This is a genomic window from Micromonospora aurantiaca ATCC 27029 (assembly GCF_000145235.1).
In the GTDB taxonomy this organism is placed as follows: Bacteria; Actinomycetota; Actinomycetes; order Mycobacteriales; family Micromonosporaceae; genus Micromonospora; species Micromonospora aurantiaca.
Map to the genome: position 1 here is coordinate 2,157,308 of NC_014391.1, position 115,343 is coordinate 2,272,650.

The 115,343-nt window shown below is 73.5% G+C and carries 96 protein-coding genes, 1 pseudogene and 1 riboswitch (2 of these 98 running past the window's edge); of the genes and pseudogenes, 41 read left to right on the forward strand and 56 right to left on the reverse strand.

All coding sequences use genetic code 11. The features are described 5' to 3' along the window. Positions 1-1,143, reverse strand: the 5' portion of a protein-coding gene (locus MICAU_RS10195; RefSeq protein ID WP_013285218.1) for an RNA ligase RtcB family protein. It extends 12 nt beyond the left edge of the window; only the first 1,143 of its 1,155 coding nucleotides appear in the window; its start codon is at positions 1,141-1,143; the stop codon falls past the left edge of the window. 226 nt (positions 1,144-1,369) lie between these two features. On the opposite strand from MICAU_RS10195, the gene MICAU_RS10200 reads away from it, so the two are divergent. Both MICAU_RS10200 and MICAU_RS10205 read left to right on the forward strand, forming a co-directional pair. Then, positions 1,370-2,128: a peptidylprolyl isomerase gene (locus MICAU_RS10200; protein WP_013285219.1), complete on the forward strand. Its 759-nt coding sequence runs from the start codon at positions 1,370-1,372 to the stop codon at positions 2,126-2,128. Positions 2,129-2,198: 70 nt separating this feature from the next. Further along, on the forward strand, positions 2,199-3,176 hold the full coding sequence (locus MICAU_RS10205; protein WP_013285220.1) for a DUF2804 domain-containing protein: 978 nt from the start codon (positions 2,199-2,201) through the stop codon (positions 3,174-3,176). 43 nt (positions 3,177-3,219) lie between these two features. Here the strand turns inward: MICAU_RS10205 and MICAU_RS10210 are convergent, their stop codons facing one another. The 10 genes from MICAU_RS10210 to MICAU_RS10255 form a co-directional block, all read right to left on the reverse strand. Further along, complete coding sequence (locus tag MICAU_RS10210) at positions 3,220-4,590, reverse strand: glycosyl hydrolase family 18 protein (RefSeq protein ID WP_013285221.1); 1,371 nt, start codon at positions 4,588-4,590, stop codon at positions 3,220-3,222. A gap of 176 nt (positions 4,591-4,766) precedes the next feature. Beyond that, a complete protein-coding gene (locus MICAU_RS10215) occupies positions 4,767-7,028 on the reverse strand; it encodes a catalase (protein WP_013285222.1) in 2,262 nt (753 codons plus the stop codon). 92 nt (positions 7,029-7,120) lie between these two features. After that, positions 7,121-7,783 carry a 4'-phosphopantetheinyl transferase family protein gene (locus tag MICAU_RS10220; protein ID WP_013285223.1) on the reverse strand — a complete coding sequence of 221 codons (663 nt, stop codon included), beginning with the start codon at positions 7,781-7,783 and terminating at the stop codon, positions 7,121-7,123. Continuing rightward, positions 7,780-8,604, reverse strand: a complete 825-nt coding sequence (locus tag MICAU_RS10225) for a metallophosphoesterase family protein (protein ID WP_013285224.1) — start codon at positions 8,602-8,604, stop codon at positions 7,780-7,782. Before MICAU_RS10225 ends, MICAU_RS10220 begins: the two co-directional genes overlap by 4 nt. A gap of 75 nt (positions 8,605-8,679) precedes the next feature. After that, positions 8,680-9,630: a prolyl aminopeptidase gene (gene pip, locus MICAU_RS10230; protein WP_013285225.1), complete on the reverse strand. Its 951-nt coding sequence runs from the start codon at positions 9,628-9,630 to the stop codon at positions 8,680-8,682. 43 nt (positions 9,631-9,673) lie between these two features. Then, complete coding sequence (locus MICAU_RS10235; RefSeq protein ID WP_013285226.1) at positions 9,674-10,048, reverse strand: SH3 domain-containing protein; 375 nt, start codon at positions 10,046-10,048, stop codon at positions 9,674-9,676. Between the two features lie 124 nt (positions 10,049-10,172). Beyond that, on the reverse strand, positions 10,173-11,642 hold the full coding sequence (locus tag MICAU_RS10240) for a coiled-coil domain-containing protein (RefSeq protein WP_013285227.1): 1,470 nt from the start codon (positions 11,640-11,642) through the stop codon (positions 10,173-10,175). Between the two features lie 136 nt (positions 11,643-11,778). Next, complete coding sequence (locus MICAU_RS10245; RefSeq protein WP_013285228.1) at positions 11,779-12,741, reverse strand: anti-sigma factor RsbA family regulatory protein; 963 nt, start codon at positions 12,739-12,741, stop codon at positions 11,779-11,781. Further along, positions 12,738-13,565, reverse strand: a complete 828-nt coding sequence (locus MICAU_RS10250) for an MEDS domain-containing protein (protein WP_013285229.1) — start codon at positions 13,563-13,565, stop codon at positions 12,738-12,740. Before MICAU_RS10250 ends, MICAU_RS10245 begins: the two co-directional genes overlap by 4 nt. 23 nt (positions 13,566-13,588) lie before the next feature. After that, on the reverse strand, positions 13,589-14,698 hold the full coding sequence (locus tag MICAU_RS10255; protein ID WP_013285230.1) for a hypothetical protein: 1,110 nt from the start codon (positions 14,696-14,698) through the stop codon (positions 13,589-13,591). Between the two features lie 124 nt (positions 14,699-14,822). Here MICAU_RS10255 and MICAU_RS10260 point away from each other — a divergent pair, with 124 nt between their 5' ends. Then, on the forward strand, positions 14,823-15,335 hold the full coding sequence (locus MICAU_RS10260; RefSeq protein WP_013285231.1) for a GNAT family N-acetyltransferase: 513 nt from the start codon (positions 14,823-14,825) through the stop codon (positions 15,333-15,335). Between the two features lie 266 nt (positions 15,336-15,601). On the opposite strand, the gene MICAU_RS10265 is transcribed toward MICAU_RS10260, so the two are convergent. Further along, positions 15,602-16,117, reverse strand: a complete 516-nt coding sequence (locus tag MICAU_RS10265; protein WP_013285232.1) for a 2'-5' RNA ligase family protein — start codon at positions 16,115-16,117, stop codon at positions 15,602-15,604. Positions 16,118-16,214: 97 nt separating this feature from the next. Here MICAU_RS10265 and MICAU_RS10270 point away from each other — a divergent pair, with 97 nt between their 5' ends. Beyond that, a complete protein-coding gene (locus tag MICAU_RS10270) occupies positions 16,215-16,721 on the forward strand; it encodes a mycothiol transferase (protein ID WP_030274816.1) in 507 nt (168 codons plus the stop codon). Here MICAU_RS10270 and MICAU_RS10275 read toward each other — a convergent pair. Continuing rightward, positions 16,708-17,685, reverse strand: a complete 978-nt coding sequence (locus tag MICAU_RS10275) for a glycoside hydrolase family 88 protein (protein WP_013285234.1) — start codon at positions 17,683-17,685, stop codon at positions 16,708-16,710. The two genes, MICAU_RS10270 and MICAU_RS10275, sit on opposite strands and share 14 nt — an antisense overlap. Before the next feature lie 133 nt (positions 17,686-17,818). Between MICAU_RS10275 and MICAU_RS10280 the strand changes: the two genes are divergently transcribed. Next, positions 17,819-18,196 (forward strand): SCP2 sterol-binding domain-containing protein, encoded by a 378-nt coding sequence (locus tag MICAU_RS10280; protein ID WP_013285235.1) that lies wholly within the window; start codon positions 17,819-17,821, stop codon positions 18,194-18,196. After that, positions 18,193-20,271 carry an amylo-alpha-1,6-glucosidase gene (locus MICAU_RS10285; RefSeq protein WP_013285236.1) on the forward strand — a complete coding sequence of 693 codons (2,079 nt, stop codon included), beginning with the start codon at positions 18,193-18,195 and terminating at the stop codon, positions 20,269-20,271. The genes MICAU_RS10280 and MICAU_RS10285 overlap by 4 nt, the downstream gene beginning before the upstream one ends. A gap of 24 nt (positions 20,272-20,295) precedes the next feature. Here the strand turns inward: MICAU_RS10285 and MICAU_RS10290 are convergent, their stop codons facing one another. Both MICAU_RS10290 and MICAU_RS10295 read right to left on the reverse strand, forming a co-directional pair. Continuing rightward, positions 20,296-21,036 carry a Pr6Pr family membrane protein gene (locus MICAU_RS10290; RefSeq protein ID WP_013285237.1) on the reverse strand — a complete coding sequence of 247 codons (741 nt, stop codon included), beginning with the start codon at positions 21,034-21,036 and terminating at the stop codon, positions 20,296-20,298. 24 nt (positions 21,037-21,060) lie between these two features. Then, positions 21,061-21,747, reverse strand: a complete 687-nt coding sequence (locus tag MICAU_RS10295) for a hypothetical protein (RefSeq protein WP_013285238.1) — start codon at positions 21,745-21,747, stop codon at positions 21,061-21,063. Positions 21,748-21,890: 143 nt separating this feature from the next. Here MICAU_RS10295 and MICAU_RS10300 point away from each other — a divergent pair, with 143 nt between their 5' ends. Both MICAU_RS10300 and MICAU_RS10305 read left to right on the forward strand, forming a co-directional pair. Further along, positions 21,891-22,781 (forward strand): DUF72 domain-containing protein, encoded by an 891-nt coding sequence (locus MICAU_RS10300; protein ID WP_013285239.1) that lies wholly within the window; start codon positions 21,891-21,893, stop codon positions 22,779-22,781. Between the two features lie 36 nt (positions 22,782-22,817). After that, positions 22,818-23,027: a hypothetical protein gene (locus MICAU_RS10305; RefSeq protein WP_013285240.1), complete on the forward strand. Its 210-nt coding sequence runs from the start codon at positions 22,818-22,820 to the stop codon at positions 23,025-23,027. A 4-nt stretch (positions 23,028-23,031) separates the two neighbouring features. Here the strand turns inward: MICAU_RS10305 and MICAU_RS10310 are convergent, their stop codons facing one another. From MICAU_RS10310 to MICAU_RS10325, 4 genes are all read right to left on the reverse strand, one after another. Next, positions 23,032-23,415, reverse strand: a complete 384-nt coding sequence (locus MICAU_RS10310; RefSeq protein ID WP_013285241.1) for a hypothetical protein — start codon at positions 23,413-23,415, stop codon at positions 23,032-23,034. Positions 23,416-23,527: 112 nt separating this feature from the next. After that, positions 23,528-24,157, reverse strand: a complete 630-nt coding sequence (locus tag MICAU_RS10315) for a hypothetical protein (RefSeq protein ID WP_013285242.1) — start codon at positions 24,155-24,157, stop codon at positions 23,528-23,530. Between the two features lie 84 nt (positions 24,158-24,241). Continuing rightward, positions 24,242-25,099 carry an alpha/beta hydrolase family protein gene (locus tag MICAU_RS10320; RefSeq protein WP_013285243.1) on the reverse strand — a complete coding sequence of 286 codons (858 nt, stop codon included), beginning with the start codon at positions 25,097-25,099 and terminating at the stop codon, positions 24,242-24,244. Positions 25,100-25,312: 213 nt separating this feature from the next. Beyond that, positions 25,313-26,524: a globin domain-containing protein gene (locus MICAU_RS10325; protein WP_013285244.1), complete on the reverse strand. Its 1,212-nt coding sequence runs from the start codon at positions 26,522-26,524 to the stop codon at positions 25,313-25,315. Between the two features lie 155 nt (positions 26,525-26,679). Here MICAU_RS10325 and MICAU_RS10330 point away from each other — a divergent pair, with 155 nt between their 5' ends. Together MICAU_RS10330 and MICAU_RS10335 are read left to right on the forward strand one after the other, a co-directional pair. Next, the gene (locus tag MICAU_RS10330) at positions 26,680-27,117 is read left to right on the forward strand and encodes an RrF2 family transcriptional regulator (RefSeq protein ID WP_013285245.1); all 438 of its coding nucleotides are present in this window, start codon (positions 26,680-26,682) and stop codon (positions 27,115-27,117) included. Further along, positions 27,117-27,749 (forward strand): class I SAM-dependent methyltransferase, encoded by a 633-nt coding sequence (locus tag MICAU_RS10335; RefSeq protein WP_013285246.1) that lies wholly within the window; start codon positions 27,117-27,119, stop codon positions 27,747-27,749. Before MICAU_RS10330 ends, MICAU_RS10335 begins: the two co-directional genes overlap by 1 nt. 41 nt (positions 27,750-27,790) lie before the next feature. Here the strand turns inward: MICAU_RS10335 and MICAU_RS10340 are convergent, their stop codons facing one another. Beyond that, positions 27,791-29,047, reverse strand: a complete 1,257-nt coding sequence (locus MICAU_RS10340; protein ID WP_013285247.1) for an SGNH/GDSL hydrolase family protein — start codon at positions 29,045-29,047, stop codon at positions 27,791-27,793. Positions 29,048-29,394: 347 nt separating this feature from the next. On the opposite strand from MICAU_RS10340, the gene MICAU_RS10345 reads away from it, so the two are divergent. Further along, a complete protein-coding gene (locus MICAU_RS10345) occupies positions 29,395-31,452 on the forward strand; it encodes a DNA gyrase/topoisomerase IV subunit B (RefSeq protein ID WP_041799232.1) in 2,058 nt (685 codons plus the stop codon). A 32-nt stretch (positions 31,453-31,484) separates the two neighbouring features. After that, entirely contained in the window at positions 31,485-33,974 is a 2,490-nt protein-coding gene (locus tag MICAU_RS10350) for a DNA gyrase/topoisomerase IV subunit A (RefSeq protein ID WP_013285249.1), read from the forward strand. A gap of 383 nt (positions 33,975-34,357) precedes the next feature. Here the strand turns inward: MICAU_RS10350 and MICAU_RS10355 are convergent, their stop codons facing one another. The 3 genes from MICAU_RS10355 to MICAU_RS10365 form a co-directional block, all read right to left on the reverse strand. Further along, a complete protein-coding gene (locus MICAU_RS10355) occupies positions 34,358-35,695 on the reverse strand; it encodes a uracil-xanthine permease family protein (protein ID WP_013285250.1) in 1,338 nt (445 codons plus the stop codon). Between the two features lie 94 nt (positions 35,696-35,789). Then, positions 35,790-36,425 carry an alpha-ketoglutarate-dependent dioxygenase AlkB gene (locus MICAU_RS10360; RefSeq protein WP_013285251.1) on the reverse strand — a complete coding sequence of 212 codons (636 nt, stop codon included), beginning with the start codon at positions 36,423-36,425 and terminating at the stop codon, positions 35,790-35,792. Positions 36,426-36,465: 40 nt separating this feature from the next. Then, positions 36,466-37,791, reverse strand: coding sequence for a polysaccharide pyruvyl transferase family protein (locus MICAU_RS10365; RefSeq protein WP_013285252.1), 1,326 nt, complete (start codon positions 37,789-37,791; stop codon positions 36,466-36,468). Between the two features lie 155 nt (positions 37,792-37,946). On the opposite strand from MICAU_RS10365, the gene MICAU_RS10370 reads away from it, so the two are divergent. The 5 genes and pseudogenes from MICAU_RS10370 to MICAU_RS10390 form a co-directional block, all read left to right on the forward strand. Continuing rightward, the gene (locus MICAU_RS10370; RefSeq protein WP_013285253.1) at positions 37,947-39,164 is read left to right on the forward strand and encodes an acyltransferase family protein; all 1,218 of its coding nucleotides are present in this window, start codon (positions 37,947-37,949) and stop codon (positions 39,162-39,164) included. Positions 39,165-39,244: 80 nt separating this feature from the next. Then, positions 39,245-39,589 (forward strand): hypothetical protein, encoded by a 345-nt coding sequence (locus MICAU_RS10375; protein WP_013285254.1) that lies wholly within the window; start codon positions 39,245-39,247, stop codon positions 39,587-39,589. A gap of 135 nt (positions 39,590-39,724) precedes the next feature. Then, positions 39,725-40,489 carry a hypothetical protein gene (locus MICAU_RS10380; protein WP_013285255.1) on the forward strand — a complete coding sequence of 255 codons (765 nt, stop codon included), beginning with the start codon at positions 39,725-39,727 and terminating at the stop codon, positions 40,487-40,489. A 308-nt stretch (positions 40,490-40,797) separates the two neighbouring features. Next, positions 40,798-40,940, forward strand: a riboswitch (cyclic di-AMP (ydaO/yuaA leader). A gap of 203 nt (positions 40,941-41,143) precedes the next feature. After that, positions 41,144-41,986 (forward strand): C39 family peptidase, encoded by an 843-nt coding sequence (locus tag MICAU_RS10385; RefSeq protein WP_013285256.1) that lies wholly within the window; start codon positions 41,144-41,146, stop codon positions 41,984-41,986. A 450-nt stretch (positions 41,987-42,436) separates the two neighbouring features. Beyond that, positions 42,437-42,973, forward strand: a pseudogene (locus MICAU_RS10390) (alpha/beta fold hydrolase); the annotation flags it as partial. Positions 42,974-43,178: 205 nt separating this feature from the next. Here the strand turns inward: MICAU_RS10390 and MICAU_RS10395 are convergent. The 4 genes from MICAU_RS10395 to MICAU_RS10410 form a co-directional block, all read right to left on the reverse strand. Then, positions 43,179-44,855, reverse strand: a complete 1,677-nt coding sequence (locus MICAU_RS10395; RefSeq protein WP_013285257.1) for a CDP-glycerol glycerophosphotransferase family protein — start codon at positions 44,853-44,855, stop codon at positions 43,179-43,181. Between the two features lie 19 nt (positions 44,856-44,874). Further along, a complete protein-coding gene (locus MICAU_RS10400) occupies positions 44,875-46,377 on the reverse strand; it encodes a bifunctional cytidylyltransferase/SDR family oxidoreductase (RefSeq protein WP_013285258.1) in 1,503 nt (500 codons plus the stop codon). A gap of 104 nt (positions 46,378-46,481) precedes the next feature. After that, positions 46,482-47,282: an ABC transporter ATP-binding protein gene (locus tag MICAU_RS10405; protein WP_013285259.1), complete on the reverse strand. Its 801-nt coding sequence runs from the start codon at positions 47,280-47,282 to the stop codon at positions 46,482-46,484. Next, positions 47,275-48,177, reverse strand: coding sequence for an ABC transporter permease (locus MICAU_RS10410; protein WP_013285260.1), 903 nt, complete (start codon positions 48,175-48,177; stop codon positions 47,275-47,277). The genes MICAU_RS10405 and MICAU_RS10410 overlap by 8 nt, the downstream gene beginning before the upstream one ends. Positions 48,178-48,332: 155 nt before the next feature. Between MICAU_RS10410 and MICAU_RS10415 the strand changes: the two genes are divergently transcribed. From MICAU_RS10415 to MICAU_RS10435, 5 genes are all read left to right on the forward strand, one after another. Beyond that, entirely contained in the window at positions 48,333-48,965 is a 633-nt protein-coding gene (locus MICAU_RS10415; protein ID WP_013285261.1) for a TetR/AcrR family transcriptional regulator, read from the forward strand. A 151-nt stretch (positions 48,966-49,116) separates the two neighbouring features. Beyond that, complete coding sequence (locus MICAU_RS10420; protein ID WP_013285262.1) at positions 49,117-50,226, forward strand: DegT/DnrJ/EryC1/StrS family aminotransferase; 1,110 nt, start codon at positions 49,117-49,119, stop codon at positions 50,224-50,226. Then, positions 50,223-51,248, forward strand: coding sequence for a Gfo/Idh/MocA family protein (locus tag MICAU_RS10425; protein WP_013285263.1), 1,026 nt, complete (start codon positions 50,223-50,225; stop codon positions 51,246-51,248). Before MICAU_RS10420 ends, MICAU_RS10425 begins: the two co-directional genes overlap by 4 nt. Then, positions 51,245-52,927 carry a glycosyltransferase family protein gene (locus MICAU_RS10430; RefSeq protein WP_013285264.1) on the forward strand — a complete coding sequence of 561 codons (1,683 nt, stop codon included), beginning with the start codon at positions 51,245-51,247 and terminating at the stop codon, positions 52,925-52,927. Before MICAU_RS10425 ends, MICAU_RS10430 begins: the two co-directional genes overlap by 4 nt. A gap of 50 nt (positions 52,928-52,977) precedes the next feature. After that, positions 52,978-54,597, forward strand: coding sequence for a glycosyltransferase family 4 protein (locus MICAU_RS10435; RefSeq protein WP_174361781.1), 1,620 nt, complete (start codon positions 52,978-52,980; stop codon positions 54,595-54,597). 66 nt (positions 54,598-54,663) lie between these two features. On the opposite strand, the gene MICAU_RS10440 is transcribed toward MICAU_RS10435, so the two are convergent. Both MICAU_RS10440 and MICAU_RS10445 read right to left on the reverse strand, forming a co-directional pair. Then, entirely contained in the window at positions 54,664-56,814 is a 2,151-nt protein-coding gene (locus MICAU_RS10440; protein ID WP_041798948.1) for a glycosyltransferase family protein, read from the reverse strand. After that, positions 56,811-58,253, reverse strand: coding sequence for a glycosyltransferase (locus MICAU_RS10445; protein WP_013285267.1), 1,443 nt, complete (start codon positions 58,251-58,253; stop codon positions 56,811-56,813). The genes MICAU_RS10440 and MICAU_RS10445 overlap by 4 nt, the downstream gene beginning before the upstream one ends. A 280-nt stretch (positions 58,254-58,533) precedes the next feature. Here MICAU_RS10445 and MICAU_RS10450 point away from each other — a divergent pair, with 280 nt between their 5' ends. Beyond that, positions 58,534-60,435, forward strand: coding sequence for a DUF6311 domain-containing protein (locus MICAU_RS10450; RefSeq protein ID WP_151011441.1), 1,902 nt, complete (start codon positions 58,534-58,536; stop codon positions 60,433-60,435). 4 nt (positions 60,436-60,439) lie between these two features. On the opposite strand, the gene MICAU_RS10455 is transcribed toward MICAU_RS10450, so the two are convergent. Beyond that, the gene (locus MICAU_RS10455; protein ID WP_013285269.1) at positions 60,440-61,630 is read right to left on the reverse strand and encodes a glycosyltransferase family protein; all 1,191 of its coding nucleotides are present in this window, start codon (positions 61,628-61,630) and stop codon (positions 60,440-60,442) included. Positions 61,631-61,859: 229 nt separating this feature from the next. Here MICAU_RS10455 and MICAU_RS10460 point away from each other — a divergent pair, with 229 nt between their 5' ends. The 4 genes from MICAU_RS10460 to MICAU_RS10475 all read left to right on the forward strand — a co-directional run bounded on the left by MICAU_RS10460 (position 61,860) and on the right by MICAU_RS10475 (position 68,281). Next, entirely contained in the window at positions 61,860-63,479 is a 1,620-nt protein-coding gene (locus MICAU_RS10460; protein WP_369752120.1) for a glycosyltransferase family 4 protein, read from the forward strand. After that, on the forward strand, positions 63,476-65,044 hold the full coding sequence (locus MICAU_RS10465) for a glycosyltransferase family 2 protein (protein ID WP_013285271.1): 1,569 nt from the start codon (positions 63,476-63,478) through the stop codon (positions 65,042-65,044). Before MICAU_RS10460 ends, MICAU_RS10465 begins: the two co-directional genes overlap by 4 nt. A 3-nt stretch (positions 65,045-65,047) precedes the next feature. Further along, positions 65,048-66,331, forward strand: a complete 1,284-nt coding sequence (locus MICAU_RS10470; protein WP_013285272.1) for a nucleotide sugar dehydrogenase — start codon at positions 65,048-65,050, stop codon at positions 66,329-66,331. Between the two features lie 201 nt (positions 66,332-66,532). After that, a complete protein-coding gene (locus tag MICAU_RS10475; RefSeq protein WP_013285273.1) occupies positions 66,533-68,281 on the forward strand; it encodes a CDP-glycerol glycerophosphotransferase family protein in 1,749 nt (582 codons plus the stop codon). Between the two features lie 58 nt (positions 68,282-68,339). Here the strand turns inward: MICAU_RS10475 and MICAU_RS10480 are convergent, their stop codons facing one another. Together MICAU_RS10480 and MICAU_RS10485 are read right to left on the reverse strand one after the other, a co-directional pair. Continuing rightward, complete coding sequence (locus tag MICAU_RS10480) at positions 68,340-68,882, reverse strand: acyltransferase (RefSeq protein ID WP_013285274.1); 543 nt, start codon at positions 68,880-68,882, stop codon at positions 68,340-68,342. A 67-nt stretch (positions 68,883-68,949) separates the two neighbouring features. Next, positions 68,950-69,288, reverse strand: coding sequence for a DUF952 domain-containing protein (locus tag MICAU_RS10485; protein WP_013285275.1), 339 nt, complete (start codon positions 69,286-69,288; stop codon positions 68,950-68,952). A gap of 84 nt (positions 69,289-69,372) precedes the next feature. Between MICAU_RS10485 and MICAU_RS10490 the strand changes: the two genes are divergently transcribed. After that, complete coding sequence (locus tag MICAU_RS10490; RefSeq protein WP_013285276.1) at positions 69,373-70,029, forward strand: response regulator transcription factor; 657 nt, start codon at positions 69,373-69,375, stop codon at positions 70,027-70,029. Between the two features lie 10 nt (positions 70,030-70,039). Next, entirely contained in the window at positions 70,040-71,428 is a 1,389-nt protein-coding gene (locus tag MICAU_RS10495) for a sensor histidine kinase (RefSeq protein WP_013285277.1), read from the forward strand. A gap of 6 nt (positions 71,429-71,434) precedes the next feature. Here MICAU_RS10495 and MICAU_RS10500 read toward each other — a convergent pair whose 3' ends face one another. The 4 genes from MICAU_RS10500 to MICAU_RS10515 all read right to left on the reverse strand — a co-directional run bounded on the left by MICAU_RS10500 (position 71,435) and on the right by MICAU_RS10515 (position 75,651). Then, entirely contained in the window at positions 71,435-72,376 is a 942-nt protein-coding gene (locus tag MICAU_RS10500; RefSeq protein WP_013474739.1) for a TAXI family TRAP transporter solute-binding subunit, read from the reverse strand. Positions 72,377-72,472: 96 nt separating this feature from the next. Then, a complete protein-coding gene (locus MICAU_RS10505) occupies positions 72,473-73,120 on the reverse strand; it encodes a hypothetical protein (protein ID WP_013285279.1) in 648 nt (215 codons plus the stop codon). Positions 73,121-73,226: 106 nt separating this feature from the next. After that, positions 73,227-74,030, reverse strand: coding sequence for a peroxide stress protein YaaA (yaaA, locus tag MICAU_RS10510; protein WP_013285280.1), 804 nt, complete (start codon positions 74,028-74,030; stop codon positions 73,227-73,229). A gap of 16 nt (positions 74,031-74,046) precedes the next feature. After that, entirely contained in the window at positions 74,047-75,651 is a 1,605-nt protein-coding gene (locus MICAU_RS10515) for a hypothetical protein (RefSeq protein ID WP_013285281.1), read from the reverse strand. Between the two features lie 82 nt (positions 75,652-75,733). Between MICAU_RS10515 and MICAU_RS10520 the strand changes: the two genes are divergently transcribed. After that, positions 75,734-76,810, forward strand: a complete 1,077-nt coding sequence (locus MICAU_RS10520; protein ID WP_013285282.1) for an App1 family protein phosphatidate phosphatase — start codon at positions 75,734-75,736, stop codon at positions 76,808-76,810. Positions 76,811-77,184: 374 nt separating this feature from the next. Here the strand turns inward: MICAU_RS10520 and glgB are convergent, their stop codons facing one another. The 4 genes from glgB to glgA all read right to left on the reverse strand — a co-directional run bounded on the left by glgB (position 77,185) and on the right by glgA (position 83,707). Continuing rightward, positions 77,185-79,287: a 1,4-alpha-glucan branching protein GlgB gene (gene glgB / locus MICAU_RS10525; protein WP_013285283.1), complete on the reverse strand. Its 2,103-nt coding sequence runs from the start codon at positions 79,285-79,287 to the stop codon at positions 77,185-77,187. Further along, entirely contained in the window at positions 79,275-81,395 is a 2,121-nt protein-coding gene (locus MICAU_RS10530; protein ID WP_013285284.1) for an alpha-1,4-glucan--maltose-1-phosphate maltosyltransferase, read from the reverse strand. The genes glgB and MICAU_RS10530 overlap by 13 nt, the downstream gene beginning before the upstream one ends. Positions 81,396-81,694: 299 nt before the next feature. Continuing rightward, a complete protein-coding gene (locus MICAU_RS10535; protein WP_013285285.1) occupies positions 81,695-82,423 on the reverse strand; it encodes a class I SAM-dependent methyltransferase in 729 nt (242 codons plus the stop codon). A gap of 90 nt (positions 82,424-82,513) precedes the next feature. Further along, positions 82,514-83,707 carry a glycogen synthase gene (gene glgA, locus MICAU_RS10540; protein ID WP_013285286.1) on the reverse strand — a complete coding sequence of 398 codons (1,194 nt, stop codon included), beginning with the start codon at positions 83,705-83,707 and terminating at the stop codon, positions 82,514-82,516. 94 nt (positions 83,708-83,801) lie between these two features. Here glgA and glgC point away from each other — a divergent pair, with 94 nt between their 5' ends. Continuing rightward, positions 83,802-85,034: a glucose-1-phosphate adenylyltransferase gene (gene glgC / locus MICAU_RS10545; RefSeq protein WP_013285287.1), complete on the forward strand. Its 1,233-nt coding sequence runs from the start codon at positions 83,802-83,804 to the stop codon at positions 85,032-85,034. Positions 85,035-85,068: 34 nt separating this feature from the next. Further along, a complete protein-coding gene (gene pgm / locus MICAU_RS10550; protein WP_013285288.1) occupies positions 85,069-86,712 on the forward strand; it encodes a phosphoglucomutase (alpha-D-glucose-1,6-bisphosphate-dependent) in 1,644 nt (547 codons plus the stop codon). Between the two features lie 6 nt (positions 86,713-86,718). On the opposite strand, the gene MICAU_RS10555 is transcribed toward pgm, so the two are convergent. Continuing rightward, on the reverse strand, positions 86,719-87,648 hold the full coding sequence (locus tag MICAU_RS10555) for an NAD(+)/NADH kinase (protein WP_030270460.1): 930 nt from the start codon (positions 87,646-87,648) through the stop codon (positions 86,719-86,721). A gap of 121 nt (positions 87,649-87,769) precedes the next feature. On the opposite strand from MICAU_RS10555, the gene MICAU_RS10560 reads away from it, so the two are divergent. Both MICAU_RS10560 and MICAU_RS10565 read left to right on the forward strand, forming a co-directional pair. Next, positions 87,770-88,636 carry a GNAT family N-acetyltransferase gene (locus tag MICAU_RS10560; RefSeq protein WP_013285290.1) on the forward strand — a complete coding sequence of 289 codons (867 nt, stop codon included), beginning with the start codon at positions 87,770-87,772 and terminating at the stop codon, positions 88,634-88,636. After that, complete coding sequence (locus tag MICAU_RS10565; protein ID WP_013285291.1) at positions 88,633-89,691, forward strand: DegT/DnrJ/EryC1/StrS family aminotransferase; 1,059 nt, start codon at positions 88,633-88,635, stop codon at positions 89,689-89,691. The genes MICAU_RS10560 and MICAU_RS10565 overlap by 4 nt, the downstream gene beginning before the upstream one ends. Positions 89,692-89,735: 44 nt before the next feature. Here MICAU_RS10565 and MICAU_RS10570 read toward each other — a convergent pair whose 3' ends face one another. Together MICAU_RS10570 and MICAU_RS10575 are read right to left on the reverse strand one after the other, a co-directional pair. After that, on the reverse strand, positions 89,736-90,377 hold the full coding sequence (locus MICAU_RS10570; protein WP_013285292.1) for a sugar transferase: 642 nt from the start codon (positions 90,375-90,377) through the stop codon (positions 89,736-89,738). Next, positions 90,374-91,660 carry a glycosyltransferase gene (locus MICAU_RS10575; RefSeq protein WP_013285293.1) on the reverse strand — a complete coding sequence of 429 codons (1,287 nt, stop codon included), beginning with the start codon at positions 91,658-91,660 and terminating at the stop codon, positions 90,374-90,376. Before MICAU_RS10575 ends, MICAU_RS10570 begins: the two co-directional genes overlap by 4 nt. Before the next feature lie 136 nt (positions 91,661-91,796). Between MICAU_RS10575 and MICAU_RS10580 the strand changes: the two genes are divergently transcribed. Further along, on the forward strand, positions 91,797-92,762 hold the full coding sequence (locus tag MICAU_RS10580; RefSeq protein ID WP_013285294.1) for an NAD-dependent epimerase/dehydratase family protein: 966 nt from the start codon (positions 91,797-91,799) through the stop codon (positions 92,760-92,762). A 21-nt stretch (positions 92,763-92,783) separates the two neighbouring features. Beyond that, a complete protein-coding gene (locus tag MICAU_RS10585) occupies positions 92,784-93,752 on the forward strand; it encodes an NAD-dependent epimerase/dehydratase family protein (protein ID WP_013285295.1) in 969 nt (322 codons plus the stop codon). Here MICAU_RS10585 and MICAU_RS10590 read toward each other — a convergent pair. From MICAU_RS10590 to MICAU_RS10620, 7 genes are all read right to left on the reverse strand, one after another. Next, positions 93,706-94,998, reverse strand: a complete 1,293-nt coding sequence (locus MICAU_RS10590; protein ID WP_013285296.1) for a lipopolysaccharide biosynthesis protein — start codon at positions 94,996-94,998, stop codon at positions 93,706-93,708. The two genes, MICAU_RS10585 and MICAU_RS10590, sit on opposite strands and share 47 nt — an antisense overlap. Next, positions 94,995-96,224 (reverse strand): glycosyltransferase, encoded by a 1,230-nt coding sequence (locus MICAU_RS10595; protein ID WP_013285297.1) that lies wholly within the window; start codon positions 96,222-96,224, stop codon positions 94,995-94,997. Before MICAU_RS10595 ends, MICAU_RS10590 begins: the two co-directional genes overlap by 4 nt. 29 nt (positions 96,225-96,253) lie before the next feature. Then, on the reverse strand, positions 96,254-97,498 hold the full coding sequence (locus MICAU_RS10600) for a glycosyltransferase family 4 protein (protein WP_013285298.1): 1,245 nt from the start codon (positions 97,496-97,498) through the stop codon (positions 96,254-96,256). A gap of 10 nt (positions 97,499-97,508) precedes the next feature. Beyond that, positions 97,509-98,756: an O-antigen polysaccharide polymerase Wzy gene (wzy, locus tag MICAU_RS10605; RefSeq protein ID WP_013285299.1), complete on the reverse strand. Its 1,248-nt coding sequence runs from the start codon at positions 98,754-98,756 to the stop codon at positions 97,509-97,511. A gap of 226 nt (positions 98,757-98,982) precedes the next feature. After that, the gene (locus MICAU_RS10610) at positions 98,983-100,149 is read right to left on the reverse strand and encodes a DegT/DnrJ/EryC1/StrS family aminotransferase (protein WP_049794825.1); all 1,167 of its coding nucleotides are present in this window, start codon (positions 100,147-100,149) and stop codon (positions 98,983-98,985) included. Positions 100,150-100,346: 197 nt separating this feature from the next. Continuing rightward, positions 100,347-101,435, reverse strand: coding sequence for a GNAT family N-acetyltransferase (locus tag MICAU_RS31500; RefSeq protein ID WP_013285301.1), 1,089 nt, complete (start codon positions 101,433-101,435; stop codon positions 100,347-100,349). 111 nt (positions 101,436-101,546) lie between these two features. Next, positions 101,547-101,981, reverse strand: coding sequence for a hypothetical protein (locus MICAU_RS10620; RefSeq protein WP_013285302.1), 435 nt, complete (start codon positions 101,979-101,981; stop codon positions 101,547-101,549). A gap of 152 nt (positions 101,982-102,133) precedes the next feature. Here MICAU_RS10620 and MICAU_RS10625 point away from each other — a divergent pair, with 152 nt between their 5' ends. Then, on the forward strand, positions 102,134-103,147 hold the full coding sequence (locus MICAU_RS10625; protein WP_013285303.1) for a DUF389 domain-containing protein: 1,014 nt from the start codon (positions 102,134-102,136) through the stop codon (positions 103,145-103,147). Positions 103,148-103,186: 39 nt separating this feature from the next. Here MICAU_RS10625 and MICAU_RS10630 read toward each other — a convergent pair whose 3' ends face one another. Beyond that, a complete protein-coding gene (locus tag MICAU_RS10630) occupies positions 103,187-105,634 on the reverse strand; it encodes a Tex family protein (protein WP_013285304.1) in 2,448 nt (815 codons plus the stop codon). 58 nt (positions 105,635-105,692) lie between these two features. Between MICAU_RS10630 and MICAU_RS10635 the strand changes: the two genes are divergently transcribed. Then, the gene (locus MICAU_RS10635; protein WP_342341505.1) at positions 105,693-107,069 is read left to right on the forward strand and encodes a nucleotide sugar dehydrogenase; all 1,377 of its coding nucleotides are present in this window, start codon (positions 105,693-105,695) and stop codon (positions 107,067-107,069) included. A gap of 45 nt (positions 107,070-107,114) precedes the next feature. Beyond that, positions 107,115-108,626, forward strand: a complete 1,512-nt coding sequence (locus MICAU_RS10640; protein ID WP_013285306.1) for a deoxyguanosinetriphosphate triphosphohydrolase family protein — start codon at positions 107,115-107,117, stop codon at positions 108,624-108,626. A gap of 49 nt (positions 108,627-108,675) precedes the next feature. Here the strand turns inward: MICAU_RS10640 and MICAU_RS10645 are convergent, their stop codons facing one another. The 5 genes from MICAU_RS10645 to MICAU_RS10665 form a co-directional block, all read right to left on the reverse strand. Further along, on the reverse strand, positions 108,676-109,821 hold the full coding sequence (locus MICAU_RS10645) for an MBL fold metallo-hydrolase (RefSeq protein WP_013285307.1): 1,146 nt from the start codon (positions 109,819-109,821) through the stop codon (positions 108,676-108,678). 113 nt (positions 109,822-109,934) lie between these two features. Beyond that, positions 109,935-110,879 (reverse strand): SDR family NAD(P)-dependent oxidoreductase, encoded by a 945-nt coding sequence (locus tag MICAU_RS10650; protein ID WP_013285308.1) that lies wholly within the window; start codon positions 110,877-110,879, stop codon positions 109,935-109,937. After that, positions 110,876-112,060, reverse strand: coding sequence for a zinc-dependent alcohol dehydrogenase (locus tag MICAU_RS10655; protein ID WP_013285309.1), 1,185 nt, complete (start codon positions 112,058-112,060; stop codon positions 110,876-110,878). The genes MICAU_RS10650 and MICAU_RS10655 overlap by 4 nt, the downstream gene beginning before the upstream one ends. A gap of 74 nt (positions 112,061-112,134) precedes the next feature. Further along, a complete protein-coding gene (locus MICAU_RS10660; RefSeq protein ID WP_013285310.1) occupies positions 112,135-112,710 on the reverse strand; it encodes a hypothetical protein in 576 nt (191 codons plus the stop codon). Positions 112,711-112,775: 65 nt separating this feature from the next. After that, positions 112,776-113,975 carry an oxygenase MpaB family protein gene (locus MICAU_RS10665; RefSeq protein WP_222947144.1) on the reverse strand — a complete coding sequence of 400 codons (1,200 nt, stop codon included), beginning with the start codon at positions 113,973-113,975 and terminating at the stop codon, positions 112,776-112,778. Positions 113,976-114,136: 161 nt separating this feature from the next. Here MICAU_RS10665 and MICAU_RS10670 point away from each other — a divergent pair, with 161 nt between their 5' ends. Both MICAU_RS10670 and MICAU_RS10675 read left to right on the forward strand, forming a co-directional pair. After that, positions 114,137-114,904 (forward strand): SDR family NAD(P)-dependent oxidoreductase, encoded by a 768-nt coding sequence (locus MICAU_RS10670; protein ID WP_013285312.1) that lies wholly within the window; start codon positions 114,137-114,139, stop codon positions 114,902-114,904. Between the two features lie 204 nt (positions 114,905-115,108). Beyond that, on the forward strand, positions 115,109-115,343 hold the start of the coding sequence (locus MICAU_RS10675) for an AMP-dependent synthetase/ligase (protein WP_013285313.1). Its footprint extends 1,628 nt past the window's final position; 235 of the gene's 1,863 nt are visible here — the first part of the coding sequence; its start codon is at positions 115,109-115,111; its stop codon lies off the right edge, out of view.

Consider the following 115,343-nt stretch of genomic DNA (forward strand, 5'->3'; position numbering starts at 1 on the left):
CTTCCGGCGCTCGTCGCGGCGGCCCATGTCCGGCGTCTTGTAGGTGACCAGCGGAACCGTTGTGGTGACCGGTGTGGCGAGGTCGTGCGCCACCAGGTCGCCGATGACCTGCTCGATGCGCTTGTACGCGGTGGGCGCCTCCTCGAACAGCAGTTGCCGGTCGCCGCACACCACGATCGAGCCGACCGGCGTGCGCCGCAGTTCCTCGACGGTGTGCTTGGCCCGGCCCCGGCGCAGCGCGTCGGCGCGGGACATCTTGCGCCCGGCGCCGTGGGCCACCGAGTAGCCGGCGTCCGGCCCGGCGTGCGCCGCCACCAGGTACGAGGGCGTGCCGCGGGTGCCGGCGATCAGCACGTCCCGGCCGTCGCCCGGCGCCGCGCCCTTGCGGTGCAGGTAGCGTCCGTCGCGGATCTCGACCAGGTTGTGACACTGGTCGACGACCGGTTCGGTGGGTTCGGCGCCGAGCGCGTACGCGACCCGCGCGGCCAGCAGCCGCCGGTTGAGCGACCCCCACCGCACTGCCGCGTCGTGCCGGGCCAGGTAGGCGTCCGGGTCGGGCGCGGGACCGGCGCCGTGCGTCTCGGTGTGCTCGCGCAGGATCCGTTCGCCCAGCCCGCGCGACCCGGAGTGCACCACGAGCACCAGGTCACCGGCGTCCAGTTCGAGCCGCGCGGCGTGCTCCGCCGCGAGGATCGGCCCGACGCGGGCCAGTTCGACGAAGTGGTTGCCGCGCCCGACGGTGCCGAGACTGTCGAGGTGACCGGCCGGCACGTCGCCGTCGAGCACCGACCAGGCCGGGTCGTCGGCGTCCCGGTCGGGGTCGAGCGCCCGGTCCAGGTCGGGGAACCGGGCCGCGAGCCGCTCGGGTACGACCCGGCGCAGTGCGATCGGGAAGACCGCGATGCCGCACCCGATGTCGGAGCCGACGAGGAACGGGTAGAGCACGGTCGAGGACATCGCGGCGCCGATCGGCGCGCCCTTGCCGGGGTGCAGGTCGGGCATGGCGGCGACGTGCGCCATGCCGTCCAGGGCGGCGACCTGACGGCACTGGTCGAGCGCGGCGGACTCGATCCAGCTGCCGGGGGAGGAGAAGACGGAGACGGTGGCGGGCACGACGGCCCGCCCGGAGGGGTACGCGGACACAGACGCTCGTTTCTGGAGGAGAACGCGGAGGACGGCGGACGGCAGGCGGCGCGGAGGGCCTGCGGGCGGGGATGCGATCCGTCAGAACGTCATGCCGCTCAGCCTCGCGGAGGCGGCCCCGGGGCGGCAACCGACTTTCGACCCGCCGGAGCGCCCGCGTCGACATCGGGTGACCCGATCCATAGACTCCGGTCGTTCTGGTACCACGAGTCCAGGGAGGACCACCGTGTCGAGCGAAACCCGAACGCACGGCGCATTACCCCTGCTGGCCCGCCTCGCCGGGGTGAGCGTGGCCGCCGCGACGATCGTCGCCGCCGCAGGTGTCGCCGCGACCGCGGCACCCGCCGCCGACCCGGCGCCCACGAAGGGGCCGTGCGCGTACACGCCGACGCCGGACGAGCCGGCCGCCCGTCCGGTGCCGCTGCCGCCGGACCCGCGCCGTACGCCGGACCGGGGCACCGTGCGGGTCACGCTGCGCACCAACCAGGGGCCGATCGGGCTGACGCTGGACCGCGAGCAGGCGCCGTGCACCGTGCAGAGCTTCCTGCACCTGGCCCGGAAGCGCTTCTACGACCGGACGCCCTGCCACCGGCTCACCGCGTACCCGACGCTCACGGTCCTCCAGTGCGGCGACCCGTCCGGGACGGGCGAGGGCGGCCCGGGCTACCGCTACCGCGACGAGCTGCCCACCGACCTGCCGCCCGCACCGACCGACCCGACGGGCGTACGCCGCCTGTACGCGCGCGGCACGCTCGCCATGGCCAACGCCGGCCCGGACACCAACGGCAGCCAGTTCTTCCTGGTGCAGGCCGACTCGGCGCTGCGTCCCAACTACACCGTGTTCGGCCAGGTCGACGCGGCCGGGCTGGCCACGCTGGACCGGATCTCGGCCGGCGGCATCGCGCCCACCCCCGAGGACCCGGCTCCGGTCGACGGCGCCCCGGCGGTGCCGGTGGAGATCTGCCGCGCCAAGCAGGGCCGCTGACGCGACGGCCCGGCGGGACGGCCGTCCAGGCCGCCCGCCGGGCCCGTGCCGCCGTCGGTAGCCTGCGGCGATGACGCATGAGCGGGAGATCACCGAGCCGGTCGACCTGTGCCGGCCGGACGGGCGGCTGAACCCGGACGCGGTCGGCTGGAGCCGCCGGCCGCTGCACCGGGCGAACCTGCGCGGCTGGGGCCGGGCCAAGCGGTGGGAGCACTGGGGCGTGATCACGCCGACGCACATCCTCGGCCTGGTCGCGTCGTCGCTCGACTACGCCGGGGTGCAGAGCCTCTACCTGCTCGACCGGCGCACCGGGCGGGAGACGACGGCGGAGGCGGTGGTGCCGCTGGCCCGGGGCACGGTCCTGCCGCCGGTCAGCGGCACCGGTGCGGTCCGCGCCCGGGGCGGGAAGCTGACCATCGCTGTGGAGCAGGGCCCGGACGGCAGTACGGTGCGGGCGAGCGCGCCAGGTGTCGAGGTGGACCTGACCGTGCCGCTGCCGCCCGACCACGAGTCTCTCGGCGTGGTGGTGCCGTGGAGCACCCGCCGGTTCCAGTACACGGTCAAGGACATCGGCCGGCCGGTGCACGGCACGATCACAGTGGACGGCACGGCGTACCCGGTGGGGGAGGGGTCGTACGCGGCGCTCGACCACGGCCGCGGCAAGTGGCGGTACGCGGTGCGGTGGAACTGGGCGGCCGGCAGCGGACCGGGCCGGGCGATCCAGCTCGGCGGCAAGTGGACCGACGGCACCGGCTCGACCGAGAACGCGGTCTTCGTCGACGGGCGGCTGCACAAGATCGGCGCCGACCTGACCTGGGCGTACGACCGCACCGACTGGCTGCGGCCGTGGCGGATCACCGGCGACCGGGTGGACGTCACGTTCCACCCGTTTCACGAGCGGGTGGCGCGGACCAACCTGCTCGTGCTGGCCGGGGAGACGCACCAGTGCTTCGGGAACTTCACCGGCTGGGCCGCGACCGACGACGGCGGGCGCGTGGATCTGGACGGCCTGGTCGGCTGGGCCGAGGAGGCCCGTAACCGCTGGTGAGGCCGGTCCCCGCCGGGCCGGGCCGCCCGGCGGGGAAGCCCGATCAGGCCGGCAGCCGCCAGACCTGGTTGGCGCCGCCGAAGCAGTCCCAGATCTGCAGCCGAGTGCCGTTGGCGGAGCTGTTGCCGGTGGCGTCCAGGCACCGGCCCGACGCCGGGTTGCGCAGCGTGCCGTTGCTCTGGGCCTGCCAGGTCTGAGCGCCGGTGCCGTTGCAGTCCCAGAGCTGGATCCTGGTGCCGTTCGCGGTGCCGGCGCTCGTCACGTCCAGGCACTTGCCCAGCGCCCGCAGCGTGCCGTCACCGGCGACGGTCCAGCTCTGCGCGGCGGTGCCGTTGCAGCCGTACAGCTGGATCGCGGTGCCGTTCGCGGTGCTCGCGGCCGCCACGTCCACGCAGGCGCCGCCGATGCCGGTGATCGGCCCGGTACGCCCGGACGGCGGCGTGCCACCGCCGGTGACGGTGTCGTAGATCGCGCTGACCAGCGAGGTCGAACCGGTGGTGTCCTGCGACAGCTCCCAGTTCATCATCCCGCCGGCGTTCGCCAGGGCCCACTGCGTCTTGCGCTTCACTGTCGGTACGCCGTTGTAGCACTGCTGGGCGCCGCCGACAGTGGTGCAGTCCCGGTTGGCGTTGGCCGGGTCCATGCCGACCAGCGCCGAGTAGGTGTAGTAGCCGGGCCGGCTGTAGAAGGGCACGCCGAGCACCGCCTTGGCGGCGGGCAGGCCGCGCGACTTCCACCTGTTGACGCTGGCGATCGACCAGTCGTAGCCGGCGTGCGGGCTGCCGCCGTCGTACGCCATGATGTTCAGCCAGTCCACCGAGCCGAAGACGGCTGTGGGCACCCCGTCGACGTAGTAGCCCTCGGAGACCACGGCGGCGGTGAGCAGCTTGCCCCGGCTGTGCAGGGCGCTGCCGAGCTGCTGCATGAGCAGCGTGTAGTTGTTCGCCGAGGCGCCCGGGTCGGGGTACTCCCAGTCCATGTCGACGCCGTCGAGGTTGTACTGGTTGACGAAGGCGATCAGGTTGTTGACGAACGCGGTGCGCGTGCCGGAGTTGGCGGCGAGCGCCTCGAACGCGGAGTCGTCGCCGTCGTTCCAGCCGCCGACGGCGATGGAGACCTTGACGTTGCTGGCGTGCCCGAGCGACACGAGTGAGGACAGCTTGCCCGGGTTCTCCACCGGGCGCAGGCTGCCGTCGCCGTTGGGGAGCACGAACGCGTAGTTGATGTGGGTGAGCTTGCCGTACTGGATGGTGTTGACGTTGCCGCTCCAGGACGGCATGTAGCCGACGCTCTTGAAGTTGTTCGGGAGGACCACCGCCTCGGCGGCGGTCGGGGCGAGGGTGAGCGCCGCGGCGGTGGTGGCCAGCGCGAGCGCACCGGCGGCGAGGCGCCGCCGGAGGTGAGGTCTGGGCATCGAGGGCCTTCCCGGGGGACGGGGGCGGATGGGGGTCTTCCTCGAGGTGGCCCAAATATTAAAGAGTATTAACTAAGGCGTCAACGACGACCGTCGATGAGTGACGGCCGGTGAGCGGTGGCGTACGCACAGCGTGGGGCGGCCCCGTCCGGGACCGCCCCACGCGCGACTCGGGATCAGGCGACCGAGGCCGGGAACCTCTCCCAGACCCGGTGCGCCGCCATCAGCCGCTGCACCTCGCCGAGCACCTCGGTGCCGGAACCACCGGTCACCACGCCCGGCGTGCCTGTGACACCGGCCTGGTGCAGCACCTCGGCGCCCGCGCCCCAGGCGCCGATCACCTTGGCGTGCCGCCACGCCTCCTCGACCAGCAGCAGCACCCGCGGGTCGACGGTCGGGGAGCCCGGCGCGCCGGCCTTGGCGTCGCGGGCCGGCAGCGCGTCCGGCGCCGGGGCCGGGGCGCCGGCCAGCAGCACCGCGTCGAGCTCGACCGAGCGGCCGGTGGCGAACGTGCGCTGCACCGGCAGCCCGTCGACGGTGCCGCCGTGCGCGGCGATCAGCAGCGGCACCATGCCGGCGGCGAACACCTCCCGGCGTACCTCGTGCACGTCGCCCAGGTCGGCCTGGGCGTCGACCACGATGCCGACCATCCGGCCGTCGGCCGGCCACTCCCGGCCCACCTGGGACAGCGCCGGGCTGGGCTGCACCTCCGCCGGCGGCACCGTGGGCTGCGGCACGGGCAGGCCCAGACCGATCGCCACCTGCTCGCACAGCACCGGGTCGACGTTCGCCAGGCACTGGAGCTGCCGCTCCTTGATCGCCTGGTGGTAGCACTTGCCCAGCTCGAACGTGTACGCCCGGATGATGTGCTCCTTCTCCACCGGCGACATGCTCTGCCAGAACAGGCGTACCTGGCTGTAGTGGTCGTCGAAGGAGGCCGGCGCGGCCCGTACCTTCGGCGCCTCGGCCACAGTCACCGGCGTGTCCACGAACGCGTGCTCGCGGTCGCCGGCCGGGAACGGGTTGCCGCCGTCGAGCGAGTTCGGCCGGTACGGCGCCACGCCCGCGTGCACCGCGTGCTGGTGGAAGCCGTCACGCAGCATGTCGTTGACGTCGGCGTGCGGCCGGTTGATCGGGATCTGGGTGAAGTTCGGCCCGCCGAGGCGGGTGAGCTGCGTGTCCACGTACGAGAAGAGGCGGCCCTGCAACAGCGGGTCGTTCGTCACGTCGATGCCGGGCGGCAGGTGCCCGACGTGGAACGCCACCTGCTCGGTCTCGGCGAAGAAGTTGCGCGGCGTCTTGTTCAGGGTGAGCTTGCCGATCGGCTGCACCGGCGCCAGCTCCTCCGGCACGATCTTCGTCGGGTCGAGCAGGTCGATCCCGGCGAACGTCTCCTCGGGCGTGTCCGGGAAGACCTGGATGCCCAGCTCCCACTCCGGGTACGCGCCGGCCTCGATCGCGTCGTACAGGTCGCGGCGGTGGTAGTCCGGGTCGATACCACCGATGAGCTGCGCCTCCTCCCAGGTCAGCGAGTGCACGCCCAGCTTCGGCTTCCAGTGGAACTTGACCAGCACCGTCGCACCGGCCTCGTCGACCATGCGGAACGTGTGCACGCCGAAGCCCTCCATGGTCCGGTAGGACCGCGGGATGCCCCGGTCGGACATGTTCCAGATGGTGTGGTGCTGCGCCTCGGTGTGCAGCGAGACGAAGTCCCAGAACGTGTCGTGTGCGCTCTGCGCCTGCGGGATCTCCCGGTCCGGGTGCGGCTTGCCGGCGTGGATGACGTCCGGGAACTTGATCGCGTCCTGGATGAAGAACACCGGGATGTTGTTGGCGACCAGGTCGAACGTGCCCTCGTCGGTGTAGAACTTGGTGGCGAAACCGCGGGTGTCGCGGACCGTGTCGGCCGACCCGCGCGAGCCCAGCACCGTGGAGAAGCGGACGAAGACCGGCGTCTCGCGACCCTTCTTCAGGAACCCGGCCCGGGTCACCTCCTCGGCCGTGCCGTACGCGACGAACGTGCCGTGCGCGCCCGCGCCCCGGGCGTGCACCACCCGCTCCGGGATCCGCTCGTGGTCGAAGTGGGTGATCTTCTCCCGCAGGTGGTGGTCCTGGAGCAGGACCGGGCCGCGCGGACCGGCCTTCAGCGAGTGGTCGGTGTCGCGCAGCCGGGCGCCGTTGGCGGTGGTGAGGTACGCGCCCTGCTGCCCCTTGGCGATCTTCGGCACGCCGGTCTCGGCGCCGGTCGGGGTCCGGGTGTCCGGCGCGCCCTGCTCGTCCTTGGGCGGCAGCGGCCCGTGCGGCGTGGTCGGCTCCTCCAGCGGTGGCGGCGCGCTGCCGGGAGCGCCCGGCACGTCCGGAGTCAGCGCGTCGCCGACCTTCTCGACGGCGGCTTCGACGACACCCTTGACGATCTGGGTGGGCTTGCTGGATTCCATCAGGACCTGTCCTCCTACAGCGAAATGTCCAGGCCCCTTCGGCCGTACCCCAGGTCAGGGCGGGCAAACCGGAACAATCGCGGTAACGCCGGTCAGGACCGGCGCGGCACGGCCACGGCGGTGAGCAGCAGCCCGCCGCCGACCAGCCAGCGGCCGTCCAGGACGTCCAGCGGCGGGCCGCCGTCGGTGCGGGTGCCGTCGACCAGGATCCGGGCGGTGAACCGGCCGGCCCGGTCGAACGTCAGCTCCGCCTCCTCGAACCCGAGCCAGCGCCCGGTCAGCGGGTACCACGCCTTGTAGACCGACTCCTTGGCGCTGAACAGCAGCCGGTCCCAGTGCGTCGCCGGGTCGGCGTCACGCAGCGCGGCCAGCCGCTCCGGCTCACCCGCGGTGAGGACGATCCCCGCCACGCCGTCGGGCAGCGGCTCGTGCGGCTCCGCGTCGATGCCGAGCCCGGCCAGCGCCCCGGCCGGGGCCACCGCCGCCGCCCGGTAGCCGGTGCAGTGCGTGATGCTGCCCACCACGCCGTCCGGCCAGACCGGCTCCCGGCGGGGGCCGGGACGGATCGGCGCCGGGGCGTACCCGAGGCGGGCCAGCGCCTCCCGCGCGCAGCGGCGGGCGGTGACGAACTCCTGGCGGCGCGCGGCCACCGCGCGCGCCACCAGGTCCTCCTCGCCCGGGTACGGCGTCTCGTCCGGCACGTCGGCGAACGCCTCGACGGCCAGCGCCCCGGCCGGCAGCAGCGTTCCGATCATCCGAGGATCCGTTTCATGGGCGCCGGCTCGCCGCCGCGGCGCCGCCACTCGCGCGGGTAGCCCAGCGACACCTCCTCGAAGCGCACCCCGTCGTAGTGCGTGGTGCGGGGGATGTGCAGGTGGCCGTAGACCGCGACGGCGGCGCGGTGGCGCACGTGCCAGTCGGCCGTCCGGTCGGTGCCGCACCACTGGGCGAACTCCGGGAACCAGAGCACCTCGGTGGGCTGCCGCACCAGCGGCCAGTGGGTGACCAGCACTGTCGGCAGCGCCGGGTCGGTGGCCTCCAGCCGCCGACGCGTCACCTCCAGCCGCGCCGCGCACCAGGACTCCCGGTCCGGGTACGGGTCGGGGTGCAGCATCATCTCGTCGGTGCACACCACACCGGCGTCGTACGCCGCGCGCAGCGACTCCTCCTTGGTGGTGGTGCCGGGCGCGCGGAACGAGTAGTCGTAGAGCAGGAACAGCGGCGCCACGGTGACCGGCCCGCCTTCGCCCCGCCACACCGGGTAGTCGTCCTCCGGGGTCAGCACGCCCAGCTCGCGGCACATCGCGACCAGCGCGTCGTAACGGGCCACCCCGCGCAGCGTCACCGGGTCGTTGGGGTGGGTCCACAGCTCGTGGTTGCCGGGCGCCCACACCACCCGCGCGAACCGGTCGCGCAGCAGCCGCAGCGTCCGCTCCACGTCGGCGAAGACCTCGCCGACGTCACCGGCCACGATCAGCCAGTCGTCCGCCGTCTCCGGCCGCAGGCCGTCCACCACGGCGCGGTTCTCCGCGTACGACACGTGGAGGTCACTGACCGCGTACAGCGCACCCGTCACCCGGCCGATCTTGCCAGCGGCGCCCCCGGATGACCAGGCTCGCCCGCCGGGCTGTCGGGGGTCCGACCGGCCCGGTCAGCCGACCCTCGCGGTCACCTCGTCGAGCGCGCGCAGCACCTCCCGGGTCACACCCGGCTCGGCGGCGGAGTGCCCGGCGTCCGGCACGATCCGCAGCGTCGCCTCCGGCCACCGGCGGGCCAGGTCGTACGCGGACACCGGCGGGCAGCACAGGTCGTAGCGGCCGTTGACGATCACGGCGGGCAGGTGCCGGATCCGGTCCACGCCGTCGAGCAACTGGCCCTCGGCGAGGAAGCCGCCGTGCACCGCGTAGTGCGACAGGATCCGGGCCACGGGCAGCGCCTGGTCGTCGGCGGTGAAGTGGGCGAGCAGCTCCGGGTCGGGCCGCAGCGACGAGTTGACCGCCTCCCACCGCCCCCAGGCCCGCGCGTACTCCCGGGCCCGCGCCTCGTCCGGGCCGTGCAACCGCCTGTGGTACGCGGCCAGCACGTCGTCGCGTTCGCCGGGCGGGATCGGCGCGACGAACCGCTCCCACTCCTCGGGCTGGAGGTGGCGCAGCCCGCCCTGGTAGAACCAGTCCCGCTCGCTGCGCCGCAGCAGCAGCACGCCGCGCAGGACCAGCCCGGTCACCCGATCCGGGTGCGCCTGCGCGTACGCCAGGCCGAGCGTGGTGCCCCACGACCCGCCGAACACCAGCCACGAGTCGATGCCCAGCCGCTGCCGGATGGTCTCCAGGTCGGCCACCAGATGCCAGGTGGTGTTGGCGCGCACCTCGCCGTGCGGGGTGCTGCGGCCGGCGCCGCGCTGGTCGAACAGCACGGCCCGGTGACGGTCGGGGTCGAAGAACCGGCGGGCCACCGGCACCAGGCCGCCGCCGGGCCCACCGTGCAGGAACACCACGGGTACGCCGTCCGGCCGCCCGACCTCCTCCACGTGCAGGACGTGGCCGTCACCGACCGGGATCCGGTGGGTGGCGTACGGCTCGACGGGCGGGTGCAGGCCGGTCATGCCCTGTCATTCTGCCCGGCGTGGGCGTGCCGGGTGGTCCCGCTCAGCAGGCGACGTTGCCGCCGAGGTTGTCCAGCAGCGCGTCGGCGACCCAGCCGGAGACACCTGTGGTGACGTCCCGCAGGTACGTCCACGTGTAGGTGGTCTTGCCGTTCGCGGTGACCCGGTCACCGCTGGCGAAGCAGTGGAAGTCGACCGTGTGACTGAGCTGCCCGTAGCCCAGGGAGGCGCAGGTGGTGTGCGGGCCGGTGCGGATGTTGACGTTCGTGGCGTTGAACAGCTGGCCGAACTTGCCGTCCACGTTGGAGTGCGAGTGGCTGCACCCGGCGCTCGCCGGTCCGGCCGTACCGGCCACCACGGCGCCCGCCGAGGCGACGGTCAGGACGACGGCGGCACCGATCGAGGAAATCTTCCGCATACCCGTCAACCCCCGAATAAAGATCGAGATGCACCAGCAGATCGATCCAAATATTTGCATATAGCAAGGTCGATGGGCAAGATGCGGCGCCGCCGGCCCGGCCCGGACCGGCGGCGCCGAACGCTCAGGCGGTAGCCGGTACGCCGTTGTCCGTACCCGTGGTCTCCGCCTCGGGCACACCCCGCGGAGCCGGCGTGCGGACCGCGAACGCGTCGAAGCTCGGCCCGTCCAGCCGCTCGACGAACGGCTCCACGACCGGCGGCTCCGACCGGTCCGGCTCGATCGCGTCCGGCTCGATCCGAGCGTCCACGGCCCGGGGCGTCACCTCGGCCGGCACGGTGATCGGCGGGCGCGCCGCCACCTGCGGGTACTCGGCTGTCTCCCCGCCGCCCGCGGCGGCCGCCATGACCGCCGCCGCGGCCAGGTCGGCGACCCGCTTGGCCTCCCGCTGCACCCGGGCCCGGGTCTCCTTGGCGTGCTGCTCGGCCAGGTCCGCGGCGCGCCGCGCCTCGTCCAGCCGCTTGGTCTCCGCGGCCAGCTCCCGGCGTACGCCGACCAGCCGCTCCTCCACCTCCGCGCCGGTCCGCTCGATGGTGGCGATCTCCCGGCGGGTGTCCTCCAGCTGCCGGGAGACGCTCTCCAGCTCCGCCTTGAGCCCGGTCAGCGTCTCCTGCCGCTGCTGGATCTCCCGCTGCACGCCGGCGAGCTGCTCCTGGTGCGCCGCCGTCTCCTCGTCGGCCCGCTCCCGGACCTCGGTGGCGTACTGCTGCGCCTCGGCGACCAGCGAGGCGATGTCCTTCTCCGCGGCGGCGGCCCGGTCGGCCAGCTCCTGCTCGGCGGCGGCCCGCCGCTCGTCCAGTTCCTTGGCCATCGTGGCCTGCCACTGGGCCAGCTCCTGCTGGGCCTTGCTGCGGTTGGCCTGGACCTCCTGCTGGATCTGCGTCCGCGCGGCCTTCACCAGCGCCTCGGACGCCGAGCGCGCCTGCTCGACCTGCTGCACGCTCTGCTCGGTGATCCGCTTCGCCTCCTGCTGGGCCCGGTCGTGCGCGGCCTGACCCTCGACGCGCAGCTTCTCCGCCAGCTCCCGCACCGCGGTCAGCTCCGCCTGCGCGGCGGCCCGCCGCTCCTCGTCCACCCGCTCCTGCTCGGCCCGGCGGGCGGACAGCTCCTCGTCCAGCTCCCGCCGCTCCCGGGCGGCCTGCTCCTGCGCGGCGGCGAGCAGCTTCTCCGCCTGCCCCTGGACCTCCTCCGCGCGCCGGGTGGCCACGTCGGTGATCTGGCCGGCCTGCTTCTCGGCCAGGTCCAGGATCTGGTCGACCATCGGGCCGAGGTCGCGGAAGGACGCCCGGTCCACAGCCGTCGGACGGTCGCGCAGCTCCACCGCCTCGGCCTGCACCCGCTGCACCTGCGCGGTCAGGTCGCGCACCTGCGCGTACGCCCGGTCCCGCGCGGCGGTCAGCGCGCTCACCTCGGCGTCGATCTGCTCGACGTACCGGTCCACCTGACGTTTGTCGTAGCCGCGCAACGCGGGATCGAACCGGGGCCGCCCGGACAGGTCGTCGTGGGGTGCGAACGGCTCGGCACCGTTGGACATTCGCCATCCTCCGTCGGTTCGCCAGCGCCAGGCCGGCGGATGACCGCCCCGCAGGGCACGATGAGGCGCTACGGTACCGCGTCCGCGCGCGAGGCTCGCCCCGCCCCGCCCTCCTGCCCGCCGACCGGCGGCACGGTCAGACCGGGAAGTGCGGGTTCCCCGCCGTCAGGCGGATGGTGAAGCCGGTCGCGTCCCTGTGGTACGTCACGTGGTCGCAACTCTGGTGGCTGATCCACAGGCCCAGACCACCGTCGGAACCGTCGCCCGCCGGCAGCAGCCCGGCGAACGGGTCCTTCGGGCCGGTCCCCCGATCGTGGACGGTCACCACGATCCGGTCCGGCGCGCGCCACAACCGCAGGCACACCGGCGGCTCACCGTGGCGCAGCGCATTGCTCACCACCTCGCTGACCGCGATCACCAGGCCGTCCAGGCCGTCGGGCGGCAGCAGGCCACGGTCGGCGGCGCGCACCTCCGCGCGGGCGCGGGCCGGCGTCGGGTCGACCAGCTCGACCAGCGGCGCGGTCCGCTGCACCGGGTCCGCCGGTGCCGGACGGAACTCGGTCAGGTAACTCGTCGGGTCGGTGTAGAGACCGGCCGTCTCGTGCCCGCCGTCCGTCCGTGCCACCAGCGGGTGGGTACGCGCCACGTCGGCGAGCACGTGCGCGGGCGTGCCCCGCCGGTCGTAGGCGCAGATGCCCCAGAGCGGGAAGTCGTCGTAGGCGTGGTTGATCGCCGACTCGTAGCGCGCCCACCAGTCCCAGGTCGCGCCGAGCAGCACCGGCGGCAGCTCGCCGACCATCCGGATCTGCGCCGCCCCCGCCGCCACGTACGACGCGAGCAGCTCCCGGTAGGAACGCAGCGCGACGCTGGGCCGGGCGTAGACGTCACCGACCGGCAGGAACGTGACCTCGGCGCCGGTGGGCAGCGCCCGGCGCACCAGCTCGGCGTTGCGCTCGTCCAGGTTCACCGCCGTCGGCTCGCCGGCCGCGATCCCGTCCAGCAGGAACGGCAGCGCCACCGCCAGCAGCTCCTCGTCGGAGTCGTAGACGAACGCCTCGTGGAAGTAGCCCACGTGGTCGGAGGCCGCGCCGCTCCTCATCGGACGACCTCCACCCGTACCTCGGACAGGCCGAGCAGGTCGACGAGCCGGGCCGGGGCGCGGCTCGGGGTGCGCAGCACCGCGACGGCGTCGTGCCGGCGGGCGTGGTCGCGCAGGTGCAGCAGGCTGCGGTGGTCGACGAAACGCAGCTCGGCGGCGTCGAACACGACCCGGCCCGCCACCGGCCGAGGGTCGGCCCGCTCCAGCGCGGCGGCGAAGTCCCGGTGGTTGGACGGGTCCAGCTCGCCGGCCAGCGCCACCACCGAGTCGCCGTCGCCGGCGTGCAGCCGGAACAGCACGTCCGCGTTCGTCACCGAGTGCAGGCAGGCCAGCTCGGCGATCGCCGCGTCGTCCAGCCGCCGGCGGTCGTAGGCGCAGACCGCCGACATCGGCCGGTGCCGCATCCAGTGGTCGATCCGGTGCTCGTAGCGGGCGAACGCGTCCCGCTGGGCGGGGGTGCGGACCAGGCTCGTCGCCTCGGCCAGCACCCGCAGGCCGGTGTGCCCGGCGGTCAGCGCCTCGGTGGTGGCCCGCACGTACGCCCGGACCTGCCGGTCGGGGTCGACGATCTCGTCGTGCCGGTACGCCTCGCCGACGGGAACCAGCCGTAGCGCGTCCCGCCGGCGTGCGGCGTCGACCCCGGGGACCGAGGCCAGCCAGCCGGTGACTGTGGCGCGATCCTCCGGACAGACCACCCATACCTGCTCACCGGCGGCGAGACCGGCGCTTACCTGCTCGACCGCCAGCGCGCGCAGCGTGGCCGGGTCGTCGTAGGCGAGGCAGCCATGGGTGTAGCCCGGGTACGTCACGCCCCCGCTGGTCACCGACTCCGCCTCATGGACCCAGTCTATGCCCCGCCCACCTGGAGATCGCGCCAGGCCGTGGCCTCGGGCGGCGGGTCGCCCAGCTCGAACTCGGCCCAGTTGTTCCAGTACGCGATCGCGTCGACGTCGTTCTGCTGCCGCAGCCACGTGACGTGCTCGCGGATCGTCCGTGCCCGGCCCGCGCCGGTGGTGTCCGCGGCGGTACGGCTCAGCCCGTACTCGGGCACCAGCAGCCGGATACCCGGGTACGCGGCGCGCACCTTGCCGAAGGCCACGCCGAACATCCGGGAGGCGGGCCAGTACGCGGCGGTGTCCCGGGAGTAGCAGTCCACGCCGTAGTGGGTCATGCCCGGGTAACCCCAGTCGGCCGGGTTACCGCGCCCCTCGTCCAGCCAGTAGCGGGTCACGATCGGGCCGTGCCCGAGCACCCACCGCCGGTTGCGGTGCGCCGCCAGGATCTGCGTCACCCGGCTCGCCGTCGCCCGGTACGTGGCCGGGGCCACGTCGCCCATCGGCTCGTGGTACCAGGTCAGATAGATCGGGCGGTTCACGCCGTCGAGCCAGCCGGCCAGCTGCTCGACGTCGTCCTTCCAGCTGACGTGCATGACGGCCGAGGGCGCGTCGGCGAACTTGCCGGCGTTCAGCGGGGGCAGTTCCGGCAGCGCGTCCGCGTCCGGGCCGTCCGTGCCGAAGTCGCGCATGTAGCGGATGCCCGGATAGTCGGCCACCGCGCGCTGGGTCCGGGCGCCCTTCTCGGCGCTCATCCCGACCAGCAGCGGCACGGTCAGCGTGGTGGTTCCCGTGCCGGTGCGGCCGGCGCCGTCGCGCGCCGTCGCGGTCAGCGTCACCGTGCCCCGGCCGGCCAGCACGGTGACTGTGAAGCGGCCCGGTTCGGCGCCGCTCGGTGTGACGGTCACCCCCGGCGAGGCGCCGGCGAGCTGGATGGTCAGCGGGACGCTCAGGTCCACCCGGACCGGGCTGTCCCAGGTGGCGCCGGTGGGGTCGCTGACCCGGCCGGCGAGCGTCAGCAGCCGGGAGTCGGGGTGATAGGCGTCGACCCGGACGGTGGTCGACTGCCCGGGCAGCAGGACGGTCTGGTCGGCGGTGACGGAACGGACGACGGGTGCGGCCATGAGGCTCTCCTTCGACGTGCTTCGCTGCCGCTCCGGCCGCACGTCTTCGGGTGGCCAGAATGGCTCTGACCTGCGCTTTTACCAGCTTGCGTCGGTTCGGCCCCGATCGTCAGGGTGGCCGCAGATGGCGCGAAACCCGGTCGCCGCCGCGCTGTCCCGCCCGCATCCTGGTCCGATGCCGATCGTCGTGCGGGACCTGCGCGTGCCGGACTGGCCGCAGCTGTGGCCGATGCTGCGGGACATGGGCGTGGGCGACGACCCGCCGGAGGCCCACCGACTGCGGTTCGCCGCGCTGCTGGCCGACCCCTGCTGGGCGCTGCTCGGCGCCACCGACGCGGGCGGGCTGGCCGGGTACGCCGCCGCCCAGGACCACGGGCCGCACCTGCGTTCCGGTGACGCGCACCGCACCGTACGCCTGCACGACCTGTACGTCCGGGCGGACCGCCGCCGCGACGGGGTGGGCAGGTCGTTGTTCGACGCGGTCCGCCGGTGGGCCGCCGGGCGGGCGCGGCACCTGGAGTGGCAGGCCCACCACGAGCGGGCGGCGCCGTTCTACGAGCGGCTCGGCCACCGGGGCGACAGGTGCCCGCAGCCGGACTACCCGACCTTCCTCCTCGACCTCGCCCCTCGGCAGTGACCCCCCTTCCCGCCTTCCCTTGGCGTGACCGGCTCACCGCCGCTCATGATCGACACCAGGTCGGGGAGGTGGCTGCATCGGCGATGGTCTGATGCCACCACTTCCCCGACCTGGTGTTGATCATGGAGCGGGATGGCACCACTTCGGGGAGGTGGTGTGGATCACGGCTGTGGATGGATCGACACCGGTTCGGCGAGGTGGGGCTATCGGAGGGGGTCTGATGCGGCCACCTCCCCGAGGTGGGGTGGATCTTGGTGGGGGAGGACCTAGGGCAGGGGGTGGGAGATGTCGCGGGCGTGGTCGGCCACCGCCGCGCCGACCACCGTCGCGGTCAGCGGCAGCACCTCCAGGCAGCGGCGCACCGCCGCGCCCATCAGCGGGTTCGGCACCCGCATGGACAGCGTGCAGTGCGGCACCCAGCGGCCCGGCCGGTAGTGCTCGACCACCTCGACGCCGGCCCGCGCCAGCCGTTCGTGCACCGCGGCGTGGTGCGCCAGCAGCTCGGGCGTCGGCGCCGGCCCGAGCCAGAGCACCCGCCCGAGGAACTGGCCGGCGTGCTGGAACTCCAGCCGCAGCGGCGCGGCCACCACGGTTCCGGACAGCGCCTCGGCGACGCGGTGCGGGTCCAGGCGGGGCGCGACAGCCAGCGAGACGTGCGGGCGGTGCCGCTGCGCCAGCAGGGAACGCATGCTCGGCACCCCGTCGGACTCCAGCAGGTCCCACAGCACCCGGATCCGCCGGGTGGCGTCGGTGTCCAGATACAGCTCCAGCGCCGCGACCACGCGATCACCCTAGAGGCGGGGCCCGCGCCGAGGTTTGCCGGGCACGCTGGGCGGTACTGCCCGAGGGTACGCACGACAGGACAGGGGAGTGAGGCGCGTGGACGTGACAGACGTGCTGACCGAGGCGTACGGGCGGTTGCCGGATCTGGTCGCCGGGGCGCTCGACGGGCTCGACGCGGCCCAGCTGCGGCAGGCGCCGGCCGACGGGGCGAACCCGGTCGGCTGGCTGGTCTGGCACCTGACGCGGATCCAGGACGACCATGTCGCCGACGTGATGGGGGAGCCGCAGCTCTGGGCCACCGGCGACTGGGCGGGGCGGTGCGGCCTGCCGCCGGACCCCGCCGACACCGGCTTCGGGCACGGCCCGGAGCAGATCGCCGCGGTACGCCCCGAGAACGGCGGCGTGCTGCTGGACTACCACCGGGCGGTGGTGGACCGGAGCCTGGCGTACCTGCGCGGGCTGAGCGCGGCCGACCTGGACCGGGTGGTGGACGAGAACTGGGATCCGCCTGTGACGCTCGGGGTGCGGCTGGTGAGCGTGCTCGACGACGACTTCCAGCACGCCGGTCAGGCCGCGTACGTGCGGGGGCTCATCCTGCGCTGAGCGACGCACCGGCCCGGCGCAGCGCGGCGTGCCCGAGCAGGTGACACGCCTGCGCCTCGGGTGAGGTGCCGGGGCGCTCGAAGTCCGGCGCCCCGCTGACGCCCGTCACCCGGCCGTACGCGTCGATCCGCCGGGCGGCGGCCGCGAGCAGGTCCGCGCCCGCCTCGAACCACGACCGGGCCAGCCACCCGTCGGCCACTCCGGTGAGGGCTGCGTACCCGAGCAGCTGGGCGGTGTTGGCCTCGCGGAACGCGTCCGGCTCGTCCAGCACGTCGGGGAACAGGCCGTCCGCGCCCCGGTACGCGAGGCAGGCGGTCAGCACCTCCTCGACGTGCCCGGCCAGCCCGTCGCGGAGGTCACCCGGCCAGTCCGGCGCGAGCCGCAGCGCGCGGGCGATTCCGGCGACCACCCAGCCGTTGCCGGTGCCCCAGGGGCCGGGCCGGTCCGGTTCGCCCCGGTCCTCGTCCCAGCGGGCGGCGTACAGGCCGGTGCGCGCGTCGTACAGCCGTCGCCGGTGCCCCGCGACCTGGGCGGCGGCCGCCTCGGTCCGGCCGGTGAGCGCCAGCAGCGGCACCACCATGTAGATCGTGTCCGCCCAGACCTGGCGGCCGTCGAGCAGGTGGAACAGCGTGCCGTCGGCGGCCCTCGGTGCCCGGCGGGTCAGCCAGTCGAGCTGGGCGTCCAGCGCCACGCCGTACCGCCGGTCGCCGGTGCGGCGCGAGGCGTGCCGGACCACCTCACCGCACGCGGCGCCGTTCACCGCGCCCACCGAGCCGGCCGGCTCCCCGAGCCGCCCGTCCGGCCGCTGGCGGGTCACCGCGGCGTCGGCGACCAGCACCGCGGCCTCGTCCAGGCCCAGGTCGAGCAGCGCCTGACCGAGGATCCCCTGCTCCCAGGACTCACGCTGCATGGTCAGCAGCGCGAGCAGCACCCGGTCGGCGGTGGCGTCATCGGTTGTCGGCATGGGCCCAGGGATACCCGCCGCTCCGCCGCACCTCACCCGGACCGGGTGAGTTCGCCTCACCCGCGACGCGGGGACGCTGCGGGACGAGCGGCGCCGGCAGGCGGGCGCCCGCGACCACCGACGAGGAGGCCCGATGAGCGTCTCGGCCGTGGAACATCTGACCCGGGGGACCGCCGGCCGGCACCCGGAGCTGCCCGAGACCACCTCCGGCACCATCCGCCTGGATCTGCGCGTCGAGGGCTGCACCGAGCACTGGTACCTGACCATCGACCGGCAGGACGTCCGGGTGGACCGCCTGGCCGAGGAGGCGGACCTGGTGGTCGGCGCGAACCGGGAGGTGTTCGACCGGATCGCGGCGGGGCGCCTGCACCCGGCCGCCGCGCTGCTGCGCAACGACCTCGCCGCGCGCGGCGAGCTGAAGCTGCTGATGACGCTGCGCCGGATCTTCCCCGGCCCGCCGGACGCCCGGGATCCCCGCGACGTGGCCGGTGAGCGGGCGGCGGCCCGATGAGGGAGGAACTGGTCCACGTCCTCGCGGGCAACGCGTTCGCGTTGAGCGACGCGCAGGGCGACATGGAACGCGACCCGTGCGCCCCGATCGGCCTGTTCTCGTTCGACACCCGGTTCCTGTCCCACTGGGTGCTCACGATCGACGGCGAGCGGCTGCACGCGCTGTCCCGCGACGACCTGACCTACTTCGAGACCCGTTTCGTGCTGGTGCCGGGCGCGGCCAGCCACTACGTGGACGCCGACGTCTCGGTGATCCGGCACCGCTCGATCGACGAGGCGTACCACGAGAGCCTCACGGTGCTGAACCACTCGGCCGAACCCGCCGAGTACACGGTGCGGATGGAGATGGCCGGCGACTTCGCCGACACCTCCGAGATCCTGCGTCCCGGCCCGCGTCACCCGACGGTCATCCCCGAACCGGAGCAGCAGCGGCTGCGGATCCGGTACGAGCGCGGGCGGTTCACCCGGGAGACGTGCGTCTCCAGCACCGTCCCGGGCGAGGTGGACGCGCGCGGGATGACCTTCCGGATCCGCGTCGAGCCGCAGGGCGAGTGGCACGTCGACCTGCACGTCGCCATGATCATCCGAGGCGCGGGCGGACGGGACCTGCGGGCCGACATCGAGTCCCACAGGCAGCACGTCCGCCAGGACATGCGGGACGGCCTCGAACGGTGGTTCGACCGGGCGCCGCAACTGGTCTCCGACCGGTCCGCGCTGACCGCCGTGTACCGGCAGGCCCTGACCGACCTGGCCGCCCTGCGGTACATGCCGCTGGCCTACACCGACCGGGTGCCGGTCGGCGGGATGCCCTGGGCGATGGCGCTGTACGGGCGGGACGCGCTGATCACCTGCCTCCAGACGCTGCCGTTCACGCCCGAGCTGACCCCGGGCACGCTGCACATGCTGGCGATGGTGCAGGGCGGCCGGCTCGACGACTACCACGAGGAGGAGCCCGGCAAGATCGTCGCTGAGTTGCGATACGGCGAGGCGGCCGCGTTCGAGGAGCAGCCCACCGCGATCTACTACGGGGCGGCCGACACCACGCCGCTGTTCGTGATCCTGCTCGACGAGTACGAGCGCTGGACCGGTGACACCGACCTGGTCAACGAGTTGCGGCACCCGGCCCGGATGGCGCTGGACTGGCTGACCCGGTACGGCGACCAGTGCGGCGACGGCTACCTGCGCTACCGGCCACGCAACACGGTGAACGGGGTGGCCAACCAGACCTGGCGGAACACACCTGCGGCGATCGTCGACCGGGACGGGGTGGAGCCGCCGTACCCGCGCGCCACGTGCGAGCTCCAGGGGTACGCGTACGACGCGCGGATCAGGGGCGCCCGCCTGGCCCGGGAGTTCTGGGACGACCCGGGCTACGCCGAGCGCCTGGAGGCCGACGCGGCGCGTCTGCGGGAGCGGTTCAACAATGACTTCTGGCTGCCGCAGCGGGGCTACTACGCGCTGGCGCTCACGCCGGACGGCGAGCCGGTCGACGCGCTCACCTCGCACCTGGGGCACCTGCTGTGGAGCGGCATCGTGGAGCCGGACCGGGCCGACGCGCTGGCCGGGCACCTGCGCGGGCCGGACCTGTTCTCCGGCTGGGGCGTGCGCACCTACGCGCAGGGGCAGATGCCGTACAACCCGGTCGGCCCGCACCTCGGCGCGGTCTGGCCCTGGGACAACGCGATCGTCGCGGCGGGCCTGCGGCGGTACGGCTTCGACGAGGAGGCGGCCGACATCGCCGCGGGCGTGTTCGCGATGGCGGAGACGCTCGGCGGCTCGGTCCCGGAGACGATCGCCGGCTACCCCCGCGCGCTGACCAAGTACCCGGTCCAGTTGCCGGAGGCCGGGCGACCGCAGTCGTGGGCCTCCGGTGGGCTGCTGATGCTGCTGGCGACGATGCTGGGGTTGCGTCCGTGCGGGGAGAACCTGCTGGTGAACCCGGCCGTCCCGAGCGGGTTCGGGCGAATCGAGCTGCTCGACGTGCCGGGCCGGTGGGGAAGAGCCGACTCGTACGGCCGGGAACGCGGCTCGGGCCGGCGGATGCGCGCCGGCCGCCCGGCCCACCGGGCCGCCTGACCGGGCCGCCTGACCGGCCGCCGCTCAGGCCGAGCCGGTGGTCTCCCGCTGGGCTGCCGTCGAGGCGCCCGGCTCGGCTGCCGTCGTCGGCTCCACCGGCCCGGCCGCGGGTGGCTCCTCCGCCGCAGCATCGGCACGCCCGGCCCGGGCGAGCAGCCGGTCCACGCCCACGAACAGCAGGCCCAGCAGCCAGAACACCGCGGCGAACCCGACCGCGCTGACCGCCACCCCGTCGTAGCCCAGCTCGCCCGCGTCGATGAACGGGTACGGGTACCTGTCCACGATCAGGCCGCGTACCAGCGCGAACCCGAGGTATCCGAGCGGGAACACCAGCCACCAGGCGGCGTACCGGGGGCGCAGCCGGCCGCGCCTGTCGAACAGCGCCCAGTCGGCGACCGCCAGCAGCGGCACCACAGTGTGCAGGAACTGGTTGCCCCACCACTCGCCCGGTTGCCGGTCCGGCTGGGTCATCGCGAACGGGCTGGCCGGGTTGGCCAGCACCAGGTGGTAGACCGTGCCGGTGATGGTGATGTAGAGGGTCACAGCCCCCTTGAGGACGCTCGGTGGCTCCGGCCGGTCGCGCAGCGCGCACCAGGCGGCGTACCCGGCGAGGACGCCGACCGCCACGTTGCTCTGGATGGTGAAGTACGGCAGCAGTCCGGTCACCGTGGCCGGGCCGAGCGCGGTGAGGACGATGCCGGCCAGCACGGCGAGCACCACTGCGAGGCGGAGGAGGATCGCCGGTAGGCGACGCCGGGGGGTCACGGGGGGCAAGTTACCAGCCGGTCGTCAGCCGGGACGCCGCCCGGGCGGGGTGCCGGACGGCCGGCCGACGTGCCCGGGCGGGAGGTCGTCCACGCCCGGCGGCCCGCCGGACGGGTGGACCGGGTGCGCGGACCTGCCGCCGCCTCGCCCGCCGGCCTTCCCCGGCGGATCGTCGCCCAGCAGCCCGGCGCAGTAGTCCGGCACGCGGTCGTGACCCCCGGCGGCGGCGACGAGGCCGCTGAAGGCGGGTGTGGCCAGGGCCCGTCCCCGCTCCGGCTCGGCGACGGCCCGGTACGCGACGCACAGGCCGGGCGGCGAGGACGGGTGTGGTGTCCGGGGCGCCGGTGAGCCGGCCGGCGGGCTCGGCCGGGCCGACGGCGCAGGGGGCGCGGTGACGACCGGCGGCGCTGCCGGACGTGCGGCGCGCGGCAGGTTCCCGGTCGCGGCGAGCGCGACGCCGCCGGTGAGGGACGCGGCCAGTGCGGCCACTGCCACCCGTACGCCGAACCGGGCACTGCGGCGACGGCGCATCCACCGGGCGGCCCGGAACGCCGCTACCGCTGCCGCCTCGCCGTCGAGCTCGCCCGTGCCGGGCGCGGCGCGGACCGCGTCCAGCACGGCGGCCAGTCCCGGCGGAGCGGTCGGCGTGTCGCCGGAGCGGCCGACGAGCAGCCGCTCGACGGTTTCCTGGTCCAGGCCGGATGCGTCCATCTCGTCACCCTCAGCGCCGCCACCCGGCCGGGCGTCACACTCCGGCGCGCCGAGGAGCCGGTGAGGTCGGTCACCCGGCGCCGGTCACGGCCCCGGGGCATCTCCGGTTGCCGATGTCCCGCACTCGCGGTGAACTGAATTACATGGGTGTCATCAAGGTGGGCACGTCCTCCTGGGCCGACCAGATGCTGGTCCGCTCCGGCTGGTATCCGCGCGGGGTCAACACCCCCGCCGGCCGGCTCGGCTGGTACGCCGAGCGGTTCGGACTGGTCGAGGTGGACACGTCGTACTACGCCGTGCCGGCGCCGGAGACGACGGCGGGCTGGGCGGCCGCCACCCCGGACGGGTTCACCTTCGACGTCAAGGCGTTCCGGCTGTTCACCGGCCACCACACGCCGGTCGACGCGCTGCCCCGCGACCTGCGTCCGGCCGGCGGCCCGAACCGGATCCGCTGGCGTGACCTGCCCGCCGGGGCGTACGACGAGTTGTGGGACCGGTTCCACGCGGCGCTGGCGCCGCTCGCGGCGGCCGACCGGCTCGGTGCCGTGCTGTTGCAGTTCCCGCCGTGGCTGGCCCGCGGCGAGGCGGCCCGGCGGCGGATCCTGGACGCCGCGCGGCGCTGCCGCCCCTGGCCGGTCACCGTCGAGCTGCGGCACTCGTCCTGGTTCGACGGGGACGCGATGGCCGACACCGTCACGTTCCTGCGTGAACACGACCTCGGGTACGCCTGTGTGGACATGCCGCAGGGGCACGTCTCCTCGGTGCCGCCGATCCTGGTCGCCACCACCGACCTGGCCGTGATCAGGTTCCACGGGCACAGCACCGCCTGGGAGAGCGGCGACAAGCAGGAGCGGTTCCGCTACGCCTACGGCGAGCGGGAACTGCGGCACTGGTCGGTGCTGCTGCGCGAACTGGCCGACCAGTGCGCCGAACTGCACGTGCTGATGAACAACTGCTGCGGCGACCAGGCCCAGCGCGACGCCGCCCGCCTGGCCGGCCTGCTCGGCGTCGCGCCCGCCGCCGCGCGCGCCTGACGTTTCCTCAGCCGTCGTCCGGGTACCGCCGGGGGCATGGACGACAGCGAAGGGGGATCGGTGGAGAAGCGGCGCGGCGAGGACGAGCGAGACCCGCGAGCGACCCGGGAGGCAGAGGAGGCGCACGGCGGCAGCATGGCGCCGGGCCTGGTCGACGACACCGGGCACCCGGTGGCCGAGTCACCGGTGCCGGACAACGAGCCGTCGGCGCCGGGTGGTCCGGGCGAGGACGGCACCGGCTCCTGACGGCCTAGGGACGCGTCTCCGGGCGCATCCCGGTCGCCTCCTCCAGCGCGTTGTCGCCGAGGTCGCCGTCCGCCCTGTCGTCCGGGAACGTCCGTCCCGACGGCGCCGGGTCCGGCGGCGCGCCCGGCCCGGCCTCGGGCGTCCGGGTCGGCTCGACGGATCCGAACCCGTGCCGGCCCGCCTTCGGTCCGCCCGGCCCGGCGCCGGCCGCCCGGCGCTCGCCGAGCCGCCCCTCGGGTACGGCGGTCTCCTCGCTGCCCTCGTCCATCGGGTCGCTGTCACCGGCGCCCCACGGCGGGTCGGCGTCGAAGCCGTCGGTGGTGCCCCACGGCGCGGCCGACTCCGGTCCGCGCCCGTCACCCGTACCCGGCCGGTCCCTGCTGGTCATGGTCACCTCGCCTGGCTGCTGATGTCCGTGCCGCCCGTCGACGGACGGTCTGGTCCCGGGGCACCGCGCGGCCGGTGACCCACCCCGATGTGGGTCGCCGGCCGCGCGGTGGTCAACGGGCCGCCCCGACCAGATGACGTCCGGCCGCGCCCACGGCGGCCACCTTGCCGATGTTCTTCGGCGCGGACATCAGCCCGCCCGCGCGGTCGAGCATGCCCCGGAACACCTGGCCCGGTTTCTGCTGCTCGCCCATGTACGCCGACACCACGACGAGCGCGCCGGTCAGCGCCGGGACCGCCCACTGGAGCAGCTTCATCTGCCGCTGGCTGGCCGCGACGTTCGCCGGGGTGTGGTGGTTGGGTTCGGTGGTCCCCTCGACCGGCGGGCCGCCGGCCTTCTCCAGCCGCATGCCGACCAGCCGGCTGTAGCCGGTCACCGCCAGCGCGCCGACTGTCAGCGCGGTCTTCACCGCGCTCATCTTCCCCACGCCTGCCTGGCGGGCCATCCGCGGGCTCTCGGTGACCAGTTCACCGACCGCGCCGGCCAGGTGCGCGCCGATCGCCGCCGCGTTGACCGGTGTCCACCGCGCCCACCCGGCCGAGGCCACCGGCAGCCGCTCGGTCGTGTCGTTGATCCGTGCCGCCGCGCCGTTGACGCCGAGCGCCCCCATCAGGGAACCGCCGAACCAGGCCGCCAGGCCCAGGTCGTGCATCGAGCGCAGCGTGGTGTGCCGTTCTGACATCAGATCCCCCTCCGCCGTGTTCGGGCGGTGCGGCATACCCACGATCGGGCGACTCACGCCCGGCGTGGCGGGGAGGAGGCGGGCTCAGCGGCGGGGGAGCGTGCCGGCGAACGCGGCGATCCGGTCGGCCAGGGGCGCCGACGCGCGTACCCAGGTGAAGTGGTCGAGCGGCGCGCCCGCCTCGGCGACCGTGTAGCGGTGCCGCGTCACCGGCGCCGCGGTCAGCTTCTCGCAGAGGTGGTCGAGCGTCTCGTGCGGCGTGTACTGGTCGTCGTCGACGCTCACCGCCAGCACAGGTGTGCGGATCCGCCGTACGGCGGCCTCCGTGTCCACCCCGTCCAGTGCGGGGAAGCGGCCGGTGCGGGCCGTGTGCGCCCAGTCCCGGATGACGCCGGCGGCCTGCCGGCCGCCGAAGCCCCAGCCCGGCCAGACGCCGAGCAGCCGGGCCGTCGCCGCGATCGCCTGGGTGTACGGCAGCACGCCCCACCCGCGCAGGCCCGGGTACCGCCGCCACCACGGCAGCCCCACCGCCACCAGGGCCAGCCCGTCGACCCGGTCGTCGTCGTGCAGCGCCTGGTGCAGCACCGCCACCTGACCGCCGAGGGAGTGCCCGAGCAGCAGCCGGGTACGGCCGTCCAGCCGGGGCTTGAGCGCGTCGAGCACGGCGCCGACGTCGGTGGCCATCTCCTGGTAGCCGTAGCGGCAGGCGCGCGACGGTGCGGGGGTGCTCTCGCCGGTGCCGCGCAGGTCGGCCACGATCACCGCGAGCCCGGCGTCGCGCAGCGCGGCGGCGAACGGCCGGTAGTAGCGGGCGCGTACGCCCATGGCCGGCCAGATCAGCACCACCGGCGCGCCGGGCGGACCGGCCGGCTCCGGGTAGACCTGCACGCCGATGCGCGCGCCGTCGACGTCCACGAACTCCTGGGTGTAGTCCCCGCTCACCCGGATCAGGGTACGGCCCGAACCTACCGGTGGGTAGCAAGGGGTGGCCGGACCCGTTCGCCCCGCGCCCCTGCCCTCGGGTTCCGCCCCCACCCAGGAGATCGCCGACTTCTCCGCGGGCCCGTCGCCTCCGCCGTGGAGGCTCCGGGCGCTGGACGGGCGCCCTCGTGCCGGAGAATCGGGTCTGCGGAGGTCCTGTCTCGCGGCGGGGCGTCAGCCCGGCAGCATCCCGGGACCGAACACCTCGTAGGCGATCCGCTCGGCCGGCACACCCCGGCGCAGCAGGTTGCCCCGGACCAGGTTCATGAACGCGATCGGACCGCACAGGTGCGCGGCCGCCCCGGCGGGCAGCGGGAGCCGGTCCGGGTCGATCAGCCCGGCGGACACCTCAGCCTTCAGGCCGGGCAGGTCGGCCCCGGCGGCGTCGAGATACCAGAGGTGGACGGCCAGGTTCGGCAGCCGCTGCTGGAGCACGGGGAGTTCCGCGCGCAGCGCGTGTGCCTCGGCGTCCCGGTCGGCGTGCGCCAGCGTCACCTGGCGTCCGGGGTTCCGGTCGGCCAGGTGGGCCAGCGCCGCCATCGCCGGGGTGAGCCCGATGCCGGCGCTGATCAGCAGCAGCGGCCCGTCGCCGCCGGTGGCGTCGACCTCGCCGAACGCGGGGCTCAGCCGTAGCGTGTCGCCGACCGCGACCCGGTCGTGCAGGTGGCCGGAGACCATGCCGTCGGGCGCGCCGCCCTCGCCGCGTACGCGCTTCACCGTGATCCGCCACGTGTCGGCGCCCGGGCGGCCGGAGAGGCTGTACTGGCGGATCTGCTGTCCCCGGCCGCCGTCCAGGTCGACGGCGACCGAGACGTACCGGCCGGGGGTGAAGCCGGGCGCGGCGCCGCCGCCGGCCGGCGCGAGGGTGAGCGAGACGACGTCGGCGCTCTCCCGGGCCCGGCCGGTCACCCGCCAGTCCTGCCACACCGGACCGCCCTCGGGCACGCCGGCGCCGGCGTACAGCCGCGCCTCGCGGGCGATCAACTCGCAGGCCAGCAGCCAGTAGACCTCGTCCCAGGCGGCGGCCACCTCCGGCGTGACCGCGTCGCCGAGCACCTCGCCGACCGCGGCGAGCAGGTGCCGGCCGACGATCGGGTACTGGGTGGCGGTGATGCCGAGCGAGGCGTGCTTGTGCGCGATCCGGTCCAGGACCGGTCCCCACGGCATGCCGGTGTCGCCGGTCAGGTGCGCCGCGTACGCGACCACCGCCGAGGCGAGCGCGGCCTTCTGCGCTCCGGTGGCCTGGTTGCCCCGGTTGAACAGGTCCAGCAGGTCCGGGTGGGCGTCGAACATCCGCTGGTAGAAGCGGCCGGTGATGGCCTCGCCGTGCGCCCGCACGACGGGCAGGGTGGCGGTCACGACCGCAGCTGAGGATTCCGAGAGCACGACCGAATCTCCTTCCGGGGTTCGAACAGGTCGATCTCCACGAAACAGGAATCAACGATTCCTCTTTCAGGGCCGAAGGTCCCGGTGCCGGGGTGGCAAGGGTCACCGTGAATCTGCTGGTGTCCCGGACGGCGCCGAGTGGCTAGGGTCGGTGCGTGAGGCTGAACCGGTCGACCGACATGGCGTTGCGGATCGCCATGCTGACCGCCGCGTCCCCGGTCCGGGCCACAGTCGACGAACTCGCCACCCGGCTCGAACTGCCCCGCAGCCACGTCGCCAAGGTGGTGCAGCGGCTGCAACGCATCGGCGTCCTGGTGACCATCCGGGGCCGCTCCGGCGGCGTGGCCTTCGCCGAACACGCCGGGGACATCACCGTCGGGGGAGTGGTCCGCGCCTTCGAGGGCGACGGCGAGGTGGTCGACTGCGCGCAACCGGTCTGCCCGCTGGTCGCGGAGTGCCGGCTGCGCGGCGAGCTGCGCCGCGCGCAGGCCGCCTTCCTCGCCGTGCTCGACGGGGTACGCCTCGGCGACCTGGTCGACGGGTCCGCCGGCCCGCTCCTGCTCAGCCTCGGCGCGCCACCGGCAGGCCGCTGATGGCCGTCTCCCATCCGATCTTCTCCCGGCTCTTCGCCCGCGCCAGCGTCGCGATGGACCAGGCCGGGATGGCCGAGCACCGCGCCCGCCTCGTCGCCGGGCTGCGCGGCCGGGTGGTCGAGGTCGGCGCGGGCAACGGGCGCAACCTCGCGCACTACCCACCGGGGGTGACCGGCGTGGTCGCCGTCGAGCCGGAGCCACGCCTGCGTGCCCTGGCCCGCGCCGCCGCACCCGGAGCCCGGGTACCTGTGACAGTCGTCGCCGGTCTCGCCGAGGCGCTGCCGGTCGCCGACGGCGCCGCCGACGCGGTGGTGCTGTCGCTCGTGCTCTGCTCGGTGCCGGACCAGGCGGTCGCGCTGGGCGAGGCACGCCGGGTGCTGCGGCCCGGCGGCGAACTGCGCTTCTACGAACACGTGGTGGCGCAGACGCCCGGCCTGCGCCGGGCCCAGCGCCTGGCCGACGCCACGCTCTGGCCGCTGTTCTGCGCCGGCTGCCACACCGCCCGGGACACGGTGGCCGCGATCCGGGCCACCGGGTTCGAGGTGACCGCGCTGGACCGCTTCCGCTTCCCGCCGACCGGGCTGCCGGCCCCGGCCTCGCCGCACGTCCTCGGCACCGCGATCCGGGCCTGACGCCGGACCGGGCCGGTTTCTTCCGGCCCGGTCCGGCGCGCTCAGCTCACGCTCACCGTGCCGTCCGGGGCGCGGACGCAGGAGACGGTACGGGCGCCGGTCGCCGCCGCCCCGGCCAGGCACCGGCCGAGCACCTTGTGTCCGGCGGCGTTCGGGTGCCACGACTCCTGGCAGGTCTGGAAGTACGTGCCGCACGCGTTGGCGATCCGCTGGATGTCGAGCTTGTCGTACCCGGAGAGGCTGGTGACGAACGTGCCGCTCGGGCCGTCCATCAGCCGGATCGGGGTGGCCAGGGCGTTGCCCGGGCTGCCGGTCGACTCGCAGAGCCGGGCGCCGTCGAACGCGCGCTGCACGTTCAGGTAGACCAGGTCGTCCTGCGGGAACTCGCCGGCGAGCGTGCCGCGTACCGAGCTGACGAGCGTGCCGAGCCCCTGCGAGAAGCGGTGGCCGGGCGCCAGGCTGGCCCGGTGGATCGGGCAGCCGGCCGCGTACCGCTCGGCGCCCAGCGCGCGGAACTTGTCCCGGGTGTCGTCGCGGCTGTCCTCGGTCCAGTAGGTCTGGTTCAGCTCGAACGGCAGCGGGTTGGTGTAGTCCTGGAACACCACCCGGTGCTGCCCGTCGGCGTCGATCTGGTCCAGCGTGGTGAGCAGTTGCCGCAGCGCCGTGGTGGTCTCCGCGGTGGCGGCGGCGAACTGCGCGGCCGTGCCCAGGTCGGCGTCGGTGCACGGCTTCTGCTCCACCGGCCCGCCCAGGTACGCCCAGAACTCCCACCAGCCGGTCCACGCGTCGGCGATGAACCGGTTGGCGCACTTCTCCGCCACGCTGCCGAAGGTGAACGAGCTGTTGTTCGAGCCGAGGCCGACGAGCACCAGATCGATGTCGTGGGTCCGCGCCACCGACCGGAGCTGGTCGAGCTGGGCGGCCACCTGCCGCCCCTTGGTCCGGGTGGCCGAGGCGCTGGCGATGTCGTACGGCTGGCCGCCCGAGCAGGCCAGGTTGAACCGCGCGGAGATGCCGGGCAGGTCGGCCTGGAACAGCGAGGCGTTCGGGGAGCGGTGGCAGAAGTAGGCGTTGGCGTTGGCGGCGGACCAGCCGGGGAAGCCCTGGGCCACCCCGTTGACGTCCACGACCGGCGCGTACGCCCCGGCGCCCTCACCGCTGATGAAGCTGTCTCCCAGCGCCACCGCGGCGGTGGGCAGTGCGGCGGCTGCGGGCCGGGCGGGCGCCGCGGCGGCGGGTAACGCCACCGTGGCGAGCGCCAACGCTGCCGCGAGCACGGAACGACGGAACACGGACATGCCCGACCTCCCAAGACATCGAAATGTGAAAGATTCTTCAGGGGGGCGATCAGATCACGCACGTGTGACGGACGTCAATGGTTCGACATCAGTGGCCCCGCATCGGGGAAGACATCCGGTGCCCGGGTCGTTGTGCCGCCTGGAGCCCCGGCCCGTCCCGCCGGCCGCCGTACGCGGCCGCGGCGCGGACCCGGCCGGCAGGCCGATCGCGCAACGCACCGCCCCGGTGCCGCCGACCTGTCGGGGCACCCGGCTAGGCTCGCTCCGGCGCGCCGCGCCCGGCGATCATCGTGGGGGGATCACACGGTGAACGGCACCACACCGCCGAGACCTGGGAGTACGACCAGTTGACCGCACAGCCTGAGACCCTCTACGGGGCCGACGACCTGACGCATCTGGAGGGCCTCGACGCCGTCCGCAAGCGCCCGGGCATGTACATCGGCTCGACCGACAGCCGTGGCGTGGGTCACCTCGTCAACGAGATCCTCGACAACTCGACCGACGAGGGTGTCGCCGGTCACGCCACCAAGGTCGACGTGATCCTGCACGCCGACGGCTCGGTCCAGGTCGACGACGACGGCCGGGGCATCCCCACCGACGTGCACGCCAAGTCCGGCATCTCCGGCGTCGAGCTGGTGCTGACCCGCCTGCACGCGGGCGGCAAGTTCGGCGGCTCCGGCTACAAGACCTCCGGCGGCCTGCACGGCGTCGGCGCGTCAGCGGTCAACGCGCTGTCCCGGCGCTTCGACGTCACCGTCCGGCGCGGCGGCAAGGTCCACGCCATGTCGTTCCGCCACGGCGTGCCGGGCGTCTTCGACGGCGACGGCCCGGACGCGCCGTTCACCCCCGGCCCCGGCCTCCAGATCGTCGGCGCGATGAAGCGCGGCCAGCGCACCGGCACCTCGATCCGCTGGTGGCACGACCCCCGCTACTTCGAGACCGGTGCCGCGCTCGACACCGAGGCGGTCCGGCTCAAGCTGCGCAACACCGCGTTCCTCGTCCCCGGCGTCGCCTACCGGCTGCGCGACGAGACCGGCGAGGAACCCGTCGAGGAGAGCTTCCACTTCCCCGACGGCCTCACCGACATGGTGGAGTTCCTCGCCCCGGCCGGCGACCGGCCGGTCTCCGGCACGCTGCTGGTCACCGGCGAGGGCACCTACCGGGAGAACGCCGCCGACGCCAACGGCGTCATGCAGTCCAACGTGCAGCGCCGCGCCGAGGTCGAGGTGGCGTTCCGCTGGGGCACCGGCTACGAGCGCACCGTCGAGTGCTTCACCAACACCATCCGCAACGCCCACGGCGGCACCCACCGCAAGGGCTTCGAGCGGGCGCTGGCCCGTACCCTCGCCGACGCCGCCCGCAACGCCCGCGGCCTGCTCAAGCCCAAGGAGGACGCGCCCACCCTGGACGACGTCCTGGAGGGCATGACCGCCGTGGTGCACGTGCGCATCCCCGAACCGCAGTTCACCTCGCAGACCAAGGACGAGCTGTCCACCGCCGGCATCACCAAGGTGCTCCAGGGCCTGGTCGAGGCGCACCTCAAGAGCTGGCTGGAGGACCGCCGGACCAAGGCCGAGGCCCGTACGGTGCTTCAGAAGATCGTCGACGCGGCCCGCGTCCGGCTCACCCAGAAGCAGCAGAAGGACGCCGCCCGCCGCAAGACCGCGCTGGAGGGCGCGGCCATGCCGGCCAAGCTCGTCGACTGCCGCGCCACCGGCGTGGAGCGCAGCGAACTGTTCATCGTGGAGGGCGACAGCGCGCTCGGGACGAGCCGCATGGCCCGCTCCTCCGAATACCAGGCGCTGCTGCCGATCCGCGGCAAGATCCTCAACGTGCAGAAGGCCAACCTCCAGCAGGTGCTGGACAACGCCGAGTGCGCCGCGATCGTGCAGGTGCTCGGCGCCGGCTCCGGCCGCACGTTCGACCTGTCCGCCCTGCGGTACGGCCGGGTGCTCATCATGGCCGACGCGGACGTCGACGGCGCGCACATCCGTACCCTGCTGATCACGCTGTTCGCCCGCTACATGCGGCCGCTGATCGAGGCCGGGCGGCTCTACGCGGCGATGCCGCCCCTGCACAAGATCACCACGAAGGGGCGCAACCCGCAGACCGTCTACACCTACACCCAGGCCGAGATGGAGGCGACGGTCCGCAAGCTGGAGAAGACCGGCAAGCAGATCGTCACGCCCATCCCGCGCTTCAAGGGCCTCGGTGAGATGGACGCCGACGAGCTGTGGGAGACAACCATGAACCCGGCCACCCGGGCGGTCCGCCGGATCACGCTCGACGACGTCGAGGCCGCCGAGCGGATCCTCGAACTGCTCATGGGGGAGAAGGTCGAGCCCCGCCGCAACTGGCTGATCGACTCCGCCGACCGGGTCGACCGCGACGCCATCGACGCCTGACCAACGGGTTCGTCTCGGAAGGAAACCGCACCATGGCACGCCGCAAGGACGACCGCGCGAAGGCGGACCTGGCCGCCTTCGACCAGGCCGGCGCCCGCGTCTTCGACAACCCGCTGGTCACCGAGGTCTCGGACTCCTACCTGGAGTACGCGTTCTCGGTCATCCACTCCCGCGCCCTGCCCGACGCGCGCGACGGGCTCAAGCCGGTGCACCGGCGCATCCTCTGGTCGATGCACGAGCAGGGCCACCGGCCGGACCGCGGCCACGTCAAGAGCGCCCGGATCGTCGGCGACGTGATGGGTAAGTACCACCCGCACGGCGACACCGCGATCTACGACGCGATGGTGCGGCTGGCGCAGGACTTCTCCCTCAACGTCCCGCTCATCGACGGGCACGGCAACTTCGGCAGCCCGGACGACGGCCCGGCCGCGGCCCGTTACACCGAGGCCCGGATGTCCCGGGAGGCGATGCTGCTCACCGGCGAGCTGGGTGAGGACACCGTCGACGTCGAGCCGAACTACGACGGCTCGCTGACCCAGCCCACGGTGCTGCCGGCGGCGTTCCCGAACCTGCTGGTCAACGGCGCGTCCGGCATCGCGGTCGGCATGGCGACGAACATGATCCCGCACAACCTCGGCGAGGTGGTCCAGGCCGCCCGGTGGCTGATCAACCACCCGGACGCCACACTCGACAAGCTCATGGAGTTCGTGCCCGGCCCCGACCTGCCGACCGGCGGGCTGCTGCTCGGCCTTGACGAGGTACGCCGCGCGTACGAGACCGGGCGCGGCGTGGTGCGCATGCGCGGCCGGGTGGAGATCGGCCCGCTGGAGGGCAGCCGCGGCCGGCAGGCCATCACCGTGACCGAGCTGCCGTACGGCGTGGGCGCCGAGAAGGTCATCGCGGCCATCACCAACGAGGTGAACAAGACCAAGCGGCTGACCGGGATCGCCGACGTCAAGGACCTCACCGACCGGGAGAACGGCACCCGCCTGGTGGTGGAGTGCAAGGTCGGCGTCAACCCGCAGGCGCTGCTGGCCGACCTCTACCGGCTCACCCCGCTGGAGCAGTCCTTCGGCGTGAACAACCTGGTGCTCGTCGACGGCCAGCCCCGCACGCTCGGGCTCAAGGAACTGCTCGACGTGTTCCTGGCGCACCGCTACGAGGTGGTGACCCGGCGCAGCTCGTACCGCAAGCGCAAGCGGGAGGAGCGCCTGCACCTGGTCGACGGCCTGCTGATCGCCCTGCTCGACATCGACCGGGTGGTCAAGCTGATCCGTGCCAGCGAGGACGCCCAGGCCGCCAAGGACGGCCTGATGCAGCGGTTCAAGCTCTCCGAGATCCAGGCGACCTACATCCTGGACACTCCGCTGCGCCGGCTGACCAAGTACGACCGGCTGGAACTGGAGGCCGAGCAGGAGAAGCTGCGCGGCGAGATCGCCGAGCTGTCGAAGATCCTGGACGACGAGAAGGTGCTTCGGAAGGTGGTCTCCGACGAGCTGGCCGCCGTGGTCAAGCAGTTCGGCGCGCCGCGACGCACCACGCTCGTCGACGGCGACCTCAAGGAGGTGCTGGCCGCCTCGGTGCCCGCCGGTCCGCTGGAGGTCGCCGACGACCCGTGCCAGGTGATCCTCTCCGCCACCGGGCTGGTGGCGCGGACCGCGGCCGAGTCGGAGGAGGCCGCCGAGGCGCGCCGGCGCAGCGGCCGGGTCAAGCACGACGCGGTACGCGCCATCGTGCACTCCACCGCCCGCGGGCGGGTGCTGCTGGTGACCAGCGCCGGCCGCGCGTTCAAGATCGACGTGTTGCCGTTGCCGGTGTTGCCGGAGCAGTCCGGCACGGTGTCGCTGCGCGGCGGCATGTCGGCGGCGGAACTGGTGCCGCTGGAGCCGGGCGAGACGGTGGTCGGGCTCGCGCCGCTGGGCCCGTCCGCGCAGGGGTCGCCCGGCCTGGCGCTCGGCACCCGGGCGGGCGTGGTGAAGGTGTGCGCCCCGGACTGGCCGGTCCGCTCCGACGAGTTCGAGGTGATCTCGCTGCGTGACGGCGACGAGGTAATCGGCGCGACCTGGCTGACCGACGGCGCCGAGACGTTGGCGTTCGTCTCGTCGGAGGCGTCGCTGCTGCGCTTCGCCGCATCCGTCGTACGCCCGCAGGGGCTCAAGGGCGGCGGCATGGCCGGCATCAACCTGCCGGCCGGCGCGCGGGCGGTCTTCTTCGGCGCGATCCGCACCGACGACTCGAAGCACGGTGAGCCGATGGTGGTCACGTCGACCGGAGCCACGGTGAAGGTGACGCCGTTCAAGGCGTACCCGGCGAAGGGAAGGGCGACCGGCGGCGTACGCGCGCAGCGGTTCCTCAAGGGCGAGCTGGAGCTGTCGGTGGCCTGGATCGGCCCGCGGCCGGTGGGCGCGACGGCCACCGGCGACCCGGTGGACCTGCCCCCTGCGGACCCGCGCCGAGACGGCTCCGGTTTCGCCGTGATGCTCGGCCCGACCGTGGTGGGCCACCACATCGACCGCGACTGACGGGGTTGGGGCGGGCGGCCCGGCCCACCCGCCCCAACCGCTCAGTCGCCGCCGCTCGTCCCCTGCCTCCGCCCGCACTCGGCCCGGCGGCGTGCCCCAGCCCTCCGGCAACCCGACCCGTCCTCGCCGCTGCGCCCCTCCCGGCCCCACCCAACCCGGTTGATCAAGGAGTTAGCGGCCTTTTCACGCCCCGCGCCGACCACAAACTCCTTGATCACCGCAGCGGGCGCTCCTGCCGCACTGGGCGCCCTGGGCGGCTGGCGAGTTCCGGGCGTCTGGGCACTCGCCCCCACTCTGCACGGTCGATCATGAGGTTAGCGGCGACAAAACGGACACCGAGTGCCGCTAACCTCATGATCGACGGGGCGAGGGGTCGGGGCGGGTCAGAGTTCGGGTTCGGGGGACTGGCGGGACTCGGGGGTCGTGCCGCGCAGGCGGGCGATCAGGCGCATGCCGTGGTAGATGACCAGGGCGGCAGCAGTGCCCAGCGCGATGCCGTTGAACGACAGGTCGCCGGCCGTCAGCGTGTAGTTGGCGGCGCCGATGATCACCGCCACCGCGGCGGTGAACAGGTTGATCGGGTCGTGGAAGTCGACCCGGCTCTCGATCCAGATCCGGGCGCCCAGAATGGCGATCAGGCCGTACAGGGCGGTGGTGGCGCCACCCAGCACCCCGGCCGGGACGGTGAGGATCAGCGCGCCGAACTTCGGGCAGAGCCCGAGCAGGATCGCCGTGCCGCCGGCGATCCAGTACGCGGCGGTGGAGTAGACGCGGGTCGCCGCCATCACGCCGATGTTCTCCGCGTACGTGGTGGTGCCGGAACCGCCGCCGGACCCGGCCAGCACAGTGGCGACACCGTCGCCGAGCAGCGCCCGGCCCATGTCGCGGTCCAGGTTGCGGCCGGTCATCGCGGCTACCGCCTTGACGTGCCCGGCGTTCTCCGCGATCAGCACCAGGATCACCGGGATGACCAGCACGACGGCACGCGCGTCGAAGCTCGGCGTGTGGAACTCGGGGAAACCGACCCAGGCCGCCTGGCGCAGGCTGCTGACGGCCTGCTGGTCGAGGTTGCCGGTGAGCGCGGCGAGCACCCAGCCGACCACCACGCCGACGAGGATCGACAGCCGCGCCACGAAGCCGCGGAACAGCACAGTGGTGAGCAGGATCGCGACGAGCGTGACCACGGCGATCAGCGGCTGCGCCTTCACGCCGGTGCCGGAGCCGTCGCCGTCCCACGCGACCGGCGCGAGGTTGAGGCCGATCAGCATGACGATCGCGCCGGTGACCACCGGCGGCATCAGCGCGTCGATCCAGCGGGAGCCGGCCACCTGCACCACCACGCCGACGATCGCCAGCGCGACGCCCGCGACCACGATGCCGCCGAGGGCCGCGCCGATGCCGCCGTCGGTCTTCGCCGCCAGGACCGGCGCGATGAACGCGAACGACGACCCGAGGTACGAGGGCAGCCGGTTGCCGGTGATCAGCAGGAACAGCAGCGTGCCGAGCCCGGAGAACAGCAGCGTGGTGGCGGGCGGGAACCCGGTGATCAGCGGGACGGTGAAGGTGGCGCCGAACATGGCGACCACGTGCTGCACGCCCACGCCGATGGTGCGCGGCCAGGAGAGCCGTTCGTCGGGTGCGACCACGTCGCCGGGGCGTACCTGGCGGCCGTCGCCGTGCAGGGTCCACGGGGACCAGCGGGAGGTGGGGGACTGGGTCATCGGTCGCCCTTCGCGTCATCGGGTGACGGGGGCGTGATCGACCCTGGGAGTTGTTTCTAGCACGTGCCCTGCGGCGATGGGGGCCCGCCCCGGCTCAGGCGACGCCTGTGGGACGGAACTGGACGCTGACCCGGGGGCCGACCGGCCGGGTGGTCTTCGGCACCGCGTGTTCCCAGGTGCGCTGGCAGGAGCCGCCCATGACCACGAGGTCGCCGTGGCCGAGCGGGAACCTCAGGCTGCCGCCGCCTCCGCCGCGCGGGCGCAGCAGCAGCGCGCGCGGGGAGCCGAACGAGACGATCGCCACCATGGTGTCGGTGTGCGCGGAGCGGCCCAGGGTGTCGCCGTGCCAGGCCACGCTGTCGCGCCCGTCGCGGTAGAGGCACATGCCGGCGGTGACGAACGGCTCGCCCAGTTCGGGCGCGTAGTGCCGGGTGAGCGCGTCCCGGGCCGCGGTGAGTACCGGGTGCGGCAGCGGCCGGCCGGCGGCGTACCAGCAGAGCAGCCGGGGCACGTCGACCTCGGTGTCGTACATGGTCCGGCGTTCGGCCCGCCAGGGCACGTCGTGGCGCAGCGTGTCGAGCACCTCGTCGGAGCCGCGCACCCAGCCGGGCAGGTGATCGACCCAGGCGCCCCGGCTCAGTTCGTGCCGGCGCAGCGCCCCGGCGAGCGGGCCCAGGGTCGGGCCCTGCTCGGCCAGGTCGAGCATCGAGGGCTGGTACGCGTCGGACACGCAGCCGATCGTACCCCGCTCTCGAACAGGCGTACGACGATCAGCGCCGCAGCATCCGGCGGACCTTGCCCGGGACGGCCTGCTTGATCCGCTCCCGGAGCTGCTGCGAGCGCAGCGCGTCGATGGTGGCGGTGAGCGTGGCGTTCTCGTCGCGCAGCCGTTCGATGCGGGTCAGCAGTTCGGCCGGCGTGGTGGCGGCGGCGGGCCGGACGGCCGGCGGGAACACCGTCTCGCCGACCTGCCTGTCGAAGCGCGCGGCGCTGTCGCCGTCGGCGAACGAGGTGCCGAGGTCGTGCTTGCGTAGGAACGCGGTGATGGTCTCGAAGCGGGCCTTGTGGCCGTCGTTGAGCGCTGTGTAGTCGGCCTCCGCGTAGAGGTCGGCGGCGTCCACGTCGGCCGGCACGTCCCGCATGATCCGGTGCGGGATGCCGAAGTAGCGGGCCAGTTCCAGGGTGCGCGAGTCGTGCGCGAACAGGTAGCCGGGCGTGCCCGCCACGAGCGCGGTGATGGTGCCGTGGATGCGGGTGCCGAACGCGAAGTCGTACCCGGACAGGTGCGACATCCAGGTCCACGGGTCGACGAACATGCGCACCTTGTCCTCGGCGAACAGCGGGTGCGAGGTGTGCAGCGGGATGTCGCTGCTCTGGCCCCGGTGCTCGGGCGCGTCGCCGTAGAGCAGGGTGCCGAGCGTGCGCAGGTCCTGCGGCACGTAGCAGAGGTTCGGGTAGCGCTCCTGGTGGTGGCGGACCACCGCGGCCATCGAGCGGACGTACGGGGAGATGGTCAGTGCGACCTTCGAGTCGGCGGTCAGCTCCGGGCGGCTCTTCTCCAGCTGGAACGTGTCGCCGTGCAGGAACATCGACGGGCAGCCGATCTGCTCCACGGCGGAGAAGCCCAGCGCGTTGAGGTAGCTCTCGGTCACCTCGCCGCGTACGCCGATGCTGTGCGACCGGTCCAGCACGGCCTTGCAGAACGCGCGGACCGGCTCGTCGATCGGCCGCAGGTACTCGCGGTCGCCGTCGACGTTCGTCTGCACGCCGACGCCGAGCACCACCACCGGGATCTTCAGCCGTTCGATCAGCCGGGTCAGCGGCGTCAGGCGGTGCACGAAGCTGCGCCGGAACGCGTTCGCCAGCGGTACGACGAACACGTCGTGCCGCTCGTTGATCTCGTCGGCGAGACGCGGGTCGGCCGGGGTGCGTGTCGGTGTGATCTCGGCCGTGGAGGTGGCGAGCAGCTTGTGTGCGGCGTGGCTGAAGACCAGGTTGCCGCTGTTGTCCCCGATCCAGTTGCCGGCGAACGTCTCCTCGGGCGTGAGGACGTCGAACGGGCCCTTGCGGGCGCGGAGCAGGATCCGCTGGTGCATCCGGTTCGCTCACCTTCCGTACGGCACGGCGTGCGGGCGGGAGCCGGGTGGGTGCCCGCGCGTGCAGAACGGAAATCCTATCCGCCGCCCGAGCGGAGCCGAGCGGACGTCGGCTCGCCGGGAACGTCCCGGTTCCCCGGGGTAGGGTGCCCGGAATGACCAGCGCGCCGACCGTCACCCGTGCCCCGCGACTGCCGTCGCTGACCGGATTGCGGTGGGTGGCCGCGCTGCTGGTCTTCGGCTTCCACGCCGGGACCATGGGGATCGTCGCCGAGCCGCACCTGAAGCCCCTGGTCGACAAGGCGTTCAGCCTGGGCCTGTCCGGCGTCGAGTTCTTCTTCATCCTCAGCGGGTTCGTGCTGGTCTGGTCGTACCGGGACGGGGAGCGCGCGTGGACGTTCCTGCGCCGCCGGTTCGCCAAGATCTACCCGAACCACGTGGTGACGTTCGTCGCGGCGCTGGCCGTAGCGGCCTGGTTCGCCGACCCGGTCGTGCCGTGGGCCGCGATCGCCAACTTCTTCCTGGTCCAGGCATGGATCCCGCTGGGCGGCTACTTCTACAGCGTCAACAACGTGAGCTGGTCGCTCTCCTGCGAGCTGGCCTTCTACCTGTGCCTGCCGCTCGTGGTGCCGTGGCTGCGCCGGGCCCGTACCGGCGTGCTGCGGACCGTGCTGGTCGCGGCACCACTGCTCATCCTGGCGCTGTGGCCCGGCCAGCAGCTCGTGCCGGAGGAGCAGCGGTGGTGGTTCACCCAGATCTTCCCGGTGACCCGGTCGCTGGAGTTCTGGATGGGCGTGGCCGCCGCCGAGCTGATGCGCCGGCACCGCTGGCGCGGACCGAACCTCGCCGCCGCCACCGGGATCTTCGTCGCCACCTGGGTGATCGCCGCGCTGTGGATCCCGGCCGAGTTCTGGGCGGCGCTGCTCGCTGTCGCGTACCTGCTGGTCATCGCCGCCGCGGCGGACGCCGACGTGCGCGGCCGCCCCACCCCCTGGCGGTCCCGGGCGATGGTCTGGCTCGGTGAGGTCTCGTTCGCCTTCTACCTGGTGCACGTGCTCGTCATGGTCACAGTGCTGCGGCTGACCGGGCACTGGGGGACCGGGCTGCCCGGCTGGCGCGGCCCGGTCGCGGTGCTCGGCTTCCTGGTGGTCACGCTCGCGCTGGCCGCCGCGCTGCACCGCTGGGTGGAGACACCGATGATGCGCCTGCTCGGCCCGTCCCGCCGGGCCCGCGCGGCGTCGCGCGCACCGGCCGTGCCGGGTCCGCGCGAGCCCGCCGAGGCCGCCACCAGCCCGGCCGCCGACGGCGGCGCGAGGCCCGTCACCGGTCCGGCCGAGGACATCGAGTACGCCGGGCGGCGTCGCCCGGACTGACACGCGCACACGTCCGCCGGTCGATCCGCGACACGCCGTGCGGCGGTGCGTTCGTGGGGGATCGGCGGTAATTTGTACCCGTGCTTCCGATCGCGCTCACCTGCCCCGTGTGGTGGGTGGCGCGCTGGACCGCCCGGATGCTCGCCAGTCTCGCCGTGGTCGTCGCCTGTTCGTTCGGCGCCGCCACGCTGCCGGCCGGTGTCGCCGCTGCCGCCCCGGCTCCGGCGGTCGCCGCCTCGACGTACACGGTCACCGGCGCCTCGACCGCGACGCGGCCGGAGGCCGACCGCGTGGCCGAGCGGCAGGCCGCTCCCGCCGGGGTTCCGGCGCCCGCGCCCCGGGCGGCCGCCCCGGCCGTCGTGGAGCCGGTCCCGGCCGGACGGGCCGTCGCACCGGCCGGCCCGCGGGCACCGCCCGCCCGCTGACCCGCTCACGGGCCGCGCCCGTTCTCCGCACCCACCGCACGTCATCCCCGCACCCGCCCCGGCGGCCCTCCACCGGCCCGCCCCGGCGAGGTCGTGCGGGTCCTCCCGCCAGGTCCTTCCCGTGAGGTGCCGACCATGTCGCAGACCGCTCTGTACCACTTCCTCACCTCCGTGCCCGAGGCCGCCGCCATCTGGTCCTTCCTCCTGCTGCTCGCCTTGGGCCTGCTCGCCGCGCTCGTCGCCCGGCCCGAACGCGACCCCGCGCCGGAGACCGCCCCCGAGCCGGCCGACGCCGACGTCGCCCGCCGCGACGACCTGACCCGGTACGCCGAGGAGGTGGCGGTGGCCGCCGCCGGGGCCGCCCAGACGGCCCGTCGCCGCCGGGAGCAGTGGCTGGCCGCGCAGGACGAGGCGGACCGGGCCTGGACCGCGTACGACGAGGCGGACGCCGCCGCCCGCCGCCTCGCCGGCGCCGCCGCGCTGGCCGCGCCGCGCACGCCACGAACCCCTGCGGAGTACGCGGCCCGGGAGCGCTGGCTGCGCCACGCCGCCATGACGGCGCACTGGCGGGGCGACCTGACCGCCCGTCAGCTCGCCGACGTGCTGGCGCGCCGCAACGGGTGGGATCCGCGCCGGCACCCGGCCGAGCAGGAGATCGTGCTGGCCCGCACCGTCAGGGACGGGCGCCGGGCCGGATGGGAGAGCGCCGCCGCGCGGGAGCGGGCGGCCTGGCGGGACGCGGAACTGGCCGCCGAGGCCGCCCGGACGCTCGCCGCCGAGGCGTACGCGGCCACAGTGGCGCTGCGGCCCGCCCCGGCGTACCGGAGCGCGACGGCGAGCGCCTCGCCGGTGCCCGCGACGGTCCGGAACGCGCGGTGGCGTCCGGCCCGGGTCGGCTGAGACGGCCGTCTCGACCGAATCGTTACCCGGAACGTGGTGAGCCCGGTCACCCTGGCCGCCGAAACGGGCGCCGGGCGCAGAGCGGGTCATCGAGTATCGCGATTGCGGGCCGGGTGGTCGCCGTCTGTCCGCTTTCCGCCGCCAGGCGCCGTCGAAACTGCTTGTCCCATTGAGTGAAGTCAGTAACCGGGTGTTCCGAAATCCGTTACCACGGATCACGTTTACGCAGGTGGGAGCGCTTGGCAGGGGACATACCCACCGGTAGTGTCGGCGCGTCCGATGCGGTAATCGATCGCCGACGGCGACGCCGCACCGACCCGCCTAATCGTGTTCCACGAACCGGGGACCCATGAGCACCATCGGGGTGAATCCGCGAGCCCACGGCCCGCGGTAGGGCGTACTTCCCGCCCGAATCCGTCAGCTAACCCGGTCGGCGGCCACGGAAGGAGTACCCCGCGTGCCCACCCCTCGATCGTCTCCCGCCTCCACGGCGAAGCGGTGACCGCGCGCGCCTGACGCGCGATCGGCAACCGCCCCCTGGGCGCCCGGCATCACGGGCGTTCCCGATCCCCCGGCCATCCGGCCCCGCCAGCACGTGTGAGTTCCTCCGCGTGCCGGGCCGGCGTGTGCCGCTCACGCCCCGTGGAGGATTTCGTGAAGCACCACCTGAAGCGTCAGCTGCGACGGATCGTCACCGAACGCCCGTACCAGATCATCGCCGGATCGGCCGCCGCGCTCGTGCTGGCCGCCGGCGCCGGCACCGTCGCCACCGCCGGTGACGACGCCCCGGTCCAGGAGAACACCGCCGCGGTCGCCGACCTCGGCGCCGCCCGCCTCGGCGAGCAGCCCGCCAGCCGCAGCGAGGCCCGCATCGCCGTACCGCAGGCATCGCCCAGCGCCTCCGCCACGCCCAGCGCGTCGCCGAGCGCCTCCCCGTCCGCGAAGGCCGCTGCCGACCCGGACACCACGCCCAAGGCCAAGCCGAAGCCGCCGTCGAGCAAGTCGCTCGACTACGACTACCAGGCGCAGATCAACTACTTCTACTGCGGCCCGGCCGCCGTGCGCAACGCGCTCAGCGCCGCCGGCATCGAGCGCAGCCAGGACGCGCTCGCCGGCCCCCTCGGCACCACCGAGATGGGCACCAACTCGGCCGAGGACACCACCCGTGTGCTCAACCAGCAGGTCAAGGGCAACCCGTACCGGACCCGCATGATTCCCGGCTCGGCCACCCCGGCGCAGATGGACCGCCTCCAGGCCGACGTGGTCGAGGCGATCACCAACGGCCGCGGGGTCGTCGCGAACGTCGCCGGTACGGCCACCGACACCAACGGCGGCTGGCACTCGTTCCCGGGCGGCCACTACGTCGCGGTGGTCGGCTACAAGGACGACGGCCGGACCGTGCGGATCGCCGACTCGGCCGACCCGTCGCTGCCCTCGTACTGGATCACCACGATCGACCTGGCGCACTGGATCGCCAGCCGCGGCTACTCCGCCTGACCGTCCCGCCAGCCCCGAAGGCCGGCACCCCACCCGGGGTGCCGGCCTTCCCCGTCTCGCCCGCCCTCGCCCCCGTCCCCGCCTCGCCCCTCGCCCTCGCCCCGCCCGGCCCTGGCGCGGCCCTCACGCCGCCTTGGCGCGCCGATCTTGGACTTTTGGCGCCCAGTTTGTCCGGCTCGCCCGCTATGAAAGGTGCCACAACTCCAAGATCGACGGTGAGGGCGGAGTGTGGGCGGCCGGAGCCGGGGCGAGGGGGCGCCAGGGGCGAGGGCCGCGCGCGGGGGCGAGGACGGGGCGGGGGCGAGGGCGGACCGGGGGCGGGGTGTGGGCGAGCCGGGGCGAGGGTGGGGCGGGTCGGCGGGTTCGGTCTCGCGTGTCCGGGGCGGGCGGTGGCAGACTGCGCCAATGGGCGATGCGACGGGGAAGCGGCACCTGATTCTCCTGCACGGCATGGGTGCCACAGGCGAGGTGTGGCTGCCCTGGGCGCCGCTGCTGGAACGCCGCTGGCCCGGCCGCTGGCTCGCCCCCGACCTGGCGGGTCACGGCTGGTCGCCGCCGCTCGACGGCTACTCGTTCGAGGCCCTGGCCCAGCGCGTGGTCGACGGGCTCGGCCCGGTCCGGCTCGGCCCCGAGGACCGGCTGGTGCTGCTCGGGCACTCGCTCGGCGGGGTGGTGGCGCTGGCGCTCGCGGCCCGGCAGCGAGGGCTTCCGGTCGACACGGTGGTCGGGCTCGGCATCAAGGCGGTCTGGTCCCCGGCCGAGCTGGCGAAGTCGGCGGAACTGGCCGCCCGGCCGGTCACCTGGTTCGCCACCCGTGACGAGGCGGCCCGCCGCTACCTGCGCGTGTCCGGGCTCGCCGGGCTGTTCGCCCCGGATCATCCGGTGGTGGAGGCGGGGCTGCGGCGGGAGGACGGCCGCTGGCGGCTCGCCATGGACCCGGCGGCGTTCGCGGTCGGGGAGCCCCGGCTGCCGGTGCTGCTGGCCGCCACCGATGTGCCGGTGCTGCTGGCCCGGGGCGAGCTGGACCCGATGGTGACCGACGCGCAGCTCAAGGAACTGGGCCGTGCCGGTGGCCACGCTGCCCGGGCTGGGCCACAACGCGCACGTCGAGGACCCGGCGGCGGTGCTCGCCCTGCTCGACCCGTACCTCTGAGCGGGGGCGAGCCGGCCCGCGACGGGCCGGCTCGCGTTTCTAGCCGGCCGCGCGCGGCCCAGGGACCGCCCAGTCGGGTTCCAGCTCGCGGCGGGCGGCGGACAGGAACGCCTCGGCGTAGGCGTCGGCGGGGAAGTCGCCCAGGTAGCGGGTCCGCGCCGCCCAGCGCTGTGCCGCCTTCGGGTCGGCGTCCAGCAGGTCGGTGAGCACCTCGTCCACGTTGGACATGTCACGCCGCAGCACGTAGCCGGACGCCGCGAGCGGGAACCGCTCGACGAAGTGCTCGCCGTCGGCGCCGGTGTCGGTGACCGCGTACGGCTTGCCGGAGTAGAGCCAGTCGGAGATGACCCCTGACACGTCGGAGACCAGCGCGTCGGCGCGGTTGACGCACTCGGTGAGCGTCAGCTCGCGGGCCGCGGCGGCGCCCCACAGGTGCGGCCGGCCGGTCTTCGCCCGGTCCGCGGCGAGCAGTTCGGTGAGCCGGGCGAGCTGGCGGGCCGAGGCCGGGTTCTTGCCGGTGTACGGGTGGGCGCGCAGGATCACCGCGGCGCCCCTGTCGATCAACCGGCGGATCAGCGTCTCGGCCACCGGCAGCGAGCAGTAGTTCGCGTCGGCGTGGTGCCCGGTCCAGGTCGGGGTGTAGAGGACCGTGGGGTGCGCCGGCGAGGTGACCGGCTCCCGGCGTACCTCGATCGCCTCGACCTGGGGCCGGCCGACCACGACGAACTTGTCGGCGGGGATCTCCACGCCGGCGCGGGCGTACCTGTCGATCGCGGCCTGCCCGGCCACGAAGATCTTGTCGAAGATGGCCGAGACCGGGTTGGCGCTGGGGGCCTTGTCGCTGTCGCCGTGGTGCAGCTGCACGTGGGTGAGCTGGTTGAACCGGATCAGGTGGGCGTTCTTCGCGCCGTGGTTGACGTAGAACGCGACCCGCAGGCTGGGCACCAGCGCCTCGTCGAGCGCCTTCAGCGTGGGGCAGAGGACCACCGGCGCGCGGGTGGCGGCGGCCACCGCGGGCAGGAGCTCCGGCTCGCGCAGCACCACCACGAACGGGCGGCCGATCCGTTCCAGGTACGGCAGCCACATGGTGACCTGGTACTCCGAGCCGGGCGGCGCGGAGAAGTGCAGCACGAACTCGGGCTGGTGGCGGCGCAGTGCCCGGCCGACCGGGCCGCCTCCGGCGGGCGGCCGGAACCGGCGCCGGGCGAGGTCCAGCGCGACCGCACCGCATCCGGCGCCGACGAGCAGCGCGGCGACCAGCGCCGTCCACGCGGGCAGCGTCAGGGCGGCGGCGAGCGCCACCACGGCGAGCAGTACCAGCAGCGCGTCGCCCAGCCGGGCGGCGACGACGGGTGTCCACGTGCGGACCGGGAGGTTCGCCGCCCGGATCTCCAGTGCGCCGGCCTGCCGCAGCGGGCCGACCAGCAGCACCAGGCCGAGCAGGACCAGCGCGGTGGTGGCGAGCGCCGGGTCGAAGCCGTCGTCGAGGCGACGGGCGTAGCCGACCAGGATGCCGGCGGCGACGAGCACCGTCTCGGCGAGCCCGTCGGCGGACGGCCGGACCCGGCGCTCCCAGGCGGTGGCGGCCAGCGCCGCGACCGCCAGGGCCAGGCCCCAGCCGGTGGCGCCGGTGAGCGCCACGACGAGGAAGGCCAGCACCGCCAGCCCGGTGGTCAGCCCCCGGGCGAGCAGCTTGCGGACCAGGTCACCACGCATCTGGTACGTCCCGTCGGGTTCAGGCGTCGGCGGACAGCTCGGACCGGTGCGGGCCCGGCTGCGCCGGTACGGCGGCCACCTGCTCGCCAGGGGACCGGCGCACGTCGACCACCTGGCCGGTCAGGTCGGAGATCAGCACGTCCAGGGACGCCTGCGCGACCGCCTCGGAGGAGAGCAGCGTGTGCTCCGGCTCCTCGCCGAACGCCCGCGTCCGCATCGGGGTGGCGGTGCGTTCCGGGTTGACGCAGTTGACGCGTACGCCGAACTCGGCCCACTCGTCGGCGAGCGCCTGGGTCAGGTTGACCAGCGCGGCCTTGGTGGCCGAGTAGAGCGCGTAGCGGGCCCGGCCCCGGGTGTAGGAGCTGGACGTGTAGAGCAGCAGCTGGCCCTTGGTCTGCTGGAGGTACGGCAGGGACTGGCGCGCGATGGTGACCGGCCCGACGAAGTTGACGTGCAGGAGACGGTCCATCGTCTCGGAGTCCATCTCGGCCAGCGCGCCCTTCTCCAGGATGCCGGCGGTGACCACCACGTGGTCGATCCGGCCGGTGGCCTCGAACGCGGTCTTCAGCGCGGCGGCCACGTCCTCGGCGCGCTCGACGTGCGTGCCGGTGGTGGAGCGGCTGAACGGGAAGACCTGGGCGCCGTAGCCGCGGGCCAGTTCGGCCAGGTCGTGGCCGATGCCGTAGCTGCCGCCGAAGACCACGATGGTCCGGCCGGTCAGCTCCTCGGCGTAGCTGCGGTGGTCGGTCAGCCGGGGCGCCTGCGCGGCGGCGAGCTGGAACAGCTTGTCGGCCAGGTGCACGTCGACCGGGTGGGTGACCTTGATGTTCTCGTCCGAGCCGTCGATCACCTTGATCGGCGTGCCGGGCAGGTAGCGCAGCACCACGCCGCAGTCGTCGGTGGCGGCGAAGTCGGGGTCGCCCTCGGCGCGGCGGTACGCCTCGCGGATGGTGCCGGAGCGGAACGCCTGCGGGGTCTGGCCGCGGCGCAGCCGGGAGCGGACCGGGATGTCGGTGATGCAGTCGTCCGCGTCGACCTGGATGATCGTGTCGGCGGACGGGATGGCCACGTCGACAGCCGAGTACGTCCAGAGCGCGTTGACGCACTCGCGCACGATCCGGGCGCTGACAAGCGGGCGGACCGCGTCGTGGAAGAGGATGTTGACGTCGCCCTCGCCGACCGCGTCGAGCGCGATCCGGGTGGTGTCGTTGCGGGTCTCGCCGCCCTCGATCACCTTGGTGACCTTGCGGAAGCCGGCGTCGGCGACGATGCGCCGCGCGTCGTCGACGTGACCGGTGGCCATCAGCACGATGATCTCGTCGATCTCCGGCGCGGCCTCGAAGACGGCGAGGGTGTGCTCGATGATCGGCTTACCGGCGATCTTGAGGAGCTGCTTCGGGATGCCCAGCCCGAGGCGCGTGCCGGTCCCCCCGGCCAGGATCACGGCCACCGTACGCGCGGGGCGCCAGGGTGCCGGGCTCGCCGGCGCGGCGTCCGGTGCGGTGGTGTGGTCCTGCGTCATTGCCGTACCTCACTCTGGGTGAAAGGGGATGGATCCGAAAACCTTAACGCGTACGCCGGAGCGCACCGCTCCGGGCGGAACCCGGTGCGGTGCGCTCCAGGGCGCTACTTCTGGTTCTCGTACGCGTCGCAGACCTCCTTGGTGGGGCCGTCCATCTTCAGGACGCCGCTCTCCAGCCAGATGGTCCGCTCGCAGGTGTCCCGGATCGAGCCGATCGAGTGGCTGACCAGGAAGACGGTGCCGGCGCTGTCGCGCAGCTCGCGGACCCGCTGCTCGCTGCGGACCCGGAACTTGCGGTCGCCGGTGGCCAGCGCCTCGTCGATGAGCAGCACGTCGTGCTTCTTCGCCGAGGAGATCGCGAAGCGCAGCCGCGCGCCCATGCCGGAGGAGTAGGTGCGCATCGGCAGCGAGGCGAAGTCGCCGCGCTCGTTGATCCCGGAGAACTCGATGATCTCCGGGGCGATCCGCTTGACCTCCTCCGGCGGCATGCCCATGGCCAGGCAGCCGAGCACCACGTTGCGCTCGCCGGACAGGTCGTTCAGCAGCGCGGCGTTCACGCCGAGCAGCGACGGCTGGCCCTTGGTGTAGACGGCGCCGCGGGCCGGCGGGAGCAGCCCGGCGATGGCGCGCAGCAGCGTGGACTTGCCGGAGCCGTTGCTGCCGATCAGGCCGATCGCCTCACCCTCGTACGCGGTGAAGCTCACGCCCTTGACCGCGTGCACCTCGCGGATGTTCGGCGCCTTGGTGCGGGAGACGATCCGCTTGAGCGCGGAGACCGGGGTGGTGCCGCCGCTCGCGCCCTTGTGGATCCGGTAGATCACGTGCACGTCGTCCACCACCACCGTGGGGACGCGACCCGAGTCGGTCACCGGGCCGGCGTTCAGCGGCAGGGTCTGCTCAGCCACGGCCGTACTCCTTCTCTCCGCGCCAGAAGTAGACGAACCCGCCGATGCCCATCACGACCGCCCAGAACAGGCCCATCGCCCACAGCTTCAGCGGGGAGCTGATCAGGTTCGGCTGGTGCGAATCGAGCAGCGCGTAGCGGGCCAGCTCGATGAAGACCAGCGGCGGGTTCCACTCCAGGATGTTTGCCGCCCAGTTCGGCAGGTGCTCGCGGATGAGTGCCACCGGGTAGAGCACGCCCGAGGCGTACAGCCAGGTGCGCATCACGAACGGCATGACCTGCTTGAGGTCGGTGGCCTTGGAGCCGAGTCGGGCCATCACCATGCTCAGCCCGACGTTGAAGATCGTCTGGAGCAGCAGCATGGGGACGATCAGCACCCAGCGGAAGGTGATCGGCTCGCCGGTCAGCAGCACGATCGCGGCCAGCACCACCATCGACATGAGCAGCTGCTGGAGCTGGACCAGCGTCACGGTGATCGGCAGCGCGGCCCGCGGGAACTGGAGCGCCCGGATCAGGCCCAGGTTTCCGGTGATCGCGCTGGTGCCGTTGGACGCCGCGGTCTGGGTGAAGATGAAGATGAAGATGCCAGTGCACAGGTACGCGATGAAGTTCGGCACGTTCCGGTGCTGGGCCAGGATCACGCCGAAGATCAGGAAGTAGACCGCCGCGTTGGTGAGCGGTGTCAGCACCTGCCAGAGCTGACCGAGCTGGGTGTTGCTCAGCGAGGAGGCGACCTTCGCCCGCGAGTACGCGGTCATGAAGTGCCGGTACGCCCACAACCTGCGGGCGTACTCGCCCAGGGCGGGTCGTTCCCCGGCCACCCGTAGCCCGTACCGCTGGGCCAGCTGGGCCCGGGTCAGTCCGGATTCGGGGTCGGCCACCGCGGTGTTGGCCATGTTCAGGCGCTCCGATCTTTCGTGCTGATGGGGAGCAGTGCGGTGAATGAGATCCAGCGTGGCCGGGCGGGGAGGAGCCGCCTCGCTGCTGCATGGAAGGTAGTCCACCGAACGTCGGGACGCAACCGTACCGTCGTTGCGCTACATTGTTCCACGTGACGACCGAGAAGAGGCGTGCCCCGGCCGGCGCGGCGGTGCTGCGCGGGGAGATCACCAGTGCCATCCGCGCCGCCGTGATGCAGGAGTTGGCCGAGGTGGGCTACGGTCGCCTCTCCATCGAGGCGGTGGCCCGCCGGGCCGGTGTGAGCAAGACCGCCATCTACCGCCGCTGGCGTTCCAAGCTCGACCTGGTGCTGGACATGGTCTCGGCGGTGGCGGGGCGGAACATCCCGCTGCTGGACACCGGCAGCCTCCTCGGTGACCTGGAGATCCTGCTGCACGTGATGGCGCGTGCGTTGCGTCACCGGCTGGCCGCGCAGATCATCCCGGACCTGCTGGCCGAGGCGGCCCGCAACCCGCAGATCGCGGAGAAGCTGCAGGCCGCCCTGGACGACTACCAGCAGGCCATCGGCCGGATCCTGATCGGCCGGGCGGTCGAGCGCGGTGAGCTGTCCGCGGACACCGACCGGCGCGCCGCCGTCGATCTCATCGTCGGCCCGGTCTACTGGCGGATGGCGATCTCCCGGGCCCCGCTGGAGCCCACCGAGGTGCCCCGGATGGCGGCCGCGATCGTCGCCGCTCTGCGGGTAGCATGCGTGGGGCCTGTACGCGACGAGGTGGAAGTCTGAACCCCGGGCCGCCCCCGGAGGGCCGTCGTCGATCATGAACAGAAGGTCACATCCGGTCGGACAATCAGTGCAACCCGCTGGTTTTCCCGACAGACCGGTACCATCCCCCGAAATGTCTCTCATGAACCACGCGTCGACAGGAGGAAGCCCCATGGTCGGGCCGCATCCAGAGTTCATTCCCCCCGCACGGCCGATCATCGGCGAAGCCGAGATCGAGGCGGCCGTCCGGGTGCTGCGGAGCGGCCGGGTCGTGCAGGGCCCCGAGGTCGCCGCGTTCGAGGAGGAGTTCGGCGACCTGGTCGGCGGCCGGCACTGCGTCGCCGTCAACTCCGGCACCTCCGCGCTCCAGCTGTCGCTGATGGCGCTCGGCTTCGGCCCGGGTGACGAGATCATCGTCCCGTCCTTCTCCTTCGCCGCCAGCGGCAACGCGGTCCGGCTGGTCGGCGCCGAGCCGGTCTTCGTGGACATCGAGCCGGGCAGCTTCTGCGTCGACCCGGAGGCGGTCGCCGCGGCGATCACGCCGAAGACGGTCGCGATCATGCCGGTGCACCTCTACGGCCACCCGGCCGCGATGGACCGGATCATGGCGATCGCGCAGCAGCACGGCCTCGCAGTGGTCGAGGACGCCGCGCAGGCGCACGGCGCCGAGCTGAACGGCACCCCGGTCGGCGCGTTCGGCACCGCCGGCTGCTTCAGCTTCTACCCGACGAAGAACATGCACTCCCTTGAGGGCGGCATGATCACCACCGCCGACGCGGACCTCGCCCGGACCCTGCGGCTGCTGCGCAACCAGGGCATGGAGCAGCGGTACGCCAACGAGATCGTCGGCGCCAACATGCGGATGACCGACGTGGCCGCCGCCATCGGCCGGGTGCAGCTCACCCAGCTCGCCGAGTGGACCGAGCAGCGCCGCGCCAACGCCAAGTTCCTCGACTCGGCGATCACCGGCATGGTCACCCCGCCCGTCGCCGACGGCGCCAAGCACGTCTACCACCAGTACACCGTGCGGGTGCGGGCCGACCGGGACGCCGCCCAGGCCCGCCTCACCGAGCTGGGCATCGGCAACGCGGTCTACTACCCGACCCCGATCCACCGGCTCAAGCCGTACCTCAACGCCGACGGCAAGCCGGGCGCGTGGGACCTGCCGGAGACCGAGCGGGCCGCCGCCGAGGTGGTCTCGCTGCCGGTGCACCCGTCGCTGAGCCCCGCCGACCTGGAGCGGATCGCCGAGGGCGCGAACCTGGCCGGGGGTGCCCGATGAGCGGACGGAAGCTGCGGGCCGGCCTGATCGGCCTCGGCGCGATGGGCCGCAACCACGCCCGCGTGCTGTCCAACCTGGACGGCGTCGAGCTGGTCGGCGTGGTCGACCCGGCCGGCGACGTGACCGGCACGCTGCGCGCGCCCGTCGTACCCGAGCTGAGCGACCTGCTCGCCCTCGGCGTCGACTACGCGGTGGTGGCCTGCCCGACGGCGCTGCACGAGCCGATCGGCATGGAACTGGCCGCCAACGGCGTCTGCGCGCTCATCGAGAAGCCGCTCGCCCAGTCCGTCGACGCCGCCACCCGGCTGGTCGAGGCGTTCGAGAACGCCGGCCTGGTCGCCGGCGTCGGGCACATCGAGCGCTACAACCCGGCGCTGCAGAGCCTGCGCACCCGCCTGGAGGCGGGCGAGCTGGGCGAGGTGTTCCAGGTCGTGACCCGGCGCCAGGGCCCGTTCCCGCACCGGATCGCCGACGTCGGCGTGGTGATGGACCTGGCCACCCACGACATCGACCTGACCGCCTGGGTGACCGGCCAGCAGTACAGCTCGGTCGCCGCCCGCACCGTCTCGCGCAGCGGCCGGCTGCACGAGGACATGGTCGCCGTGGTCGGCCAGCTCGCCGACGGCACGATGGTCAACCACCTGGTGAACTGGCTCAGCCCGCTCAAGGAGCGGTCGACTGTGGTCACCGGTGACAAGGGCTGCTTCGTGGCCGACACGCTCACCGCCGACCTGACCTTCTACGCCAACGCCGCCATCGACACCGAGTGGGAGGCGCTGCGGGCGTTCCGCGGCGTGGCCGAGGGCGACATGGTCCGCTACGCGATCCCGAAGCGGGAGCCGCTGCTGGTCGAGCACGAGCGCTTCCGGGACGCGGTCGAGGGCAAGCAGAGCGACATCGTCACGCTGCGGCAGGGTCTGCGTACCGTGCAGGTCGCGGCCGCCCTGCTGGAGTCGTCCGCCGACGGCAAGGTCGTGTCCGTCGCGGCCAGCGGCAGCGACGCGGAGCCGGCACTGCGATGAGCCCGGCGCCGGTGCGGCGGACGGTCTCCGCGGTACGGCGGCGGATTCCCCGGCGGTGGCGCATCGCGCTCCGCCGGGCCGCCGCCGGCGCGCGGCCCTGGCAGACCCCTTCGGTACGCGAACTGTGTGAACTCCCCGCCGGCACGCCGCTGCTGGTGCACGCCGGCGGGATCACCGGCGACCGGGCGCTGGACGGCGTGCTGCGCGCGCTCGTCCGGCTGCCCGAGTTCCACCTGGCGCTGGTCTGCGACGAGGCGGAGCGGGCGTCGGCCCAGGACCTGACCCGCCGCGCCGGCAAGGCGTGCCGCCGGGTCCACGTGGTGCCGCGCCCGCGTACGGTGACGGCCGCGTTCCTCGCCCCGGCGGACGTGGCGGTGTTCGGATTCGATCCGGACGCCGGTCTCGACCTGCTGGACACCTTCCTCGCCTCCGGGCTGCGGGTGGTCGCCGCCGACAGCCGGGTGACGCGCGAGCACCTGGCCCGGCACGGCGGCGGCGAATTCTTCGCGCCCGGCTCGCTGCCCTCGTTCACCAAGGCGGTGGAACGGGCCCGGCAGCGCGGCGGCGACGAGGCATCTCCCGCGCAGGAGCCGCCGGTCGCGCCGATCGAGGCCGGCACGCCCGGCCCGTGGCGTCCGCTCGGCGCCGGGCCGATCCGGCTGGGGCTGGGCACGGCGAACTACGCCGGGCAGCTCTCCGCCCTGGCGGTGGCGATCACCACCGCCCGCGCCGACGTCGGCGTGGAACTGGTGATGGCCAAGCCACCGGCCACCTACCGCTACCCGGCCGACCGCTACCTGAACTACCCCGGCGAGCACCGGCTCGACGTGCAGATCGCGCGGGCCGAGCGGGTGCTCGGCTGGTACACCCACCTGATCGTGGACGCGTTCCGTCCGGTGCTCGGCCGGGCCAACGGCGACGACATCGCCGCGGACCTGCCCGCGTTGCGCCGGGCCCGGCTCAAGGTCGCGCTGCTGGCGCACGGCAGCGAGATCCGCCATCCGGGCGCGCACCTGGAGCGGCACGCCGAGTCCGCGTTCCGGGACGCCCCGGAGGACCTGATCGGGCAGCTCACCACAGTCGCCGAGCGGAACCGGCGCACCGCCGAGGAGAGCGGCCTGCCGTTCTTCGTGACCACCCCCGACCTGCTGGACGACGTGCCGTCCGCCACGTGGGCGCCGCTGATCGTCGACGTGGACGCCTGGGCCTGCGACCGCCCGGTGCTGGAACGCGCCCGGCCGGTGGTGCTGCACGCGCCGTCGAAGCGGTGGACCAAGGGCACCGACCGGCTCCTGCCCCGGTTGCAGGAGCTGCACGATCGACGGATCATCGAACTGCGCCTGGTGGAAGGGCTGCCGCACCACGAGATGCGGCGCCAGGTGCAGGAGTGCGACATCGTGGTCGACCAGCTGGTGATGGGCAGCTACGGCACCTTCTCCTGCGAGGGGATGGCCGCCGGCCGGGTCGTGGTGGCGTACCTCAGCGAGGGGCCGCACCGGGCCGCCGGGATCCAGCCGCCGATCGCCAACGCCACCCCCGGCACCCTCGTCAAGACCATCGAGTCGCTGCTCGACGACCGGCCCGCCGCGGTCGCCCTGGCCGCGGAGGGCACCCGTTACGTCCGTGACCACCACGACGGGCGGCGCACCGCCGAGGTCTTCGACGCCTTCCTCCGGTGACCCGCCCGACCACCACCCACGCCCGCACCGTCAACGAGGAGAAGCACCCGATGCAAGCTGGCGCTAACAGCGATGCCCGACCGACCCGGGGCCGGGTGGTGATGCTGGTCGACAACGGCGTCCACGGCGACTCCCGGGTACAGAAGGCAGCGCGCTCGGCCGCCGACGCCGGCTGGGAGGTCTTCCTCCTCGGCATCCGCAACGCCCGCTCCGACGTGGACACCTGGCGCATCGGCGGCGCCGAGGTGCGGCTGCTGCGGGTGCCCAAGCCGCTGCACCGGCTGCCCCGGGAGTACAGCCGGTCGCTGCGCCGGCCGCTGGCGTACGCGTCCACCACCAAGGCCGCGTACCGGGTCCAGGAGATCAAGGCATGGCAGGCCGATCTGTACGAGCGCCGCGTCCGCGCCCAGGCGCTGGGCGGCGGGCTTCCGGCCGCCGTGGGACGGGCGGCCCAGCTGCCGACCCGCGCCGCCGCCACCGCGCTCGCCCGCTGGGTGCGCTTCCGCAGCGGCGAGACCCGTCGGCTGCGCAAGGCGCAGACCGATCCGGAGGCGCTGTTCAGCCGCCTGCCCGTGCGGTTCTGGCAGGGGCTGCTGGGCGACCGCGCCTGGCGCCGGCTGGACCCGGGCCTGTGGGACTTCGAACTGGCCTTCCGCAAGACGCTCGACGAACTCAAGCCGGACATCATCCACGCCAACGACTTCCGGATGCTCGGCATCGGCGCGCGGGCGACGCTGCGGGCCCGGGCCGCCGGCCGGCGGACCAAGCTGGTCTGGGACGCCCACGAGTTCGTCGGCGGCATCACCGGCCGGGCCGACAACCCGCGCTGGCTGCCGGCCCAGATCGCCTACACGGCTGAGTACGCCGCCTATCCGGACGCGGTGGTGACCGTCTCCGACACGCTCGCCGACCTGCTCCAGGAGACCCACAACCTGCCCGACCGGCCGGCCGTGGTGCTCAACGCGCCGATGGCGCCGCCTGCCGAGGCCGACGGCGACGTGCCGGACCTGCGGGCGCTGTGCGGCGTGGACAGCCGTACGCCGGTACTCGTCTACTCCGGCGCGGTGAACCCGAGCCGGGGCTGCCAGATCATGGTGGAGGCGCTGCCGGAGCTGCCCGACGTGCACGTCGCGTTCGTGACCATGAACCCGAACGGCGACAACCAGTTCTCCGAGGCGCTGCGGGAGCGGGCCGCCGAACTCGGCGTCGCGGACCGTGTGCACCTGCTGCCGTACGTGGCGCACTGGCAGGTGGTGCCGTTCCTGTCCGGCGCGGACGCCGGGGTCATCCCGATCCACCACAAGCCCAACCACGAGCTGGCGCTGATCACGAAGTTCCTGGAGTACTCGCACGCTCGGCTGCCGATCGTGGTCAGCGACGTGAAGACCATGGCGCAGACCGCGCGGGCGACCGGGCAGGGTGAGGTGTTCACCGCCGAGGACCGGGCCGACTACGTCCGGGCCGTCCGGGCCGTGCTCGCCGACCCGGAGCGCTACCGGGCCGCCTACGACAAGCCCGGCCTGCTGGAGGGCTGGACCTGGGAGGCCCAGGCCCGGATCCTCGACGAGGTGTACGGCTCGCTGCTGGGCACGCCCGCCGCGAGCGGGGCGCGTCCTCCGGCGTCCCGGCGTCCCGGCGACGAGCGGGAGTACGCGGCCACCTCGCGCTGACCCCCGGCACAGAACGATTCGGCCGGCTCCCCGTGACGGGGAGCCGGCCGATCACGTGTACGCCGGTCAGCCGGACGTGGCCGGCGGCTCCAGCAGCAGCCGGTCGAAGTCCTTCTGCGTCACCGACCAGTCCCAGGTGCTCAGCACGTGCGACGCCGCGGCCCGGCCCGCCTCACGCCAGGTCTCCTCGGTGGCGGTGAGGGCCAGGATCCGCTCGGCGGCCTCCTGCGGCGTACCCACCACCCAGTCGCTCGGGAACAGGCTCCGGGCGCTGTGCGGGCGGCCGGCGAAGAACGGCCAGTCGCGCACCACGGGCACCGCGCCGCTGGCCGCGCCCTCGACGAGCGCACAGTGGAAGCTCTCCCGCAGCGAGGTGCTGAGGATGACCCCGACGTCGGTGAGCGCACCGGGGACGTCCTCGGTACGGCCGGTCCGCACCACCGCGCCGGACGGCTCCAGCTCGGCCAGCTCGGCGTCGAGTTCCCGGACGTAGGCCGTGATCGCCGGGCTGAGCTCCGGGTTGAGGTCGTCGCCGACCAGCTTGAGACGGTACCGCTCGTCGTGCCGGCGCAGCTCCCGCAGCACCGCCAGGGCCCAGCGCGGGTCCTTCGCCAGGGAACTCAACCCGACCAGCCCGAGCGTGAACCGGCTGTCGGCGGAGACCTTCGGCGCCACGTACCGGTGCAGGTCCATCGCGTTGCTGATCATGTGGGTTCGCGGGCCCTGCGGCGCGCGCAGCCGCGGCACCGCGGCCAGCGCCAGGTCGCGCAGGTGCTCGGAGACGAAGACCACGTCGTCCACACGCGACCAGTCGGTCAGGTGCGGCCACCAGCTGAACGCCTCGAAGCTGTGCAGGCGGACGATCACCCGCGTGGTGCCCGGGTCGATCATCGTCAGCATCGCGGCGCCGAGGTTGCACCAGTCCACGAAGACCGTGTCCGCCCACTCCAGGTGGGGGCCCCACGCCTCCTGGACCTCCCCGGCCCGCTTGGAGGCGCCGGCGAGCATGTGGAGCGTCACGTTGGTGCGGCCGTTGCTGAGCACCGGGAGGATCGACTCCTCCATCAGGTTCAGCCGGCGGACCTCCACCCCGGGCATCGCCTCGTAGCGCTCCAGGATCGGCCCGAGGAAGTTGTCGTTCAGCCCGGTGAAGAAGAGCATCCGGTGCGGCCGGCCGGCGGGCGGGAACGCCGCCGGGCTCTGCCGCCCTCGCGGCGTCGCCATCGCCCGGCCGGCCTCGCTGTTGTGCAGCGGCGCGAGGAACTTCTCTGGGTCCTCGGCCAGCGGCGAGGTGGTGCCGTCGAACTGCACGATCCGGTGGAACATCAGGTTGAACGCGCGCAGCACGTGCGGCGCGGCCTTGCCCGGGTTGCGCTTCTTGAGGAAGCCGTCGGCGAGCTTGAGCTGACCTCGCACCACTGTCATCAGGTGCTCGGGCACCTTGCCCTGGCTCAGTTCCGCGTCCACGATCGGGCCGAGGAGCTGCCCCTTGGTCGCCGGGCTCTTCAGCCGGCCCTGCGCCGCCAGCGCCAGCCGCTTCGCGCTGGCGCCGTGCCCGGTCTTGAGCATGTTGCCGGTGACCCGCCGGGCGATCTTGCCGCGGTGCCGCTCCGGCAGGCCGGGCGCCGTGACGGCGCCCTGCCAGAACCAGCGCACCGGGCTGAGCTTCATGGCCCGCTTGCCGGTGCTCATCTCGAACACCCGCTTCGCCAGGTCGACGGTCTGGTTGCGGGTGGCGCTCGCCAGCACGGTCGGGGCCGGGCCGACGGTGTTCAGCCGGGGTCGGCGGTAGCGCGCCGGGTCGGCGGACCGCTTCTCCACCGCCCGCAGCGCCGGGGCGATGCCGTAGACGGCGTCGGCCCGCCGGTAGCGCTGCGCGAGCTGCCAGACGGTGTGCAGGGCCTGCGCGTCGAGCGCGACCAGGACGTCGGCCCGCTTGGCGTGCCGGCGTACCCACGGGTCGCGCTGGGCGCGCAGCCACGGGCGCCGGGCCGGGGCCGCCCGCTTGACCGCCCGGCCGAAGCGGGGGCCCAGCTCGGTGGCGGTGGGCAGCAGGTGCACCTCGGCCAGCTCGGTCGCCGCCGGGATCTTCTCCACCGGGTCGAAGGTGGTGGCCACCCGTACGGTGACGCCCCTGTCACGGAACTGCTGAAGCGCGTCGGTCAGGACCGCCACCCGTCCGGGGACGGTGCCCATAACCATCAGGACCTCGATCATGACCTACCTTCTCGGGCCAGGACGCGCGCGCCGGCGGGGGAGGGCTGTGGGGTGCCGGCCGGACCGCCGGTGCCCAGCACCAGCTCGGTCACCTCCCGGACGGCGGGGATGAGCTGCTCCTCGCGGGCGTACTGCCGCGCCTCGGCGCGGGCCTTCTCCCGCTCGGCCGTGTCGGCGGTACGGGCCATCGCGGCGGCCCGCCGGAAGGCGCCGGCCAGCTCGGCCGGGTCCAGCCCGACCGCGCCGGTCCAGAGTGGATAGGTGGACAGCACCGTGGAGGCGTCGTGGTCGGCCTCGTGGGCGGAGACCACCGGCAGGCCGGTCGCCATGTACTCGTACACCTTGCCGGAGGTCATGTACCGGCCGCCGGTCACCATCAGCACCACCGCGTCCCAGCGGGAGTAGAGGTCGACCACCTCGGCCTTGGGCACCGAGCCGCCGACCAGCACGCCGTCGACGGCGGCGGCCCTGAGCAGCTCCGCGTGCGCGTTGTCGCCGCGCGCCCAGGCGGCGCCGATGTGGCCCCGCACCTCGAAGCGGGCGTCGGCCAGCGCCGGGTCCTCGGCGCGTGCCGTGCGCCAGCCCTCGAGCACGGCGCTCAGCAGCGGGACGGGAAGGTTCAGCGCGCCGAGGTAGCCGAAGGTCAGCGGCCGGTCCGGCGGGGCGGGGCGGACCTGGGCCGGGATGCTCGCCGCGTCGTAGCCGTTGCGCACGACCCGCATCTTGTGCGCCAGTTCCGGATAGCGCTCGCGGTACCAGCGGGAGATCGGCTCGTTGACGTTCCAGATGGCGACGGCGTTGGTGAGCAGCTTGATCTCCCACTGGCCGGAGACCGACTCCCGGGTGAACGCCTCACCGTTGTTGATCACGTCGACCGACCAGCCGTCGCGGAAGTCCACCACGTACGGCACCCGGTGCGTCTCCCACAGCTTCCAGGTCGCGGACAGGTTGACGTACGGCGCGCAGGTGGTCACCAGCAGGTCGACGTGCCGCTCCCGGTGGATCCGGAGCAGGGCCTTCTCCAGCGCCGGACGCCAGCCGCCGAAGACCGGCTCGGGAAAGACCTTGAGGTTCTGCTTGCGCAGGTCGGCCAGGTAGTCCTTGTGCGCCAGGGCACGCTGCTCGGTGAACGTGCGGATGTCGGTCTCGAGGTCGTCCCGGAACAGCGGCAGCTTCACCACGCGCACGCTGGGATCCACACCCTGGGAGAGGGTGTGGTCGAGCCCGTACTCCCGTTCCCAGGCCTCGTCCGCGATGGTGACAGCGGTCACGTCCCAGCCCGCGGCGGCGAACTGGTTCGCGGTCTCCCGCATGCGGTAGGCGCAGCTCTTGGCCGCCGGTGGGAAGCCGATCGCGAGGTAGACCATGTGCGGCCGGGACCCGGACCGTCGCGGCCGGGGGAGTTTCAACGAGTCCCAGAGAGTTCGCCCGTTGTTCATCGATTCCGATCCTGGGGAGGTGGGGAGATGCCGTGTCGCGGCCTGGACGGCTCGGCCGGACGCGGTACCTGCTGTGCCGGTGGCCGCGTAACGACCGCCGGAGCGCGTGCGGACACTACAATAACGCCGTTTCGCGCGCCGGACCTGCCGCCGCCCGGCGGCCGGCGGGTGCGCCGTGCCCCGGATCACCGCGGTCCCGTCACCGGCGGTCCCGGCCGGCCGGACACGCCGTCTCGGCCGGTCCTCGACCGCGGCCTCCGCTTTCGTAGACTCCTACGCCATGACCGCGCCTGCGCCCGACACCCGCGACCGTGAGCCCGCCCCCACCGGCGGCGACGGGTCCGCGGCCGACGACTCGTCCGATCCGGGGTCGTCCACCCCGCGCCCGACGACGACCGCGGCCCCGGAGCAGCCGGAGCAGCCGGAGCCGGACACCGCGGCCGAAAAGCGGCGCGGCGGCCGGTGGCGGCGGGTCGACGCGCTGGTGGCCCTGGTCTACCTCGCCGGAGCGTTCTGGGTCACCGCCCGCGGCTGGCGCGACTACGACGGCCGGCTGCTCGGCAGCCGCCCGAACGACCAGGGCTTCAACGAGTGGATGCTGGCGTACGCGGCGCACGCGGTCACCAACCTGGAGAACCCGTTCTTCACCACGCTCCAGAACGCCCCGGCCGGCGTGAACCTGATGACGAACGTCGGGATGCAGCTGCCCGGCCTGGTGCTCACCCCGGTCACGCTGCTCTTCGGCGCGTCCTTCTCCTATCTGCTGTTCATCACGCTGAACCTGGCCGGCACCGGGTACGCCTGGTACCACGTGCTGTCCCGGCACGTGGTCGACTCCCGTGCGGCCGCGTTCGTCGGCGGACTGTTCTGCGCCTTCGCGCCGGCGCTGATCTCGCACAGCAACGGCCACCCGCACATCACCGCGCAGTGGCTGGTGCCGTTCATCGTCTGGCGGGTGATCGCGCTGTCCCGCGGCGAGCGGGTGATCCGCGACGGCCTGATCCTGGGCGGGCTGGTGGTGGCCCAGTTCTTCATCAGCCTGGAGATCCTCTTCCTGACCGCGCTCGGCTGCCTGATGCTGGTCCTGGCCTACCTCGTCTTCCGGCCCCGCGACGCGGTACGCCGGCTGCGCCCGCTGCTGTCCGGTCTGGCGATCACCGCCGTGCTCGTGTCCGCGGCGGCGGCGTACCCGCTGTGGATGCAGTTCGCCGGCCCGCAGCACCGGGTCGGCCACCCCGGCACCCCGGACATCTACGCCCTCAAGCTCGGCTCGTTCGTCGAGTTCGCCACCAAGTCGATCGCCGGTGGCCCGACCAGCGCGATCGGCTGGGCGCCGAACACCACCGAGCAGGCCAGCTTCTACGGCTGGTCCCTGGTGGTGCTCGCGGCCGGGGTGCTCTGGTGGCTGCGCCGGGAGACCACGGTCCGGGTCCTCGGGGCCGTCGGCCTGGTGTCGGCGCTGTTCTCCATCGGCACCACCTGGACCGTCGGCACCCGTCGCACCGACGTCCCCGCGCCGTTCGCCCTGGTGCAGAACCTGCCCGTGTTCGACTCCGTGGTGGTGTCCCGGTTCGCGCTGATCACCACGGTGGCGCTCGGTGTGCTGCTGGCGGTCGCCGGGGACCGGCTCGCCGCCCGCCGCACCGAACCGGCCGGCCGGCTGGCCGCCCGCGTCGGGGCCGTGGCGGTGGCCGCCGCGCTGCTGCCGATCCTGCCGATGCCGCTGGACGCGAAGGGCCGCACCCCGGTGCCGGACTTCGTCACCGCCGGCACCTGGCGCGACCACGTGGCGCCCGGCCGCACGCTCGTCCCGGTCCCGGTGAACGGCATGACGTCGCTGTACTGGAGTTCTGCCGCGGTGGCCGGCTTCGCCGTCCCCGAGGGCTACTTCCTCGCGCCGGTCTCCGCCACCGACAACACCGGCCGCTGGGGCGTCGACCCGCAGCCCACGGCGAAGCTGCTCACCGCCGTCTCGCTCGGCGAGCGGGACACCACGGTCGGCCAGGCCGACGTCGACCAGGCGCGCGCCGACGTCCGCTACTGGAAGGCCGACGCCGTGGTGCTGCCCGACCGCGGCGCCCGCCGCCACGACGACCTGAAGACCGTGCTGGACGCGCTCTACGGCCCGGGGGAGCGGGTCGAGGACGTCTGGGTGTGGGACGTCCGGCCGTTCACCCGCTGACCGGTCACGGCGACTTCGTCCAGATCAGCAGCAGATAGCCGCCGAAGTAGGCGGAGAGCGCCACGAGCGTGACCAGCACCGTGCCGGCCCGGGCCCATCCGGCCCGGGCCAGGCCCACGGCGGCCGGCAGCAGCAGCGGGAACGCCGGCAGCAGGAACCGCGCCTTGGAGTGGTAGTAACCGGCCGCGCCGAGCGTGGTGACGAGCATCAGGCCGCTGTAGAGCAGCAACTGCCACGGCTGCCGGTCGATCGCGCTCAACGCGAAGAACATGATCGACAGCAGCGCCACCACGGTGACCACCAGCAGCGGCAACGCGGCCACCTGCACCAGCGCCTGCTGGCCCCGGTCGACGGTGTAGACGCCGAAGTCGAAGGTGGTGCCCCACCCGGCGGACTGGATGTGGAACCAGCCGTCCGGCCGACCGGTCCGGGTGCCGACCCAGGCCAGGTAGCCCAGCCACCCGGCCGGGGCGAGCAGCAGCGCCGCCCAGGGCCGCCAGCCGTCGCGCCGCCTGACGACCGCCAGCAGCGCGGCCAGCCCCACCACCGGGATCAGCGACGAGGCGGTGGGCCGGGTCAGGCCGGCGAACAGGCACACCACACCGGCGGTCACCCAGTGCCGGCGCAGCAACGCGTACAGCGTCCACGCGGCCAGCGCGGTGAACAGGCTCTCGCTGTAGCCCATCGACTCCACGACGGCGTGCGGCACGGCGCCCCAGAGCGCGGCGAGCAGGATGCCGGTACGCCTGTCGTGCAGGTGCTTGCCGATGGCGTACAGGCCCCAGGCGGCGGCCAGCGCGGCCAGCCACGCCACGACCAGCGCCGACTCGCGCGGGCTGAACGGGGAGAGCCGCTCCAGGGCCGCGGTCAGACCCGGGTAGAGCGGGAAGAACGCCATGTTGCTCTGGGTCTTCTCGTACCCGTCGTAGCCGTGCTGGACGATCCCGAGGTACCAGTTGCCGTCGGCCCGGGTGAGCCGCTCGACCGGGGAGACGTCGATGTTGCGGGCCCACAGGTAGACGACGAGCACGCCGATCAGCCGGATCACCGCGTACAACGCCAGCGCGGGCGCCGCGTCCCGGGCGGCGTCGCGCAGCCGCCGGACGTAGCCGGGCCGGACGCGGTCGGCTGTGGCCGGGCCGGTCGGCGGGGCTGGTGCGGGCCGGCTGGGTTCCTCGGTGGTCACCACGTCCATTGTGCGGTCCCGTTCGCGCTGAGCTGCGATTGTCCGGAGGCCCGCGTGGCGCGGCCGGCGACCCGGCGAACGACCCGGAGCGGGCGCCGGTCGTTGAACAGGATGGAGGGTAGCAACCGTCACACCAGGTCGTGGGGCACCGGCGGCGGCGGGCGTTCGAGCCCGATCCGCTGTCGTAGACTCGCTCGGGTCCGCGGGCGCGGTGCTGGCGACGACGAAACGGGCAGGAATGGGATCTGACGGCACGACCGCAGCGGCGGGCACCCGGGGACGGGTCGTGATGCTGGTGGACAACGGGGTCATCGGTGACTCCCGGGTGCAGAAGGCGGCCCGCTCCGCCGCCGACGCCGGCTGGGACGTCGTGCTGCTCGGCCGCGCGCCGGTCGGCAGCCCGCAGAGCTGGCGCCTCGGCGCCGCCGAGGTACGCCTCGTGCCGATGCCCGAGCCGCTGGCCCGCCGCCGGCACGAGTTCCGCCGGGCCTGGCTGCGGCATCCGCTCGCCTATCCGCCCAGCGGCATCGCGGCGCAGCGTACCCAGGCGGTGAAGGCCTGGCGCGCGGACCTGGCGGTCCGCCGGGCGGCACTCACCGTCGCTGCCCGCGAGTCCGGCGCGGGCCGGCCGGGCGGGCTGCCCTGGGCCGCCCTGCGCGCCGAGGAGAAGCTGTCCGGCCTGACCCGCAAGTGGGTCGGTTTCCGCAACCGTCAGCTCACCCGGGCCCGCAAGGGCCGCAAGCTGGACGGCCCCTGGGACCGCGCGTACACGCTGTTCTGGCGCAAGCTGCGCGGCGACGGCGCGTGGCGGCGCCTGGAACCGGGCCTGTGGGACTACGAGCTGGCCTACGGCCCGGTGGTCGACGAGCTGGCCCCGGACCTGATCCACGCCAACGACTTCCGGATGCTCGGCGTCGGCGCCCGCGCGAAGGTCCGGGCCGCCGCGAAGGGCCGCCGGATCGCGCTGCTCTGGGACGCCCACGAATATCTGCCCGGCGTGCAGCCGTGGCGCGACAACGCCCGCTGGCTTCCCGGCAACGTGGCGCACGAGCGGGAGTACGTGCCGTACGCCGACGCCACCATGACCGTCTCCGGTGGTCTGGCCGACCTGCTGCGCACCGAGCACGGGCTGGCCGAACGGCCGGCGGTCGTGCTCAACGCACCCGCGGTGGACGAGTTGCCCGCGGATCCGGCCGGGCCGGCGCCGGACATCCGCGCCCGCTGCGGGCTCGGGCCGGACGAGCCGCTGCTGGTCTACAGCGGGGTGGCCGCCGCCAAGCGCGGCCTCGGCGTGATGGTCGAGGCGCTGCCCCGGCTGCCCGGTGCGCACGTCGCGTTCGTGGTCAACAAGCCCGACTCGGCGTACGTCAGGGGCCTGGTCACCCGGGCCGGTGAGCTGGACGTGGCGGACCGGGTGCACGTGCTGCCGTACGTGCCGCACCACCAGGTGGTCCGGTATCTCGGCGGCGCGCAGGTCGGCGTCATCCCGATCCAGCACTGGCCGAACCACGAGATCGCGCTGATCACCAAGTTCTTCGAGTATTCACACGCCCGCCTGCCACTGGTCGTCTCCGACGTGCGCACCATGGCCGAGACTGTCCGGGAGACCGGTCAGGGTGAGGTGTTCCGCGCCGAGGACGTGGCCGACTTCGTCCGCGCGGTCACCGCGGTGCTCGCCGACCCGCAGCGGTACCGCGCCGCGTACGACCGGCCGGGCCTGCTGGCCGGCTGGACCTGGGAGGCGCAGGCGCGGGTTCTCGACGAGGTCTACTCCCGGCTGCTGCCCGACGCGCCGCCCCGGCCGACGCCGCCGGCGCACGCCCCGGTGGAGCCGGCACAGGTGGAGGTGGGCGCGTGAACGGGCCGGACGTGACGGTGGTGGTCGCCGTCTACAACACCATGCCGTACCTGACCGCCTGCCTCGACTCGCTCGTCGGGCAGAGCATCGGCCGGGACCGGCTGGAGGTCGTCGCCGTCGACGACGGCTCCACCGACGGCAGCGGCGCGGAACTGGACCGCTACGCCGAGCGGTACCCGGGCACGGTCCGGGTGCTGCACCAGGCCAACTCCGGCGGCCCGGCGGCGCCGAGCAACCTGGCGCTCGACCACGCCCGCGGCCGGTACGTCTTCTTCATCGGCTCGGACGACCACCTCGGCCCGGAGGCGCTGGAGCGCCTCGTCGACGCCGCCGACCGGTGGGACTCCGACGTGGTGCTCGGCCGGATGGTCGGCACCAACAAGCGCTACGTGCACCAGGCCGTCTACGCCACCACCCGGGAGCGGCTCGACCTGTTCGACAGCGACCTGCCCTGGTCGTTGTCGAACACCAAGCTGTTCCGCCGGGACCTGATCGAGCGGCACGGCCTGCGGTTCCGTACGGACATGCGGATGGGCAGCGACCAGCCGTTCACGCTGGAGGCGTGCGTCCGGGCGAAGAAGGTGTCGGTCCTCGGCGACTACGAGTTCTACTACGCGGTCAAGCGGGACAACGCCCAGAACATCACGTACGCCAGCCGGTTCGAGGAGCGGCTGCGCTGCGCCGAGGAACTCGTCGGGTTCGTCGCCGGCCTGATCGAGCCCGGCCCGCGGCGGGACGCGGTGCTGGTGCGCCACTTCACCTGGGAGGTGGCGAAGCTGCTCCGCGCGGAGTTCCTCGCCCTCGCCCCGGACGTGCAGCGGCACGTCCACGACCGGATCCGCAAGCTCGCCGAGGCGTACCTGACCGACGGGGTGACCGCCCGGATGGCGCCCGAGGAGCGGCTGCGGGTGGCGGTGGCGCGCGACGGCGACCTGGACGCGCTGTGCACGCTCATCGGCCAGCAGTCCGACCGGTCACTGCCCGAGGTGGTCGTCGACGGCGACCGCTGGTACGCCGACCACGTCGGCTTCCGCGATCCGGCGTTCGGCTACCCGGACGACTGGTACGACGTCACCGAGCGGGCCGCCGCGATACTGGCCAAGCTGACCGCGACCGGGCTGGCCTGGGGACGCGACGCCGCCGGGGCGCGGGCCCTGGTGGTCACCGCCCGCAGCCGCCGGGCCGAGCTGGCCGAGCTGAGCGCGGAGGCGCTGCGGGTCAGTGTGGGCGATCTGACGGGTGTCACGTCGGCCGAGTCCTCCGGCAGCGGTACCGTCGTACGAACGGACTTCGCGGTGGACCGGTTGCTGGCGGTCGTCGCGGGGACAGGCGAGCGTCGTATCGTACGCGCCGAGGTCTCCGCCCTGGGCGGGACGGGCTCGGCGCCGTTGCGCACCGACCGCCCCGTCGCCGCACCCCGGCTGGTGGCCCGGCGCGGTGTCCGCTGGCACCTCGTCACACCCACCACGAACCACAAGGGCCAGGTGATCGTCGCGATCACGCCGGTGACCCCCGGTCGGTTCCTTGCCCGCCTGCGCCGAATCTGGCCCTCTGGAGGAAAGTAGTTCATGAACATCTGCGTCGTCGCGCTCGGCAAGATCGGTCTGCCGCTGGCCGTGCAGTTCGCGTCCAAGGGGCACCGGGTGATCGGCGCCGACGTCTCCGAGCGGGTCGTCCAGCTGGTCAACGACGGTGCCGTGCCCTTCCCGGGTGAGGCCGACCTGGACGTCAAGCTCAAGGAGACGGTGGCCGCCGGCCTGCTGTCGGCCACCACCGACACCGCCGCCGCGGTCGCCGAGTCGGAGGCGGTCGTCGTGGTCGTGCCGCTGTTCGTGGACGCCGAGGGCGTGCCGGACTTCGGCTGGATGGACGACGCCACCCGGGCCATCGCCCGTGGGTTGAAGCCGGGCACGCTGGTCAGCTACGAGACCACGCTGCCGGTCGGCACCACCCGTAACCGGTGGGCGTCGATGCTCGCCGAGGGCTCCGGCCTGACCGCCGGCACCGACTTCCACCTGGTGTTCAGCCCCGAGCGGGTGCTCACCGGGCGGGTCTTCGCCGACCTGCGCCGCTACCCGAAGCTGGTCGGCGGCATCGACGAGGCGTCGGCCGCGCACGGCGTGCGGTTCTACGAGGCGGTGCTCGACTTCGACGAGCGCCCCGACCTGGACCGCCCGAACGGCGTCTGGGACCTCGGCTCCGCCGAGGCGTCCGAGCTGGCCAAGCTCGCCGAGACGACCTACCGGGACGTGAACATCGGCCTGGCGAACCAGTTCGCCCGCTTCGCCGACACCGTCGGCGTGGACGTCACCAAGGTCATCGAGGCGTGCAACACGCAGCCGTACAGCCACATCCACTCGCCGGGCATCGCGGTCGGCGGCCACTGCATCCCGATCTACCCGCGGATGTACCTGTGGAACGACCCGGCCGCCACCGTGGTCCGCTCGGCCCGCGAGGCCAACGCGGCCATGCCGGAGTACGCGGTCGACCTGCTCGCCGCCGCGTACGGCGATCTGACCGGCGTGGGCGTGCTGGTGCTGGGCGCCGCCTACCGGGGCGGCGTCAAGGAGACCGCGTTCTCCGGCGTCTTCCCGACCGTGGACGCGCTGCGCCGGCGGGGTGCGGTGCCGTACGTCTCGGACCCGATGTACACGAACGAGGAGCTGGTCGCGCACGGCCTGCCCGGGTACGACGGCGAGCCGGTCGGCGCCGCGGTGATCCAGGCCGACCACGCCGAGTACCGCACCCTCGCCCCGGCCGACCTGCCGGGCGTGACGGTGCTGGTCGACGGCCGCCGGGTCACCGACCCGGCGCGCTGGACCGGCGTGCGCCGGGTGGTCATCGGGGGCTGACCCCACCGACTCCGCGGGCCCCGGCCGTCTCGAACGGCCGGGGCCCGTCGCGTGCCGCCGCCGGGATGAGCCGGGATCACGCCGTGTGGAGTTCACCTGCCGGACACCCCGGCAATACTTGTGTCATGTGATCCGTTTAGGGTCGCAGCCGTCGGAAATCGACCCGCACCGACATCGGTGGGGCAGACAGGGAGCGTGTCGTTGTTCAGCAGAGTACGCAGCCAGCAGGGTCTCGCCGCGGTCGGCGCGACGCTCCTCGGCTACGCGGTCATGGTCCTCGCCGGAGTCCTCGGCCTGGTGGTCCCGTACGCGGTGGCCGCGGTGGTCGCCGTCGCCGGTGAGCTGGCCCTGGCCGGGCGGCACACCGAGACCGCCACGCTGCTCGACAAGGCCGGTCTGGGCGAGACATTCCGGCGGCTGGTGCGGGACCTGTCGGTGGTCCTGCTCGTGGTCGCCGCGGTGCGTCCCGGCGTGGCCGGCACCGTCGCCGTCCTGCTGCTGCCCGCCGCGCTGTGGACCGTGGCCGTCGCCACCAACGCGGTGACCAAGGTGATCGACGGCCGGGTCGACCCACCGGCGTACACCCGCAACATCGACCTCGGCGCGCTGCGGCGGGTTCCGGTGCCGCCGGCCTGGGCGCGGCTGCTGGCCGGGCTGCGCATGCCGCTGCTGAACGTGCTGCTGGTGCCCGCGGCAGTGGTGGCCGCCGCACTCGACCGGGTCGCCCCGGTGGTGCTCACCGCCCTGGTCACGCTCGCCGCCGGCCTGGTCACCGCCGCGGTGCTGGCGCTCACCGCGCTGCGCGGCCGGGGCAAGGCCCCGGGTGTGCTGCCCGCCGTGCACGACTGGATGGCCCGGGAACGGCCCGAGGTGGCGCTCTACTTCGCCGGCCCGGCCAAGGACGTCTACCAGGCCAACATGTGGCTCGCGCCGGTGGAGGCGACCGGCCGTCGCGCCGTCGTGCTGCTGCGCGCCGCGGACGCGTTCGAGCAGCTCGCCGACACCCGGCTGCCGGTGATCTGCGTGCCGGCCGGCGTCGACTTCATGAACCTGGACCTGGGCTCGCTGCGCGTGGCGCTGTACGCCGCGAACGTCGGCGCCAACATCCACCTGCTGCGGGAGCCGGGCGTGAAGCACGTCTTCGTCGGCCACGGCGACAGCGACAAGCAGGCGAGCGTCAACCCGTACAGCAAGGTGTACGACGAGGTCTGGGTGGCCGGGCCGGCCGGGCGGGAACGGTACGCCCGGGCCGACGTCGGCGTGCTGGACCGCGACATCGTGGAGGTCGGCCGCCCGCAGCTCGCCGGGGTGCACACGTTCGGCTCGGGCGCCGCCGACCACCGCTTCACGGTGCTGTACGCGCCGACCTGGGAGGGCTGGCTCGACGACGACCCGTACCACACGTCGCTCGTGCTGATGGGTGAGCGGATCGTGTCCGGCCTGCTCGCAGCCGGGGACGTGCGGGTGATCTACAAGCCGCACCCGCTGACCGGGACGCGCTCGCCGAAGGCCCGCGCCGTGCACGAGCGGATCGTGTCCCGGATCAAGGCCGCCGGCGGCGAGACCGATCCGTCCTCGCTGGACGGCACCGCGCACCTGGTGGTCACCGGCCGCACGCCGGGGCTGTTCGACTGCTTCAACGTCACCGACCTGCTGGTCAGCGACGTGTCCAGCGTGGTCTCCGACTTCGTGCAGAGCGAGCGCCCGTACGTGGTGGCGAATCCGGCCGGCCTGCCCGAGGACGAGTTCCGGCGGCAGTTCCCGACCGCTCGGGCGGCGTACCTGCTCTCGGCGGACTGCGGCGAGCTGACGAAGATCCTCGACGTGACCCGGGCCGGGGACGACCCGATGACCGGGGCGCGGCGGGAGCTGAAGGAGTACCTGCTCGGCCCGGCCGGGTCGAATCCGATGGACCGGTTCCGGGACGAGATCGGCCGGCTCTGCGGCTGAGGCGTACCGACGGAGCAGGGGCGACGACCGCGCCGGTCGTCGCCCCTGTCTCGTCCGGTCAGCCCTGGTGCGGCGGGTTGTCGACGTCGCGGGAGATGACCTCGCCCTTGGCGTCGACCCAGCCCTTCGGGCGGGCCGGGTTGCCGGCCACCAGCTGGTACGGCTTGACGTCGCGGGTCACCACCGAGCCGGCGGCGATCATCGCGTACTCGCCGACCTCGATGCCGCACACGAGCGTGGCGTTCGCGCCGATCGACGCGCCCCGGCGGACGAGCGTCGGGGTGATCGTCCAGTCCGGATTCTGGGCGCGCGGACGGAAGTCGTTGGTGAACACCGCACACGGGCCCACGAACACCTCGTCCTCGATGGTCACGCCCTGGTAGACAGAGACGTTGTTCTGGATCTTCACCAGGTCGCCGACGGTGACGCCCGCGTCGACGTAGACGTTGCGGCCGATCACGCAGCCGGCGCCGACCTGGGCGCTGGACCGGATGTGCGCCAGGTGCCAGACCTTGGTGCCGTCGCCGACCTGGGCGCCGGACTCCACGTCGGCCGTCGGGTGGACGAAGACGGAGGCGGACCGGTCGTTGCTGTCAGTCATCTCAACTCGCATCACATGCCAGGGCGCGTCGCGCCGTCGGGCGGGCTCGACGCAGCATAACGAGCGCTCACCCGAGCAGTTCGGCCACCGCGTCGGCGGCGGGCCGGTCGGCCGGCAGGGGGTGCGCGGCGACCACCGCGTCCACCGGCAACGCCCCGTACAGGTGCGGGAACAGCGCGCCGCCGCGGGACTCCTCCCAGCGCAGCGCGTCGCCGAGCCGGGACTCGTCCACCGCGAGCACGGTCAGGCCGGTGACCCCGGCGAAGTACCTCCGCGCGGTCTCCACCACCTGGTCGGCGGCGGACAGGTGGACGTAGCCGTCCTGCCGGTCCATCGCGGTGCCGGCGAACCGCCCGTCCGCCCGCGCCCGCGTCCACTCGTCGTCGGTGAGAATCTTGTAGATCACGGCAGCAGCCTAGAGCGGCCTCGCGTCCCGGCGGCGCGTCTGCCACCATTCGCAGGGCAACACGTCGAGTCGAGGGAGGAACGGGTGCGGATCCTCCTGGTCGAGGACGACCGCCGGGTCGCCGCGGCGCTGTCGTCCGCGCTGACCCGGCGCGGCTACCAGGTGGAACACGCCGCGACGGTGGCCGCCGCGCTCTCCGCCGCCCCCTGCGACCTGGTGCTGCTCGACCTGGGGCTGCCCGACGGCGACGGCACCGACCTGTGCCGCGAGCTGCGGCGGCGCAGCAGCCGGCTCGGCATCATCGCGGTGACCGCGCGCGGTGAGGAACGCGACCGGGTGCTGGGGCTGCGGCTGGGCGCCGACGACTACGTGGTGAAGCCGTTCTCGATGGTGGAGCTGCAGGCGCGGATCGAGGCGGTGCTGCGCCGGGCCGCGCACACCGCGCCGCAGCGCAACCTGATCGAGGCCGGTACGGTCCGCATCGACGTGGGCGGCCGGACGGTGACGGTGGCTGGCCGGGACGTCTCGCTCACCCGCAAGGAGTTCGACATCCTGCTGTCCCTGGCCCGCCAGCCCGGGGTGGCGGTGCCGCGCGAGCGGATCCTGCTCGACGTGTGGGGCACCACCTGGGCCGACCGGCACACCGTGGAGGTGCACGTCGGGTCGCTGCGCGGCAAGCTCGGCGACCCGACGCTGGTGGAGACCGTACGCGGGGTCGGCTACCGGCTCCGCGAGGCGTGAGGGCCGGTTCGTGCGCCGCCGGCTGGTGATCAGCTACCTGCTGCTGATGGTGCTGGTCCTGATCGCCCTGGAGACGCCGCTGGCGGCCACGCTCGCGACCCGGGAGACCGACCGGGTCCGCGCCGACCGTCTCGCCGACGCCACCCGTTTCGCCTCGCTGGCCGGACCGGCGTTGCGGGGCGGCAGCCCCGGCCCGCTGGACGGGGAACTGGCCGCCTACGACGCGCTCTACGGCATCGGCGCGGCCGTGGTGGACCGGGACCGCCGTACCGTGGTGGCCTCGTCCGGGTGGGAGCCGGGCGCGGGCACCCGCGCGGCGCTCGACACCGCCCTGTCCGGGCAGCAGTTCAGCGGCCCGGAGTCGGTCTGGCCCTGGGTCGGCGGGCCGGTGGTGACGGCCGTGCCGATCAACGACGGCGGCGAGGTGCTCGGCGCCGTGGTCACGACCAGCCCGGCGGACGGCGTGCGCCGCACCGTCACCGTGTGGTGGCTGCTGCTCGCGGGCATCGGCCTGCTGGCGGTGCTGGCCTGCGTCTCGACCGCGTTCGGGCTGGCCGGCTGGGTGCTGCGCCCGGTCACCGAGCTGGACGCGGTGACCCACGAGATCGCCGAGGGCCGCCGCGCCGCGCGGGTCCGCGCCGGACTCGGGCCGCCCGAACTGCGCCGGCTGGCGACCAGCTTCAACGACATGGCCGACGCGGTCTCCGACGTGATGGACCGGCAACGCGCCTTCGTCGCGCACGCCAGCCACCAGCTCCGCAACCCGCTCACCGCGCTGCGGCTGCGGGTGGAGGAACTGGGCCCCAGCCTCACCGACGCGGACGGGCGCGCCGAGCACCGGCTGGCGCTGGAGGAGACCGACCGGCTCGCGACGGTGCTCGACGCGCTGCTCACGCTGGCCCGCGCCGAGCGGGAGGAGAACGAGCGGGTGACTGTGGACGCCACCGCCACCGCCGCCTCCCGGGTGGCCGCCTGGCTGCCGCTGGCCCGGCACCGCGAGGTCACGCTCCGCCTCGACGCCGAGGACGCGCCGGCGTACGCCCGGACCGTGCCGACCGCCATCGACCAGGCGCTGGACGCCCTGATCGACAACGCGGTGAAGTTCAGCGGCACCGGGGGAGAAGTGACGGTGACCGTACGGGCCGCCGACGACGGGACGGTGCTGACCGTCGGCGACACCGGCCCGGGCATGACCACCAGTCAGCTCGACCAGGCCACCGAGCGGTTCTGGCGGGCGCCGGACGCGCAGAACGTGGACGGCGTGGGCCTCGGGCTGACCATCGCGGCGGTGCTCGTGGACGCCTCCGACGGCCGGCTCACCATGCGCCAGGGCGAGCCCCGGGGCCTGGTCGCCGAGCTGTGGTTCCCGGCGCCCGCCGACGCGCCGGTCCGGTGCTGACCCGCGTCAGGGCTTCGCGGCGCGATACCACTGCGCCGCGCCCGGATGCAGCGGCAGCGGGGTGGTGACGATCGCCGACCGGGGACTCATCCGTCCCGCCGCCGGGTGCGCGGCGGCCAGCTCCTCCCGGCGGTCCATCAGCAGCCGGGTCACCTCCCGCACCAGCGCGGCGGGCAGGTCGGCGCGGACGATCAGGTAGTTCGGGTTCGCCACCGTGCTGACCGGGGCGGCCCGGTACACCGAGCGCGGCACGTCCCGGGTCACGTAGACCTGCCCGTACGCCCGGCGCAGCGGCTCGGTCCAGTCGCCCAGGTCCACGATCCGCAGCGAGGTCCGCTGGGCCAGGTCGGCGACGCCGCGCACGGGTAGCCCGCCGGAGAAGAAGAACGCGTCGATCCGCCCCTCGCGCAGGGCCGCCACCGAGTCGTCCAGCCCCAGGTGTTCCTGGCGTACCCGGTCGCCACCGAGCTGGGCCACCGCCAGCAGACGGGTGGCGGTGATCTCCGTGCCGGAGCCGTCGGCGCCCACCGACACCCGCCGGCCGCGCAGGTCGCCGAGCGTGCGGATCGGCCCGCCGGCGCGGGTCACCAGGTGCAGCAGGTCGTCGTAGACCCGGGCCACCGCGAGCACCGACGGATGCTCGGGCTCGCGCGGCGGCAGCACGTCGGCCTGGGTGAAGCCCAGCTCGGCCTCCCCGGCGCCGACCAGCCGGACGTTCTGCGCCGAGGCGGCGGTGACCACCACCTCGGCCCGTACGCCGGGCAGCTCCCGGTTGAGCAGCGCCGCGAGCGACTGGCCGAAGGCGTGGTAGACGGCGGTGGGGCTGCCGGTGGCGATGCGGATGCGGGTCGGCTCGGACGGCTCGTCCCGGCACCCGGTGAGCCCGGCGACGAGCAGGAGCACCAGCGCGAGCGGGGCGGCGGCGCGCACAGGCCAGTGTCGGCTCACGGGCTGCACTCTGCGCCGTGCACCCGCCGTGGCGCAAGCCCACGCGGCGCACGCACCACCGCAGGCCCGGCGTGCGGCAGCCCCGGTCCGGGCCGGTCAGCTCGCCGGGGCCAGCTCCGCGCTCTCGGTGATCCGCTCCCGGTGCTCGCCGTTGGGCACCACCACGAGGAAACAGCCCGAGCCGGGCCGCAGCGCCGCCGGCACGTCCAGCAGCGCCGCGCCGCGTACCAGCACCGCCGCCAGGTCCCGGTCGGCGAGCCGGATGCCGAGGCAGTGCCGGCGGACGTGCCGGCCGCCCGCGAGCAGCGCCGCCCGCCAGGCCGCCGCGGCCAGCCGGGGCCGCCACAGCCGCCGCGGCGCCGAGGCGCCCGGGAACGGCCCGCCGAGCAGCTCCCGGCGGCCCTGCCGCCAGCCCGTGGTCAGCAGATTCGCGTACGCCGCCCGGTGCTGCGGCGGCACCGACAGCCGGTGCAGCTCGTAGCGGCGGCGCAGGCCACCGGTGGTCAGCTCGTGCTCGACCGGCACGTCGAGGCGTCCCAGCAGCTGCCGCATCCGTTGCGCCGCGTCCTCGCGGTTGAACTCGGCGATGCCGCCGCGGTGCGGTCCGCTGTCGAGGCGGCGTACGTCGGCGGCCGGCGGCGGCGTGCAGCGCACCATGCAGGCGACCTCGAAGGCGTCGGTCAGGGTCAGCCAGTCCAGCGGCGGCGGCGACGGGCGCGGGCGGTCGAGCAGCGTGGTGAGCATCGGCGCGGCTCCTCGGTCGTCGGGGTACCTCTACCGTCGCTGCCGAGCGCCGGACCGGGAACCGCTGCGCCCGAGCCTTGAGCAAAATTTGCGGGAAGCCCGCGGCTCAGAGCTCGGTGACCACCAGGTCGACCTGCCGGGGCCGCCCGGCCGCCCGGGGCGCCTCCTCGACCGTGTATTTCAGCTCCCGCAGCGCCCCCACCAGCGCGTCGGCGGTACGCGGCCGGGCGTCGGCGAGCAGCAGATCCCGCACCAGCCGGCCCTTCGTGGCCTTGTTGAAGTGGCTCACCACCGACCGGGCCGGCGTGCCGTCCACGATCCGTTCGTGCAGCACCCGTACCGTCACCGTGCGTTCGGCGAGCGCGCCGCGCGGCGTCCAGGTGGCCGCGTACGCGCCGGAGCGCAGGTCCAGCACCGGGCCGCGCCCGGCGGCGGGTTCCAGTACCGGGCCGAGCGCCGCCCGCCAGTACGCCGACAGCGCGCCGAGCCCCGGCAGCCGCGCCCCGATCGGGCAGCGGTACGGCGGAATCCGGTCGGCGAAGCGTACCGCGCCCCACAGGCCGGAGCTGATCAGCACCTGGCGGCGGGCCGCCCGCTGCGCGTCGGGGGGCAGCGTGTCCAGGCCGAGCGCCTCGTAGAGCACGCCGGTGTAGAGGCGTCCGGCCGGGGCGGTCGCTGCCTCCCGCAGCCGGGCGTTGCGCCGCAGCTCGCCGCGCTGCCCCTCGGTGAGGCCCAGCGCGGTCCGGGCCGCCGTCTCGTCCGGCCCGGCGCACAGGTCGACGAGCGCGGTCAGGACCGCCTCCCGGGCCGGGTTCAGCTCGGTCAGGGACAGCCGGGACAGGTCCAGCCGGCGGCCGGTGCCGGCCTCGGCCTTTCCCTCCGACGGGGGCAGCAGGATGAGCACCGGCACAGCGTACGGGCCGGGGTCAGCGCCACGGCCGCACGGCACGGTCGGGGTGGTACACGCGACTGCCGCCCACCTCGGCCACCACCGCCGCGTCGGCGCGGTCGCCCAGCAGCCGCCGCAGTGTGCGCTCGGCCGGGGAGCCGACCGCCACCACGTACCCGGGCCGTTCCGCGCGCGCCACCCGCTGCCAGTACGCCGGATAGCGGTTCTGCCCGGGCGTCAGCGCCCCGTCGAGCACGCCGCAGGCAACGGTCTCTCCGGTGTTGAAGATCAGCCGGTTGCAGGTCCAGTAGTCCCCGTACACCTCGTGCAACCCGGCGTCCCGCACCGTGTCGGCGAGGCGGCGGGCGGTGCGTTCCTCGTCCCGTACGCCCGGCACGCCGGCCAGGAACGCCACGGTCCCGGCAACGGTGGCGGCGGTCAGCCCGGCCAGTACCACCGCCGCCGCGGTGCCGCCGAGCCGGGCCGTCCACCCGGTGGTGGCCCGCAGGGCGTGCGCGGCGGCCAGCCAGAGCGGCCACAGCACGGCCGGCAGCGAGATCTGGAGCACCGACAGGTAGCGGGCGTTGCCGAGCGGGTCGGTCGCGGCGAGCGGGCTGCGCACGTACGCCAGAAGTGTCAGCACCGCGCCCGCGACCAGGGCGAGGATCGCCACGGCCCGGACCCGCGCGGCGTGGTCGGCGGCCCGGCGGTACGCGATCAGCCCGAGCGCGGCGGCGGCCACCAGCAGCACCGGGTAGAGCACGCCGAACCACTGCGCCCAGCGCGCGCAGCCGTCCATCGGGCACAGGCCCGACGCCAGTGGCACCCCCTCCAGCAGCCCGCCGCGCAGCCGCTCGGCCAGCGACGGCGCGACGCCCTCCTTGGTGCTGATCTCGTGGAACACCGACAGCGAGTCCTGCCCGGGCGGCGCGACGAGGTTGTCCTTGACCACCGGGGCGATCCCGGCCAGGAAGCCCGCGACCAGCAGCACGCCCGGCCAGCCGATCAGATCCCGGGGCACCGCCACCGCGAGCACCACCGCCGCGACCAGCAGGTACGGCGCGATCAGCCAGTCCGACCACAGCGCCAGCCCGGCGAGCAGCCCGAACGCGCCGGTGGCCAGCCAGTGGTGCCGGATCCGCCGGCCGCCGAGGGCCACCGCGATCAGCAGCATCGCCAGCACCGCCGGCTTCACCTCCGGGCGGCCGCCGACCACTGTGAGCTGGTCGCGGACCACGCGCTCCGAGCCGAGCGCCAGCAGGCCCACCACGGCGACCGCGAGCCAGGGGGAGAACAGGCGACGGGTCAGCCGGTACGCCAGCCACAGGAAGATCGCGAAGAGCGCGAGCAGCGGCAGCCGCAGCACCGGCCAGCTCGGCCCGGCCCAGCCGACGAGCGGCGCGGCCAGGTACGACTCCAGCACGCCCATGTAGCGCTGGCCGTAGAGGAAGACCGGCCGCTCACCACCGGCGGCGATGTGCAGCGCGGCCAGGCCGAACGTGGCCTCGTCGCTGTTCGACGCGGGCACCGTGAGCAGCGTCAGCACCAGCCGGTAGCCGACCCCCGCGGCGCCGAGCAGCAGCGCCACCAGCGCCGGCGCGTCCGGACGCGGTCGTACCGGGTTCCGCTTCGTCGTCGACACGACCAACGCCCCCGTCGTCGTCCCGACCGCAGTCTGTCACGGCGGCGCCCGGCGCCGGGGCGGATCGGCGTGGATCACTCGCGTGGCCCGGCCGGTCCGGTTGTGGCACTGTTGCCGTGTGCCGCCCACACCACCGGACCAGCTGGCCGTCCCGCAACTGCACCGCGCCGCGCGCTTCGAGGACGCCGTGCACGGCCTGGTGGAGCGCCGGTTGCGGCGCACCGGGTGGCAGCCCAACATCATCGCGTACGCGGGCTACGGCGCCCCGGGCTGGGCGCGCGTGCTCTGCCGGGTGCTGCTGGGCCGCCCGGACACGCGGCGGCGGGGCCGGCTGGACAAGGTGCGGGGCTGGCGCAGCTTCGCCACGCTGCCCGCCAAGCACATCACGGTGACCATCGAGGCCGACGGCGTGCGCCAGGAGGTGACCGCCGACCGCAGTGGCTTCGTCGACACCGTGATCGAGGCCGACTTCACCCCCGGCTGGGGCTGCGTACGCCTCAGCGTCGCCGACGCCGAACCGGTGGAGGCGCTGGTACGCATCCTCGACCCGGCCGTCCGCTTCGGCATCCTCTCCGACATCGACGACACCGTCATGGTGACCGCGCTGCCCCGGCCGCTGCTGGCCGCGTGGAACACGTTCGTGCTCGACGAGCACGCCCGCACCGCCGTGCCGGGCATGGCCGTGCTGTACGAGCGGCTGGCCACCGCCCACCCGGGCGCGCCGGTCTTCTACCTGTCCACCGGCGCGTGGAACGTCGCGCCGACGCTCACCCGGTTCCTGTCCCGGCACCTCTACCCGGCCGGGCCGCTGCTGCTCACCGACTGGGGACCGACCGCCGACAGGTGGTTCCGCAGCGGCCGGGAGCACAAGCGGGCCACGCTGGCCCGGCTGTCCCGGGAGTTCCCCGAGGTGCGATGGCTGCTGATCGGCGACGACGGGCAGCACGACCCGGAGATCTACCGGGAGTTCGCCGCCGCGCACCCGGACAACGTCGCGGGGGTGGCGATCCGGCGGCTGTCCCCGACCCAGTCGGTGCTGGCCGGTAGCCTCCCGGCGCCCGCAGGGCGGTCGTCGTCGGGCCCGATCGGTCAGAAGTGGCTGAGCGCCCCCGACGGTGCCGGCCTCTGGAAGCTCCTCCGCGAAGCCGACCTGGTCTGACTCCTGCGGCCACCCGGCGACGGGCGGTCACGCGCCGACAGCCTGGGTGTGGAGAGCGACCGCCAGATCGCGGTCATTCCGACGCCGAGATATCACAGCGCGTAGTGCTGACCGGGAAGCGACTCCCTGATACGGATATGACTCAGAGGCATATTTATGCCTCTGAGTCATAACGGCTCAAGACGAAACCTCCAGACGGCGGCTCGGCCCGGTTGGCCGCCTTCCCCGTGACCCGTGCGTCCCCTTGGCCCGCCGGCCGGGGTTTGGCCGCCGTCCGGGGTTGGCCGCCGTCCGGGGGGGGGGGGGGGGGGGTTGGCCGCCGTCCGGGGTGGCCTGCCGCCGCCGTGGGCCGCCCGGCCGGCTGGGCTGTGCCGTCAGGCCGGGCGGAGCCAGAGGACGCCCAGCGGCGGCACGCGCAGGGAGACCGACGCGGGCAGGCCGTGCCACGGGACGTTCTCGGCGTGCACCTCGCCCAGGTTGCCCACCCCCGACCCGCCGTAGTGGTGGGCGTCGGTGTTCAGCGCCTCGGTCCACGTCCCGCCGGCCGGCAGGCCGATCCGGTAGTCCTCCAGCGGCAGCGCGGAGAAGTTCGCCACGCACACGAGCGTCTGCCCGTCCGGGGCGATCCGGATGAACGACACCGCGTTGTTGGCCACGTCGTCCCCGGCGATCCAGCGGAAGCCGGCCGGGTCGGTGTCCTGCGCCCAGAGCGCCGGGCTCTCCCGGTAGACCCGGTTCAGGTCGGCCACCAGCCGCTGCACGCCCGCGCGGGCCGGATCGTGGGTCAGGTACCAGTCGAGGCCGCGCTCCTCGCTCCACTCCCTGTCGTCGGCCAGCTCGCAGCCCATGAACAGCAGTTGCTTGCCCGGGTGCGCCCACATGTACGCCAGCAGCGCCCGCACCGTGGCCAGCCGCTGCCAGGTGTCGCCGGGCATCTTGCCGGCGAGCGAGCCCTTGCCGTGCACCACCTCGTCGTGGCTGATCGGCAGCACGTAGTTCTCGCTCCACGCGTACGCCAGCGAGAACGTGAGCTGATGGTGGTGGTGCTGCCGGTAGACCGGGTCCTTCGAGGTGTAGAGCAGGGTGTCGTGCATCCAGCCCATGTTCCACTTGAACCCGAACCCGAGCCCGCCCTCCGAGGTGGGCCGGGTGACGCCGGGCCAGGCGGTGGACTCCTCGGCGATCATCAGTACGCCCGGGTGGTGCCGGTAGACGGTGGCGTTGACCTCCTGGAGGAACGCGATGGCCTCCAGGTTCTCCCGGCCGCCGTGCACGTTCGGCGCCCACTGCCCGTCCTGCCGGGAATAGTCCAGGTAGAGCATCGAGGCGACCGCGTCCACCCGCAGTCCGTCGATGTGGAACTCGTCGAGCCAGTACAGCGCGTTGGCGACGAGGAAGTTGCGCACCTCGTTGCGGCCGAAGTCGAAGACGTACGTGCCCCAGTCGGGGTGCTCGCCGCGACGCGGGTCGGGGTGCTCGTACAGCGGGGTGCCGTCGAAACGGGCGAGCGCCCACTCGTCCTTCGGGAAGTGCGCCGGCACCCAGTCCAGGAGCACGCCGATGCCGGCGGCGTGCAGCCGGTCCACCAGGTGACGGAAGTCGTCCGGGTCGCCGAACCGGGCCGTCGGCGCGTAGTAGCCGGTGACCTGGTAGCCCCACGAGCCGCCGAACGGGTGCTCCATCACCGGCAGGAACTCCACGTGGGTGAAGCCCATCTCCAGCACGTACGCGGTGAGCTGCTCGGCCAGCTCCCGGTAGCCGAGGCCGGGCCGCCAGGAGCCCAGGTGCACCTCGTACACGCTCATCGGCTCCTGGTGCGGCGCCTGCCGGGACCGGCGCGCGAGCCAGTCCGCGTCGCCCCACTCGTACCGTGACTCGTGCACCACCGACGCGGTGGCCGGCGGCACCTCGGTGCGCGCGGCCATCGGGTCGGCCTTGTCCCGCCACCGGCCGTCCGCGCCGAGGACGCGGTACTTGTAGCGGCTGCCCACCGGCATGCCCGGCACGAAGATCTCCCACACGCCGCTGGAGCCGAGCGAGCGCATCGGCCACCCGTCGTCCGGCGCCCAGCCGGTGACGTCGCCGATCAGCCGCACGGCCCGCGCGTTCGGCGCCCAGACGGTGAACGCGACGCCCTCGTCGAACACCCGGGCGCCGAGAGCCGCCCAGAGCCGCTCGTGCCGCCCCTCGCCGATCAGGTGCAGGTCGAGGTCGCCGAGCGTGGGCGGATAACGGTACGGGTCGTCGTGCGTCGTGCCGTCCACCTCGACCCGGTAGTCGAGCACCTCGCCGGGGAGGACCGCCTCGAAGACACCGGCGTCGTGCACCCGCTTCATCGGGTGCCGCTCGCCGTCGGCGAGCACCGCCACCTCGCCCGCGCCCCGGCGCAGCGTCCGGATCGTGGTGCTCCCGTCGGCCGGGTGCGCGCCGAGCACGGCGTGCGGGTCGTGTACCTCGCCGGCGATCAGCTGGTCCATCGGGCGTCGTCCTTGTCGGCCGGTGCGGTCGGGGCGGTGCCGCCGGAGAGGTCGGCGGGCACGTCTTCCACTGTCAGGTCGGGCGCGGTCGGCTGCTCCGGCTCGGCGGCGGTCGGCGCGGCCGGCTGCGGGGGCTCGGGTGCGGCCGGGCGGCGCACTGTGAGCACGTGCGCCGGTTGCAGGTACGGGTCGAGGCGCACCGCGTTGCGCTGCCCCCAGTCGTACTCGGCGCCGGTCAGCTCGTCGCGCACGGTGAACCGCTCGTGCCAGTCCAGGCCGAGCGCCGGCATGTCGAGCGTGGTGTTGCCCCACTGCACCTCGCGTGAGTCGAACGAGCAGACCACGATCACCGTGTTGCCGGTTTCCGGGTCGTGCTTCGACCAGCACAGCAGCGCCGGGTTGTCGATGTCGTGGAACCGCAGGTTGCGCAGCCGGTGCAGGGCGGGGTTGTCCCGGCGTACCCGGTTCAGCGTGGTGACGAACGGCGCCAGCGACCGGCCCTGCGCCAGCGCGGCGTCCCAGTCCCGGGGCCGCAGCTCGTACTTCTCGTTGTCCAGGTACTCCTCGGCACCGGGGCGCGCGACGTGCTCGAACAGCTCGAACCCCGCGTACATGCCCCACGAGGGGGACAGCAGCGCCGCCAGCACCGCCCGGATCTTGAACATCGGCGGGCCGCCGTGCTGCAACGACGAGTGCAGGATGTCAGGCGTGTTGGGCCAGAAGTTCGGCCGCATCCAGTCGACCGAGGCGACCAGCTCCTCGCAGTACTCCCGCATCTCGGCCGCCGTCGTGCGCCAGGTGAAATAGGTGTACGACTGGGTGAAGCCGATCTTGCCGAGCCCGTGCATGATCGCCGGCCGGGTGAACGCCTCGGCCAGGAACAGCACGTCCGGGTCGACCTTCTTGACCTCGGCGATCAGCCAGTGCCAGAAGTCGAACGGCTTGGTGTGCGGGTTGTCGACCCGGAAGATCCGGATGCCCTCGCCGACCCAGTGCAGCACCACCCGCAGCACCTCGGCCCGGATGCCCTCCGGGTCGTTGTCGAAGTTCAGCGGATAGATGTCCTGGTACTTCTTCGGCGGGTTCTCCGCGTACGCGATGCTGCCGTCGGCCCGGGTGGTGAACCACTCCGGGTGCTCGGTGACCCACGGGTGATCCGGCGCGCACTGCAACGCCAGGTCCATCGCCACCTCCAGCCCCTGCTCGGCGGCGGCCGCGACGAAGTCGCGGAAGTCCTCAGGCGTACCCAGATCGGGGTGGATGGCGTCGTGGCCGCCCTCGGCCGCGCCGATCGCCCACGGCGAGCCCACGTCGTCCGGCCCGGCGGTGAGCGCGTTGTTGCGGCCCTTGCGGTTGACCCGGCCGATCGGGTGGATCGGCGGCAGGTAGAGCACGTCGAAACCCATCGCCGCGACACCCGGCAGTCGCTCCATAGCGGTGGCGAACGTGCCGGAACGCGCGGGCGCGTCGACTGTGGCCGGGACCGCGCCCTCGGAGCGGGGGAAGAACTCGTACCAGGCGGAGAAGATCGCCCGCGGCCGGTCCACCCACAGCGTGCGCTCCTCGCCGGTGGTGACCAGCTCGCGCACCGGGTGTTCCCACAGCAGGTCGGCCAGGTCCAGCGCCGCGCTCACCCGCCGCGGCAGGTCCAGGTCGTCGTCGGCCAGCGCCCGCACGGCTTCGCGTACGCGATCACGGTCGGCCCTCGGCACCAGGTCGAGCGCGGCGGTGAGCACCCGTACGCCCTCGGCCAGGTCGTTCGCCAGCTCGGCCGCGCCCTGGCCGGCGGCGAGCTTCTTCGTGACCGCGTTCTGCCACGTGAGGTACGGGTCTCCGAACGCCTCCACGGCGAAGCGCCACAGGCCCACTGCGTCCGGGCGGATGGTGGCGTGCCATCGGTCCTGGCCGGGTTCACCCGGGCGCATCCGGGTGAACGGGCGGGCCGCGCCGTCCGGGCCGAGCCAGACCACGTTGCACCCGAGCGCGTCGTGGCCCTCGCGGTAGGCCCGCGCCGACACCGGTACGACCTCGCCGACCACAGCCTTGGCCGGGTAGCGACCGCAGGAGACGACGGGGGAGACGTCTTCGATCGGGAACCGTCCAGTCACCCGCTCAACCTACTGCGCGAGATCCTCTCGCGCTCGGCGACTTCACCTCAGCCCTCAACCCGCTCACGAGGGCGTCGAGTCCGTGCCGGTGAGGCACCCGTGCCGTTCCACCGAACGAGCGTGGGCTGCGGTGAGTGGAACGCTATGGGTGTCAAAAGGGCGCTGAGGCACCCATGGCGTTCCACCGAACGGGTGGCGGACTTCCGGCGGCCGGCCCCGGTGCCACGAACGGCCTCTTCCCGCGCCTCGGGCACAGGGTCGGCGGGCTCCGGGCGCTCTGGCCCGTCCGACAGCGACGTTCAGGTCGACCGCTGGGCGACGAAGACGAACTCCCGGCCGGGGCGGTCGGGCGCGTCCCGCACGTCGAGCACCCGGTAGCCGGCGGCCGCCAGGCTCGCCTCGACCTCGTCCCGGTCGCGGAACCGCAGCGTCGAGTCCGACGTGACGACGGCGCCGTCGGCCGGGAACCGGTACGTGAACCGGAAGGTCACGAACGGCAGGTCCACAGCGGTGACCTCGAGACGTCGTTCCACCGGCCCGACGCCCGGCACGTCCCGGGTCACCGGCGCGGTGTCCGCCGCCCACTCCTCCCACGCGCGGCGCTCGGGACGGCGGGTCTCGAACACGAGGTGCCCGCCCGGCCGCAGCGCGCCGTGCACGCCCCGCAGCGTTCGCGCCCAGTCGTCGTCGGTGCGGAAGACCTGAGCCACGTTGCCGGTCATCACGGCCAGGTCGGCGCGCAGCGGTGGCAGCGTCGTGGCGTCGCCGTGCACCCAGCGCACGCGGCCTTCGCGGTCCTTCGACCGGGCGACGGCGAGGGACGCCCCGGCCGGGTCGACCCCCACGACGGTACGGCCGTGCGGGGCGAGCAGCAGGGCCAGGTTCCCGGTGCCGCAGCCGAGGTCGAGCACCACGCGCGCGTCCAGCTCGTCGGCGATCGCGAGGTACGCGTCCAGGTCGTCCCGGTCGCCGTCGAACGCGTCGTAGACCGGCGCGAGCCGAGGATGGGCGAAGATCGCATCCGGCATCCGGGGACTGTATCCGCCGCCGACCGCGACCGGGCGGGCTGTTAAGAAGGGGCCCTTCCTCTACCGGAGGCGTTAACAAGGTGCCCTTCCTTACACGCCCACCGAGCGGTACACCTCGATCGTCTGGCGGGCGATCGCGTCCCAGGAGAAGTGCTCCACCGCCCGTCGCCGCCCCGCCGCCCCGAACGCCGCGATCCGCTCCGGGTCTCCCAGCAGCTCGTTCATGCGCGCGGCCAGGTCGGCCACGAAGCGCTCCGGGTCCAGCGGGGTGCCGGAGCCGTCGCCGGCCTGCTCGATCGGCACCAGCAGCCCGGTCTCGCCGTCGGCCACCACCTCGGGGATGCCGCCGGTGGCGGTCGCCACCACGGCGGTCTCGCAGGCCATCGCCTCCAGGTTGACGATGCCCATCGGCTCGTAGACGGACGGGCAGGCGAAGACCGTGGCGTGGGTGAGCACCTGGATCACCTCGTGCTTGGGCAGCATCGCCGCCACCCAGATCACCCCGGACCGGGTGGCCCGCAGCTCCGCCACGAGACCCTCCACCTCGGCGGCGATCTCCGGGGTGTCCGGCGCGCCGGCGAGCAGCACCAGCTGGGTGTCGGCGGGCAGCTCCCGGGCCGCGCGCAGCAGGTACGGCAGGCCCTTCTGCCGGGTGATCCGCCCGACGTAGACCACGCTGGGCCGGACCGGGTCGATGCCGAGCCGATCGAGCACGTCGGTGCCCGGGTCCGGGGCGTACTGCGCGGTGTCGATGCCGTTGTAGACCACGCGTACCCGGTCGGGGTTCACCGCCGGGTACGCGGTGAGCACGTCGCGGCGCATGCCCGCGCTCACCGCGATGATCGCGTCGGCCGCCTCGAACGCGGTCCGCTCGCACCAGGAGGAGAGCGCGTACCCGCCGCCGAGCTGCTCGGCCTTCCACGGGCGCAGCGGCTCCAGGCTGTGCGCGGTCACCACGTGCGGCACCCCGTGCAGCAGCTTCGCGGTGTGCCCGGCCAGGTTGGCGTACCAGGTGTGGCTGTGCACCACGTCGGTGCCGGCCGTCCCGGCGGCCATCTCCAGGTCGACGCCCATGACGCGCAGCGCGGCGTTCGCGCCGGCGAGCGCGGCCGGTTCGGCGTACGCGGTGACACCCTGCTCGTCGCGGGGCGCGCCGAAGCAGTGCACCCGCACGTCGGCGAGCCGGCGCAGCTCACGGGCGAGGTATTCCACGTGCACCCCGGCGCCGCCGTAGACCTCCGGCGGGTACTCGCGGGTGAGCAGGTCGACGCGCATCGGTGCCATGCCCGCACCCTAGTGCAGAGCCGGGTGTCCCACGCGGTGCGCAAGTGTGGGCGTCCGAGTGGTGAAGTCGGTTCCGGGTCGTTAGCGTCTGAGCATGGCTGCCAAGGTGCTCGCGATCGTCCTGGCCGGCGGGGAGGGCAAGCGCCTGATGCCCCTGACCACCGACCGGGCGAAGCCCGCCGTCCCCTTCGGCGGGATGTACCGCATGGTCGACTTCGTCCTGTCCAACCTGGCGAACGCCGGCTTCCTCAAGATCGTCGTGCTGACCCAGTACAAGTCCCACTCGCTGGACCGCCACATCACCAAGACCTGGCGGATGTCGACGCTGCTCGGCAACTACGTCACGCCGGTACCCGCGCAGCAGCGCCGCGGCCCGTGGTGGTTCGCCGGCTCGGCCGACGCGATCTACCAGAGCTTCAACCTGATCAACGACGAGCAGCCCGACTACGTGATCGTCTTCGGTGCCGACCACATCTACCGGATGGACCCCCGGCAGATGGTCGACGACCACATCGCCTCCGGCGCCGGGGTCACGGTGGCCGGCATCCGGCAGCCGCTGTCGACGGCCGACCAGTTCGGCGTGATCGAGGTCGGCGAGGACGGCAAGCGCATCCGCGCGTTCCGGGAGAAGCCCACCGACGCAGTAGGGCTGCCCGACGCGCCGGACGAGATCTACGCCTCGATGGGCAACTACGTGTTCACCACCAAGGCGCTGTGCGAGGCGGTGGAGCGCGATGCGGCGGACAAGACCAGCAAGCACGACATGGGCGGCAGCATCATCCCGATGCTCGTCGAGCGCGGCGAGGCAAACGTCTACGACTTCAAGGACAACGAGGTGCCCGGCAGCACCGACCGCGACCGCGGCTACTGGCGGGACGTGGGGACGCTCGACTCGTTCTACGACGCGCACATGGACCTGATCAACGTGCACCCGGTGTTCAACCTCTACAACTTCGACTGGCCCATCTACACCGAGCAGCCGCCGTACCCGCCGGCCAAGTTCGTGCACGCCTGGGGCGAGCGCGTGGGCCGCGCGGTCAGCTCGATGGTGTCGCCCGGCTCGGTGATCTCCGGCTCGCTGGTGGAGAACTCGATCGTGGCGCCGAAGGTGAAGGTCCACTCGTGGGCGCACGTCGACGGTGCCGTGCTGATGGAGGGTGTCCAGATCGGCCGCCACGCGGTCGTCCGGCGCGCGATCCTGGACAAGAACGTCCACGTCCCGGAGGGCGCCGAGATCGGCGTCGACCTGGAGAAGGACCGCCAGCGCTACACCGTGTCCGACAACGGCATCGTCGTCATCGGCAAGGGCCAGCGCGTCGAGCCCTGAGCATTCCCGCCGCATCCCCGAGGAGGATCCCGCAGTGGCCCACCCCCGTGCCGGCCAGCCCGCACAGCCCGACGACCTGGTCGACGTGCCCCGGCTGGTCACCGCCTACTACGCCGAGCACCCGGACCCGGACGACCCGGCGCAGCAGGTCTCCTTCGGCACCTCCGGGCACCGCGGATCCAGCCTGCGCAACGCCTTCAACTCCGACCACATCCTCGCCGTCACCCAGGCGCTCTGCGACTACCGGCGCGAGCAGGGCCTTTCCGGGCCGCTGTTCCTCGGCCGGGACACCCACGCGCTCTCCGCGCCCGCCGAGGCCGACGCGCTGGAGGTGCTCGCCGCCAACGACGTGACGGTGCTGCGCGACAGCCGCGACGGCTACACCCCGACGCCCGCCGTCTCGCACGCCATCCTCACCCACAACCGGGGGCGCACCAGCGGCCTCGCCGACGGCATCGTGATCACCCCGTCGCACAACCCGCCGTCCGACGGCGGGTTCAAGTACAACCCCACCCACGGCGGGCCCGCCGACACCGACGCCACGAAGTGGATCCAGGACCGCGCGAACGCCATCCTCGCCGCCGGGCTCAAGGAGGTGAAACGCATCCCGTACGCGCGGGCGCGCGCCGCCGCGACCACCGGGGAGTACGACTTCCTCGCCCGGTACGTGGACGACCTGCCCGCCGCGCTGGACATCGACGCGATCCGCGACGCCGGGGTGCGCATCGGGGCGGACCCGATGGGCGGGGCGAGCGTGGCGTACTGGGGCGAGATCGCCGAACGGCACCGCCTCGACCTCACGGTGATCAACCCGCTCGTGGACCCGACCTGGCGGTTCATGACGCTCGACGGCGACGGCAAGATCCGGATGGACTGCTCGTCGCCGAACGCGATGGCCTCGCTGATCGCCGCCCGGGACGACTACGCGGTCTCCACCGGCAACGACGCCGACGCCGACCGGCACGGCATCGTCACGCCCGACGGCGGCCTGATGAACCCCAACCACTACCTGGCCGTGGCGATCGGCCACCTGTTCCGTACCCGGGAGCAGTGGGGCCCGGGCGCGGCGGTGGGCAAGACGCTCGTCTCCTCCTCGATGATCGACCGGGTCGCGGCCGACCTCGGCCGTCCGCTGCTGGAGGTGCCGGTCGGGTTCAAGTGGTTCGTGCCCGGCCTGCTCGACGGCACCGTCGGCTTCGGCGGCGAGGAGAGCGCCGGCGCGTCCTTCCTGCGCCGCGACGGCGGCACCTGGACCACCGACAAGGACGGCATCCTGCTCTGCCTGCTCGCCGCCGAGATCATCGCCACCACCGGCCGTACGCCGAGTGAGCACTGGGCCGAGCTGGCCGACCGCTTCGGCGCGCCCGCGTACGCCCGGATCGACGCCCCGGCCGACCGGGCGCAGAAGGCCGTCCTGGCGAAGCTGTCGCCGGAGCAGGTCACCGCCACCGAGCTGGCCGGTGAGCCGATCACCGCGATCCTCACCACCGCACCCGGCAACGGCGCCGCGATCGGCGGCCTCAAGGTGACCACCGGGTCGGGCTGGTTCGCCGCCCGCCCGTCCGGCACCGAGGACGTCTACAAGATCTACGCCGAGTCGTTCCAGGGCCCGGAGCATCTGGCCCGGATCCAGGAGGAGGCCAAGGCGCTGGTCGACGGCGTGCTCGCCACCGCGTGAACCGGCTCAGCGGGGCGGGGGCAGCTCCCGGCGGCTGAGCTGCTCCCGCAACCCGTCCGGCAACAGCTCCCGCAACTGGTCGGGCAGCAGCGGCAGGTCCAGCAGGCTCAGTTTGAGCTGGTTGCGCTCCTGGTAGCGGCGCGGGTCGAGACGGACCACCCGGCCGGCGTCCTTGACGTACCGGATGTGCACCGAACCCTCGGTCGCCGCCTGCCGGATCAGCAGGCCGTCCATCTCCACCGCGACCGGCGCCGAGTCCGCACGCAGCTCCAGGTGCACCGTCTCGTGCGCGGAGAGCAGCACCGAGCGGGAGATCCCGGCCATCGGTGCGGACGGCGTCACCACCATCGCCTCCGTGGCCGGTGAGATCAGCGGCCCGCCGGCGGCATAGCTGTACGCGGTCGAACCGGTCGGCGTGCTCACCACCAGCGCGTCGCACCGGTAGTAGCCGTACCGCTGGCCGTCCACCGCGAGGGTGGCCGTGACGAAGCCGGCGCCGGGCTGCCGGACCAGGGCGATGTCGTTGAACGCCACCACGTCGTCGCCGCAGACGTCGCAGGCCAGGCAGGCGTGCGACTCGACGGTGAAGTCGTGCTCCACCAGCCGCTCCAGCGCCCGGGGCAGGTCCGGCGGCTCCACCTCGACCAGGAAGCCGACCCGGCCCAGGTGCACGCCGAGCACCGGCTTCGGGTCGCGGACGGCCATCCGCAGTGCGCCGAGCATGGTGCCGTCACCACCGATGCTGATCAGCGCGGCGCAGCGGTCGGCCAGCTCGTCCGCCGCGATCGCCTCCACCGCTGCCGGTACGCGGGCGCGGTCCTCGGCGCGTACCGCGAGGGTGATCCGGTGCCGGGCGGCCCAGTCCGCGACGATCCCCACCACCTCGGAGACGTCCCGGGTGGGGTGCAGCACCAGACCCAGCACGTCACCCGCCACCACTACAGCTCATCACACCGGCGGCGCACGGCAGCGGTTACCGGAACCGGACCATGCCGGGACCCGGCAGCCGTGATCCGAAATCCCCCTTTGGGGTGGTAGTGGCCACTATGGTGTGAACATGCCGGTCCCGTATGGTGTCCAGTCGATCGTCCCCGCCGCCGACGTGGGAGTGCCGTCCCGTGCGGACGCGCCGGGTCTCCGGGTGCGCCCGGCCATCGTCGCGGACGCGGAATGGCTGGCCGAGGTCAGCCAGGCGTCGTTCGCGCGGCATCTGCACGACTACCTGACCTCGGCTCAGCCCGGCGTCGGCCGGTTCTGGGAGGTCGTGCTCGCACACCCGGAGTCGTTCCCCGGCCGGTGTTTCCTGGTGGCCGATGACCAGGACGGCCGGCGGCTGGGCTTCGCCGACCTGACCCGGGTCGAGCCGGGCCTGGCGCACCTGTCCTACATCTGCGTGGTGGAGGCCGCCCGTGGCCGCGGCGTCGCCCGGGAGCTGCTGCGCGCCTACGCTCGCGCCCACCCCGACCTCCGGTCGATGCGGCTGGACGTGTTCGCCGACAACGCCCCGGCCCGTGCGCTCTACGACCGGCTCGGGTTCGCCAGCGACTCCACGACCACGTGGTGGGTCGCCGACCTCGCGCTCGGCGGGGTCGCGCCCGCCGCCGACGTCCGCTTCGACGGGCTGCACGCCGCCCGGGCCTGGCTCGACACGTACGGCTTCGGTGAGCTCACCGTCGTCGCCGGAGACGCCACCCACGTGCTGGGGCGGCCGAGCCCGGGGGTGCTGCGGTGCTTCGACCCGGCGACGCTGCGACGGCCGGCGGTGGTCGCCGCCGTGGTCCGGGCCTTCCCCGGCATCGACCGCGTCCTGGTCATGACACCCGGCGAGGACGCGCCGCCCAGCGCGGTCGGCCCGCTGCGGGCCGTCAACCGCTCGCTCAGGATGTCCACCACCGAGATCCGCGCCAGACTGGAGCTTCCGTGACGCAGACGATCCCCAAGACCGCCACCGACCCGGGTGCCTTCCGCACGCCGAGCCTGTTCTACCGGGCGGCCCGGGAGGGCATGCGCGACCTGCTCGCCCAGCCCGAGGTCTGGCGCGGCGACCGGCGCGACATCCTGCTGCCGTCGTTCATCGGCTGGTCCGCCAACGAGGGCAGCGGCGTCTTCGACCCGGTGACCGAACTCGGGCTCGACCCCGGCTTCTACGACCTGACCGAGGACCTCGCGGTGGACGTGTCCTCGCTGGAGGCACGGCTCGCGGAGCGTCCCTACGACGTCGTGGTGGTCATCCACTACTTCGGCCGTACCGAACGGGCGATCGGCCGGATCCGGGAGCTGACCGACAGGCACGGCGCGCTGCTGCTCGAAGACCTCGCACACGCGTGGTTCACCCACGCGCTCGGCGGGCCGGCCGGCCGCACCGGGGAGGTCTCGCTCTACTCCCTGCACAAGATGCTGCCGATGCCCGGCGCACGCGGCGGGATGATCACCTACCGCGACCCGGGCCGGCTCACCGGGCAGCGGGAGACCGAGCCGGACCTGTCCCGGCACGTGCTCGACCACGACACGCTGGGCATCGCCGCGCGGCGGCAGGAGAACTTCCGCGCCCTCACCGCGCTGCTGCGCGACCTGCCCGAACTCGGCGTCGCGTTCGAGCTGATGTGGCCCGAGCTGGCACCGGACGACGCCCCGCAGACGCTGCCGGTGCGGATCCTCGGGACCGGCCGGGAGAACCGCGACCATGTCTATGCCGAGATGAACCGCGAGGGCTTCGGCATGGTCAGCCTCTACCACACGCTCATCGCGCAGTTGCGGGACCATCCGTCGATGGCACGGCTGTCCCGGCAGATCATCAACTTCCCCGTACACCAGGACGTCGCGCCGGCCGACTACCCGGCGCTGGTCGCGAGCTTCCAGCGGGCGCTGGGCACACTCCCCGAGCGCGGCGCGCTCGCGCCTGCCGGACGTCCGGCGGCACCGGCCCAGAGCGGCGCCTCGGCGCCGCGACCGTCCGGCGTGCCCACCGGCTCGGCCTGAATACGGTCGGTGCCCCGCCCGGCGCGGGCGGGGCACCGACGGGCTCAGCGGACGCCGGTGAGGCGCCGTTCCTGGTCGAGGTCGAGCATCTGCGCCGACGGGTCGACCGCCACGCCCGAGGCGCGCAGGACCTTGCCCGCCGTCCGCGCGAGGATGCGCAGATCGAGCCAGAGGGACCAGTCGAGAACGTAGCGGACGTCGAGTTCCAGGCGTTCGGTCCAGGCCAGGTCGTTGCGGCCGTTGACCTGCGCGAGCCCGGTGATGCCCGGCCGGACCTCGAACCGCTTGCGCTCCCGGTCGGTGTACCAGGGGTCGTAGCGCAGCAGCAGCGGCCGGGGACCGACCAGGCTGAGGTCGCCCCGGAGCACGTTGACCATCTGCGGCAGCTCGTCGATGCTCAGCCGCCGCAGCGTCCGGCCGACGCCCCGGCAGCGGACCCCGTCGGGCAGCAGCCGGCCCTCCGCGTCGCGGTCGTCGGACATCGTCCTGAGCTTGAGGACCCGGATGCGGCGCTCGTACCGGCCGGTGCGTTCCTGCCGGAAGAAGACCGGGCTGCCGAACTGGGCCAGGACCAGCAGCGCCGCGACGGCCACGACCGGCGCGGTCACCACGAGGACGACGAGCGCCACTGTGATGTCGACGAGCCGCTTGAGCCGTAGCTCGACCGACCGCCGGGCGGGGCTCACCGGGAGTGCACCTTCCCGGCGGCCTGCGGGGCGTACTCCCCGGGTGGTCCGCCGACGCCCGCGGCGTGCTCGATGACCTCGGCCATCCGCACCGCGGAGATCCGGTTGTCGAAGTGCCGGTGCGACCGCTCGCGGGCGCGTACGCCGCGCTCGGCGAGACGCCCGGACCGGAACTCGGCGTACGCGTGCTCGATGGCCTGCGCCAGGGCGGCCGGGTCGTCCCGGGGGACCACCCACCCGCAGCTCTCGTCCACCGTCTCCGGCAGCCCGCCGGCGTCGCTGACGATGCTGGGAACGTCCAGCAGCGCCGCCTCGGGCGGCGCGCCGTGGCCCTCGCTCAGTGACGGGCTGACGCTGAGGTCCGCCGCCCGGTAGTAGGGCCGCACGTCGTCGGCGGTGTCGATCCAGCGGACGGAGTGGTCGTCGGCGACCCCGAACCGGCGGATCAGCTCCTGCCGGTGGTCCTCGCCGGCCTGGTCCGAGCCGCCACCGACGAGCATCAGCACCGCCTCGGGGTGCCGGGACCGGATCTCCTGCCACGCGGCGAGCAGGACGTCGTGGCCCTTGAACGCGCGGTCCCGGTGGGCGGCGAGCTTTCGTGGGGGATAGACGTACGCCACCATGATCACGACGAACTGGTCCGGGCTCAGCCCGAGATCCGCGCGGCACTTCGCCCGGGCCTCCGCCCGCGTCGCCGCCGTGTCGTCCGGCAGGTCCGCGGTCGCCCAGGCCAGGTTGAGTCCGCTGGTGACGGCCGGGCGACGCGACGCCGGTACGCCCAGCTCGCCGTAGAGGCGGGAGGTGTAGCGGGTGCCGCAGATGATCGTGCGGTCCAGGCGCCAGAGCAGCCGCTCGACCATCCGGACCGCCCGTGACTCCAGGAAGGCGGGGCCGGCGACGAACTGCACCCGGGCCAGGGGCAGGCCGACGGTCGCGAGCCGCGCGCCCAGCGTGGCCGCGTACAGGTGGTGGTAGAGCACCTGGGGGCGCAGACGGCGGACGAGGCGGCGCAGCCGCCACAGCTCGGACAGCGTGCTCAGGCTGGGCCGGAAGCGGAACGAGAACGGCGACGCCACCGTCCGGATCCCGGCCTCGGCCAGGCGGTCGTTCAGCCGGCCGCCGGGCGGGCAGATCACCACCACCTCGTGGCCGCGATCCCGCAGGGCGCAGGCCTGCGGGATGGTCCAGAGTCCGCCGTAGTTCGTCTTGACGATGACGGCGACGCGCAGTGACCGGCGCCCGGGCGGGTCGCCGGCGACGCCGGACCGGGGATCGTGCCTCACGTGTTCGCCTCCAACAGTCGGCGCGACGTCGTTCGCCGCTCCACCCAGGGCAACGAGCTTTGTGGTGTTTAGTAACCAACGTCGGATTCTCTCGTTGGCCCTGCGGAGAGAGCACCGGCGAGCGGTAGGAGCGCACGTGAGAGTCGTCGTCACGGGGGGCGCCGGTTTCATCGGTTCCAACCTGGTGCGGGCCCTGTCGGAAACGGGCCGGGTCGCCGAGATCGTCGTCGTCGACGACCTCTCCACCGGGTCGGTGGAGAACCTGCGCGGGCTTCCGGTGGAGTTCCTGATCGGGACCGTCCTGGACCCCGCGCTGCTCGACCGCGCGATGGCCGGCGCCTCCAGCGTGGTCCACCTCGGAGCCCTCGGCTCGGTGCCCCGCTCCATCGACGACCCGCTGCGCAGCCACCACGCGAACGCCACCGGCACCCTGACCGTCCTCGACGCCGCCCACCGCAACGGCGTCCCGCAGTGCGTGCTGGCCTCCTCGTCCTCGGTGTACGGCGCCAACCCGGTACTGCCACGCCAGGAGGGCCTGCGGCCCATGCCGGTCAGCCCGTACGCGGTGTCGAAGCTGGCCACCGAGGCGTACGGGATCGCGTTCGCCAACTGCTACGGCATGGCGGTCCTGCCGTTCCGCTTCTTCAACGTCTTCGGACCGAGGCAGGCGGCGAACCACGTGTACGCCGCAGTGGTCCCGCGGTTCGTCACCGCCGCCCTGGAGAACCGGCCGTTGCAGGTGCACGGCGACGGGCGGCAGTCCCGGGACTTCACCTACGTGGGCAGCGTGACCTCGGTGATCGTGGACGCCGTGCTGCGGCAGGTGGCGGCCCCGGACGTGGTGAACCTCGCGTTCGGCGCGCGCATCTCCCTGCTCGACCTCATCGCCGAACTGGAGACCGTGCTGGGGCGGCCGCTGGACGTCGTGCACGTGCCGGCGCGGCCCGGTGACGTCCGCGAGTCCCAGGCCGACCACACGCGACTGCGCGAGCTGTTCCCGGCCGCGTCGCCGACGCCCTTCGCCGAAGGGCTGCGGGCTACGGTCGAGTGGTTCCGGTCGCTTCGGGTCGACGAGCCCGTCGGGTCCGGCACGTCCGGCTGATCCCGACCCGATCGGAGCCTCATGGCCAGGATCCTGCTGTTCGGCGCGTCCGGCTTCCTCGGCCGGGCGGTCGAAGCGGTCCTCGCGGAGCACTTCACCGTCGTCGCGCCCAGTCGCCGGGAATGCGATCTCGTCGCCGCGGACCGGTCGCGGCTCGCCGCGTTCCTGCGCCGGGCACGACCCGACGGGGTGGTCAACTGCGCCGGCCGGATCGCCGGGACGAGCGCGCAGTTCGTCGAGTCGCACACTCTGATCACCGCCAAGCTGATCGACTGCGTGGCCGAGGTCTCGCCCGGCGTGCGGCTGGTCCGGATCGGCTCGGCGGCCGAGTACGGGGTCGTCCCGCACGGCGCCGTCGCGACCGAGACCGACCCGGCCCGGCCGGTGAGCGACTACGGGATCAGCCAGCTGGCCGCGACCGACCTCGTGCGGCTGGCCGCCGCCAGTGGCCGGGTCGACGCGGTGGTGCTGCGGGTCTTCAACCCCGTCGGGCCCGGCTCGACCAGTGGCAACGTGCTGGGACGGGCAGCCGAGCTGCTCCAGGCGGCGTTGGCCCGGGGGGACCGGCGGATCGAACTGGGGCTCAACGACTCCTACCGCGACTTCGTCGACGTCCGGGACGTGGCGGAGGCGGTGCTGGCGGCGCTCAACGCCCGACGGCTGCCGGAGTCGATCTACAACGTGGGCAGCGGACAGGCGGTCGCCACCCGGGAGGCAGTCGAGATGCTGGCCCGCCATGCCGGGTTCACCGGACGCTTCGTCGACGGGCTCCGCTCGCCGACTGCGGACCGGTCCGCGGCGGTGCCGTGGATGTGCGCCGACATCAGCCGGATCAGCGACGCCCTCGGCTGGGCGCCGAGATACCCGCTGGGCGAGTCCCTGGCCGCGTTGTGGGCAGCCCGCTCCCACGTCACGGCCGGCTCCGGCACCCGCCACGTGACGGTCAGCGCGCGTCCGGCACCAGTTCCGCCGTCGGCGCCGGTGCGGTGAGAGGTGCCGCCACGCGGGCCCGCCGGTTGAGCCGTACGCGCAGGACGACCAGAACGACGACGGAGAGCAGCGCATACAGCGCGATCGAGGCGGTCGCCGCGCCCATCGTTCCCCAGCGGGAGATGGCGAGGCCGTAGCAGGCGACCGACGCCACGGCGGCGAGCAGACCGACCCCGGCGGCCTGTTTCGTGCCCCCGGTGCCGAGCAGGGCTCGGCTTGCGATGCCGAAGGGCGCCAGGCACAACTCGGCGAGCAGGAGCGGCACGATCAACGGGCGGGCGGACCCGAACTCCGCGCCGAAGACCGGCACCACCAACAGCCAGCCGCCAGCCGCGACGACGGCGCCGCTGACGAGCGTTGCCAGCAGCGTGTAGCCGATCGCACGGACGGGCCAGGGATCGCCGTCGCGCTGCGCGGCCTGCCGCTGCGACAACTGTCCGATGGCGGCCGGAAGGAGGCCGACCACGCTGCTCAGCGTCGCGGCCAGGGCGTAGATGCCCACCGCGCCGGGACCGACGAGGACACCGAGCAGGTAGCGGTCGGCCCGCTGGAGGAAGCTCGTCCCGAGGGAGAACCCCAGAGACGGGGCGCCCATCCGGATCAGCCCGGTGACGTCCCGCCGCCGCGCCCGTGCGAACCGCGCCAGCCCTTGGCCGCGTACCAGCGTCCACTGCGTCACCGCCACCGCGAGCAGCGCGGTGGCCTGGCACATCAGGAGGAGCCACACCTGCGCCGAGACGACGACCGCGATGGCGATCCCGATCAGGCCGGCGGTGGTGGCGGCGATGTTCCACACCGCGCCCCGGCGAAAGTCCCCGTCCGCGAACCGGAGATCGGTGAGCTGGTCGAGCGCGATGTTGGCGGCGCCGCCGAGCGCGACCGCGGCGAGCAGCCGTACATCGGTCAGCGCGGGGCCGAGCAGCGGCGCGGAGAGACGGACCGCGGCGGCCGCGGCCGCCCCGGTGCAGACCGCGGCCACCACTGTCATCCAGCAGTACGCGGAGAGCAGTTCGTCGCGGCGGTGCCGGGAGGCGGCCTGCGGCAACTGCGCGCGCATGGCGGTGCCGCAGCCCAGGCGGCCGACCAGCATCACCACGCCGGCGACCGTGAGGACCAACACCATGACGCCCCGGTCGGCCGGCCCCAGCGCCAGGGTGGCGAGGACGGCGACGCCGCTGCTGCTCAGGGCGGCGATGCCGTTGGCGCCGGTCAGCAGGACGATAGTGCCCAGATGGCGGCGGCTCATCCGGTGGGCACCGCCGGCCGGTCCGCTCCGCCGCGCGGCGCCACGGTGTTCCGGCCGTAGATGGCCAGGTGCTGCTCGACCGACCGCTCCATCGTGAAGACGCTGTCCTGGAAGGCCGCCAGCGCCCGCCGGCCGCCCCTCGGCCGTCCCGGCACGAGGCCCAGGCGGTGTACGGCGTCAGCCCAGGTCTCGGCGTCGGCGTCGACCGGGACCAGGGCGACACCGGCGAGCTGGTCGTCGATGAACCGTGCGCCGGGCAGGTCGGACGCGACCACAGGGGTGCCGACGGCGCGGGCCTCCAGGACTGTGCCGGGCAGACCTTCGAGCGCGGAGGGTTGCAGCAGGAGGTCGGCCTGGGCCAGGAACTCCCCGACGTCAGCCCGCGGACCCACCAGGTGCATCCGGTCGAGTACGTCGTGCCGGGTGGCGGACTGCCGGACGGCGTCGTCGTCCCGGTCGTCGTGCGGACCCACGAACACGGCCCGGCAGCCGATCCCGCGTTCGCGCAACGCGGCGACGATCGACGGCACCATCGACCGCCGCTTGAGCGGGTGCGGGCGGCCGATCACCACGCAGACGAGGTCGTCCGGGGCGGCGCCGATCTCGTCGCGGAGCCGCAGCGTCGACCGGCGGTGCAGGCGGCCCAGGTCGAGACCGTTGGGCAGCACCCGGCACCGCGGGTCGTTCTCCCACGACGGCCGGTAGCACGAGGTGAGAGCGCCGGGGGCGACGCCGAGCACGTCCGTCGCGCAGAAGTGGATGAGGCGCACCATCACGCCCCGCTGCAACCGGCGGCGCAGGCTGTCCGGATGTCCGTCGCGGTCGGACCGGAAGTGCGCGATCCGGATCGGCACCCGCGCCAGTGCCGCGAGGAACAGCACGAAACCGGAGAACGTCGCGACGTCCGAGTGCACGGCGTGCGGACGGACCTGCCGAAGCAGGCGGTAGAAGCGGACCGGGAACCGACGGTCCAGCCGGATCGGGTGGATCCGTGAGCCCAACTGCTCCACCTCGTCGCCGCGCGCGCCCTTGACGCCGCTGAGCGTGACGAAGGACGTCCGCACCCCGGACGCCGCGAGCCGGGGCAGCAGTTCTATGGTGCGCTGCTCGGCGCCGCCGATGTCGAACGCGCCGAGGACCCGTACCACGCGGATCTCCGGAGGCCGGGGGGCCGGCGCGCCGGACGCGCTCGTCGTCGCCGGGTCGCTGTGGCTCGCGCTGGACATCGTCTCTCCCGTGTCGGGCCGGCCGGTCCTCATACCGGTCGGTTCTCCTGCTCGACGGACTCCACGGCGGGGGCGGCGGACTGCGGCAGCGGACGGCGGTTCGCCATCAGGTCCCGGGCCGCCCGGTAGAACTCGCTGCGCCGCGGCGTCAGCCGGTCCGCGGCGAACTCGTGGGCGACCGCGAGGTTGCGACGCGAGGCGGCAGCCATGGCGTCGGGGTCCGCGAGGGTACGGCGGATGGCGTTGGCCAGGCTGTCGGGGTCGTCCGGCGCAACCAGCATCTCCGGTGGCAGCAGTTCGGGTATGCCACCGACACGCGAGCCGATGGCCGGCAGCCCGCGGGCCATCGCCTCGATCAGGGCCCGGGGCAGGCCCTCGGTCCGGGATGGCATGACGAACAGGTCGGCGGCGTCGAGGTGCCGGCGCAGCGCCTCGACATCGGTGATCAGGCCGGCGAACGTGATCCGGTCGCGGACCCCGATGCGGGTGGCCAGATCCTCCAGCACCGGCTGGCAGCGCCCGGGGCCGATGTGCACGTGCCGTACCGGCGGGGCCGAGGACCGCAGCAACGAGATCGCCTCGATGAGCGTGTCGATGCCCTTGTAGAGCTGTTCCAGGGAACCGACCGACACGAGGGTCACCGGCCCGGCCGGCAGCCGGGGCGGGCGGGGCTCCCGCACGAACGCCGCCGGCGGCAGGTTCACCGAGCTGAGACCGATGGAGAGCGCCCCCGGGCGGGTGGGATACCGCTCCTGGAGCGAGCGCTTCGTCTCGTACGACACCGCGACGGCGGAACGGCACTGACGCCGGAGGTTGCGGGTGCTCCACACACGCAGGAAGGGCCGCAGCGGGTGCTCGATCACCCCGGGGGCGAAGACCGCGTACGGGTCGCCGATGACCTCCATGGCGTAGGCGAGACCGCGACGGGTGATGTGCCGGTGCATCAGCGTGGCGATCGACGACGGCGCCCGGAGCAGCACCGCCTCCGCGTCCGCGGCGATCCGGCGGACGGCCCGGTCGATGCGGGGCAGGCGTCGCAGGTACTCCTGCGGTCCGAGGTAGTGGGGGATGGGTGCCACGGTCACCCCGTCGCCGTCGACCCGGACCGCGTTCGGCGGGATCTCCGGTACGTCCCGCGCCCGGGCCACCACCCGTACCTCGTCGAAGGCCGCCAGGTATCGCGCCCAGAGCGCGTAGCCGGTGCCGAAGTCCACCCAGAATCGGTTGTCCGGAGTGCGGAGGTACCGGCACTCCTCGGTGATGGTGAGCCTCACGCGAGATGTCCTATCGGTTTACGGGAACCAGGTCGCCGTGCGGGACGCGCGCCTCGGGGCGCGCGGTCGGCTGGACGGAGCGGCCCTTCAACGAGCCGAGCCAGATGACGGTGTAGAAGGCGACGCCGTGCAGGAGAGTGGCGAGCAGGCTGGCGCTCTCCCCGCGGAACCCGTACATCCAGCTGATCGTGTAGAGGATGCTCGCGTAGGCGTAGACGTGGCCCTGCGCGGCGCGGAAGAAGAGCAGCCGGTGCCCGAGGGTCAGCGCGGCGAAGACGACGGGTACGCCGAGGTACCCGAAGTTGGCGTACGCCTCCGCGGTCAGCGAGAAGCCGAAACCCGACGACGAGCCCGGCAGCCAGGCGTCGACCAGCCAGGACATGAGCATCGGCCGTTCCGGGACCAGCGCCGACGGCATCGCGGTGAGGAAACCGTTGAGGTAGCTCTCGCCGGGCCACAGTCGCAGGCTGTCGGCCGCGTTGGTCAGGACGAAGGTGTCCACGAAGAGGGTCGAGCCCTCGTTGAGAACCTTGCTGAGGTTCAGCGCGTCCCCGCTGCGAACGGCGCTGAGATAGGTGGCGGCCAGGACGAACGCGACGCCGGCGATGCCGAACTTCGGCGAGATCCGTCGCCGTTGCAGCAACAGGACGTGCAGCACGACGGCGAAGAGGACGAAGAGGAAGTCCCGTTCGCTGGTGGCCAGGCAGTAGAGCACGTAGAGGCCGAGGTTCACCCAGTAGGCGATCCGGGCCGGGCGCACCGCCCGGGCCAGGAAGTAGATCGAGCAGGCGCACATCTCGACGACCAGGTAGCGGGTGTGCAGGGGACCAGCCAGTTCGATCCGTCCGAGCTTGTCGGCGGCCAGCATCGCCGGGCCACGGGTGACCAGGATGGCGAGGGTGTACGCGGCCAGTCCGTAGAGCACCACCGGAAGGACCGGATTCTCGCGCGGTGTCCGGCCGAGTGCGGTCAGGTCCGGCAGCCGGTCCCGGACCGGCATGAGCAGGCCGACCAGCGTCACACCGCCGAGCGCCAGCGCCAGCACGAGGCAGGCGGCCGGGATCTTGTCGGTGACGATGCCGATGTAGATCTCGTTGCCGAGGGCGTAGTTGATCGCCGGTCCCAGGCCGAAGAAGGCGAGGTAGGCGAAGACATAGGGCAGGAGATCGGTGCGACCGGACCGGAGGAACAGGGCCAGCAGCATCGCCAGACTGACCGCGAGGGTCAGCCATATCGCGGTGGTGGTGCTCAGCTCCACGGAGACTCCAAATCGGTGTACGGACACTCCGGACCGGGAGCGGCCGGGGGCGAGAGCGGATTCCGCTCCACATGCGTGCCGGCTGCATTCAAATGTCTAGCAGGAAAGGTCTCCCATAGGCGGCGATTGCGTTTATCGCATTGACTTGGACGGTGCCGTAACCCGTTCGCCCGTCACTCGTTCCTCGACGCATTCGAATCACTTTCGGATGCGATTCTCCGGATGGTCAGCGTGCGGCGAGGAATTCGTCGAGCGCGCCGAATAGCCGGTCCGCGTCGGCCCCGAGCAGGGTCGACCCGCTGGGCAGGGAGACGCCGGTGGCGAAGAGACGATCCGCCGCGCCGCTCAGGACCGCCTCGTGCCCGCGATGAGCGGGTTGCTGGTGCATGGGCTTGAACATGGGACGCGTCTCGATGTCGTGCCGGGCCAGGTGCGCGGCCAGCTCGTCGGCCCGCCACCCGGCCCGGGCGGGGTCGACGACGAGGGTGGTGAGCCAGCAGTTCGACCCGGGGTCGCCGTCGCCGAGGATCCGGGTGCCGGGAACCGCGGCGAAGAACTTGGCGTACCGCTCCCGTATCGCCCGGCGACGCTCGATCATGCCGTTCAGCCGCCGTAGCTGTGCCCGCCCGAGCGCGGCGAGCAGATTGCTCAGCCGGTAGTTGTAGCCGACCTGCCGGTGTTCGTAGTGCGCGACCGGTTCCCTGGCCTGGGTCGCCAGGTGGCGTGCCCGGTCGATCAGGTCGCCGTCGTCGGAGACGAGCATCCCGCCGCTCGAGGTCGTCATGACCTTGTTGCCGTTGAACGAGAAGACACCCAGCCGGCCGAACGTGCCGGCGTTGCGGCCGCGCCAGGACGCGCCGAGCGCCTGTGCGGAGTCCTCGACCAGCGGGACGTCGAAGTCCGCGCAGACGGGCAGGATGCGGTCGTAGTCCGCGCAGCCGCCGTTCAGGTCGACCGTCATCACGGCTGCCACGCGGCGGCCCTGCTCCCGCAGCCGGCGCAGCAGCGGCGGCAGCAGCTCGGGGTCGAGGTGCCCGGTTGCGGCGTCACAGTCCACGAAGACCGGCTCGGCCCCGGTGTACCGCACCACGTTGGCGGTCGCCACGAACGTCATGGTGGGCACCACCACGACGGAGCCGGGCCCGGCTCCGATCACCGTCAGCGCCAGGTGCAGGGCGGCGGTCCCGGAGCTCACGCCGACGGCGTGGCCGCTGCCCACCCGGTCCGCCAGCTCGCGTTCGAACGCGGCCAGGTCGGGCCCGTCCGGCGCGACCCAGCCCGAACGGACCGCCGCCAGGATGGACGCCTCCTCGGCCGGACCGACGTCCGGCGGAGAGAGATAGATCCGTCTGCTGACACTCGTGCCGTCCTGCTGATGGGCGGGTCGAGCCATCAGTGAGTAGTCCTGTGCCACGGTGCTGGTCTCCGATGGAAGTGTGGGTGTCACCCGGCGACGCGCAGGGAAACGGGACGCACGCGCGGACCTGATCGTCGCGCCGCTGCGACCTGGCCCGTCGAGTCGGGACCGACTGGTTCAACGCGCCGACCGTGGCGGCCGTTACGGTGTGCCGGCCGACTGCGGCCGACGCCTCACGGCCCGGCGGGCTCGGGCAGCGGGCACCGGTATTCGGGGAAGTAGTCCGAGGACGCGGACCAGGCCGGATCCCGCCGGGATCCCTCCCGCCGGTGCGCCGTTGACAGCCGCCGGTACGCCGGCTCGTCGAGCACCCGCGTGCCCAGGTGGAACGGGACCAGACCGTTCGGTGCGAAGGCGCGCTTGTACCGGAAGATGCCGTCGTCGGGGGCGTACCCGCCGCCCAGGACGAACCGGATCCGCCCCTGAGCGCGTCCCCATCGGCAGATCTCGAACTTGAGGAGATCGTTGGGCCGCAGGTCGAACGCCGCCTCGTCGGTGCCGCCGAGGTACGAGTAGAGGTTGAGCGCGGAGACCAGCACCAGTTCGGTCGAGACGACGCGTCCCTCGTACACGGCGTGGAAGAAGGCGAATTGGCCGGGCAGTTCGTCGACGATCCGCTCGAAGAACTCGCGGGGGAAGTAGTAGCCGCTCGCCGCGGCGCGCCGGTCCATCGTGCGCTCGTAGATGCCCAGGAAGTCGTCGAGCCGCCCCCCGTCGAGATCGACCACGACGATGACGCCGTTGCGGCGGGCCTTGTTGACGTTCTTGCGGACCTTGTGGTCGAACTCGCGCCACATCTCCTCTTCGCCGGTGCGCAGGTCGCGGACCACGTTCACCAGCTTCTGCCGGACCGGTCCCGGCGGGGGCAGCCGGTCCTCGTCGAAGAGCGTGAGCCGGGTGACCTCGGAGACCACCTGACGCGACCCGCACCAGGCGTCGAACGCCTCCCAGAACTCCTTCGCGTCGAGTTCGGTCGCGCCCTCGGCGAAGGCGCCTCCGTAGCCGTACGCGTTGACGACGTCCCGGTACCGTCGCCCGGGCTCGGCGAGGTGCGGCGCGTCGACCGGGCGGAGCAGGAACGGATACAGCACGAAACCGTGCTCGGTCCGGGCGTACGCGGCCAGCGGCTCGTCCTGCGGCCCGGCGAACAGCCGGAGGTAGGCCGGGTGGGCGAAGACCTCACGCCGGTCCCAGTCCCGGTGCAGAGCGCGCCAGCGCTCGTCGTCCGCCGGCTTGCGGGCGTCCAGGATCTCCAGTCGCATCTGCGCTCCCCGTCGCCTGGCCACGGCCGCCCCGATGGCGGCCGGCCACGTGTCGTCCGTTCTGGGTAACGAGGATCGGCCGGGACGGTGTCGACAGGTGGCCGGGCCGGGTCAGGGCCAGTCGTCGCCCGCTTCGAGGCGCGCGCCGAGCAGCGCAGTCAGCGGAAGGGACTCCCCGTCGCGCCCGCCGCGGCCGATGACGAGTGACGGCGTGGACGGCTCCGGCCGGGCGCCGAGCAGCCGGGCGCGCAGCCCGGCCGGCACGGTCAGCAGGTAGTAGCGGCCCTCGGTGTCCACCGCCCGGCTCCGGGCCCGGTCCACGTACCACCCGACCAGCGGGGTGCGGTAGCGGCCGCGTCCGCTGTAGGGCGTGGCCACGAGCCGCTCGGTGCGCAGGCCGCGCCCGGCGGCCTCGGCCGCGAACCGGGCGACCAGCTCCGCGGCCTCGGCCTGCTCCGCGGCGCGCTGCCGGGCGTCGGCCTCGGCGTGCGCCCGCACCGCGTGGCGTCGCCGCTCCCGCCACCGCTCGTCGTCGTCGGCACCCACGACCGCGAGGGTACGCCCACAGCCGCGCCCGCCCGACCCGGCCGCTCCCGGGCCGGGCGGAGAAGGCGTGCCCGGTCGTCGCGCGACCACCCGCCGCCGCGTGGATCGTCTAGAGTGCTGACGTCCGTCGCGCCCATCGAGGAGCCTGGTTCGTGCTGCACATCCGGGTGATCGCACCAGCGGACCGCTCGTCCGACATCGCCGACATGCTTGCCGCGGACCCCGGTGTGACCCACCTGGTGGTGTTGCCGGGCGCGGCGCGTCAGCCGGCCGGCGACTACATCACCTGCGACGTGGTCCGGGAGAGCGCCGACGGTGTCCTGCGCCGGCTGCGGGAGATGGGGGTCGAGGCGCGCGGGGCGATCGCCGCCGACGACGTGGAGCTGACCCTCTCGGCCGCCGCGGACCGGGCCGCCGAGGCCGCTCCGGGCCACGGTGACGACGCGCTTATCTGGGACGAGGTCGCCGCGAAGACGGGTGAGCAGACGGTGCTCACCGGCATCTTCCTGGCGCTGATCGTCGTCGCCACCATGATCGCCGGCATCGGCGTGCTGCTCGACCAGCCCATCCTCATCGTCGGTGCGATGGTCGTCGGCCCGGAGTTCGGCCCGCTCGCGGCGCTCTGCGTGGCGCTGCTGCGCGGCAAGGGGGGTGTCGTCGTCCGGTCGGTGCAGGCGCTCGTCGTCGGCTTCGTGGCGGCGATGCTCGCCACCGTGGTCAGCACCTGGGCGCTGGACGCGGCCGGTCTGGTGAGCCGGGAGATGCTGCTGGCCGAGCGGCCGTTGACGGACTTCATCTGGCGCCCGGACGCCCTGTCGTGGGTGGTCGGCCTGCTCGCCGGCATCGCCGGGATGCTGTCGCTGACCTCGAAGAAGTCCGGCTCCCTGGTCGGCGTCCTGATCTCGGTGACCACCGTGCCGGCGGCCGCGAACGTGGCGGTCGCCGCCGCGTACGGCGTCTGGCACGAGGCGGCCGGTTCCGCGCTCCAGCTGGTCGTCAACCTGGCCGCCATCGTGCTGGCGGGTCTGCTCACGCTGCTGGTCCAGCGCTCCTGGTGGCGGCGTGTGGCGCGGCGGTCCCGGCAGCCGGTGCCCCGGCAGCGGGCCGACCGTGACCCCGCGTCCGCCCGGACCGATCCGTCGTCGGGCGGGCACCGGTCGAGCTGACTCGTTCGTGACGTCAGCCCGACCGGCGGCCGCAGACCGTCAGGCCAGACCGGCGCGGCGCAGGGCCTCCGCCATGGCGTCGTTCACCGGCGCCGCCGCTCCGCCACCTCGTCCCTGCCGCGGCGACTGACCACCGCGCGAGCCGCCCCGTTCGCCCTGGCCGCCACGCCGGGCGCCGGCGTCGCCGCGCTGCCCGCCACGGTCGCCGCGCTGCCCGCCACCGTCGCCGCGCTGCCCGCCACCGCGCCGGCCGCCGCGCTCCTCGCCGCCCGGACCCCCGGCCGCGGGACGGCCACCGGTCGGCGCCTCGTCGTCGAGCCGCAGCGTCAGCGAGATCCGCTTGCGCGGCACGTCCACGTCGAGCACCCGGACCTTGACCACGTCGCCGGACTTCACCACGTCGCGCGGGTCCTTGACGAAGGTGTGCGACATGGCCGAGACGTGCACCAGTCCGTCCTGGTGCACGCCCACGTCGACGAACGCGCCGAACGCGGCCACGTTGGTGACCACGCCCTCCAGGATCATCCCGGGCTGCAGGTCGCTGATCTTCTCCACGCCCTCGACGAACGTCGCGGTCCGGAACTCCGGACGCGGGTCGCGGCCGGGCTTCTCCAACTCGGCCAGGATGTCGGTGACGGTGGGCAGACCGAACGTGTCGTCGACGAAGTCGGTCGCGCGCAGGCCGCGCAGGATGGCCGACCTGCCGATCAGCGCCCGCAGGTCCTGCCCGGTGGAGGAGAGGATGCGGCGCACCACCGGGTACGACTCCGGGTGCACGCTGGAGGAGTCCAGCGGGTCGTCGCCGCCGGGGATGCGCAGGAAGCCGGCGCACTGCTCGAACGCCTTCGGCCCGAGCCGGGGCACCTTCTTCAGCTCCGCGCGGGTGCGGAACGGCCCGTTGGCGTCGCGGTGCAGCACGATGTTCTCGGCCAGCCCGGCGCCGATGCCGGACACCCGGGTGAGCAGCGGCGCGGAGGCGGTGTTGACGTCCACGCCGACGGCGTTGACGCAGTCCTCGACCACCGCGTCGAGCGAGCGGGACAGCTTCACCTCGGACAGGTCGTGCTGGTACTGCCCGACGCCGATCGACCGCGGGTCGATCTTCACCAGCTCGGCCAGCGGGTCCTGAAGACGGCGGGCGATCGACACCGCGCCGCGCAGCGAGACGTCCAGGCCGGGCAGCTCCTGCGAGGCGTACGCGGACGCGGAGTAGACCGACGCGCCGGCCTCGGAGACCACCACCTTGGTGAGCTTCAGCTCCGGGTGCTGCTTGATCAGATCGCCGGCCAGCTTGTCGGTCTCCCGGCTGGCGGTGCCGTTGCCGATCGCGACCAGCTCGACGCCGTGCGCGGCGGCCAGCGTGGCGAGCGTGTGCAGCGACGCGTCCCACTGCCGGCGCGGCTCGTGCGGGTAGATGGTGTCGGTGGCGACCACCTTGCCGGTGGCGTCGACCACCGCCACCTTCACGCCGGTACGCAGGCCCGGGTCGAGGCCCATCGTCACCCGTGCCCCGGCCGGCGCGGCCAGCAGCAGATCACGCAGGTTGGTGGCGAAGACCCGCACGGCCTCCTCCTCCGCCGCCTGCCACAGCCGCATCCGCAGGTCCGCGCCCAGGTGGATCAGGATCCGGGTACGCCAGGCCCAGCGCGCCGTGTCGGCCAGCCACCGGTCGGCGGGCCGCCCCTGGTCGCTGATGCCGAAGCGTCCGGCCACGGCGGCCTCGTAGCGGCTCGGCCCGGTGGCCGCGTCGGCGTCGCCCTCGGCCTCCGGGTCCATGGTCAGGTCCAGCACGCCCTCCTTCTCGCCCCGGAACACGGCGAGGATGCGGTGTGAGGGCAGCTTCGGGTACGGCTCGGCGAAGTCGAAGTAGTCGGCGAACTTCGCGCCGGCGGTCTCCTGGCCGTCGCGTACCCGGGAGACCAGCCGGCCCCGCGACCACATCTGCTCGCGCAGCGTGCCGATCAGGTCGGCGTCCTCGGCGAAGCGCTCGATCAGGATGGCCCGCGCCCCGTCCAGCGCGGCAGCGGCGTCCGCGACGCCCTTGTCCGGGTCGGCGAACCCGGCGGCGACCGTCTTCGGGTCCTGGGCCGGATCGGCCAGGAGCGTGTCCGCGAGCGGCTCCAGCCCGGCCTCGCGGGCGATCTGCGCGCGGGTGCGCCGCTTCGGCTTGTAGGGCAGGTAGATGTCCTCCAGGCGGGACTTGGAGTCGGCGGCGAGGATCTGCGCCTCCAGCGCCTCGTCGAGCTTGCCCTGGCTCCGGATCGACTCCAGTACCGCCGCGCGGCGCTCGTCCAGCTCGCGCAGGTAGCGCAGCCGCTCCTCCAGCGTGCGCAGCTGCGCGTCGTCGAGCAGGCCGGTGGCCTCCTTGCGGTAGCGGGCGATGAACGGCACTGTGGCGCCGCCGTCGAGCAGCTCGACTGCCGCCCGTACCTGCCGTTCGGCGACGCCGAGTTCCTCGGCGATCCGCTGGTGCACAGACTGGGTCACGATCTGATCCGCCTTCTCGGGTGGGTTCCGTCGTGCATTCTGCCGGTTGCTGCGGCACGTGCCGCACCGGCCGGACGGCGGGTCCGGGCCGATATCCCGAAAACGGACTTCCAGCCTCAGAAACCCCTCTAGCCTCCAATCAGGTGATTTCCTACGGTTGTCTGGAGCCCGGGTGAGCGCTGAGAAAGTGGTCGTCATCGGTCAGGGGTACGTCGGTCTCCCGCTGGCCATGCGGGCCGTCGAGGCCGGCTTCGACGTGGTCGGGCTGGACGTCGACGCCGACCGGGTCAAGCGGCTCGCCTCCGGCGAGTCCTTCGTGGAGGACATCCCCGCCGACCGGCTGGGGCGGGCGCTCGGCAGCGGCCGCTACCTGCCGAGCACCGAGTACGCAGACGCCGAGGGCTTTGACGTCTGCGTCATCACGGTTCCGACCCCGCTGCGCGACGGCACGCCGGACCTGAGCTACGTCGAGCAGGCCGGCCGGGGTATCGGCCCGCACGTGCGGCCGGGCAGCACAGTGGTGCTGGAGTCGACGACGTACCCAGGCACCACCGAGGAACTGCTGCGTCCGCTGCTCGAAACGGCCAGCGGGCTGCACGCGCCGGGCGACTTCCACCTCGGGTACAGCCCGGAACGCATCGACCCCGGCAACCCGACCTGGCGGTTGGAGAACACGCCCAAGGTGGTCTCCGGCGTTGACGCGCCCGCGCTGGAACGGGTGGACGGCTTCTACCGCCGCATCGTGGAGCGGACCGTTCCGGTGTCCTCCACCCGGGTCGCGGAGCTGACCAAGCTGATCGAGAACACCTTCCGTCAGGTGAACCTGGGCCTGATCAACGAGCTCACGGTGCTCTCCCACCACCTGGGCATCGACGTCTGGCAGGCGATCGATGCCGCGGAGACGAAGCCGTTCGGGTTCATGCCGTTCCGGCCCGGACCCGGTGTCGGCGGACACTGCCTGCCGATCGACCCCTGCTACCTGTCCTGGCAGGTCAAGCGGCGTCTCGGCCGTCAGTTCCGGTTCATCGAGCTGGCCAACGACGTCAACCACGAGATGCCCGAGCACGTGGCGCAGCGGGTGATGACCGGCCTGAACCGCACCGGCCGTGCCGTCAACGGCGCGCGCCTGCTGATGCTCGGCCTGGCGTACAAGAAGAACACCGGAGACATGCGGGACTCGCCGGCGGTGGACGTCGCCCGGCGGCTGTGCGACCTCGGCGCGGACGTCCGCGCCGTCGAGCCGTACGCCGAGGCGCACCAGATCCCGGGTGGGGTGCTCGTCGTGCCGCTGACCGAGCAGGAGGTCGACGCGGCCGATGCGGTGGTCGTCACGACCGACCACGACGTCTTCGACTACGAGATGGTCTCCCGCCGCGCCCGCTACGTGTTCGACGCCCGCAACCGGTGCTCCGGACCGGTGGTCGAGCGCCTCTAGGCACACCCTGCCCGCCCCGCCGTCGGCTGCGCTAGCGTGGCGATCATGGAGGCACCTGCGGATCCGCGGGCCCGGCGGCTGTTCGGCGGCAGCGCCCGGGCGCTCGGCGACCTGGCCGCCGGCCCGTTCCGGGCCGACCGGGACCGGATCGTCGGGTCGCCGTTCTTCGCCCGGCTGGGCGGCGTGACCCAGGTGATCAGCCCTGGTGGTTCCGGGCTGCTGGTGCACAACCGGCTCACCCACAGCCTGAAGGTGGCCCAGGTGGCCCGGGCGATCGCGGAGCGGCTGACGGCCGACCCGGCGCACCGGGACCTGCTGGACAAGCTCGGCGGCTGCGACCCGGAGGTGGTGGAGGCCGCCGCGCTCGCGCACGACCTCGGGCACCCGCCGTTCGGGCACCTGGGGGAGCGGGTGCTCGACCGGCTGGCCCGGCAGCGCCTCGGGCTGCCCGACGGCTTCGAGGGCAACGCCCAGTCGTACCGGATCGTCACCAGCACCGAGATCCGCGGCGCGGCGACCACCGGGCTGGACCTGACCGCCGCGGTCCGGGCGGCCATGCTGAAGTACCCGTGGACCCGCCTGGACCATCCCGATCCGCACCCGCGCCACCTGGACCCGGCGCCCCGGGGCGCGGCTGCGCCGCCGGAGGACCCGGAGAGCGGGTCGGTGAAGTTCGGCGCGTACCGCACCGAGCTGGACGACCTGCGCCAGGCGCGGGAGCCGTTCGCCGGGCGTATCCCGGACTGGCAGCAGACGCCCGAGGCGTCGGTGATGGACACGGCCGACGACATCGCGTACGCGATCCACGACGTGGAGGACTTCTACCGCGTCGGGGTGCTCCAGCAGGGCGCCGTGGCGGCCGAGCTGATGGCCTGGCAGCGCGAGTGCGGGCACCTGCGGTCGATCACGGCGTCGGCGCTGGAGGGGGCGGGCCGGCGGCCGGGAGCCGCCATCGAGCGGCTGCGCCGGCAACTGCACCGCAAGGACGGCTGGATCGCCGACGACGAGGCGTTCGCCGCCGCCGTCGAGCACGTCCGCGAGGAGCTGGTGGAAGGGCTGCTGGCGCTGCCGTTCGACGGCTCGATCGAGGCGGAGCAGTACGTGGCCCGGTTCTCCGCCCGCTGGTCGACCCGCTTCGTGGACGCCATCACCGTGACGCCGGACCCGGGGGTCCGTTCCGGGTACGTGCTGCTGGCGAAGGCGCAGTGGCACGAGGTGCAGGTGCTCAAGTTCGTGCACCACCGGTTCGTGCTGGCCCGCCCGGACCTGGCCCTGCACCAGCGTGGCCAGGCCCGGCTGCTGGGCACGCTGGTCGAGGCGCTGTGGGAGTGGCTGCTGGACCCGGACGAGGAGTCCCGGCTGCCGCGCCGCCTGCACGACCTGGTGGAGCTGGCCGAGGCGGAGCTGCACCCGCGTACCCCGGACCGGATCGGCCGGGCCCGGGGCCGGGCGATCATCGACTTCGTCGCGCAGCTCACCGACGGTCAGGCGGTGGCGATGCTCGACGCGTTGTCGGGCCGCTCCGGGGCGCTGTGGACGGACGCCTTCGTGCTCTGAGCCGGCGCGGAGCACGAAGGCGTCAGCGCCACCCAGGGACCGCGCCGGGTCAGGCGACCGACTGCCACCACCCGTCCACCGCCGGCGGCTCGTCCACCACGACCCGCTCGCCGGGACGCGGCACGGCCAGCCGTACGTCGCGCGCCTTCGCCTCGGCCCAGAGCCGGTCCACCGGCTCGGACCAGTCGTGCAGGGCCAGGTTGAACGTGCCCCAGTGCACCGGCACCAGCAGTCCGCCGCGCACGTCGAGGTGGGCGGCGACCGCCTCCTCCGGGAACATGTGGATGTGCGGCCACGCCCTGTCGTACGCGCCGATCTGCATGAGCGTCACGTCGAACGGGCCGTGCTCGGCGCCGATCGCGGCGTACCCGTCGAAGTAGCCCGAGTCGCCGGTGTAGAAGACCTTCCGGTGCGCACCGGTGATCGTCCAGGAACTCCAGAGCGTGCCGTCGCGGCGCAGCCCGCGCCCGGAGAAGTGCTGCGCGGCGGTCGCGGTGAGTGTCAGCCCGCCGGCCCGGTGGCTCTCCGACCAGTCCAGCTCGACGATGCGGTGCTCGGGTAGGCCCCAGCGGGCCAGGTGCGCGCCGACGCCGAGCGGCACCACGAACGGCGCGGACTGGAGGTCGGCCAGCGTGCGGACGGTCTCCATGTCGAGGTGGTCGTAGTGGTCGTGCGAGATCAGCACCGCGTCGAGCGGGGGCAGGTCGGTCAGGCGGACCGGCGGCTCGTGGATGCGTCGCGGGCCGACCAGCCCGGACGGGGAGCACCTGTCGCTCCACACCGGGTCGAGCAGCACCCGGTGCCCCTCGATCTCGACGAGCGTGGAGGCGTGGCCGTACCAGACGACGTTCAGCTCGCGGGCCTGGTCGCCGGCCGGCGCGGCGCCGGGGTGCAGCAGCGGCACCGGGCTGCCCGGCCGCCGCTTCTGCTTGCCGAAGACCAGCTCCCGGAGCAGGTTGCGGCCCGGGTCGGCGACCATCGTGGCGCTGGCGCCGGCCGGGTTGTGGAACGTGCCGTCGCGGAAGCGCGGTGACCGGGCCGCCCGTTCCGCCCGGGCGCCGGTGAGCCGGCCGCCGAGCTGGGCCGGTACGTCCCGCGCCGCCCAGGCCATCCCGGCGACGGCGGCCAGCCCGGCGAGCTTCCACACCCGCCCGCCGCGCGTCCGGTCCGGTTCCCGCCCCGTTGGTTCCCGCATGCTCGTCCCTCCGCCGTGTCCCGTCGTACACGGTAACGACCCTCGTCCCGGTCCGCCCACGGGGCGACCCGCCCGCACGACGGCCCGCCCGCACGACAGCCGCCCACAGGACGTCAGGGCAGCCGGCGGCGTACCGCGGACGCCACGGTCGCCGCGCGTCCGCCCACGGCCCGGACCACCTGGGACACGTCGGGCAGCCATCCGCCCCGGACCGCCTCACCGGCCGGGTTGGGCGTGAACACGATGCCCTGGTGCGCGGCGACCGGCGTCCGGGTCAGTCCGGCCCGGCGCATCAGCGGCCCGACCAGCACGTCGTACACGCCGGGCAGGACTGTGAAGCCGAAGCGCATGACCACGTTGAGCCGGCCCACCGACACCTCCCGGCGGGGCCGGTCGAGGCAGTGGACGATGGCCCGCGCCACCCGTTCGGGCGAGGCGATCGGGGGCGGCGGCCGGCCGACGCGGCCCAGGTAGTTGGCCGCCTGCCGGTAGACGGGCGTGTCGACGCTGCCCGGGTTGACCAGGCAGATCGCGACGCCGGGTGTCTCCCGCGCCTCCTGCTGGAGCGTGCGGGCCAGTCCCTGCAGGCCCCACTTGGCTGCGACGTAGCCGCTCATGTAGGGCGCGGTGATGTGCCCGAGCACCGAGCCGGTGAGCACGAGCGTGCCGCCGCCGGTGGTCCGGAAACGGCGCAGCGCCTCCCGGGCCACCGCCGCGGCGGCCAGCAGGTCGGTGCGGACCACCTGCTCGAACACCTCGGCCGGGGTCTCGTCGAAGCGGCCGTAGGACATCACCGCGGCGGTGTGCACCCAGGCGTCGACGCGGCCGAACTCGGCCCGCGCCGCGTCGGCGAGCGCGGCCACCGCGCCGGGCTCGGTCACGTCCATCGGTACGGCGATCGCCCGCGCGCCCGCCGCCCGGCACTCGTCGCGTACCTCGTCGAGCGTGGCGGGGGAGCGGGCCGCGAGGACCAGCCGGTCCCCGCGGCCCGCCAGCTCCCTGGCGGTCGCCCGGCCGATCCCGCTGGTCGCGCCGGTGACGACCACCGTCCGGGTCACGGCGCGAGCACGACCTTCACGCAGCCGTCCTCCTTCTTCTGGAACATCTCGTACGCGCGCGGCGCGTCGGTCAGCGGCAGCCGGTGGGTCCGCAGGTCCTCGACGCCCAGCGGGTCGTCGTCGCGCTCCAGCAGCGGGATGATCTCGTCGACCCAGCGCCGCACGTGGCACTGGCCCATGCGCAGCTGGATGCCCCTGTCGAACATCTCCATCAGCGGCATCGGGTCCTGCTCGCCGCCGTACACGCCGGAGATCGACACGGTGCCGCCACGCCGTACGGCCTTGAGCGCGGCGTGCAGCACCACGAGCCGGTCCACGCCGGCCTTGTCGGTCATCGCCTGGGCCAGCTTGTCCGGCAGCAGCCCGGCGGCGGTCTGGGCCATCTTGCCCAGCGGCGCGCCGTGCGCCTCCATGCCGACCGCGTCGATCACGGCGTCCGGGCCGCGTCCGTCGACCAGGTCGATGAGCGCGCCGGGTACGTCGTCGAGCTGGCTGACGTCGAGCACCTCGATGCCGTGGCGGCGGGCCATCTCCAGCCGCTCGGGGACCAGGTCCAGCCCGATCACCCGGCCGGCGCCGAGGTGGCGGCCGATCCGGGCGCTGAACTGCCCGACCGGGCCGAGCCCGAACACGGCGAGCGTGCCGCCGGGCGGGGTGTCCGCGTACTTCACCGCCTGCCAGGCGGTGGGCAGGATGTCGGAGAGGTAGAGCCAGCGCTCGTCCGGGCCGCTGTCCGGGATCGTGATCGGGCCGAACTGGGCCTGCGGCACGCGCAGGTACTCGGCCTGGCCGCCGGGGATCGAGCCGTACAGCGAGGTGTAGCCGAACAGGGACGCGCCCTTGCCCTGGCTGGTCACCTGCGTGGTCTCGCACTGCGCGTAGAGCTGCCGCTCGCACATCCAGCACGAGCCGCAGGAGATGTTGAACGGGACGACCACCCGGTCGCCCTTCTTGAGCCGGGTCACGCCGGGCCCGACCTCCTCGACGACGCCCATCGGCTCGTGCCCGAGGATGTCGCCGGGCTTCAGGTACGGCCCGAGCACCTCGTACAGGTGCAGGTCGGAACCGCAGATGGCGGTCGAGGTGATCCGGACGATCGCGTCGGTCGGCTCCTCGATCCGGGGGTCCGGGACGTCCTCCACGCGGACGTCCCGCTTGCCGTGCCAGGTCAGTGCCTTCATGCCTGTCTGTCCCCTCTCCGGTGCCGTCCATCGGACTGCTACCCGGCAGAGGGCCGTTGAATCGGCGGCGCCGGTCACCGTGGCGTGAGGTCGACAGCCACGGCGATCGTGCTGGTGCTGGCGGCGGTGGCGGCGAGGGCGCCGATGTCGAGGCGGCGGCCGGCGCGGTCGGTGACGGCGCCGGCCGCGAGCTGCAGGCCGGCGACGGGCGTGCCGAGCGTCGCCGACGCGGCCTCCAGCAGCCGCCGCCGGGCCACCGCCACGGCGACCCGGAGCGGGGTACGGGTTCCGACGGCCGGATGGGGTGCGCCACGTGTCCGGCCCGCTGCCGGCCGTGGCGGTGGCACACGGACGCGCCGGCGCGGTACCGACAGCCCGTCGGCGATCAGTTCGGCGGCCGAGGTGTCGCCGTCGTACCGGTCCGGCGGCAGCGTGAACGACACGGTCCCGTCCGGGGCGACCTCGACGGAGATCAGGGCCGCCCCGGGCAGGGCCGTGGCCGTCATGATCTCGCCGAGTCCGAGCAGCCCGGCCACGTCCGGCGACGGCGTCCGGGCGGCGGCCGGGTACGCGGCGGTGAGTTCGGCAGCGGCCACGAGGACCGGCGCGGCCAGCACGTACCCCAGGAACGGAGGGAGGGACACGGTCATGGTGCTCACCCGGGCGCTCGTCGTCGCAGCCGGGGACGGGAGGTGCCCCGGCTGCGACGCGGTGGTCAGAACTCGCGGTTGCCGAGCGGGATCTCGATGTTGATGGACTGCCCCTCGGACAGGAACAGCAGGGCGAGCTTGCGCAGGAACTCGTCGAACAGCCAGTAGCACTCCGGTGCGAGCGGGAACGGCAGCAGCGCCTCCCGGACCGCGATGAACGGGCCCCAGCTCGTCCGCAGCAGCGTGTCCCAGAGCAGGTCGCGCGGGATCTCCAGCCAGTTGGCGATCTGGTTGCCGAGCATGAACCGGGTGAACGAGCCGAGGATGGGCTTGCTGAGCAGCCCGGCGTCGATCTCCTTGCCGAGGCCGAGCAGGATGTCGGCGAGCGCGTTGCCCTCGCGGGTGGGCGCGAGGATCGGGTCGAGGACCTCGCCGGCCTGGGAGTTCGCCTCGCTCCACGTGGCCGGGATGTACTCGTCCCTGATGCCGAGCATGTGCGCGGCCACCTGCCACAGGTGCAGGAAGGCCGTCGACTCGGCGGCGGGGATCGGCACCCGCCAGTCGGTCAGTTTCCGCATGACCGTGGTCGGCAGGCTGTGCCAGGTGACCATCATGTCCCGCTGGCTGATCGGGATGTCCTCGGGCGCGACGTCGGCCCACTCGGGCGACTGCGGCAGGAGGTGACGCACACCGGCGTGCGCGAGCCGGGTCTTGACGGCGGTCACGATCATCGAGCCGTCGGGCTGGTACGCGTTGGCGGTGCCGATGTCGTACCCGAGCTTGGCGGTCTTGGAGATGCGGTCCTTCATGTCCGCGCCGCCCTTGGAGTAGTAGACGGCGCGCGCCTCCTTCGGGATGACTGTGCTCATCATGCCGCTGGCCAGGCCGTAGAGCACGCCGAGGTAGAGCCCGCGCTTCTCGTTGAAGCGCACGGCGGTGGCCAGCTTGCCCTGGTCCACCCAGGACGGCAGCACGCGTGCGCGTTCGATGAACGCGCGGACGTCCGCCGGGAGGCCGGAGGGCAGCGGCTGGCCGTTCTTCGTCCACGTCCGCAGCAGTTGGTTGACCAGTGGCGCCTCGCCCCGGTCCAGGAGGGAGGCGACGAGCGGGTCGGCCTCCTCGTCCCACACCCAGCGGGGGTCCACGCCCGCGCCGGCGCCGGCCACCGATCCCTTCGGAGACCAGGTCCACGCCGACCGGGCCTGTGCCGGAGCGGCGACGCTGAGCGCGCCGAGCGCGCCCAGTGCCCCACCGGCCTTCAACATCTTGCGCCTGCTTACCGGTTCCACGTTCACTCCTCGGGGTCGAGGCCGCTGATACGGTGAAACGAATGTTGCGCCCGTGTATCACATGAGAGCACGTGGTAACGGTGTCCACAAGGCTCATGACGACAACTGTCGATGGTTTGCGATGAGGGGAGTCCACGGTGGCGCTGGTCGAGGGGATGCTGTCGGGCAAGGTGGCGTGGGTGACGGGCGCCAGTCAGGGCGTCGGCGCGGCGGTCGCCGAGGGGCTGGCCCGGGCCGGCGCGTCGGTGATCCTCCAGTCCCGGCGGCCGGACGCGCTGGACGAGGTGCGCGACCGGATCACGGCCGGCGGCGGCACGGCGGAGGTGGTCGCCGGTGACGTCGCCGACGAGTCGGCCGCGAACGCCGTGGTGGCCCTGGCGCGGCGGCGGTGGGGGCGGCTCGACGTCCTGGTCAACAACGCCGGCATCAGCCCGGCGCTGCACCGCAGCGAGCGGCTCAGCCTCGGTGACTGGCAGCAGGTGATCGACACCAACCTGTCCGGGGTGTTCGTCTGCGCCCGCGCGGCCGGCGCGCTCATGGTCGAGCAGGGCGCGGGCAGCATCGTCAACATGTCCTCCGTGCACGGTCAGGTCGGCTTCCCGCGCCTGGCCGCGTACAGCGCCAGCAAGGGCGGCGTCGAGCAGCTCACCCGCACGCTGGCGCTGGAGTGGGCGGCGGTCGGCGTACGCGTCAACGCGGTGGCGCCCGGCTACCTGGAGACCCCGATGACCGAAGGGTTGCGCGGCCACGAGCAGTGGTCGAAGCGGCTGCGCGACCGTATCCCGATGGGCCGGTTCGGCCGTCCCGAGGAGGTGGTCGGCGCGGTGCTGTTCCTGGCCTCGGACGCCGCGAGCTACGTCACCGGCAGCGTGTTGCACGTGGACGGTGGCTGGACCGCGCAGTGACCGGCGGGCCGTTTGGTTAGTCCGCGTTCGTCGCCAGGTTGCCGTCACGACGCGATACCGCGCCAGATCACGGCCACTCCTTCCCAGGAAGTTAACCCTCGTTTACAGTGCTGCCATCGGCTGCGGAACCCGCGCGGGCACCACGGCGAGGGGTGCGGCCAGCCCTGCCACCACCAGGCCCGGTTGCGTGTGAAGGAGTAGCCCATGGACCCCGCCCACGTCCTCGCCGAGGACTGCGCCAAGAAAGCCGCCGACCTGACTGTCCCGGCGCTGCTGCACCGCAACGCCACCGAGTACGCCGACCGGCCCGCGCTGACCACGCTCGGCCGGGACGACACCCGCACCTGGGCCGCGCTGCGCGACGAGGTCGCCGAGCTGTCCGCCGGCCTGGCCGAGATCGGCCTGGAGGCCGGGCGGCACATGCTGATCATGATGTCCA

Excerpts from the sequence above, each read along its gene's own strand:
- MICAU_RS10205 (WP_013285220.1), top strand. The coding sequence starts at position 2,199 with ATGACGCATGAGCGGGAGATCACCGAGCCGGTCGACCTGTGCCGGCCG.
- MICAU_RS10210 (WP_013285221.1), bottom strand. The coding sequence starts at position 4,590 with ATGCCCAGACCTCACCTCCGGCGGCGCCTCGCCGCCGGTGCGCTCGCG.
- MICAU_RS10215 (WP_013285222.1), bottom strand. The coding sequence starts at position 7,028 with ATGGAATCCAGCAAGCCCACCCAGATCGTCAAGGGTGTCGTCGAAGCC.
- MICAU_RS10220 (WP_013285223.1), bottom strand. The coding sequence starts at position 7,783 with ATGATCGGAACGCTGCTGCCGGCCGGGGCGCTGGCCGTCGAGGCGTTC.
- pip (WP_013285225.1), bottom strand. The coding sequence starts at position 9,630 with ATGACCGGCCTGCACCCGCCCGTCGAGCCGTACGCCACCCACCGGATC.
- MICAU_RS10235 (WP_013285226.1), bottom strand. The coding sequence starts at position 10,048 with ATGCGGAAGATTTCCTCGATCGGTGCCGCCGTCGTCCTGACCGTCGCC.
- MICAU_RS10240 (WP_013285227.1), bottom strand. The coding sequence starts at position 11,642 with ATGTCCAACGGTGCCGAGCCGTTCGCACCCCACGACGACCTGTCCGGG.
- MICAU_RS10245 (WP_013285228.1), bottom strand. The coding sequence starts at position 12,741 with ATGAGGAGCGGCGCGGCCTCCGACCACGTGGGCTACTTCCACGAGGCG.
- MICAU_RS10255 (WP_013285230.1), bottom strand. The coding sequence starts at position 14,698 with ATGGCCGCACCCGTCGTCCGTTCCGTCACCGCCGACCAGACCGTCCTG.
- MICAU_RS10260 (WP_013285231.1), top strand. The coding sequence starts at position 14,823 with ATGGCGCGAAACCCGGTCGCCGCCGCGCTGTCCCGCCCGCATCCTGGT.
- MICAU_RS10275 (WP_013285234.1), bottom strand. The coding sequence starts at position 17,685 with ATGCCGACAACCGATGACGCCACCGCCGACCGGGTGCTGCTCGCGCTG.
- MICAU_RS10280 (WP_013285235.1), top strand. The coding sequence starts at position 17,819 with ATGAGCGTCTCGGCCGTGGAACATCTGACCCGGGGGACCGCCGGCCGG.
- MICAU_RS10285 (WP_013285236.1), top strand. The coding sequence starts at position 18,193 with ATGAGGGAGGAACTGGTCCACGTCCTCGCGGGCAACGCGTTCGCGTTG.
- MICAU_RS10295 (WP_013285238.1), bottom strand. The coding sequence starts at position 21,747 with ATGGACGCATCCGGCCTGGACCAGGAAACCGTCGAGCGGCTGCTCGTC.
- MICAU_RS10300 (WP_013285239.1), top strand. The coding sequence starts at position 21,891 with ATGGGTGTCATCAAGGTGGGCACGTCCTCCTGGGCCGACCAGATGCTG.
- MICAU_RS10305 (WP_013285240.1), top strand. The coding sequence starts at position 22,818 with ATGGACGACAGCGAAGGGGGATCGGTGGAGAAGCGGCGCGGCGAGGAC.
- MICAU_RS10310 (WP_013285241.1), bottom strand. The coding sequence starts at position 23,415 with ATGACCAGCAGGGACCGGCCGGGTACGGGTGACGGGCGCGGACCGGAG.
- MICAU_RS10315 (WP_013285242.1), bottom strand. The coding sequence starts at position 24,157 with ATGTCAGAACGGCACACCACGCTGCGCTCGATGCACGACCTGGGCCTG.
- MICAU_RS10335 (WP_013285246.1), top strand. The coding sequence starts at position 27,117 with ATGGCCGTCTCCCATCCGATCTTCTCCCGGCTCTTCGCCCGCGCCAGC.
- MICAU_RS10340 (WP_013285247.1), bottom strand. The coding sequence starts at position 29,047 with ATGTCCGTGTTCCGTCGTTCCGTGCTCGCGGCAGCGTTGGCGCTCGCC.
- MICAU_RS10350 (WP_013285249.1), top strand. The coding sequence starts at position 31,485 with ATGGCACGCCGCAAGGACGACCGCGCGAAGGCGGACCTGGCCGCCTTC.
- MICAU_RS10355 (WP_013285250.1), bottom strand. The coding sequence starts at position 35,695 with ATGACCCAGTCCCCCACCTCCCGCTGGTCCCCGTGGACCCTGCACGGC.
- MICAU_RS10365 (WP_013285252.1), bottom strand. The coding sequence starts at position 37,791 with ATGCACCAGCGGATCCTGCTCCGCGCCCGCAAGGGCCCGTTCGACGTC.
- MICAU_RS10370 (WP_013285253.1), top strand. The coding sequence starts at position 37,947 with ATGACCAGCGCGCCGACCGTCACCCGTGCCCCGCGACTGCCGTCGCTG.
- MICAU_RS10380 (WP_013285255.1), top strand. The coding sequence starts at position 39,725 with ATGTCGCAGACCGCTCTGTACCACTTCCTCACCTCCGTGCCCGAGGCC.
- MICAU_RS10395 (WP_013285257.1), bottom strand. The coding sequence starts at position 44,855 with ATGCGTGGTGACCTGGTCCGCAAGCTGCTCGCCCGGGGGCTGACCACC.
- MICAU_RS10400 (WP_013285258.1), bottom strand. The coding sequence starts at position 46,377 with ATGACGCAGGACCACACCACCGCACCGGACGCCGCGCCGGCGAGCCCG.
- MICAU_RS10410 (WP_013285260.1), bottom strand. The coding sequence starts at position 48,177 with ATGGCCAACACCGCGGTGGCCGACCCCGAATCCGGACTGACCCGGGCC.
- MICAU_RS10420 (WP_013285262.1), top strand. The coding sequence starts at position 49,117 with ATGGTCGGGCCGCATCCAGAGTTCATTCCCCCCGCACGGCCGATCATC.
- MICAU_RS10425 (WP_013285263.1), top strand. The coding sequence starts at position 50,223 with ATGAGCGGACGGAAGCTGCGGGCCGGCCTGATCGGCCTCGGCGCGATG.
- MICAU_RS10430 (WP_013285264.1), top strand. The coding sequence starts at position 51,245 with ATGAGCCCGGCGCCGGTGCGGCGGACGGTCTCCGCGGTACGGCGGCGG.
- MICAU_RS10435 (WP_174361781.1), top strand. The coding sequence starts at position 52,978 with ATGCAAGCTGGCGCTAACAGCGATGCCCGACCGACCCGGGGCCGGGTG.
- MICAU_RS10440 (WP_041798948.1), bottom strand. The coding sequence starts at position 56,814 with ATGATCGAGGTCCTGATGGTTATGGGCACCGTCCCCGGACGGGTGGCG.
- MICAU_RS10445 (WP_013285267.1), bottom strand. The coding sequence starts at position 58,253 with ATGAACAACGGGCGAACTCTCTGGGACTCGTTGAAACTCCCCCGGCCG.
- MICAU_RS10450 (WP_151011441.1), top strand. The coding sequence starts at position 58,534 with ATGACCGCGCCTGCGCCCGACACCCGCGACCGTGAGCCCGCCCCCACC.
- MICAU_RS10455 (WP_013285269.1), bottom strand. The coding sequence starts at position 61,630 with ATGGACGTGGTGACCACCGAGGAACCCAGCCGGCCCGCACCAGCCCCG.
- MICAU_RS10460 (WP_369752120.1), top strand. The coding sequence starts at position 61,860 with ATGGGATCTGACGGCACGACCGCAGCGGCGGGCACCCGGGGACGGGTC.
- MICAU_RS10470 (WP_013285272.1), top strand. The coding sequence starts at position 65,048 with ATGAACATCTGCGTCGTCGCGCTCGGCAAGATCGGTCTGCCGCTGGCC.
- MICAU_RS10480 (WP_013285274.1), bottom strand. The coding sequence starts at position 68,882 with ATGACTGACAGCAACGACCGGTCCGCCTCCGTCTTCGTCCACCCGACG.
- MICAU_RS10505 (WP_013285279.1), bottom strand. The coding sequence starts at position 73,120 with ATGCTCACCACGCTGCTCGACCGCCCGCGCCCGTCGCCGCCGCCGCTG.
- glgB (WP_013285283.1), bottom strand. The coding sequence starts at position 79,287 with ATGGACCAGCTGATCGCCGGCGAGGTACACGACCCGCACGCCGTGCTC.
- MICAU_RS10535 (WP_013285285.1), bottom strand. The coding sequence starts at position 82,423 with ATGCCGGATGCGATCTTCGCCCATCCTCGGCTCGCGCCGGTCTACGAC.
- glgA (WP_013285286.1), bottom strand. The coding sequence starts at position 83,707 with ATGGCACCGATGCGCGTCGACCTGCTCACCCGCGAGTACCCGCCGGAG.
- glgC (WP_013285287.1), top strand. The coding sequence starts at position 83,802 with ATGGCTGCCAAGGTGCTCGCGATCGTCCTGGCCGGCGGGGAGGGCAAG.
- MICAU_RS10560 (WP_013285290.1), top strand. The coding sequence starts at position 87,770 with ATGCCGGTCCCGTATGGTGTCCAGTCGATCGTCCCCGCCGCCGACGTG.
- MICAU_RS10585 (WP_013285295.1), top strand. The coding sequence starts at position 92,784 with ATGGCCAGGATCCTGCTGTTCGGCGCGTCCGGCTTCCTCGGCCGGGCG.
- MICAU_RS10590 (WP_013285296.1), bottom strand. The coding sequence starts at position 94,998 with ATGAGCCGCCGCCATCTGGGCACTATCGTCCTGCTGACCGGCGCCAAC.
- MICAU_RS10595 (WP_013285297.1), bottom strand. The coding sequence starts at position 96,224 with ATGTCCAGCGCGAGCCACAGCGACCCGGCGACGACGAGCGCGTCCGGC.
- MICAU_RS10610 (WP_049794825.1), bottom strand. The coding sequence starts at position 100,149 with ATGGCTCGACCCGCCCATCAGCAGGACGGCACGAGTGTCAGCAGACGG.
- MICAU_RS31500 (WP_013285301.1), bottom strand. The coding sequence starts at position 101,435 with ATGCGACTGGAGATCCTGGACGCCCGCAAGCCGGCGGACGACGAGCGC.
- MICAU_RS10640 (WP_013285306.1), top strand. The coding sequence starts at position 107,115 with ATGGAGGCACCTGCGGATCCGCGGGCCCGGCGGCTGTTCGGCGGCAGC.
- MICAU_RS10645 (WP_013285307.1), bottom strand. The coding sequence starts at position 109,821 with ATGCGGGAACCAACGGGGCGGGAACCGGACCGGACGCGCGGCGGGCGG.
- MICAU_RS10655 (WP_013285309.1), bottom strand. The coding sequence starts at position 112,060 with ATGAAGGCACTGACCTGGCACGGCAAGCGGGACGTCCGCGTGGAGGAC.
- MICAU_RS10660 (WP_013285310.1), bottom strand. The coding sequence starts at position 112,710 with ATGACCGTGTCCCTCCCTCCGTTCCTGGGGTACGTGCTGGCCGCGCCG.
- MICAU_RS10665 (WP_222947144.1), bottom strand. The coding sequence starts at position 113,975 with ATGTTGAAGGCCGGTGGGGCACTGGGCGCGCTCGGCGCGCTCAGCGTC.